The sequence below is a fragment of the Methyloceanibacter caenitepidi genome (genome assembly GCF_000828475.1).
Classification (GTDB): domain Bacteria; phylum Pseudomonadota; class Alphaproteobacteria; order Rhizobiales; family Methyloligellaceae; genus Methyloceanibacter; species Methyloceanibacter caenitepidi.
Genome location: NZ_AP014648.1, coordinates 1589214 through 1704556 on the forward strand (window position 1 = coordinate 1589214; position 115343 = coordinate 1704556).

Here is a 115343-nt window from a genome sequence, read left to right on the forward strand (position 1 = left end):
TCACCGAGGCGAAACGAGGGAGGCAGCGTCCAGACGCCCTTCGGATAGTCTTTCGTATCCTTCGGGTTGGCGTTGATCTCGGACTTGTCCGCCAGCTCGAAGCCGGCGTTCTCGGCCAGGGCGATCACGTAGTCCTCGTTGACGTACCCCGATGCGGCCTTGGGATCCTGCTTCACCTTGGGATCGCCGCGATGCTGCACGACGCCGAGCACACCGCCCGGCTTGAGCGCCCTGTACATAGCGGCGAACGACGCCTCTTCGGTGCCCGCCCGCATGAAGCTGTGCGTATTGCGGAATGTGACGATGAGGTCGGACGACTCCGGCGGCGCGATGTCGCCGTCCTTGGTCACCGTCGTCCGTTTCACCTGGCCGTAAAGCTCAGGCGCGTCCTTCAGCTTCTGGTCGAATGCTTCGAGAGATCGCTGCAGGGCTTCATAGGACGGGTCGCTGGGAGCCTCGGCGGCGTAGAGCGTTCCAGTATCCTTGAGATAAGGCGCGAGAATTTCCGTGTACCAGCCTCGGCCGGGATAGATCTCAACGACCGTCATGTCCGGCCGGATGCCAAAGAACGTCAGTGTCTCGTACGGATGGCGGTAGGTATCGCGTGCCGCATTCTCGGCCGATCGGTGATCGCCCGCGATGACCTCTTTCAGGCGCTCGTCTTGGGGCGGCGACTGCTCGGCGTGCGCGCTGGCCGAGGTGAGCGCGAGGCATGCGGCGATGATCGCCAGAAAGGCGGAACGGGTACGTACTGAGCTCATGGTCTCCCCTTGTGTGCTGGAACCCGCAGGATTGCGGGTAGAGGGTAGCGGCGGTTGGTCGTGCAGGGACACTCGCACCGATTCTAGACCAGGACATGGCAGCGTTAGGGCTCGATCAGGCCGCCTTCTTGGCGGATCTCTCTAGGGCGGTCCACGTCTTCTTGCCGACGATACCGTCGGCCTTGAGCCGGTGCGCGGATTGAAATTCCATCACCGCGAGTTCGGTCGCAGGGCCGAAATCGCCGTCGATGGCGAGAGGATAGCCGAGCTCGTGCAGCTGTTCCTGGAGATCGCCCACGGCCTCTCCAACTGAGCCGCGATGGAGGACCGGCCGCGTGTCCGGTGTCATGCCGGAGAGGATGAATCCTTCAATTCGTGCCAATGCGGCTTTGGCCTTGGCCGTGTAGCGGCGCCGGTCCTCGAGACCGTTCAGGCCGCCGTTGATCTTTTTGGTGACCGCGATGATGTCGTCGCGGTCGCAGTCCGGATTGATCTTGCGGCGCTTCCAGTACTCGCATGCGATCTTGAGCGAGAGTTGCGGCTCCTCCGCAAGGAGCGGGTTGTCCTCTAGATCGACACCCAACGCCTTGCCGACATCGCGGTAGTTTGCGCGGCCCGTGAGCTGGATCAGGCCGCGCCCCTTGTATCGCGGCCCATCGCCTTTTTTGATGTTCCCGAGGTCGCGCCTTCCTTCCAGGTACCGTCCGCTTCCGAACTCTTCCGTCGTCCGGAAGCCGGCGGCCTCATGGCAGCACTGGCCGAGAAAATGCGCGATCCTGAGCCGTGTATTGATCCCGTATTCGTCGAGCGTCGAAGCCAGGATAGGACTGATACCTTCGATAATCTCCGCCTGCCGCCGAGCCTTTGCGCCGCTGAATCGGGGCGCCACCTCAAACATTATCCGTCCGTCGATGGGAATCATGATTGCCGTCCTTTTGAGCCTACCCGGTGATTTCAGTCATATGCACGCAGATACAATAATTAAATAAAAAAGCACGTAAAAGTAGTATAGCGCCGCGCAGCCGGCAAATCGCTATTGCGCATTGGCCAGTGCTGACATAAACATATCTTTATGTCGGATGGTTTCCAGCATACCGCGCAACCGCCTCAGGCGGCTTCGGCCGCAGCCGGCAAACGCACCGGCGCGCAAGGCCCGGAGTTGGGGCAGGGCTTGTCCAGCGCGCAAGTGCTTGCCGCTCTGCGCGGTGCGGGCGAGGCCACGCGCTTGCGTATTTTAGCGCTGCTGGCGGCGACCGAGCATAACGTGAAGGACCTCACGCAGATTCTGGTGCAGAGCCAGCCCCGCATCAGCCGGCATTTGAAGCTGATGGCCGAGGCCGGAATCATTACGCGCTTTCGGGAGGGATCGTGGGTTTTCTTCCGCATCGCCGACACGGGTCCCGAAGGCGCGCTCGCACGAGCCATTGTCGATAGTCTCGATCCGTCCGACCTGACGCTGGCGCGCGACCGGGCGCGGGCCGAGGCGGTCCAGAAGGCGCGGGCCGAGGCCGCGCAGCAATACTTCAAGGCCCATGCCGCGGAATGGGACTCGATCCGGGCGCTGCACGTAGCAGAAAGCCAAGTCGAAGAGGCAATGGAGCAGGCGCTGGGGCCCGGGCCCTTTGAGCTCCTGGTCGATCTCGGCACGGGCACGGGACGCATCCTAGAGCTGTTCGGCCCCCGCGCCGACAAAGCGCTCGGGTTCGACCTCAACCACGACATGTTGGCCTATGCGCGGGCGAAGCTGGAGCGAGAGGGGCTTACCCAGGCCCAGGTGCGCCATGGCGACCTCTACAACATTCCGCTGCCCGACGGCGCGGCCGACGCGGTCGTCGTGCACCAGGTGCTGCACTTTCTCGATGATCCGGCGGCTGCGGTCGCGGAAGCCGCGCGCCTGCTCGCGCCTGGCGGCCGGCTCCTCGTTGTCGATTTCGCGCCGCACGAGCTCGAGTTCTTGCGTGAGCAATCGGCGCATCGCCGGTTGGGATTCGGCCACGCCCAGCTCGGCCGCATGATGGAGGCCACGGGGCTTAAGCTCGTGGGCTTCCAAGAGTTGAACCCGCTTGGCTCCGCATCGCCCGACGAGGCGTCTCCGGAAGGCAAGTTGACGGTCTCACTGTGGCTCGGCCAAAAGCCGGCCGCGACGGGCAAAACAAGAAAACGGAATGGCAAGGTGGAGGTCGCCGCATAATGTCCGCAACGCAAGACACGCAAGGCCAGCAACCACCGAAGCGGCGGTTTCTCGGTCGCGGTGACATTGAGGTTTCGTTCGAGTTCTTCCCGCCGAAGAACCAGGCGATGGAGGAGACGCTCTGGCGTGCGATCAGGCGGCTGGAGCCGCTGCGCCCCAAATACGTCTCTGTGACCTACGGGGCCGGGGGGTCGACGCGCGAACGCACGCACGCCACCGTGGCGCGGATCTTAAGCGAAACGACGCTCATACCGGCGGCGCATCTCACCTGCGTCAACGCGACCAAGGAAGAGGTCGATGAGATCATCCGCGACTATTGGGACCTCGGAGTTCGCAACCTCGTTGCCTTACGCGGCGACCCGCCGGAGGGCGTCGGCGAACGCTATGTTCCAACCCCGGGCGGCTACGAAAACGCTGCGGCACTGGTCGCGGGCATCAAGAGCATCGCGCCCTTCGTGACGTCGGTGGCCTGTTACCCCGAGAAGCATCCGGAGTCACCGTCGGTCGAAGCGGACATCGACATGCTGAAAGCCAAAGTCGATGCGGGTGCCGATGGCGCCATTACGCAGTTCTTCTTCGATAACGAGGTCTATTTCCGGTATCTGGACAGGGTGCGGGCCGCGGGCATCGACATTCCCATCATCCCGGGCCTCATCCCCATCAACAATTTCAAGCAAGCTGCCAGTTTCGCGAAAAGATCGGGTGCGAGCGTACCCGACTGGGTGGAACGGCGCTTCGAAGGGCTGGAAGAGGATTCGGAAACGCGCCATCTCGTGGCTGCGGCGGTTGCGGCCGAGCAGGTGCTTGGTCTCGTCGACCAGGGCATCACATCGTTCCACTTCTATACGTTGAACCGGGCCGATCTTGTCTATGCGACCTGCCATCTTCTGGGACTGCGGCCCGCCAAGGCGTTTTCGCAGAAGGCGGACGAAGCATCCGAGCCCGCAAAGATTGCAAAGGTGGCGTCATGACTCGCGAAGAACGCATCCGGCATCTCTACGATGCCGTAAAGGAGCGCATCCTCATCCTGGACGGCGCCATGGGCACCATGATCCAGCGGCACAAGCTGGATGAGGCGGGCTATCGCGGGGAGCGCTTCAAGGATTTCGACCGCGACCTGAAAGGCAATAACGACCTCCTTGTCCTCTCGCAGCCGGACATCATCCGCGACATCCACAAAGCCTATCTGGAAGCAGGCGCGGATATCATCGGGACGAACACGTTCAATGCGCAGGCCATCAGCCAGGCCGACTATGGCCTGGAGGATTTGAGCTACGAGATGAACGTCGCGGCGGCAAAGCTTGCGCGGGAAGCGGCAGACGAGTTTGAGGCAAAGACACCGGACCGGCCACGCTACGTCGCCGGCGCCATCGGTCCGACCAACCGCACGGCGTCCATCTCACCCGACGTCAACAATCCCGGCTTCCGCAATGTGAGCTTCGATGAACTGGTCGAAGCCTACTCGACGCAGGTGCGCGGTCTCATCGACGGCGGCGTGGACCTGATCCTGATCGAGACCGTCTTCGATACGTTGAATGCGAAGGCGGCGGGCTTCGCGGTAGAAGAGGTCTTCGACGAACTCGGCGTGAAACTGCCGATCATGATTTCGGGCACGATCACGGACCTGTCCGGTCGCAACCTGTCGGGCCAGACGCCGGAAGCGTTTTGGTACTCCATGCGCCATTTGCGGCCGTTCTCAATCGGCTTCAATTGCTCGTTCGGCGCCGAACAGCTGCGGCCGTCCGTGGACGAGATCGCGCACGTGACCGATACCTATGTCAGCATCTATCCCAATGCGGGGCTGCCCAACGAGATGGGCGCCTATGACGAGACGCCCGGACATATGGCGGGGCTGCTGGAGGATTGGGCCAAGAACGGGCTGATCAATATCGTCGGCGGCTGTTGCGGTACGACGCCCGAGCACATCAAGGCTATCGCGGAAGCGGTGGCGCCGTATGAGCCGCGCGTCATTCCCAAAGTAGAGCATGCGCTCCGGCTCTCCGGCCTTGAGCCCTTCGTGCACGGCTAATTTCGAATAGGTGAAATGCAAGTGACCAATGCTGCCCAGAATTTTGTGATGGTCGGTGAACGGACCAACGTCACCGGGTCCGCCCGCTTCCGCAAATTGATCGAGGCCAATGACTACGCGGCTGCGCTCGAAGTCGCGCGCCAGCAGGTCGAGAACGGCGCGAACATGATCGACATCAACATGGACGAGGGCATGTTGAACTCCGAGGAGGCCATGCGGACCTTCCTCAATCTGATCGCGTCGGAGCCAGACATCTCGCGCGTGCCGATCATGCTGGATTCGTCCAAATGGTCCGTGATCGAGACGGGTCTGAAATGCGTGCAAGGCAAGGCGGTGGTGAACTCCATCAGTATGAAGGAGGGCGAGGGGCCGTTCCTCGAGCATGCACGCAAGGTTTTGCGCTACGGCGCGGCCGTTGTCGTGATGGCGTTCGACGAGACCGGTCAGGCGGAAACGGCCGAGCGCAAATTCGAGATCTGCAAGCGAGCTTACGATCTATTGACGAACAAGGTCGGCTTCCCGCCCGAGGACATCATCTTCGACCCCAACATCTTCGCGGTCGCGACCGGCATCGAGGAGCACAACGACTACGGCAAAGCCTTCATCGACGCCACGCGGCGCATCAAGGCCGAACTGCCGTACGTGCATGTTTCCGGCGGCGTCTCGAATTTGTCCTTCGCGTTTCGCGGCAACGAGCGCGTACGCGAGGCCATGCACACTGTGTTTCTGTATCACGCCATTCAGGCGGGCATGGACATGGGCATCGTCAATGCGGGCCAGCTTGGTCAGTACGACGACATCGAGCCGGAACTGCGCGAGCTCGTCGAGGACGTGATCCTCAACCGACGCGACGACGCCACCGATCGCTTGCTGGAGGCCGCCGAGCGCTACAAGGGCGGCGCATCGGCCGGCAAGGAGAAGGACCTTTCTTGGCGTGAGAAACCCGTCGAGGAGCGGCTGACCTACGCGCTCGTGCACGGGATCGGCAATTATGTCGAGGAAGACACGGAGGAGGCGCGCCAGCGCGCCGAGCGTCCCCTGCATGTGATCGAGGGCCCGCTGATGGACGGCATGAACGTGGTCGGCGATCTCTTCGGCGCAGGCAAGATGTTCCTGCCGCAGGTCGTGAAGTCGGCGCGCGTGATGAAGCAGGCCGTCGCCTATCTCATGCCCTTCATGGAGAAGGAAAAGGAAGAGTTGGGCCTCGTCGATCGGCCCGCCGCGGGCAAAGTTCTGCTCGCGACCGTCAAGGGCGATGTCCACGACATCGGCAAGAACATCGTCGGCGTCGTGCTCCAGTGCAACAATTACGAGGTGATCGACCTCGGCGTCATGGTGCACTCGCAGGTCATTCTCGACACCGCGCGCGAGAAGAACGTCGATATCATCGGCCTTTCGGGCCTTATCACGCCGTCCCTCGACGAGATGTGCCACGTCGCCTCGGAAATGGAACGCGAAGGCTTCGACATTCCGTTGCTCATCGGCGGCGCGACCACGAGTAAGGTCCATACGGCCGTCAAGATCAGCCCGAACTATCAGCGCAATCAGGCGATCTATGTCACGGACGCCAGCCGCGCCGTGGGTGTCGTCTCCGGATTGATCTCCAAGGAGCATCGCGAGGAGCACATTGCCAAGGTCCGTTCTGAGTATGCCCAGATGGCCGAGAACTATGCGCGTGGTCAGGCGGAAAAGGCGCGGGCGAGCATCGCCCAAGCGAGGGGCAACGCGCTGAAGCTCGACTGGACAAACTATACGCCGCCGAGGCCTTCGTTTCTTGGGACACGCACCTTCGAGGCTTACGACTTGGCGGAGCTGGCACGCTATATCGACTGGACGCCGTTTTTCCATGCCTGGGAACTGAAAGGCACATACCCGCGCATTCTCGACGACGACAAATACGGCGAGGCCGCGCGGCCGCTCTTCGAAGACGCCCAAGCCATGCTGAAGCAGCTGATCGAGGAGAAATGGCTTAAGGCGAGCGCTGTCGTGGGTTTTTGGCCTGCGAATAGTGTCGGCGACGATATCGAACTCTATGCGGATGAAAGCCGGAAGGAGCCGTTCGCGACCTTCCATACGCTGCGGCAACAGATGGCGCGCGACGCATCCAAACCGAATCTGGCGCTGGCCGATTTCGTCGCGCCGAAGGAGACGGGGCTCGCCGACTACGTGGGCGGCTTCGCCGTGACCGCCGGTCTTGGCGAGGACGACATCGCGCGCCGCTTTGAACTCGCCAACGACGACTATTCTAAGATTCTCGTGAAGGCGCTTGCGGACCGGCTGGCAGAGGCCTTCGCCGAGGCGATGCATGAGAAGGTGCGCCGCGAACTCTGGGGCTATGCGCCGGACGAGAACCTTTCGAACCAGGCCCTGATTGCGGAAGACTACGCGGGCATTCGTCCTGCGCCGGGCTATCCGGCACAGCCGGACCACACAGAGAAGCGGACACTGTTCCGTTTGCTCGACGCGGAGCAGGAGATCGGCATGAAGCTGACGGAGTCTTGCGCCATGTGGCCCGGAGCCGCCGTGTCGGGTCTGTATTTTTCGCACCCGGACGCGCGTTATTTCGGCATCGGCAAGATAGGCCGCGACCAGGTCGCCGACTACGCGGCACGCAAAGGCTGGTCGATTGAGGAAGCCGAGCGTTGGCTCGGTCCCATCCTCAATTACGATCCGAAGCAGGTCACCGACGCAGCGGCTTAGGAGCCAACACAGCAGAGATGGCGCCGAGACGGGGTCGTCCGTCTACGGCTACTTTTCCCTGCTGGCTTGATGTTGGCGGGCCTTCGGCCCAAGTACTCGCTCTAGATCATTCCTAAAATGACGAGTGCGAGAAAGCTGAACGATATTACGACCGAAGCCACGGTCAGTTTGGCGGTGAATTCCATCGGAAGCTCTCCTTTCCGATTGGAGGGGTGCCCGTTCTGCAAGGTCGTCATTTTACAAACTCCCCGAATTACGTGCCAAGCTGTTTCCTTGTTGCGCCGCACAAAAATGTGAACGCCGCAAGCGTTGCCATTCAACGCGTCAAGTGGAATTCGGTTCGCGCGTGGAGCATTTTTTTTGATTCTGGGCCCTGGTTTGATGGCGCCGCAGCGGATCCCCAAGTGCGACATCGTTGCGTGCGGGCCGGTGCATAGTGTGTGGAAAATTGTGCCGCTGGGAGCGCTCGCGGGCCTTGCGCGTGCTCAAGAAATGGGCTGCTTCAAGTCAGCACCTTCCTGAGGAGCATCTCGGCAAAGCCTTCCGCGACGAGACCCGGCAGAGTTCCGACTTCGACGAAGCCACGCCGCTCATAGAAGCGACGGGCGGGGTTGTTGAACTCGGAGGCGCAGACCCAGACATTGCGCGCCCCGGCCCGCTTGGCTTCGGCTTCGACGAACGCTAGAGCCTTGGTTCCAAGCCCGTGTCCTTGATGATCGGGAAGGACGGCAAGGAGCTCGACATAGGGGCCCTTGAGCCATGGAAAGCGCGTGCAGGCAACACCCGCCGTCGCGCCGCCGACAGTGATGGCGTAGTGCCGCGTGCCTTCGTCCCCGCCGGCAAGAAAGCGGTTAAGGGCCTCTTCCGGAATTGCCAGGGTCGACCACGGCGACATGGCCGCGAGTGCCGACGCCAACGTCCGTCGCGCATCGTCCGTGATTGAGCACAACTGTGCGCCTCCAAGGTCGGCCGTCGGCGGGAAGGGCGAGGACGTCACTTGCTTTGCGCCCGGCGGCGCTTCTTGACCTGCGCATAGCGGTACTGGTCGCCCGGGCGTTCGGTGTAGCAGCTCTGCGCGATCACCGGTTCGCCGACGGCGAGCAGTTCGCTCACGGTCACGAAACGATAGCCGTCCTCTTTCAGTTTGGGGATGGCGATCTTGAGGGCCTCCGCCGTATTGCGGCCATGGCCGTTCGCGTGACCGATGACGATGGCGCCGGGGTGGGCCTGGTCGACGATGGCCTTGGCGATACGCTTGGCGGAGAGGCCGGGATCCGGATCGCCGGTCACGATGTCCCACTGAATGGCGAGTTGTCCCGCATCCGCGACGGCGGACAGAGCCCTGGCGTTACACCATCCATAGGGGAACCGCATGAGGGTCAGTTCGGCCTGGGGACCGCCGTCCTCCGCGATGTCCGCGGCGCAGTTCTTCGCCAGGAGCTGATCGCGGGCGCGCAGGAACGCCGCCTCCGTCAGATGAATTTCGTCGTCCAGGGTGGCCGCGCTCGCTTTCGTGAAATCGCGGTGGGCGAGGCCATGGCCGCCGATTTCGAAGCGTTTGTCGGCGATGAGCTGGGTGCCCCGTTCGGGGTGGCTTTCAAACCACTTGCCGCTTACGAACAGCGTGGCTTTGACATTCTCAGCGCGCAGATAGTCGATGACATGCCCGTCATAGCCGGTCCGATGCCCATTGCTTTCACAAAGGTCGAAGGTGAGGGCGATGACCTTGTCGTCGCCTGGAATCTTCACGCTGCGGATCGAACCACGCAACGGCTTGGCAACGGGCGCGCGCTCGGGCCGCGCCACCTTGCGGAGGGTCTCGAGATCCAAGCGCGTGCGATCGAACTTGGAAGCGCGTTCCTTGTCGGTGCCTGCAAGCGCGGTGCTGCTCCAGCACTGGGACAGGAGCGTGTTTTCCAAATGCGCCGCTGCTGGGCCACGATCGTCCGCCGCGGCAAGGGACGCTCCGGCCATCAGGATGCCAAGAGCGACGAATGCCCGCCTGCACAGAACCATTGCCGCCCATCCCCAAAGAATCCGATCGACGGCTTCTTGTGCCGGTTTCGCGGCAGGCGTCAACGAAAAGATCGGCGACGAAAGGCGAGGGGCGTTAGGGCCCTAGCGAACGGGGTCGAACGACAGCGGCGCTTGAGAAATCATCGGGCAGTCCAGCGTCTTCTCGAGGGCGTCGGCGAGCTCTTCCTCGTTATTGGCCTTGATGTAGAGCCCGTTGTTCTGATCCGCGAGACACATCAGATCCATGACGCTGTTCTGGCCCGTCCACGAATAACCCGAGTAGCGAAAGCCGATCACATGGATGGTCAGCCGTGCCGCGTTGTCGTGAAGCCGCTTCGCGAGCTCGCACGGCGCTCGGCCGCAGGTCTCCTCGCCATCGGTCACGACGACGATCACGCCCGGATTGTTGCGATAGTCAAGCGCCTCGGCCGCCTGCTCGACGCCGGACGTGAGCGGAGTCTTGCCCGCCGGGATGATTCGGTTGACCGCGCGCATGATCTTCTTGGCCGCATTGGCGGTCGGCTTCAAGGCGAGCGACACGTTGCACTGATTGTAGGGTCCGGGACCGTACGTCACGAGACCGACGCGGCGGTATCGCGTCGCGCTCGGAAGGACCTGCGCGAGCGCCCAGCGCACTTCGTCGATGCGGGGCTTGGAATTGGGAATCCCGAGTTCCTGGTTTCCCGACATGGAGCCCGAAGCATCGAAAACGATCATGGCATCGTCGGTGCAGGGCGCCTTCGATGGATCGGCCGTCTCGGCGTCTTGCGCCTGCGCGATGACGGACGAGCCGACCAAGGCGGTGGCTGCAATGCCAGCGACCAACCATTTGCGCCAAAGCATTGCAATTCCGCTGCCACGATCTTGCATTTTGTCTGGGCTCCCTAGGCAATTTTGGCGCAGCATAACCCAAGTCGATTTTATGCGGAATGGCAGAATATGAGGGAATTTGAGGGAGCAACTGCCGTGCTCAACGCTATGGGCTGAAGATCAGGACCACATAGACAAGGAAGAGCAGCAGGTGCACGACGCCGTTGATCACGTTGGTCCGGCCGCCCCCAAAGGTCATGCCGCTTACGAACAAAGTGAGGACAAGCAGGACCATTTCCAGCTGCGTCAGTCCGAGTTCCGCGTCACGCCCGGTGATCATGCCGATGGCCAGGACCGCCGGCACGGTCAGCCCGATCGTCGAGAGCGCCGATCCGAGACAGATATTGATCGATCGCTGCAGCCGGTTCGCCAGCGCGGCGGATAACGCGCTCAGGCCTTCCGGCGTCAAGACCAGCACCGCGATCAAGACGCCACCGAGTTCGTCCGGTAGGCCCAGGTCCTCGATGCCGTAGTTGACGATTTCACCGAGATATTCGGCCAGGATCACCACTGGCAGCAGGCACAAAATCAGCATGATCGTATGGAAGGCCAGCGAGTGGGATTTCTTACTCTCTTCGCCGGTATCCGAACCGCCTGCGCGCGCCGAGGCTGCTGCCCCGTTCTGCTCCGGCTCATCGAAGAACGAGCGGTGGCGCATGGTCTGAATGATCACGAACGCTGCGTAGAACAAAAGGGTGATCGCACCGAACAGGATCGCCTTTCCGGGGGCATTTACCGGATCGGGGGCGGTCTGCGTATAGTTTGGGACGACCAGGGCGAAGACGGCCAGGGCCGTGAGCACGACGAGGAAGGCGCGCGCGCCCGCGAGATTGTAGTCCTGCTCCCAGTAGCGGAGCGCCCCCATGACAAGAGCAAGCCCCACCATGCCGTTGAGTACGATCATCAGCGTGGCGAACATGGCATCGCGGGCCAGCGTCGGATTGTTGTCGCCTTGCAGCATGATCGAGGCGAGCATCGCCACCTCGATAATAATCACCGAGAAGGTCAGGATCAGCGTGCCGTAAGGTTCGCCGAGTTCCTCCGCCACGGCCTCGCCCTGCTGCATAACGGCATAGGCGCACCACATCATGACCGGAAACAGCCAAGCGAAGAGCAGGACGGACTTCAGGTGATTCTCGAGGTTCGACATCAGGTCGGCGCCGAAGAGGACAAAGACTGCGGCCGTGAGGCCGCCGACCACTGCCGGCGCGATGGCGTGCAACAGGATGTGCTTGTTCATAACGGTTCTATGAGACGGGACTCAGAAGGGGCGCCCCTCGGAAAGGCTTGCGGGTTCGACTTTGGACTGATTCTGGTATCGGTATCACAGGGCGGACGTGACGGTGAACCTAGCCGAGGGGCCGGCTTTTATGTAATAGCCGTTTACATGAACGGTCCCGGCCGCCGCTGGCAGCGGCGCTCCTATCACCATGGCAACCTCAAAGAGGTGCTGCTGGAAGCCGCGCGCAAGCTCATCGAAGAGCATGGCGCCTTTGGCTTCAGTCTTACGGAAGCGGCCCGGCTCGCCGGCGTGAGCCCGGCGGCGCCCTATCGGCACTTCCGTGACAGGGACGCCTTGCTGGCTGAAGTCGCCCGCAGCGGGTTCGAACGATTTGCCGCGCGCCTGGACGCGGCCTGGAACAACGGCGTCCCGACGCCGTTGTCGGCGTTCGAGGCATTGGGCCGCGCCTATCTTACCTTCGCCCGCGACGAGCCGGCCAGCTATGCGGTCATGTTCGAGACAGGCGCTTCGACGGAGGAAGGCGGTGAGGCGATCCAGGCCGCCACGTCTTCGCCGGCTGCCGAAAAGGCCTTCAACGTGCTGCTTGAGGCCGCTGCCGCGTTATGCCGGAAATTGCCGGAGAGTGAACGCCCGCCGCTCAAACTCGTGGCCATGCACATCTGGACAATGTCTCACGGCGTCGCATCGCTCTTCATTCAGGAGGGCAATGCGGCCAAGAAGGTGCCGCTCTCGCCCGAAGAGGTGTTGGAGAGCGGCCTGCTCATCTATTTGAAGGGGCTCGGTGTGCTGCCCGAAGCCGCCGACGAGGGGCCGGCCGCGAAATAGGGCTAGCGGCTGGCCGTTCTGGAGACCTGGCCTGCTTGTTGGCTGCTCGCCTCGAGCCATCTCAGGACAAGATTCCAGTCCGCCCGTGACCCGTTGTAGATGTTGCGGTCGCACTTGCCTGGCACGCCCGGCACGTGTCCCGTGGCGGTGAACTGCCAGAAGGCCCATTTGCGGCCCGGATATCGCTTGTGCGGTTCAGCCGCCACCGACCGGAGCCAGAAATGATAGTCCTCGAATTGACCCTCGAGGATGTCCTTATGAAATCTCGGGTCCGTGTAGATGATCGGCCGCTTGCCGGTGTGGCGCTCCATGGCGTCAAGAATGATCTTGATCTTCTTGAGCGCCAGCTCCCGCGAGACCTTCTTGGGGCAGGTCTTCGAATCGGGGTGCCACTCGAGATCCAGAACCGGCGGCAGCGCATCGGGATCGGCAGGCACGTTCCGGACGAACCAGTCGGCCTGCTCTGACGCATAGCGGCACCAATAAATGAAGTGATAGGCGCCGCGCGCCACGCCCGCGCGCTTCGCGGCATACCAATTCTGACGGAACTTGGGATCGAGGTGGTCGCCGCCTTCGGTCGCTTTGATAAATGCGAACTCGATGCCTGCCTGGCGGACCCGGTTCCAATCGATGTCGCCCTGCCAGTAGGAGACGTCGATCCCCTGGACCGGCATGGTATGGGCCCGCTTCACGCCCGCATGCGGCTTGTGATCCTTCAGCGACCTGGCCACGGCCGTGCCGCTCCCGAATGCGCCGGCAGCAACAGCCACCGCGACGGCAAAACTAATGACTTGGCGATACGCAGAACTCATATGAACGCCCCCAGAAACGCCCGATAACCGTACATTTTTCGGCGAATTGATGGGGAACTCTCGGGACTTGCGGTTAATTTTTTCTTGGCCGGTGGCGCACCTTGAGTCGCCCCGGCGATCTCCCAAAACCGCAAAAGCTAGACGAGAATCAGGCAGGGAGACGTTGAACGCCTTGCCAGCAGAGCCCATATATGTGAATGTGAATAACATTCACTTACCCCGTGAAAGGACCCCGATGCAACTAGTTGCGACCCTCGACGAGTACGGAAAGCCCGCTTGGTTCGCCGCGACGATCCTCGGCTTTATCGTCTGGTGGCCAATCGGCCTTGGTGTTTTGGCATATCTAATCTGGAGTGGACGAATGGGATGCGGAAATAGGAATGCTTGGCGCTCGTACTTCAAGGAAGAGGCGCAGCGGTTTCAGAGTGGTTTCGGCTCGACCGGCAATCGCGCCTTCGACGCCTACCGTGAGGAAACCCTGAAGCGGCTCGAGGAAGAGGCCGACGAGTTTCAGGCCTTTCTGAAGCGGCTTCGCGACGCCAAGGACAAGGCGGAGTTCGACCAGTTCATGGCCGAGCGGAAGCAGGTTCAGCCGGTCCAGACAAGCTAGGCGCGTTCGTCCCCTGCGAACGGACGCTGGAAGGCGCGGGGTTAGCCCCCGCGCCTTTAATTTTGTCTGCAATCCGGTCTTTTCATCGCCAAGGTGATTTGTAGGATGCGCGCCAACGCGCCAATGCCAAGGGCGCGGCACTGAAACTCGTAGCGTTCGAGGTAGGAAGCGATGACTTGTTCCAAGAGCCGCCATGCGGCTTTTCTTGTTGCCGGCGTGGGATTGTTCGCATGTGTCACGCAAGTCCAGGCCAGCGATATCGAGGATCTCATCAAGAGCCCTCAGAAATATCTCGGGCAGCAGGTCGAGATGAAGGCGTACTGCACCAAGGGCGGCCGGTCCGGCGACGTGCTGGGCTATGAGTGCACGACGGACGATGGCGTCTATCTCGACACGGACGACATTACGCCGGACGACGCCAAGGACAAGTTCGCCAATGACTGCGCGGGCGGCAAATGCGAAGCGACGGTCACCTTTGAGCCGCACTCCTACTCGGTGTCCGGCGTGATCGAGCCGGACAGGGATGTCGTCATTTTCAACGCGAAGACCGCGAAGGTCAGCTTCTAGGCGAACGCACTATCGGCGAACCTAGGCCTCTTCGCCATCTTCGTTCTCGTTCTCGAGGATGCTCCTCGATCCGAAGTAGCGAAGGGCGAACGGCAGAACCAGCGGGTTGAAGGCGGCGTGGATGACGAGGCGCCGCAGCCACGGCTTCGACTGCGCCGTGGGCATGAAAATCTTGGCGAAGGCTGCGGCGTCTTCCTGCCGTGCGGCAATTTCGGGCTTCATCATCGCCTCGTAGGAAGTGAAGGCGGCAGCATGGTTGCCGTCATAGCGCTGCAGCTCCTGCGCAAGCAGATACGCGCCTGCCATCGCCATATGCGAGCCCTGTCCCGCGAGGAGCGTTAGACACCCGCAGGCATCTCCCAGCAGCGTGACCCGGCCGCGCGACCAGCGCGGGATTGCGATCTGCGTCAGCGTGTCGAAATAGAGCGGCGCGGTTCCCTTGTAGGCATCGAACAGCATCTCGGCGATCCAACCCGAGCCCTTGAAGGCGCGCCGAACGAATGAAAGCTGCTGGTCGGGCGGGACGTCCACCTCGTCGAGCCGGAACACGAAGGTCGCGTCGAGCGAGCGTTCACCGAGCGGATAATAGAAAGCCACGCGGTTGGGCTCTTCATGGATCTGCGCGGTCCGGCGGACAGGCAGATCGTGGTCCTCGATGTGGAACGCGGCGACATAGGCCCCGAGGAAGCGCGCGAATTGGTTCTCCTCGCCGAACATCAGACGGCGAACGCCCGAGTGCACGCCGTCGGCCCCGAACACAAGCGCGAACTCGTCGGAGCTGCCGTCGTCGAAAGTCACGTCGACATGACCATCCCGCTCTCTCAGGTCTGCAATCTCTTTGCCGAAACGGACTTGGACGCCAAGAGACTTGGCGTGGTCGAAAAGGATGCGTACGAGATCGGGGCGGCGCACATAGACGTACTTCCCGTCCAGCGCACGCTTGATGCGCTTGATTGGTACGGACGTGTAGGGCTTGCCGTCGGCGTTCACGAACTGAAGCTTGTCGATGGGATAGCGCAGTGCACGCAGCTTGTCAGTGAGACCCAGTCGTTCGGCCACGTCCCAGCCGGAGCCGAAGAAGTCCATCATGTAGCCTTGGTCGGGCAGCTCGGGGCTCTGCTCCACCACGACAGGATCCTCGCCGTACTCCTTGAGGCAAATGGCGAGCGTGAGCCCAGCGATCCCTGCACCGGAGATTAAGACCCTGCCTTTGATCGCCATTCAGCTTTGCCCTTCACGCGCAAACGTTCTTACCAATTGCCTCGGGCACCGGCGCGCCTACACCGCGCGCCGACTCCAATTGTCTACGCGGACCCGTCCTCGGATGGCTTACCATAACCGCCCCCGGTCGGTGTTCTGATTATCACGGCTTCACACGGAGCGATCGTGGTTTGATCGGAAGCTTCCAGCCGTTCCTGAGCGCCCGTGTTTCGGCGCACCCAGTTCTCCCCGGTCCGGCCCGGCGCGCCACCCTTTGTGCCAAAGGGCTGCTGCTTGCGAAAGCCCGACAGGATCGCGCAGTCCATCTCCTCCAAAAATCTCAGCATACGGACCGTGCCGTCTCCCGCGCGCCAACGTCCCGCGCCGCCCGAGCCGCGCTCGATCTCGAAGCGCTCCAGCAGCACGGGGTAGCGCAGTTCCAGGACTTCCGGATCGGTCAGGCGGGAGTTGGTCATATGCGTCTGGACAGCCGCCGCGCCATCGAAGCCCGGTCCCGCCGGCGCGCCCGAGCAGATCGTCTCGTAATACTGCACCCGCGCGTTTCCGAAGGTCAGATTGTTCATCGTACCTTGCGCCGACCCGAGGACGCCCAGCGCACCGTATAGGCAGTTCACGACCGTTTGGCTCGTTTCCACGTTCCCGCCCGCGACCGGTGCCGGATAGCGCGGTTTCAGGAGGGTCCCTTCTGGGACGACGATGTCGATATGCCGGAGGCAGCCCGCGTTCAGCGGAATGTCCTCGTCCACCAGCGTGCGAAACACGTAGAGCACGCAGGCCCGCGTGATGGGCTCGGGCGCGTTGAAGGTTGTCTCTGTCTGGCTGCTCGTGCCGGTGAAATCGACCAGGGCCTTGTTCGTCTCTTTGTCGACCGTGATGGTCACCTCGATCCGGCTGCCCTGATCCGTTTCGAGCGAGAAGTGAGAATCCTCCAGCGTACCGATGACTTTGCGGACGGCCTCGGCGGCATTGTCCTGCACATGCCCCATATAGGCCGCGACCGTGGCGAGCCCGTATTGGCGCACCATCTTGCGCAGCTCGATGACGCCTTTCTCGTTCGCGGCGATTTGCGCCGTCAGGTCCGCGATGTTCTGCTCGACATTTCGCGCCGGGTATGGAGCGTCGGTGAAGAGGCGGCGCACAGCCTCTTCCTGAAAGCGCCCACCGCTTACGAGCCGGAAGGGATCGATATAGATGCCTTCTTCTTCGATTGTCGCGGCGCGCGGGCTCATGGAGCCCGGCGCGATGCCGCCCACATCGGCGTGGTGGCCGCGCGCGGCGACGAAGAAGAGGATCTCCGCGCCCGCCTCGTCGAACACCGGTGTCACGACGGTGATGTCGGGTAGGTGTGTGCCGCCATTGTAAGGCGCGTTCAGCATCCAGACATCGCCCGGGCGAAGCTCGCGGCCCACCTCGCGCACGATCGTCTCGACGCTCCTGTCCATGGAGCCGAGATGGACGGGGATGTGCGGCGCGTTTGCGATCAGGGCGCCGCTCGCATCGAAAATGGCACAGGAGAAATCGAGGCGTTCTTTGATGTTGACCGAGCGCGCCGTGTTCTGCAGCGCATAGCCCATCTGTTCGGCGATGGAGACGAAAAGGCTGTTGAAGACTTCCAGCATCACGGGATCGGCTTCGGCCCCGACCACCTCTTTGGTCTGCTTCTCCCGCGTGCGCGTCAAAAGGAGGTGGCCCTTCGCCGTCACGGCCGCGCGCCATGCGGGTTCGATCACGACGGTCTGGTGGTCTTCGATCAAAAGCGCAGGCCCCTCGATGGCGGCGCCCGGCGTCAGGCCGGCGCGCGCATAGACGGGAACGTCGTGCCAGCTCCCGTGAGTGAACATATCGGCCCGCGTGTTTGGGTGAGGCTCGGAGCGCTCGTCGGGAAAGCAGATGTCGGCCTCGGTGATCGGCACACTCCCGCCAATAGCCTCCACTTCGACGGCTTCGATCTCGATTTCCTTCTCGGGACTGATGAAGCCGTAGCGCTTTTGGTGCGCCTCCTCGAACGCCGCGCGCATCGCCGCGAGCGACGCGATGGGAATGGGCAGCGAGCTGTCCGTGCCCGCGTAGCGCAGATGCGCCTGCGCCTCGATCGTGGTCTTGTCGGCACCGATGCCTTGAAGGGAAAGTTCGTGCCGGGCGTCGCACTCCAACGGGGCTCGAGTCTCGGCGAGTTCTGCCAAGCCTTCGTCGTCGAGCGGCGCAAGCACCGCCTGGGTGCGTGTCGCGCGGACGCTCGCGAGCCCCATGCCATAGGCGGAAAGCACGCCCGAGAACGGATGCAGCAGCACGTTTTCGATGCCGAGCGCATCGGCCACGAGGCAGGCATGCTGGCCTCCGGCGCCGCCAAAACAATTGAGCACGTAGCCGCCGACGTCGTAGCCGCGCTGCACTGAAATCGTCTTGATGGCGTTGGCCATGTTGGTGACGGCGATCTTGATGAAGCCTTCGGCGATCTCTTCCGGCAGCCGCCCGTCGTCGAGCTCTCGGGCCATTCCATGAAACGCCTTCACCACCGCGCGGCGGTCGAGTGGCTGGTCCTGATCGGGACCGAAGATGCGAGGGAACAGGTCCGGCTGGAGCTTGCCCGTCATCACATTGGCGTCTGTGACAGTAAGGGGTCCGCCACGGCGGTAGGCGCATGGTCCAGGATCCGCGCCCGCCGAGTCCGGCCCCACCCGGAACCGGGACTCATCGCAATGCAAGATCGATCCCCCGCCCGCGGCCACCGTATGGATGAGCATCATCGGCGCGCGGACTCTGGCCCCCGCGACGACACTTTCGAAGGTGCGCTCCAACTGGCCGTCGTAGTGGCAGACATCCGTGGAGGTGCCGCCCATATCGAAGCCGATGACTTTGCCGAAGCCGGCCGCCTCGGCCGTCTCCACGGCGCCGACCACGCCACCTGCAGGGCCGGACAGGATCGCATCCTTGCCGCGGAACAAATGGGCGGAGGTGAGCCCGCCCGACGACTGCATGAAGAGCAGGCGGGGCACGTGTTCGCCGGCACCCTGGGCGCCGCCATCGGCCGACAGTGCGCTCGCCACGCGGTCCACGTAGCGGCTAAGCAGCGGCGACAGATACGCATCCACCACGGTCGTGTCGCCCCGGCCGACGAACTTCACCAAGGGGCTGACTTCGTGGCTCACGGAGACCTGCGCGAAGCCCATCTCGCGGGCGAGCGTTGCCGCTGTGTGCTCGTGACCGGGATGGGCGTAGGCATGCATGAAGACGATCGCGACGGACTCGATGCCATCCTCGCGGGCGTCTTCGAGAACGGCACGCATGGCATCCAGGTCGAGGGGAACCTCGACCGTCCCGTCGGCGCGGACGCGCTCCGGGACCTCCGCGACGCGCTCATAGAGCATCGATGGTTTCTCGACATGCCGCGCGAAAATTTTCGGCCGCGCCTGATATCCGATCTCCAAGGCGTCGCGAAAGCCCTCGCTCACGACCAGGAGAACGCGGTCGCCTTTCCGTTCGAGCAGCGCATTGGTGGCGACGGTCGTGCCCATACGCACGGTTTCGATGAGGTGAGGGGGTAGGGCTGCGTCGCGCGGCACGCCGATCAGATCGGCAATCCCGGCGATGGCGGCGTCCTCATACGACTCCGGATTCTCAGAGAGCAGTTTCGCGGTGAGCAGCGAGCCGTCGGGCGAGCGCCCGACAATATCTGTGAACGTGCCGCCCCGATCGATAAAGAACTGCCACTTGCCGGTCATGCCGCGGTGTATCCGCCTGTCACGCGATCCGCTTCAAGCCTGCCGCGTATTGCTTCCAGCGCCGGACATAGACGTCGGCGCCCCTGGCGATCATGGCGCGCATTTTGTCGTCCACCTCGCGCACGGCCTTGGCGGGCGATCCGATGATCATGGAGTTGTCGGGGAACTCCTTGCCCTCGGTGACCAGGGCCCCGGCTCCCACAAGACAGTTGGAGCCGATCTTGGCGCCGTTGAGAACGATCGCGCCCATGCCGATCAGCGTGTTGTCGCCGATCGTGCAGCCGTGAAGGATGACGTTGTGCCCAATGACGCAGTCCTGGCCGATGGTGAGCGGGAGGCCCGGATCCGTGTGGAGGGTGGAGTTGTCTTGGACCTGCGAGCGCGTGCCGACTTCGATCCACTCGTTGTCGCCGCGTAGCACCGAGCCGTACCAGACGCTGGCGTCGGATTTCAACCGGACCTTGCCCGTCAGGACGGCTGTTTCGGCGACCCAATAGAGCCCGTCCTCCGGAAATTCGGGTGCCTGCCCGTCAAGCTCGTAGACCGCCATCGTTGCTCCTTTCGCCGCTTCGCTGCCGTGGATACAATTCTGAGGCATCCTTGTCATGCAAGATCGGGACGGACATCCGGCGCCCGGCGTGCTCGAACCTCTTGTAACGAGGGGATCGCCCCGGTAAGGAGAAGCGCCCCTAGAAGATTCTCAAGGGTTTGAGCGAGCTGATGAGCACCGAAGACACCAAAAAGGGCGGAAATCCGCTGACGATCTTTGTCGTTTCGCTTTGCGCCGCCATCGTGATGGCCGGCGGCTTCGCGATCGTGATCGAGGCCTTTATCCTTGCCGCAGCCAATCTCTTCGAGCTGGGATCGGCGTTCGTGTGGGTCGCGAGCGGCGCCAATGCCCTTCTGGCGTTGTGGTTCGCCGTCTGGACCTTCGTCCGGTCATGGCACGTGGAGCGGCGCCTCGGGGCCGGCCTCGAGGTCGATGAACCGAAAATGTCGATACTTGCCAATCTACGAGGATAGCAGCAGACAGCGCGCCCGGTAGCGAGGCGCAACGGGCACGAATATCCCATGCGGTGCAGCTGAAAAGCCCGTATGGTTTAACAGGATCAAGAGTTTCAAGGGGGTCCACTATGTCGGTTTGGGGAAAGCTCGCAGGTGCAGCCGCAGGTCTCGCGGTCGGAGGGCCGATCGGCGCGCTGGTCGGCGGTGTCGCCGGACACTATGTGATCGACCGGGACGGTGATCAGCCGGGTGGCGGCGACGGCGAGGACCAGGTGGCCTTCACGGTCGGTGTCATTGCGCTCGGCGCCAAAATGGCCAAGGCGGACGGCGTCGTCACCATGGACGAAGTCAACGCCTTCAAAGAGGTCTTCAAGGTCCCCGACGGCGAAATGAAGAACGTTGCACGGGTGTTCAACCTCGCCAAGCAAGAGGTCGCCGGCTACGAGGCCTATGCCGACCAGCTTGCCAGCATGTTCAAGGGCAACCGCAAACTTCTGGAAGACGTCCTGGACGGTCTGTTTCACATCGCGAAGGCCGACGACGAGTTCGATCCCAGCGAAGAGAAGTTTCTGCAGCAGGTCGCGAAGCGTTTCGGCTTCACGGACACCGAATTCAGCTACATCAAGGCACGGCACGTGGTGGCGTCGAAGCGCAATCCGTACGAGGTGCTCGAGGTCCAGCCGACCGTCTCCAACGACGAGCTCAAGGCCCAGTACCGCAAGCTGATCGCGGACAACCACCCAGACAAGCTGATTGCCCGCGGCGTGCCGGAAGAGTTCATCGCCATCGCCACGGACAAGGTCGCCGCGATCAACGAGGCCTATCAGCAGATCGCGAAAGAGCGCGGCCTCTAGACCCGCGCTTTTCGCCGTTTCCACGCGTGCGGCAATCCGGGGTTCGGCTCAGCGCGCCGGCCGAAGGAGTGCCTTGCATCGTGAACTACCTTCCATGAGGACAGGGCCGTATGCCGTCTTCGCCCGACAGTAAGCTCGCCGCGCACTGGCTTCCGTCGCCCAATTTCGAGCCGCGTCTCGAGGGACGGCAGCCCGATATGCTGATCCTCCACTATACGGGTATGGAGACCCACGATGCCGCGCGCGATTGGCTCGCATCGGAGGAGTCCAAGGTATCCGCGCACTACATCATCGACGACGATGGGACGATCACCCAGATGGTGCCGGAGTCGGAGCGCGCTTGGCACGCGGGTCAAAGCTACTGGGCCGGCGAGACGGATTTGAACTCCGCATCGATCGGCATCGAGATTCACAATCCCGGTCACGATTTCAACTATCCGCCTTTTCCGGATGTGCAGATGCAAGCGGTCGAGGCGCTGTGCCAGGACATTTTGAGCCGCCACGCTATCCCGGCGGCGCGCATTCTGGCTCATTCCGACATTGCACCCGGACGCAAGCGCGATCCAGGCGAGCGTTTTGATTGGGCGCGGCTCGCCCGCGCCGGCATCGGCCTGTGGACCGAGCCTGTCCCGGCCGGCGAGGATTCCGGCCTTGGTCTAGGGGATGAGAGCGCGGCCGTCGCCGAACTGCAGCAGGATCTGTTGGACTTCGGCTATGGGGTGGAGGCGACCTCGACCTACGGCCGTGGTACCGAGAGCGTCGTGGAGGCGTTTCAGCGGCATTTCCGGCCGGAGCGCGTCGATGGCCGCGCGGACCGCTCCACCTGCGAGACGCTGAAGAAGTTGCTCTTGATCCGCGCGGGCGCGGCTGTTTAGGCCTCTCCGCGCCGCCTCGCTCGTGACTCCCAAGAAAAAGGCCCGCCCAAGAGCCGGGCGAGCCTTCGATGCCTTACCGTCCAACGCTCGAAGCGCCGTCGGCTTGACTAGTTGTCGTTGTAGAAGCTTTCGGCCTTGGCCACGTTGCCTTCCGGGTCCTTCATGAACTCCTCTTTGGCTTCCTGCTTGCTGAAGCAGTAGAGCTTGTCGCCGACCTTCTCGTGGACCGAGCAGTCCGTGTATTTCTTCGTGCCCTGGGTTAGGCCCCAGGCGCAGTTGTTGCCGAACTCACCGAGAGCGCCGGCGGCCAAAGCGGCGGAACCGGAGAGAGCAATCACGGTGCCGGCGACCGCGGCGGCAAGAACAACCTTCTTCATAAATTCTTCCTCCAAGACTTTCGTGCGTGACTTTCGTGTATCTGGCGTATTCGGCCGATGAGACGGCATTGAATCGTCAGAAATGCCTGCGCCGTCAATGGACAATTGCTCTGCCAAACCAAGGAACAGCAACCGGCGCGCGGGAAGGTCCGGCACCGTGCACCGGATCTTCCCGCCAGACGTCATCGAGTGACGCTATCGCCTTGCGCTTTGGCAGTAGGGCTCTTTTTACTGATTGTCGTCGTAGAAGCTCTGCGCCTTTTTGAGGTTCTCCTCGGGGTCCTTCATGAAGAGCGTCTTGGCCGTCTCGTTGCCGAAGCAATAGGTTTTGCCGTCGATCTCCGCATTGACCGAGCAATCGGTCTCGACCTTCTTATCGAGGGCAAGGCCCATGGCGCACATGTTGTCGTATTCACCCGTTGCGGCGATCGCCGAGCCGGCGAATAAAAGCGCGCCTGCAAAAATGGCGGGGGTCAGAAATTTCGTCATGGTTTCCTCCATTACTTTATCTGGTTCATGTCACCGCATTCGAGCAGGCCGTGTTGGCCAAGTCGTTGTCGGCCAAATCCTGCCTTAAGCGTTTGACGATGTTACAGAGGGGTAACGCGCTGGGAATGTGACTGGGATCACGCAGAGGCCATCACAAATTCGCGATTTCCAGATGGAACATTGGCAAAAGAAAGCCGCCCCTTTGGCATAAGGGGCGGCAAACCGTTGCTCGCGGCCCGTCAGGAGACGGCGCGGGGTTGCTACAGAGTTTCCTCGAAGTCCATGCCTTCGAACGTGTAGCGGTCGACCTGGGTCCAGATGCCGTCCTCTTGGACCGGCACCTTATGGATTTTGACGTTGCCGACTTTGAGCTCGCCGCTCTTTTCGTCGACCCAAAAATCGAGATCGTAATACTCGTCCTTGCTGCCGGGTTTGCGGAAGTCGGTGCAGGCGAAGTACTTGCCTTCACCCTTGAGATGACGCACCGGGCGGTGCATCTCGACGAACTGCAGCGTCACATCCTCACCGGTCTTGTCGTCCTTGACGGTGATGTTGCCGTCCTCGTCCTTGTTCTCGAGGATGTAGTCATGGATCGCGGCCATTACCTGCCAGGCCCGTGCGCCTTCGATGCTGCCCGGATGTTCCTGCACCGGGAGCCACCACCAAGCGACCGGCAGGCGCGTGATCATGAAGTAACCGTCGCCGTCGCGTTTGGGACCCTTCTGCACGCGGATGTCCTGCAGCGTGAGTTGCTGTCCTTCCGGCTTGAACCAGAAATCAATGGCGTATTGCTTCTTCGGCTCTTCGACGTCGCTGAAGATGACGTTCGCGAACCAGCCATATCCTTCCATGCCGCGCACGATCTTGATCTCTTCGAACTTCAGCTTGAGGTCGGTATCGAGCTTGGGGTCGTGGAACACGAACGCATCACCATCGGAGCGCTCCTTGATGACTTCCGCAACTCGGGCGTTGACGTCCTTGTCAGTGAAGACCTTCTGGCCGGAGGCCGCCTTGGCCTGCTGCTCTTCGAGAAACATCTTGGCCTTGGCGATGTTGCCTTTCGGGTCTTTCAGGAAGGCTGACTTCGAACTCTCGGACGAGAAGCAATAGACCTTGCCGTCGTCATCGGTCCAAGTGACCGAGCAATCCGTCTGCACCATCTGCCCGTCGGCCAGGCCCATGGCGCAGCTCTCATCGAATTCTGCGTCGGAGTCTCCATGACCATCCATGGCGACCGCGACCGCCGGGAGGCCCGTTGCAAGCATGCCCGCCAGGAGCGCTCGCAATGTCAGCCGGGTGATAAACCGTGTTGGTGTCGTGTCTGTCATTGTCATGAGTCCTTGGGCGTTTCGTTTCGTTGTCACGCGTTGGTGCTTGTTCCTTATCGAGGAGCTTTGGTCCCCTCTTCCCTAGGTCCAGGTCACGGCCCTCGTCTGTGACCTGAGTTACGTTGCGCGCGCGTCACGCTTGCGAGCCTGATCGCAGTGTTGGGCTGTGAAGGGCATTGTCGCCCGCGCCGTAGGAGGCGAGGGCGCTCCGGTTCAGGACCTCGATCGATCCGCGCGAGGAGCGAACCCAACCCACGCGCTCCCATTCGGAGATGTACCGGCTGATGACTTCGCGCACGCTACCGAGATCCAGAGCCAGCTGTTGGTGGGTCTTCGACACAACGCCTGCGTCGCCCGCCTCCGCCAGCAGGCGCCGAGCCAGGCGCAGATCGAGGCTTGCGAAGGCGACTTCGTCCACCAGCGTGATGAGGCTCGACAGCAGGTCTCCATAATTCGACAGCACGTAGTTCCGGAACTTCTGTGACGACGACATGAGCCGGTGAAAAACGTCGGCAGGTACTGCCGCGAGCAAGACATCGGCCTGGACATTGCTTTCGGCTGGAAAGGGATTCCCGGCCATCAAGCAGGATGTCGTCAGGACGCAGGTCTCTCCGGCTCCGACCTGGTAGAGCATGATCTCGCGGCCGGACTCCGACGTCTTGAAGACGCGCGTCTGGCCTTCGATGCACATCAGATAGTTCCGGCAGAGCTGACCTTGATAATACGCGACGTCGCCGCGCCGCAGACGTTGGAACTGCGTGACGTCAAACAGCGTGTCCTTCGTTTCCGGCTCGAGCTCCGCCAGTTCTGGGAAAACTGTGAGCCAGCGTGCGATGAGAACCTGATTGGTCATTGCTCGAAATCGACTCGCCCAGCTGTGCTACGGCCCCGCAAGGCGCGGAATCGTGCGGCTTTTGCCATTATGTGGCAGCTTGACGCGAGCATATGGGAACATTGGTAACCCGGGGATCAAAAAGCCGTGACGAGTGCGGGGATGTTTGCATCGGAATTACCAGTGGCCCTCGGGCGCTAACCGCAACGGCCGGGTGCCCTTGACGCTAGGCCCCGCTTTCCCCTTATGTCGGACAGTCAGCAGGCCGGATGGCCGCTCCTCACCCGAGGAGAGGAAAGTCCGGGCTCCATGGAAGCACGGTGCCGGATAACGTCCGGCGGGGGCGACCCCAGGGAAAGTGCCACAGAAAGCAAACCGCCCTTCATCGGCTGCGAGGCCGGACAAGGGTAAGGGTGAAAGGGTGCGGTAAGAGCGCACCGCGTCTTTGGTAACAAGGGCGGCAAGGCAAACCCCACCGGGAGCAAGACCGAATAGGGGCCGCAGGGGCGAGTTTTCGCCCAAGTCTGTTTCCAGACGGGCGGCCCGGGTTGGTTGCACGAGGCGTCCCGCAAGGGGCGTCCCAGATGAATGGCCATCACCTCGCCTAGCGAGGCACAGAACCCGGCTTACAGGCTTGGTGACATGTTAGGGCCGGCGTGAGGGAAACCTCGCGCCGGCCTCCAAATTTCGGGCCTCCTTCGCGTGCTGAGCGCGCATCTACGGGAACAACGGTCGCGTCTCCGTGTTTATTCGAGTAGACTCGAAACTTAACGAAAGGAGATCGACATGCTTGGTTGGGCCTTGACGTTTCTTGTGATCGCTTTGATCGCAGGACTACTTGGCTTCGGCGGCATTGCGGGTGCGTCGGCTGGTATCGCCAAGATTTTGTTCTTTATTTTCCTCGTGCTCCTTGTCGGATCGCTGATCCTGCATGTGGTTCGAGGCGCTGCGCGCTGACGCGCCGAGACACAAGCCAACAGACAATAAAGAACGGCCGGCGCGGGAATCACGCCGGCCGTCCGATGTGGAAGCGCCGCGATGGGGGGAGGGGCGCTTCAGCTTTGGCTCAGTGGCGACGCGCGCCGCCCTGTTCCTTAAGCCAAGTCGAACCGATCCGCGTTCATGACCTTGGTCCAAGCCGCCACGAAGTCCTTCACGAACTTCTCCTTGTTGTCGTCCTGGGCATAGACCTCGGCGTAAGCGCGCAGGATCGAGTTGGACCCGAACACGAGATCGACGCTCGTGGCCGTCCACTTGACGTCGCCGGTTTTGCGGTCGCGGATTTCGTAGATGCCATCTTCCGTAGGCACCCACTTGTAGGCCATGTCGGTGAGGTTGACGAAGAAGTCCGTCGTCAACGCACCCTCACGGTCGGTGAAAACACCGTGCTTGGTGCCGCTGTGATTGGTGCCCATGGCGCGCATGCCGCCGATGAGCACGGTCATCTCGGGGCCGGTCAGCCCCATCAGCTGCGTGCGGTCGAGCATGATCTCTTCGGGGCTGACGTCGTAGCTGGTATTGGCCCAGTTGCGATACCCGTCGGCGAAGGGCTGAAGAGCCTCGAAGGAAGACACTTCCGTCATCTCGTCGGTCGCATCGCCACGGCCGGGCGAGAAGGGCACCTTGATGTCAAAACCCGCCGCCTTGGCCGCCTGCTCGACACCGACATTGCCGGCCAGAACGATAACGTCGGCGATGCTGGCGCCGGCTTCCTGGGCGATCGGCTCGAGAACGCCGAGCACCTTGGACAGACGCTCCGGCTCGTTGCCTTCCCAGTCCTTCTGCGGCGCTAGCCGGATACGGGCGCCATTGGCGCCGCCGCGCATGTCGGAGCCGCGATAGGTGCGCGCGCTGTCCCAGGCGGTGGAGACCATCTCGGAGATCGATAGGCCGGAGGCGGCGATCTTCGATTTGACCGCCTCGACATCGTAGCCGGTCGGTCCAGCCGGAATCGGATCCTGCCAGATCAGATCTTCCTCAGGGACGTCAGGCCCGATGTAGCGCGCCTTCGGGCCCATGTCGCGATGGGTCAACTTGAACCATGCGCGAGCGAATGTGTCCTTGAAATACTCGGGATCGGCGCGGAACCTCTCCATGATCTCGCGATAGGTCGGGTCCATCTTCATGGCCATGTCGGCGTCGGTCATGATCGGCATGGTGCGGATCGACGGATCCTCCACGTCGACCGGCATGTCCTTCTCGTCGATGGCGACCGGCTGCCATTGCCAAGCGCCTGCCGGGCTTTTCTTCAGCTCCCAATCGTGGTCGAGCAGCATGTCGAAATAGCCCATGTCGAACTTGGTCGGCTCGGACGTCCAGGCGCCCTCAAGACCGCTGGTCACGGCGTCCCGGCCGACACCGCGGGTCTCATGGTTGATCCAGCCAAAGCCCTGCTCGTCGATGGGCGCCGCTTCAGGCGCGGGTCCGAGATTGGACTCAAGACCATTGCCGTGTGCCTTGCCGACCGTGTGACCGCCGGCGGTCAAAGCGGCGGTCTCTTCGTCGTTCATAGCCATGCGGGCGAAGGTGACACGCACGTCGCGTGCCGATTTCATCGGATCCGGCTTGTTGTCGCGGCCCTGCGGATTGACGTAGATGAGCCCCATGTGGACAGCGCCCAGCGGCTCTTCCAGCGTCTCCGGGTCTTCTTCGTTCGCGTACCTCAGAACGCTTTCGGCGAGCCATTCCTTTTCCGAACCCCAATACACGTCCTTCTCCGGGGCCCAGATGTCCTCGCGGCCGAAGCCGAAGCCAAACGTCTTCAGGCCCATGGATTCGTAAGCGATGTTGCCGGCCAGGATGATCAGGTCTGCCCACGAAACCTTGTTGCCGTACTTCTTCTTGATCGGCCACAAGAGGCGCCGTGCCTTGTCGAGGTTGCCGTTGTCCGGCCAGGAGTTGAGCGGCGCAAAGCGCTGGTTGCCGGTACCGCCGCCGCCGCGGCCGTCGAACAGTCGGTAAGAACCGGCAGCATGCCAGGCCATGCGGATCATCAGACCGCCATAATGGCCCCAGTCGGCTGGCCACCATTCCTGGCTGTCGGTCATCAGCGCATGCATGTCCCTCTTGAGCGCATCGAAGTCGAGGGTCTTCACCTCCTCGCGATAATCGAAGTCCTTGCCCATCGGGTTGGTCTTCGTGTCGTGCTGGCTCAGGATGTCCAGGTTGAGGGCGTTCGGCCACCAGTCCATGACCGAGGTGCCGCTTTCGGTAATCGCGCCGTGCATTACGGGGCAGCCTGATTTCTCGACTTTGGCGTCCATTTCCTCATCTCCTACTTTTATTTGCTTGGTCTTGGGGTGCCTCTAGGGCATGCGCCGGTCGAGCGCACAGTGCGCGCTAAGAGCCATAAGGGCAAATCGTATTTGCTTATTGCGATCATAAGAAAAACTAATGCTGACGCGTGTCAGCCAATGCTCGAAGACTCAGCGCAAATCGAGCCTAACGGTGCCACAAGACAGGTTTGATTCAGCCTCCCAGGAAATCCTGGATGAGCCGGAGCGTCGCCTCGGGCTGCTCCTCCTGAGGCATGTGCCCGCACTGCTCGATGATTTCGAGACGCGAGGTCGGCATGTTGCGCCGGAGCTCGAGGCCGATGTCGAGCGGGACAATCTTGTCGTTGTCGCACCAAGCGATGAGCGTCGGCTGCTTGATCGTCGGATAGCGCTTCGATATCTCGTCGAGGCCCTGAGGCACGATCTGGCGGGCGCTGTGGATCACGGCGTGCTTGCCCGCCGTCGTGCGCAAGGGGGCCGCGTACATCTCCACGTCTTCCTCGCCGATCTTGCTGTCGTCGAAATAGGCGAGCTTGAGCGCGACGCGAGCCTGCACCTCGGGCGGCACCATGCGGACGCCGAGATGGGACATGAGCGGCATATCCATCATTTTGAAGGCGACGGGGATGTTCTGCGGGTAGGCGATCGTGTCCAGCAGCACGAGCTTTTCGATCCGTCCATCAAGCCGCGGATCCTTGTCGAGCGCGAGCATCAACGAAATGCCGCCACCATACGAATGACCGACGAGGGTCAGGTTCTCGAGATCGTTCTCCAAAATGAGCTGCTTGATGAGTTCGGCTTGGTCGAAGATCGAGTAGTGCTCGTCGAGCGGCTTGTCGGATTGTCCGAAGCCTTTCAGGTCGACGGCAATCACCTTGTGTTTCTCCGCCAGCGCCGGGGCGATACGGCGCCAGGTGAACGTGCTCGACCCGAAGCCGTGAATCAGGAGAATGGGCGAGCCTTTGCCTTTGGTCTCGTAGAAGAGTTTGACCGGCGCCTCCGGCGGCCCGAGCCGCATGAAGGCGGGCCCGTCGGCCATCATCGAAACGGCGGCCGCGCGCACGGCGGGTACGCTCGCGGCCAGCGCGAAAATCGTAACGGCCGTCAGGCCTAGAATGCGGTGGAGAGTTCTTCCCTTCATAACCGCCAATCGCGCATTCCTATCCCGTCAACGGCTTGTCTCAGGCGATCAGTAGGCGTCGCAATTGCGCCGGCTATGTGGCCATGAGGATTAGCCTCGCAGGGCGCCAGCGATCCCACGTCAGCCGCGCCTCCGATGCAAATCTAGCGCGGTTCGCGGCTCGCCGACAATTGGCGGCGGCCCATACCTCCTTACGCGCAGGCCTGATGTGCACGCAGTTCCCAGGAAATGACCGCAAATCCCGACCATTTCCATTGACGCCCATGGTATCCCATGCTATCCCATAAATGCCCGTTCGGTGAGTGGGGTGGAGGAAGCAGGCAGCGCTTCCTTTGAGGCCACGGGGGGATCCGCGCCGCTTCCTCCACCCGTTACCGAATTCGCGGAAGGCCAGCGCCGAAGCGCCGTTTTTAGTTCCGTGTTCATTCAGTCGGCTTCGTAGCGCGTGAGGGGGGAGATGGATCAGTTTGTCTCGTCATTCACGAATAGGATCGACGCCAAGGGCCGGGTCTCGGTTCCCGCATCCTTCCGTACGGTTCTCGCTAAGGATGGCCTCGACGGCATCTACTGCTATCCATCGCTTGATGCGCCCGCGCTCGACGCCGGCGGCCAACGCCTCGTGGATAAAATCAATTCTCTGGTCGAAGACATCGCGCCGTACTCCGATGAGCGCGATCAACTCGCCACGGCACTCTTCGGCACATCCGAAATTCTCTCCATCGATCAAGACGGTCGTACGATTCTTCCCGAGCGCTTGCGTGAACACGCCGGCATCACCAGCCACATCACCTTTGTGGGGCTGGGGGAAAAATTTCAGCTCTGGGAGCCGAAGCGTTTTGAAACGCATTTGGCGGAGGCACGGGACAAAGTCCGCGACCTCCGCAAGTTACTCGGCGCGGGGCGCCGCGGAAGCGGCGGTGCAGAGGGAACACGGGAATGATGACGGACCGCGGCAGGCCATCGTCTGTCGCTGGCGGACTGGTCCGTCACATTCCCGTGTTGCTTTCCGAGGTTCTGACGGCGCTCGCGCCTGAAGACGGCGACATCATCATCGACGGCACGTTTGGAGCGGGCGGCTATTCGAGAGCCATTCTCGATGCGGCCGACTGCCGTCTATTCGCGATCGACCGAGATGCAGAGGCGCTATCGAACGCGCCCGCGCTTGCGTCGGATTTCCCGGATCGCTTCGAGGCCGTGCTCGGCCGGTATAGCGACATGGAGAGCCTTACGGCCGAAAACGGCATCGAGACTGCAGACGGCATTGTGCTCGATATCGGAGTTTCTTCCATGCAGCTCGACCAGGCTGAACGCGGCTTCTCCTTCGCCAAAGACGGTCCGCTCGACATGCGCATGGGAGCGGACGGGATCTCGGCGGCCGATGTGGTCAATACCTTCGAAGAAGCCCAGATTGCTGAAATAATTTATGTTTTCGGAGAAGAACGCCGCTCGCGCGCCATCGCCAAGGCCATCGTGAAGGCTCGCGCCGAAGCGCCGATCACCCGGACCGGCACGCTGGCCGACATTGTGGCTGGTGTCCTCGGCCGCGGCAAGGACCACACGAAGCACCCGGCCACGCGCACGTTTCAGGCGCTTCGGCTCTATGTGAACGCTGAATTGGAAGAACTCGCCGCGGGGCTCAGCGCCGCCGAACGACTGTTGAGACCCGGCGGACGCTTGGTGGTGGTGACGTTTCATTCACTGGAAGACCGGATCGCGAAGCGTTTCTTCGCCAGCCGCAGCGCCCCGCCCCAAAAAGGGTCCCGGCATCTACCCGACAGCGAAGGCAAAGAATTTTTGCCAAGCTTCCAGCTTCTTAACCGTCGGCCCGTAGAACCGAGTGAGCAAGAGGTCCGAAGCAACCCCCGGGCCCGGTCGGCTCGGCTTAGGGCAGGGCGCCGGACCGAGGCGCCGGCCAAAAAACCGGACTTTGCTGGGCTTGGGGTGCCCGAACTGCGCCGAACGGGGGGCGCTTGAAATTTTGCGTTGAGGGGACGCGTCGCTGTTTGGACGCGGTGTTGTGATGTTGCGTTTTGTGAATATCTGCCTGGTCCTTGGCCTCGCCGCCTTGGCGACCGTGATCTACCAAGTCAAATACGAGGCCCGGAGTCTCGACGAGAAGATCGTTCTGCTCGAGCGGCAGATCGAGGACGAGCGCGACTCTCTTGCTGTGGCGCGGGCCGAATGGAGCCTGCTCAACAGCCCTGAACGCATCGAGCGTCTCGCCAAGAAATATCTCGAACTCAATCCTGCCAATCCGCAGCAGATCGTCATTCTGGACGAAGTCACCGAGAACGACTTCGCGCGGGTCCGCAAGTTGGCGCAGTCTGCCAAGACGGGTGATGCCAAAGCCGCAAACTACAAGGCGGCAAACTAGGCACGGATCCGAATGGCACAGCCCGAAAACCAGACTCCAACCCCAGCCGAAGCGCGCGCGGCGCGCGTCTATCACGCGCGCTGCCGTACCCGGTTCCGGCTGGCCTGCCTGGGCTTCGCCTTGGCGTTCGTCTTGATCGGCGGACGTCTTGTATCTCTCGGGCTTGCCGGCAGTGGGCCTGGACGAGGCGGCGCCTACGATATCTCGACCACCATCCATCGCCCCGACATCCTCGACCGCAACGGGCAATTGCTCGCGACCGACATTCGTGGCGCCACGCTCTTCGCCGATCCCAAGCGCATCCTCGATGCCGACGAAGTCGTGAACGGCGTAGCGAGCGTGCTCCCGGACATCAACCGGGCCAAGCTCCGCAAGCAACTCGCGGGAAGCGGGCGTTTTGTGCGTATCGCCCGTGAGTTGGCGCCCAGCCAGCAGCAGCGTGTGCACGACCTCGGGCTGCCGGGCCTCGGCTTCATCCAGGAGTACCGCCGCTTCTACCCGGTCGGGCCGACCGCCAGTCATGTCGTGGGGCTGGTCGACGTGGACAACCGAGGTCTCGGGGGCATCGAGAAGTTCATCGACAACAACCCGCAGCTGACGATGATGAACCCGCAAACCGAGTCGGGTGGCGAGACCGTGGCGGTGTCGCTCGACGTCGGCGCGCAGCACGTCCTGCGGGAAGAGCTCGCCAATGCGATGACGCTCTATGAGGCCAAAGCCGCGTCGGGCATCGTCATGGACGTGCGTACCGGAGAGGTCGTCGCCCTCGCGTCGCTGCCCGATTTCAATCCCCATCGCCGCGAGGAGGCGCTGGACAAGAACAGGATCAACCGCGTCGGCTTCGGCGTCTACGAATTGGGCTCGGTCTTCAAGGCCATCACAGTCGCGGGCATCCTCGATTCCGGTCTGGCGAACGTCAATTCCGTCTACGACGCTACGAGCCCCATCTATTTCGGCCGCTTCTCGATCAGCGACTTCCATGGCAAGCGCCGCCCGCTCACCGTGACCGAGGCCTTCATCTACTCCTCGAACATCGCTTCGGCGAAAATGGCAATGCATATGGGCGTGCCGGCCCATCAAGCTTTTCTCAAGAAGCTCGGTCTCCTCGATCCCGTCGTTACGGAGCTTGGACCCAGCGCCGCGCCGATCGTGCCCAAGCATTGGAAGAAGCTGAACACGATGACGATCGCCTTCGGGCACGGGCTCTCTGTGACGCCGCTTCAGCTGGCGGCGGCGACCGTGCCGCTCATGAATGGCGGCCTTGCCATTCCGCCTACGTTCCTGCCGCGTACCCGCGAGGAGGCCTTGGCCGTCTCGAAACGTGTGGTCTCGCCGGAAACCAGCGCGGCGATGGTGAAGCTGATGCGAGAGAATGTGCTGCGCGGTTCGGGCAAGCGGGCAAATGCGGAAGGCTACCGCGTGGGCGGCAAGACCGGGACGGCGGAGAAGGTGGTCAACGGGCGCTATGCGCGCCACTCGCTGCTGAACAGTTTCCTATCCGTCTTCCCGACCGACGATCCGCAATACGTGGTTCTCGTGACCTTGGACGAGCCGCAGCGTGTGGAAGCCACGAACTGGAATTCCACGGCCGGCGTGAACGCGGCCCCGACCGTCGGGAAGATTGTGGCGCGGATCGCACCGATCCTCGGGGTGCAGCCCAGGCTCGACGAGACCGCCTCGCGGTTTGACGCCAAGACGTCGGCCACCTATTAGAAGACGGTCTTGGCACAATACCGCTCATGACGGTATTGAGATTCTCAATTGATATGAGCCGGTTATAGGCATTCGGACATGACCCTCGGTGAATTGGTAGGACCGGAGGCGAAGTTGAGCGCGGCGGTTGCGGCGCTGCCGATTGCAGGCATTGCCGCCGACAGCCGGCAGGTGAAGCCGGGCTTCCTGTTCGCAGCCTTGTCTGGGGTCAATACGGACGGGGCCCGCTTTGCGGCCGACGCCGTGGCGCGGGGCGCTGTCGCCGTCTTGGCATCCGAACCGATGGATGTGGGCGCGCCCGTCATCGCTGTTCCCGATCCCCGCCGAACCCTTGCATTGATCGCCGCGCGCTTCTTCGGCGCTCAGCCCGAGACGACGGTGGCCGTCACAGGCACCAACGGCAAGACGTCTGTCGCGGCCTTCACGCGCCAGCTTTGGAGCAATGCGGGCCATGCGGCGGCAAGCCTCGGCACGGTCGGTGTCGTGTCGCCGTCAGGCACCAAGGTGTTGCGGCACACCACCCCCGATCCCATCGAACTGCACGGCCTTCTCGCCGGCCTCGTTGCCGAAGGCGTAACCCATCTGGCGCTGGAGGCCTCCAGTCACGGCTTGCAGCAACGGCGTCTCGATGGCGTCGTCTTGAAGGCGGGGGCATTCACCAACATCTCGCGCGACCATTTGGACTATCACGCAAGCTTCGAAGATTACTTCGCGCAGAAGCTGCGTCTGTTCACCGAGCTGCTACAGCCTGGCGCGACGGCGGTCATCGATATGGACAGCGTGGAGAGCACGCGTGTCGCCGATGCCGCCAAGGAGCGGGGCCTCACTGTTTTCGGCGTGGGGCGGGCGGGAGAGACGTTGCGCCTCGTCTCGGCGGAGATCGAAGGCTTCGCGCAACGCCTAGAGATCGAACATGCAGGGAAAACCTACACGGTGCTGCTGCCGCTTGTCGGCGAGTTTCAGGCGAGCAATGCGCTTGTTGCCGCCGGCCTTGTCATCGCGACGGGCGCGAGCGCGGACGAGGTCCTGCCACGCCTCGAACATTTGCAGGGTGCGACGGGACGATTGGAACTTGCGGGAACGTCCCACTACGGCGCGCCGATCTTCATCGATTATGCCCACACGCCCGATGCGCTCTCCAAAGCGCTCGACAGCTTGCGGCCCTATGCGGACAATCGGCTCTTCGTCGTCTTCGGCTGTGGCGGCGACCGCGATCGCGGCAAGCGCCCCCAGATGGGCGCGGCTGCGGCAGCCAAGTCGGACGTGGTCATCGTGACAGACGACAATCCGCGCAGCGAAGATCCCGCCGCCATTCGCGATGAGATCCTGGTTGCCGTTCCGGGAGGCCGCGAGATTGGCGATCGCGCCACGGCGATCTCCGAGGCGATCCGCATGATCCGCGCTGGCGACGTCTTGCTCGTGGCGGGCAAGGGGCACGAGACCGGCCAGACCGTTGGAACGACCGTCATTCCATTTTCCGATCACGACGCGGTCGCCGCCGCGCTGACCAAGGGGGCACAACTTGGCTGATCCACTCTGGACCTTGGGCGAGGTCATCAGCGCCACGGACGGCCGATGCGAGGGGGACCCCGCCGCGCCGATTACCGGATTTTCCATCGACAGTCGCGCCATCGAACCTGGCGAAGGGTTTATCGCGATCCGCGGACCGAACCGCGATGGTCACGACTTCGTCGCGAAAGCCCTGGAGACGGAGGCAGGCTGCGCCATCGTGGAAGAGACGTTTCCGGCGGACACTTCAATCGAGCAGGGCGGCGCCGGTGCGCCCTCCGAGTACGATGAAGCGCGTCTGGTCCGCGTTCGGGACACGTTCGAAGCGCTCAACGATCTCGGCCGGGAGGGCCGCGACCGCACGGACCATGCCGTCGTGATCGGGGTGACCGGCAGCGCGGGCAAGACGGGAACGAAGGAGGCGCTTCGGGTCGCTCTCAGCCCAAGCGGCAGCGTCCACGCCTCGGCAAAGTCCTTCAACAACCATTGGGGCGTGCCGCTCACCCTCGCCAACATGCCGCGCGGCATCGACTACGGCGTATTCGAGATGGGTATGAACCATGCGGGCGAGATTTCCGCGCTCACACGTCTCGTGCGTCCGCATATCGCGATCGTCACGACCGTGGCGCCGGTCCATCTCGGCTTCTTTGCGTCGGTGGAGGAGATCGCCGATGCCAAGGCGGAGATCTTCGAGGGGCTGGTACCGGGCGGCTCCGCCGTTATCAACCGCGATAACCCGCACTTCGAACGCCTGACCGCGGCCGCGCGCAGCGAGGGTGCGGAGGTCGTATCCTTCGGCGAGGATGAGCGGTCGACGGTCCGTCTCATGCACTGCGACCTCGACCCGAACGGCTCGACGGTGACGTCGGATATCCTCGGCGAAACGATCACGTACCGTGTAGGCGCACCGGGACGCCACGTGGTTCAGAACATGCTTGCGGTCCTCGGCGCGGTGAAACTCGCCGGCGCCGATCTCAAGGCGGCTGCAGAAGCGCTGGGTGCGCTCCAACCGCCTGTGGGCCGCGGCCAACGGTTTGTCATCGCGACGGAACGGGACCCGGTCTGCATCGTTGATGAGTCCTATAACGCCAACCCGGCCTCCATGCGCGCGGCTCTCGCGACACTGGGGCTGACGCCCCGCAGCGAATACAAGCGGCGTGTGGTCGTGCTTGGCGATATGCTCGAACTCGGCAAGGACAGCCCAAGACTTCATCGCGAACTCGCGGAAGCCGTTGACGCGGCGGGTATAGATGTTGTCTTTGCGTCCGGCGCGGACATGGCCTCGTTGTTCGAAGCGGTGCCAAAGGAGCGGCGTGGCGCGTACGCAAAAACGTCGGAGGAACTGGCGCCGGCGCTGCTGTCGACTGTGCAGCCCGGCGACATTGTTATGGTCAAGGGCTCGCTGGGTAGCCGCATGGCGCCGCTTGTCGACGAGCTAAAGCGTAAGTTCGAAGACCGTTAATTCCGGCCGCTGGAGCCGCGGTGCCCGATGGGTCGCCGAATAGGGGGGGTAGAAACGCGATGTTTTACTGGTTGGCGGAACTTGCGCCCGACGTCGCCGTTCTCAATATCTTCCGCTACATCACCTTCCGCACGGGCGGGGCCATCGTCACCGCCTTGCTGTTCGTGTTCTTCTTCGGGCCCCGCGTCATTCGCTCCTTGCGCGTGCGCCAGGGCAAGGGTCAGCCGATCCGCACCGAAGGCCCGCAGAGCCACATCATCCAGAAGCAAGGCACGCCGACCATGGGCGGCCTGATGATCCTGTCGGGCCTCGTCGTCTCGGTGCTGCTGTGGGGCAACCTGAGCAATCCCTATGTCTGGGTCGTGCTGTTGCTGACTCTGGTCTACGGAGCGGTTGGCTTCTACGACGACTATCTCAAGGTCACGAAGCAGTCCGTGCTGGGTTTTGCGGGACGCATCAAGATCGTCATCGAGGCCGGCGCGGCCATCATCGCGACGTACGTCATCGCCTCTGTCGGGGAACCGCCACTCTCGACGACCCTGACCATTCCCTTTTTCAAGGACACGGTTATTCCGCTTGGCATGTGGATGTTCGTGATATTCGGCACCTTCATCATCGTGGGGGCCGGCAACGCGGTGAATCTCACCGACGGTCTGGACGGTCTCGCGATCGTTCCCGTCATGATCGCCGCCGCGACATTCGGATTCATCGCCTATGTTGTCGGCAACTCGCTCTTCGCCGACTACCTCCAGATTCATTTCGTCAACGGCACCGGTGAGCTGGCCATCATTTGCGGGGCTCTAGTTGGCGCGGGGCTCGGCTTCCTCTGGTTCAACGCGCCGCCCGCGCTCATCTTCATGGGCGATACAGGGTCGCTCGCGCTCGGCGGCGCGCTGGGTACGATCGCGGTGGCGACGAAGCACGAACTCGTGCTGGCTATCGTCGGCGGTCTCTTCGTTCTCGAGGCCGTCTCGGTGATCGTTCAGGTCGCGTCCTTCAAGATGTTCGGCAAGCGCGTGTTCCGTATGGCGCCGCTGCACCATCATTTCGAACAGAAGGGCTGGCCGGAATCGACCGTTGTTATCCGCTTCTGGATCATCTCCGTTGTGCTCGCGCTCGCCGGTCTGGCGACCCTGAAATTGCGGTAGATTGCGCCCATCATGATTCCCGTTACGATCTTCGCTGGGCGCAAGCTGGCGGTCGTCGGCGCAGGTCTCAGCGGTCTTGCGACAGCGCGTTCCCTGCAAGAGGGCGGCGCGGACGTTGTCATCTGGGACGACAAGGAGGCGGGCCGCGCCCAGGCCGCCGAGGCTGGGTTTGCCGTCGAGGATCTCTCCAACGCGGACTTTGCCGCGTTCGCGGCGCTCATACTCGCACCCGGCATCCCGCTCACCCACCCCGAACCCCATTGGAGCGTGCCGAAGGCGCGCGCAGCCGGCATCGAGGTCATCGGCGACGTCGAGTTGTTTTTCCGGGCGCATCAGGCGTCCGGCATCGACTGCAAGGTCGTCGCCATCACCGGGACCAACGGCAAGTCCACCACGACGGCGCTGACGGCGCATCTCCTGGAATCGGCGGGCAGAGACGTCGCCCTCGGTGGCAATATCGGCAACGCCGTACTCGATCTCGCGCCGTTCGCGCCGGGCCGCGTCTACGTCCTCGAACTGTCGTCCTACCAGATCGACCTGACGCCCTCGCTGAAGCCCGACGCAGCGGCGCTCCTGAACATCACCCCGGACCATCTCGATCGCCACGGTTCGCTCGAGGGCTATGCGAGCGTGAAGGCGCGGATTTTCGCGCAGCTTGCGCCCGACGCGACGGCAGTAATCGGCGTCGACGACGTGCCCTGCCGGGCCATCGCGGAAACGCTTCGGGGCCCCTATGCCGTCAAGCGCATCTCTATTCGAGGGCCCGTGCAGAACGGAGTTTGGGCGAGCGATGCGACGATCATGGCGATGGAAGGCGGCAAAGAGGTCGCACGTGCTGATCTCGCGGGCATTGGGTCCCTGCGCGGCGCGCACAACTGGCAGAACGCCGCGACCGCCTATGCGCTGGCCCGTAGCCAAGGCGTCGAGCCGGTTGCACTTCAGGAGGGCTTGAGAAGCTTCGGCGGCCTCGCCCACCGCATGGAACAGGTGGGTCGAGCGGGCAAGGTGCTGTTCGTGAACGACTCCAAAGCCACCAATGCGGACGCCGCCGGGAAGGCACTGGGCAGCTTCGACAACATCTATTGGATCGTCGGCGGTGTGGCCAAAGAAGGCGGCCTTGCGGGGCTCGAGTCCTTCTATCCGCGGATCGCGCGGGCCTATCTCATTGGTGAAGCGTCCGACGCCTTCGCGGGCCAGTTGGGGGACGCCATCCCCCATATTGCCTGCGGGACGCTTGACCGCGCCGTGGACCTGGCGGCCGCCGATGCGAGCAGGTCGCAAGCGGATGAGCCTGTTGTGCTATTGTCCCCAGCCTGTGCGTCGTTCGACCAGTATCCCAATTTCGCCAAGCGGGGCGACGCTTTCAAAGAACTCGTGATGCAGCGTAACGGTGTCACAAGCCTTAGCGGGTAGGGTTGCGTGTCATGAGGATCACGCGCGCCGACAAAAGCGTCCTTTCCGATTGGTGGTTCACCGTCGATCGGCTGATGCTTGTCGCCCTGATGCTGCTGATGGGTGCGGGCGTGGTGCTGTCGCTGGCCGCCAGCCCGCCCATTGCGGAAAAGCTCGGGCTCGATCAGTTCCATTTCGTGCGGCGTCATGTGGCGATGCTCCTGCCGGCCTTCGCAATCATGTTCGCCGCATCCACCCTGACACCCAAGCAAATCCGGCGCGCGAGCCTCATCATCTTCGTGATCGGCATCGCCTTGATGGTGGGTATCCTGTTTGTCGGGCCCGAGGTGAAAGGCGCCAAGCGCTGGCTGCACATGGGTCCCATCGGCATCCAGCCGTCGGAATTCGTGAAGCCCGCCTTCATCGTGCTCAGCGCCTGGCTCTTCAATGAAAGCCAGAAACGAAAAGACGTCCCTGGGCTGGAACTGGCGATCCTGATTTACGCCGTGTTCGCGCTGCTCCTCGTCCTGCAGCCTGACTTCGGGCAGACGCTCCTCATCAGTATTGTCTGGGGCGGACTGTTCTTCATGGCCGGGATCAACATGATCTGGATCGTGGTCCTGATCGGTCTGGGCGTGCTGGGGCTGCTCTCCGCCTATTTCCTGCTGCCCCATGTGGCCTCCCGTATCGATCGCTTCCTCTTCCCCGCCACCGGCGACACCTACCAATCCGACCGTTCGCTGGAATCCTTCCTGCGTGGCGGGTGGTTCGGGCGCGGGCCGGGCGAGGGGACCGTCAAGGATGTCCTGCCGGACTCCCATACGGACTTCATCTTCGCCGTCGCGGCCGAGGAATACGGCCTGATCGCCTGTCTGATCCTGCTGATCTTGTTCGCTTTCATCGTCCTGCGGGGACTGTCGAAGGCCTCTCAGGAAAGCGATGGGTTCATCCGGCACGCCATTGCGGGGCTGGTGATGCTGTTCGGATTGCAAACCTTGATCAATATGGCCGTGAATGTCGGTCTCCTGCCCGCCAAGGGGATGACGCTGCCCTTCATTTCCTTTGGCGGTTCGTCCATGCTTGCCATGGCGCTCACCATGGGCTTTACGCTGGGGCTGACCCGCAAACGACCGAGGGCGGGACGTTTGGAGTATTCGGCAACCGCCGCGCATGACGGGGATCCTGCGAAGGCCAGGGGGCAGACGGCTTGACCCAGACCATTCTACTCGCCGCCGGAGGCACGGGCGGACATCTCTTCCCGGCGACGGCCCTGGCCCAGGAACTGACGCGGCGCGGGTTCGCGGTGGAATTGGCGACGGACGAGCGGGCCGGGCAGTACGGCACCGACTTCCCCGCGCGCGCCACCTACCAGGTGCCCTCGGCCACGTTCTCCGGGCGATCACCCGGGGCGGTCATGAAGACGCTGTCCACGCTGAGCAAGGGCTATTTCCGGGCCCGGCGCTTGCTGGAGATGGTGCAGCCGCACGTGGTCGTTGGCTTCGGCGGCTATCCCACCTTACCGCCTCTGCTCGCCGCCCGGTCGCTGGGGATCCCGACGGTCCTGCACGAGCAGAACGCGGTGATGGGGCGCGCCAATCGCCTGTTGTCCCGCTTCGCCGATGCCATCGCCTTGTCCTTCGCGACGACGAAGCATCTGCGGCGCAGCGCGGAAAAGCGTTCGGTCGTGACCGGCAATCCGGTACGCGATGCGGTCGTGAGTTTTCGCGACCAAGCCTATGCGCCGCCGGAGGCCGCGGGCCGGCTCTTGCTGCTCATCTTCGGCGGCAGCCAGGGCGCGCGGTTCTTCTCCGAGATGATGCCGCAAGCCCTGGCCAAACTGCCGTCGCCCCTACGCTGGCGCTTGACGGTCGTCCAGCAGGCGCGGCCCGAGGATGTCGCGGAGGTACGCGATGCCTACCGCGAAGCCGAAATCACGGCTCACGTGGCGCCGTTCTTTAAGGACCTGCCGGAGCGGATCGCGAATTCCCATCTCATTGTTTCCCGGGCAGGGGCGTCGACCGTGGCCGAAGTCACAGCGATCGGGCGTCCGGCTATTCTCGTGCCGCTGCCCCATGCCATCGACAACGATCAGCTCGAGAACGCGCGGCGCCTTGAAGACAGCGGCGGGGGCTGGTGCATGCACCAGTCCAGTATTTCGCCGGAGTTCTTGGCCGGGCGGCTCGAGGAATTGCTCGGCAACCCGGACAGGCTGGCGCAGGCGGCCGCCAAGTCGAAAGCCATGGGGAATGTCTATGCGGTGAACAGGCTCGCCGACCTCGTGGCGGATCTAGCCGGACCGGACGGAGTGTAGGCGACCATGCATTTGCCACCGCCTGACACCACAGGCCTGTTTCATATCGTCGGCATTGGCGGCATAGGCATGAGCGCCATCGCCGAAGTAATGCACACGCGCGGCTACAGGGTGCAAGGCAGCGACCTGAAGGATGGGCCCAACCTGGCGCGGCTTCGCGATCATGGGATCGAGTGCATCATCGGTCATGATCCCGGCAACGTAGAGGGCGCGTCCTACCTCGTGATCTCCAGCGCGGTGAAGCCCGGCAACCCCGAGTTCGAGGCAGCGCAAGAGCGCGGCATTCCGATCATCCGGCGGGCCGAGATGCTGGCCGAGCTGATGCGGCCGTGCACGACCGTGTCGGTGACCGGCACCCACGGGAAGACCACCACCACGTCGTTGGTGGCGGACCTCCTTTACGGCGGCGGGCTCGATCCGACCGTGATCACCGGCGGCATCATCAACGCCTGGGGCACCAACGCCCGGATCGGCCAGGGCGAATGGATGGTCGTCGAGGCCGACGAATCCGACGGGACTTTCCTGAAACTGCCGACCCAGATCGGCGTCATCACCAATCTCGACCCGGAGCACATGGACTTCTGGGAATCCGAAGAGGTGCTGTATCACGCCTTCGAACAATTCATCGAGAGCATCCCGTTCTACGGCACGGTCGTTGCCTGCATCGACCATCCGGTCGTACGCAGCCTGATGGCCGCATTGGGCGGTGCAGAGAATGGACGGCGTACCCTGACCTATGGCGTGTCGCGCTCGGCGGACTTGCGGCTGTTCAATGTGCGGCCCGACCACGCGACCATGACGTTCGATGTCCGTCTCGGCTCCGGCGTCGCCGGCGGCGCACGCGAGATCAACGACCTGATGCTTCCGGCGCTGGGCCACTACAACGCCTTGAATGCCATCGCCGCGCTGGCCGTCGCAACGGAAGCCGGCATCAGTGACGATGCGATCCGGACGACGCTCGCGAACTTCTCTGGGGTGAAGCGCCGTTTCACGCGCGTCGGCGAGTGGCAGGGCGTCGCGATCTACGACGACTATGCGCATCATCCGGTGGAAATCGCGGCGGTCTTGCGCGGCGCGAACGCGGCAGGCAAAGGCCGCATCGTCGCTGTCATGCAGCCGCACCGCTACACGCGGCTCCAGGCTCTGTTCAACGATTTTTCCGCATGTTTCGACGACGCCGACGTCGTGATCCTCACGCCGGTCTACTCGGCCGGCGAGGCGCCGATCCCCGGGATCGACCGGGACGAACTGGCCGCCGGCCTGCGGCGTCACGGTCATGCGAATGTCCTCATGGTCGACGACGGAGAGTCGCTGGCGAGCACGGTTGCCTCCGTCGCCCAGGACGGCGACCTCGTGGTGGGGCTGGGCGCCGGCACGATCACCGATTGGATCAACGCGCTGCCGGCCAAGCTCGCCGCGCAAGGAGGCGCCTCGTGAGCGGAACGAACCTGTACGAAACGCTGGTTGCGGCGATGCCGCACTTGCGGGGGCGGCTCGGTGCCGGATCGGTCCTCAAGGACTACACTTGGTTCCGCGTCGGCGGTCCCGCCGAAGTGCTGTTCTCTCCCGCCGACGAGGCTGACCTCGCGTACTTCATGAAGGCGCTGCCCGCCGACGTGCCCGTGACGACGATCGGGCTCGGCTCAAATCTGCTCGTCCGTGACGGCGGCATCGACGGTGTCGTCATCCGCCTTGGCCGCGGCTTCAACCAAATCCAAGTCGAGGAGGGCAGCCGCTTGCGCGTCGGCACCGCGGTGCCCGATACGAAAGTGGCGCGCGCGGCGGCGGACGCAGGCATTGCTGGCCTTGCCTTCTATCGCGGCATTCCCGGCGGCGTCGGCGGTGCCTTGCGCATGAATGGCGGTGCCCACGGAACCGAGACCTGCGATGTCCTCGTCGAGGCGCGGGCGGTTGACCGGTCGGGCGAAATCCATGTGCTTTCCGTCGACGACATGGGCTATTCCTACCGCCATTGCGGCGCGCCCGACGATTACATCTTCACGGAGGCGCTGTTCCAAGGGAGTCCCGGCGACCCGGCAGAGATTCTCGCAGAGATGGACGAGATCGCCGCCTATCGCGAAGAAGTGCAGCCCATCAAGAGCCGCACGGGCGGTTCGACCTTCAAAAACCCGCAAGGCAACAAATCCTGGCAGCTGATCGACGCGGCCGGATGCCGGGGGCTCGCCGTGGGCGATGCGAAGGTCTCCGAACTGCATTGCAACTTCCTCATCAACGAGGGCAATGCCTCGGCCGCCGATTTGGAAGCGCTCGGCGAGACCGTGCGGGCGCGCGTCAAGGAAACGAGCGGCGTCCAGCTCGAATGGGAAATCAAGCGGCTCGGCAAGCCTGCCTAGCGGCCGCGCCCGCCATCCTCTGGCGTGGCCGACAGGCCGCACCTTGCCATTTTTTACTCAAAACCAATCGGCGTGCGCTGCCGGGCAATTACGGTTAATGCAGCGTTAACCAAATCGGAGTGTCTTGCGTAATGAAGGACGCGAGGCGCTCTTTCCGCGTTTCAGTCCAACTCACAGGGGCCGTCTCATGACCGAAGAACAAACCCACGTCGCCGTCCTGATGGGAGGCCTGTCCTCGGAGCGCGAAATATCGCTCAGGTCCGGCACCGCCTGTGCCAAGGCTCTCGAGGGCGAAGGCTACAAGGTCACCAAGATCGATGTGGGCCGGGACGTCGCCGAGCGTTTGGCCGCGATCAAGCCGGACGTCTGTTTCAACGCGCTCCACGGCAAATACGGCGAAGACGGCTGCATCCAGGGCGTTCTTGAGACTATGGGGCTGCCTTACACCCATTCGGGCGTTCTGGCCTCGGCGCTCGCCATGCACAAGGAACGTGCGAAGGCCGTCCTCCGAGAGGCGGGCGTGCCGGTAGCCGAAAGCCGGGTCGTGAGCCGGGCGGAAGCTGCCAAGGGGCACCCGATCGAGCCGCCTTACGTGATCAAGCCCCCGGCAGAGGGCTCATCCGTCGGCGTTTACATCATCCGTGAAGACCAAGCGCATCCGCCGCAGGAGCTGACATCCGCCGATTGGGCCCTGGGCGAGGAGCTGATGGTGGAGCGTTTCATCCATGGCCGCGAGCTCACCTGCGCGGTGATGGGGGACGAAGCGCTGGACGTGATCGAGATCCGTCCGGCCGAGGGCCTCACCTTCTACGACTACGAGTCGAAATACGCCCCCGGAGGGTCAATTCACGTCCTGCCGGCGCCAATTAAACTAAATGTTTACCAATTGGTACAGAAGCTGTCGGTAGCGGCTCATAGGGCACTGGGCTGCCGTGGGGTCAGTCGGAGCGACTTCCGTTACGACGACCGGCCGGATGGAACGGGGGAACTGATCTGTCTTGAGGTCAACACCCAACCGGGCATGACGTCCACGTCACTGGTGCCGGAGCTTGCCGCCCATAAAGGGCGATCGTTTGGTGAGCTGGTCCGTTGGATCGTGGAGGATGCGTCGTGCAATCGCTAGGCACGTCAAGAGGTTACGGCAGACAAGGAGGGTCCCGCAGGGCGCCGATGGCGAACCGCGCGGCGAGCCCTTACGAGCGCCAGCTTCCCGTGCCGCAAGGACGCCGGACGGTCACGACGAAGGGACCGAGACAGATACAGCTCGGCCGCACGCGCCGTGGTCCCATGGGCGCCAAGTGGCAGCTCCTGTGCGCCGCGTTCGTAGCCAGCGCGGTCCTCTATGGCGCGATTGTCGGCGGACAAATCGAAAAAATTTTTAACGCGACGGTAACAGGCGCCGAGCGTGCCGCCGTTGCAATGGGCTTCGGGGTCAAGCGCGTCGTCGTCGAGGGGCAGAGGAACGCCACCGACTTTGCGATCACGACGGCGCTCGGCGCCGGTCCCGAGACATTCATGTTGGCGTTCGATACGGACGCCGCCAAGGACCGTCTGGAGGCGGTTCCGTGGATCCGTCATGCGCGCGTGATGCGCCTCCTGCCCTCGACCCTGCAGGTCGAGATCGAAGAGCGTGACCCGTACGCGATCTGGCAGAACAAGAGACAGACTTTCGTCGTAGACAGCGAAGGCGTCGTGCTGGCCCCGGCGTTGCCTCAGGCCTTTCCGCATCTGCCTCTCGTCGTTGGCGAGGGCGCCGGCAAGCACGCGGCCGCCCTCTATCAGACCCTTGAGCCCTACACGGATCTGAAGAGCCGGATGCTCGCGGCCTTGCGTGTCGGCGATCGCCGCTGGACGCTGAAGTTGCGCACGGGCACCGAAGTCATGCTGCCCGACGGCAATATCGAGATGGCCCTCGAGGCGCTTCAGAAGCTCGAGCGGGAGCGCGGCGTCTTCGAGCAGGACATCGCGGCCATCGACATGCGCCTTTTGGACCGGATCACGCTGAGACTGCGCGAGACCGCGGCTGCGTCCGCGCAGGACACCACGACGCCTGCGGGCGTGCCCACATCGGCGACCGGCACGATCAATCAACCCGCAATCCATCAACCCAACGGCAGAACGTAAGAGGGAGCTTGAGGGCAGGGGGATGACCTACAACCCATCGATCAGAGGAAGGCGCCAGCGCATCGTGACCGCTCTCGATATCGGCACGAGCAAGGTGTGCTGCCTGATCGGCAAGACCTCCGATATGCCCGACTGGGCAGAGGGCGGCGCCGATGCCGTCCAATTCGACGTGCTTGGCTTCGGTCATACCCGCGCCGAAGGCCTGAAGGCCGGCATGGTGACCCATCTGGACAGCGCCGAGCGCTGCATCCGTGCCGCCGTCGACGCCGCCGAGCGCATGGCCGGTGTGATCGTCGAAGACGTGCACCTTTCCGTGACGGCCGGGCGCCTAAAGAGTGACAGTTTCTCTGCGGGCGTTGGGCTCCCCTCCGGCACCGTCCGGGAAGACGATGTGCAGCGCCTCCTCGCCGGCGGCCGTCAATACGCCGCGCGCGACCGGCGCACCGTACTGCATGCTCTGCCTACTGATTTTCGCCTCGACGACAATGGCGGCATCTCCGAGCCGCGCGGTATGTGCGGCGAGCGCCTGTCGGTCGATCTGCACACCGTTACCGCGGACGATGCCGCGACCCGCAATCTGGTGCTCAGCGTCGAGCGCTGCCACCTCGGCGTCGGCGGCTTGGTCGCTGCGCCCTATGCCAGCGCCCTGTCCGTTGTGACGCCAGACGAAGCGAAGCTCGGCGTGGCGGTCATCGACTTCGGGGCCGGAACGACGACCTTGTCGGTCATCGCCGACGGGCACTTCCTGCACGCCGATGCGATCGCGCTAGGCGGTCACGGCGTGACTGTCGACATTGCGCGTACGCTTGGTGCGCCCATGGAGCATGCCGAGCGGCTCAAGACCCTGCACGGCAGCGCGTTCGCGACTCTGTCCGACGAGCGTGAGATCATCACCTATCCGTGCGTGACCGGCGTCGCGCAGGGGAACATCAATCAAATCACGAAGGCCCAGCTCGCCTGCGTCATCCGTCCGCGCGTCGAGGAAATCCTCGATCTCATGCGCCACCGGCTCGCGTCGAGCGGCTTCCCGGCTGAGGTCGCACAGCATCTGGTGCTGACCGGCGGCGGGAGCCAGCTCACGGGCCTCGTCGAGCTTGCCTCGAACATGTTTGGACGCCCGGCGCGGCTTGGCCGCCCGCGCGTCATGACGGGATTGCCGCCTGCCGCCGCCGCGCCGGACTTCTCCGCCGCGATCGGTCTGCTTCTCCATTGGGCGCGCGGTGACGAAAAGCTCGGAACCCAAACCGGGCAACGGTTCTTGCGTACGGGGACAGGCTACTTCGCCCGGGTGGGCGAGTGGATCATGGAGAATTTCTAACGGACACGAAGCCGGACGCCGCGCGTTAAATGGGGGTGTGGGTGTCGGCTCAATAGCAAGGGGCAATTCGCAAGGATTGGAAGCCACCATGACGATCAATCTTAAAGTGCCAGATCTGACCGAGCTAAAGCCGCGGATCACCGTTTTCGGTGTGGGTGGCGCCGGCGGAAACGCCGTGAACAACATGATTGAGCGCGGGCTCAACGGAGTGGAATTCGTTGTCGCCAATACCGACGCGCAGGCCCTGGCGAGCTCGAGCGCCGAACGCCGCATCCAGATGGGCAACAATGTCACCGAGGGTCTCGGTGCCGGATCCAAGCCCGAGATCGGCGCCGCCGCCGCCGAAGAAGCCATGGCGGATATCAAGGCCCACCTCGTCGGTTGCCACATGGCCTTCATCACGGCCGGTATGGGTGGCGGCACCGGAACCGGCGCCGCGCCCGTGATTGCCCGCGCTTCCCGCGAGGAAGGCATTCTGACGGTCGGTGTCGTCACCAAGCCGTTCCAGTTCGAAGGCGCGCGGCGCATGCGCGCCGCCGAGGCCGGTATCGAGGAGCTGCAGAAATACGTCGATACGCTGCTCATCATTCCGAACCAGAACCTGTTCCGGGTCGCCAACGAGAAGACGACCTTTACGGACGCCTTCGGCATGGCCGACGACGTGCTGCGGTCCGGTGTCGGCTGCATCACCGACCTGATGGTCAAGGAAGGCCTCATCAACCTCGACTTCGCCGATGTCCGCACGATCATGGCCGGCATGGGCAAGGCGATGATGGGGACGGGCGAGGCGAGCGGCGACCGGCGCGCGATCGACGCCGCCGAGGCCGCGATCTCCAACCCGCTGCTCGACGATGTCTGCATGAAGGGCGCGAGCGGCCTTCTGGTCTCGATCACGGGCGGCAGCGATCTGACGCTCTACGAAGTTGACGAGGCCGCTAGCCGTATCCGCACCGAGGCGGACGAGGACGCCAATATCATCGTCGGCGCGACCTATGACGACGAGCTTGACGGCTTGATCCGGGTGTCCGTGGTTGCCACGGGGATCGGGACGTTGTCGGCCGAGGAGCAGTCGTCCGATATGGCGGCGCAGCCGCAAGCCGATCGCGGCCGTCTGACGGAGCGTCTGGCCGGGCTCACAATGGTCCCGGGTGGCAGCCCCGACGAGCCGGTCGATCTGGACGAGAGCCTCATGGTGCCCGCGCCGGAGCAGGCCAAGGATGCTCAGGTCTGGCGTGCGCCGAACGACGTAACCATCGAGAAGCGGCCTCAGGCTGTCGGCGGCGTTGCCCTGCCGCGTCCGCCGGCCACGCCTAAGCCGTCGGAAGCGCCGCGCAACTTCCAGCCTGCGCCTCCGGCCGCCATCAAGCGGCCCGTACGCCGCATGCCGAGTGTCGAAGATCTGCCCATGGTCGCTCAGAAGGCCCTTCAGGCGAAGGCGGGCGAGAGCGATGCCGCCGGCCTGGACGCTCAGAAGAAAAAGGTCGGCTTCCTGGAGCGCCTGGCAAGCGTCGGGCGGGGCAAGAAGGACGACGACGCGGAAATGTCGCCCAAGATGGAGCCAGACTTCGCGCCGACCCCGGTAGCGGGCCGTCCCGCGCCGCGTCCCCCGGCACCGCCTGCACCGCCCGCGGTCGCCGCTCGGGCTCAAGGCGCCCCAGGTCAGGCACCCCGGCCGCTGAACCTGCAACAGCCGGCCGCGCAGCAGGCGCGTCCGCCGCAGCGTGTCGAGGCCCAGCCGCGCGTTGTTCACGCTCAGGCCGCCGCGGCCGTCGCAGAGGTGGAATCGCTCGGGGACGACGACCTCGAGATTCCCGCTTTCCTGCGCCGTCGCGCGAACTGACACGGAGGGCGGGCGTTAACGATAATGCCCGCCTCCTCACCCCGGGTTTCGAAGAAATTCTTCTAGATCAGTATATTACTGGCATTACAGGCCGGTAATAGAGTGTAAGAAACCGTGATTTGTCCCAGGTCTGACCGAAGGAGTATGGTTCCTAATAGATTGATTGGCCGACTCAAATAGGCACACCCAATAGAGCGACAATAATGGGTGGCGCGATCCGAGAGATAGGGAAAACGGATCGATGCTAATGCCGAAGACAGCCGATCAATTGGGGGGCTCGGAGCTTTCTCCGGGCTTGAGTAGGGGCCTAAAGACTGCGCGGGGGCCATCGGGGGCCATGAAAGGTTTCATCGGGGCAAGGCAAACAACGCTTGCCAACGAGATTTCACTCACAGGTATCGGGGTCCATAGCGGCGCTCCAGTTTCCTTGACACTGTGTCCGGCCGACAGCGATACCGGCCTTCGCTTCCTAATTTCCAACGATGACAACGCGGACGGCGTTGAGATTGCTGCCGATCAGCAGTGTGTCTCCGGCGTTACGCTCTGTACGGTTCTCGGCGACGGGAACGGAGCTTCTGTCGCAACCGTCGAACACGTTCTTGCCGCGCTGCGCGGCCTCGGCGTCGACAATGCCCTGATCGAGATCGACAGCGGCGAAGTGCCGATCATGGACGGCAGTGCCGCTCCGTTCGTCGAAGCGATCGACGAGGCCGGGATCGCCGAACTCGAGGCGCCGCGCCGCTTCCTGAAGGTTCTCAAGCCGGTTTGCGTCGAGGAGAACGGCGCCGTCGGCGAACTGACCCCCTACAATGGTTTCCATCTCGACATCGAGATCGATTTCGAGACTCCGCTCATCGGCAGGCAGAACCTGTCCATCGAGCTCAATCCGGGTGCTTTCCGCCGCGATATCTCCCGCGCCCGTACGTTCGGCTTCATGAAGGATGTCGAGCAGCTCTGGGCCGCCGGCCTTGCTCTCGGTGCGTCCCTCGACAACACGGTCGCCATCGGCGAGGACCGCGTCATCAACCGTGAAGGCCTGCGCTACGCCGACGAGTTCGTACGGCACAAGGCCCTCGACGCCGTTGGCGATCTTGCGCTGGCCGGTGCGCCGATCCTCGGCGCCTATCGCAGCCGTCGCGGCGGGCATCGGCTCAATGCGCTGGTTCTCAAGGAGCTGTTCGCCGATCCGGACGCCTGGACCATGGTCGAGGCACCGCGCTATCGCGACGTTCGCCACGCCGAACTCACCCCCGGCCTGGCGGCAGCCCACTTTGCGGCCGATCGCAGCTAGCCAACCGCGTTCCTAAGCGATTTGAAGTAAATTTGTGGCATCGTGCCGCTAATCTAGCGGGACGATGTCTGCCGTTTGAGGCGCCTGGGGCCCAAAAGACACCATAATACAGGAGTTTGTTGTGGCCTCGTCCGCTTAGCGCTTGCCCTGGGCGGATTTTGCGTGACATTGACCGCATTGATGACCGGCGATTTGAGGGGGAACATGTCCGGACCGGCTCGGCCGTCTTTTGGGACAGCACAGGTGGAACGGAACGGACGGCTGCTCTCGGGGCTGCTGTCGGTTGCGCTTCTTCTTACCGTGCCGCTGGTCGGCGGTTGTGGGTCCTTCGGAGGCTTTGACTCCCTTGGCTCGGGCGGGGGGCCGCTGGGCAAGTGGTTCGGCAAAAAGGACGAGGTCCCGCCGCTCAACACCGATCCCGCCGAAGTTATCTACGGCCAGGCCGATCAGATGGCCGACCAAGGCAAGTTCAAGGAAGCCGCCCGGCAATACGAAGAAGTCGATATCGCTCATCCCTATTCGCGGGAGGCGCGGCGGGCCATCATCATGGCCTCCTACTCCTATTACCGCGCCGGCCAGTACGACGATGCCATCGCCTCGGCCGACCGCTATCTGACGCTGCATCCGGGTACAGAGGAAGCGGCCTTCGCCCAGGACATTATCGCGAAGTCCTATTACGACCGGATTCTCGATCCCAAGCGGGATCAGACCTTTGCGCGGCGGTCGTTGGCCGCATATGAAAAGCTGGTGCAGCGCTACCCGTCGTCGGAGTATGCCGCCGAGGCTGCGAACCGCATCCGAATCCTGCAGGATCTGATCGCCGCGAGCGAGATGCAGGTCGGGCGTTACTATCTGCGGCGGAGCAACTATCTTGCGGCGATCAATCGCTTCAAGACGGTGGTGACCGAGTACCAGACCACCGAGCAAGTCGAAGAGGCCTTGATGCGGCTGACCGAGGCCTATATGGCGTTAGGTATTGTCAATGAGGCCCAGACGGCGGCCGCCGTGCTTGGCCACAACTTCCCGGACAGTAAGTGGTACAAGCACGCTTACAAACTCCTAGGACAGCGCGGTCTCGAACCCCAGCAGTATCAGGGGTCGTGGATCACCCGGGCTTGGAAGACCCGAAGCTGGACCGGCGCCGGGCAAACCTAATAGGCCACCGGTGTTAGCCGCCCTGTCGATCCGTGACATCGTTCTGATCGACAAGCTCGATCTCGAGTTCGGCGAGGGCCTATCCGCGCTGACCGGCGAGACGGGCGCCGGAAAATCCATCCTCCTCGATGCCTTGTCGCTCGCCTTGGGCGGGCGTGGCGATGCGTCTCTGGTCCGGCGTGGGGCCGAACAGGGGCAGGTGACCGCCAGCTTCGAGCTCGCGCCCGAGCATCCCGTGTTTGCTCTTCTGTCGGAGAACGGAATCGCGATCGAGGACTCCGTGCTTATCCTTCGGCGGCTTCAGGGCAACGATGGCCGCAGCCGCGCCTTCATCAACGACATGAGCGTCAGCGTGCAGCTCTTGCGGGAGGTGGGCCGCGCGCTTGTCGAGATCCACGGCCAGCATGACGAGCGCGCGCTGATCGATCCGAGTGGCCATCGCGATCTCGTCGACGCTTTCGGCGGGTTGGAGCGCGACGCCGCCAAAGTCGCCGCCTGCTACGAGGCTTGGGCGGACGCCGACGCCGCAAGATTACGCCATGAAAGCGAAGTGGCCGCGGCCCGCGCCAACGCGGACTATCTGGCGCACGCCCTTGAGGAGTTGCAGAAGCTCGCGCCGGAAGCCGGAGAAGAAGAGATACTGTCTTCCCGCCGGCAGCTCATGATGAACGCCGAGAAGATCGCCGCCGAACTCGACGAGGCCATGGACGCGTTGCAGGGGGAGGGGACGGCGGGTGCTAGGCTCGCCTCCGCGCTGCGGCGGATCGAGCGTCAGGCAGCGACGGCGGGAGCCGATGCGAGCTCGCCCTTTGCTGCCGTGGCGGACGCGCTTGAGCGGGTGTTGAGCGAGACGGAGAATGCGCGGGGGCGGATCGAGGAAGCCCTCGCCGCCACCGCCTTCGAGCCCGGCGACCTGGAGCGGACCGAAGAGCGGCTGTTTGCATTGCGGGCGCTAGCCCGCAAGCATCGGGTCCAGGTGGATGCCCTGCCCGCGCTCCAGGAGAAGCTTGAGGCCGATCTGGCGGCGATCACCACGAGTGAGTCCAAGGCGGCGGAGCTCGCCAAGGCTGCAGAGCAGGCGCGGGCAGCCTACGAACAGGCGGCACTGGCCTTGAGCAAGGCCCGCGCCAAGGCCGCCAAGAAGCTGGACAAGGACGTTGCGGGCGAACTCCCCCCGCTGAAGCTGGAAAAAGCGCGCTTCGTGACCAAGGTCGACACGGTGGGTATCGAAGAAGGCGGGCCCTCGGGCGTCGATCGCATCGCCTTCTTCGTGGCGGCCAATCCCGGCACGGATCCGGGGCCGATGATGAAGGTCGCGTCCGGCGGCGAACTGGCGCGGTTTATCCTGGCGCTGAAAGTCGTGCTGGCCTCGCGCGGTTCCGCCCCCACGCTCATCTTCGACGAGGTCGAGTCCGGTGTCGGCGGCGCGACCGCGGCCGCGGTCGGCGAACGGCTCGCGGGGCTCGGCGAGCGCGTCCAGGTTCTGGCGGTGACCCATGCGCCCCAGGTGGCGGCGCTGGCGCGCGGGCATCTGCGGATCGCCAAGGAAGCGGTGCCGACAGCCAAGGGTGAGGCCATGACCACGCGCGTCGCCGTGCTCAAAGACGAGGAGCGGCGGGAGGAAGTCGCCCGCATGCTGGCCGGCCAGACCATCACGGACGAAGCGCGCGCCGCCGCCGACCGTTTGATGCGCAAGTCGGCGTGAGGCGCGAAGACATGGCCAAGAAGACCGCGACGAAGCCCACGAAGAAGTCCGCGACGCAGGACGAACTTGCCGAAAAGCCGGTCGAGGAGCTGACCGAAGACGAGGCGGCCAGCGAACTGGCGCGGCTTGCAGCCGAGATCGCCCATCACGATGCGCTATATTACCAGAAGGACGATCCGGAAGTTTCCGATGCGGACTACGATGCCCTGCGCCTCCGTAACGAGGCCATCGAAGCGCGGTTTCCCGGCCTCATCCGCGAAGACAGTCCGGCAAAGCGAGTCGGCGCCGCGCCGGCCGACGGCTTTGCCAAGGTCACCCATGCGGTGCCGATGCTGTCGCTCGGCAACGTGTTCGACGATGACGGCGTACGCGAGTTCGTGGATCGCATCCGGCGGTTCCTCGGCCTCGATGCGGACGTGGCGTTGGCCTTCACCACCGAGCCCAAGATCGACGGTTTGTCGATTGGGCTGCGCTACGAAGGCGGCCGCTTGGTGCAGGCGGCCACGCGAGGCGATGGTTATGTGGGCGAGAACGTCACGGCCAACGTCCTGACCATCGGTGATATCCCCAAGCAGGTCAAAGCGCGCGACTTCCCCGATCCGTTCGAAGTGCGGGGCGAAATCTACATGAGCCACAGCGCATTCGCCGCGCTGAATGCGGAGCAGGAAAAGGCGGGGGCCAAGATCTTCGCCAATCCGCGCAACGCCGCGGCCGGGTCGTTGCGTCAGCTGGATTCCAGCGTGACGGCGTCGCGGCCCCTCCAGTTCTTCGCCTACGCCTGGGGCGAGGCTGCGAGCCTGCCGGCCGACACCCAATGGGGCGTCTACGAGGCCTTCGCCAAATGGGGCTTTCCGCTCAATCCGCTGGCGACGCTCACGGACTCGCTCGACGAGATGCTCGGCATCTATCGCGAAATCGAGGAGGGCAGGGCCGGCCTCGACTACGATATCGACGGCGTCGTCTACAAGCTCGACCGGCTCGACCTGCAGCAACGTCTCGGCTTCGTTTCGCGCTCGCCGCGCTGGGCCATTGCGCACAAGTTTCCGGCCCAAAAGGCCACCACCATCCTGCGCGACATCGAGATCCAGGTGGGCCGCACCGGCGCACTGACCCCCGTCGCCAAGCTGGAGCCGGTGACGGTTGGCGGCGTCGTGGTCCAGAACGCCACGCTGCACAACGAAGACGAGATCGCGCGCAAAGACGTCCGCATCGGCGACACGGTAATCCTGCAGCGGGCGGGCGACGTGATCCCGCAAATTCTCGGGCCCGTTCTCGACAAACGGCCCAAGAGCGCCAAGCCCTTCAAGTTTCCGACTGTGTGCCCCGCCTGCGGCAGCCACGCTGTGCGGGAGATCAATCCCAACACGGGGAAGGAAGACGCGGTGCGCCGCTGTACAGGCGGCTTGATCTGCCCCGCGCAGCGCGTCGAAAGGCTGAAGCACTTCGTCTCGCGCAATGCGTTCGACATCGAGGGACTGGGCGAGAAGAACATTCAGGCGTTCTACGATGAGGGCCTCATTCAATCGCCGCCGGACATTTTTACACTGGCAGCCCGCGACGCCAAGGCAGAGGAGAAGCTCGAGAGCCGCGAAGGCTGGGGGCCGACCTCCGCGCAAAAACTGTTCGATGCCATCGCGGCGCGGCGCAACGTGTCCCTCGACCGGTTCATCTACGCGCTCGGCATCCGCCACGTCGGCGAGATCACGGGCCGGCTGCTTGCGCGCAGCTACGGCACAATCGACAACTTCCTTAAGGCCATGGGCGAAGCTGCCAAGGACCGCGACGGCGACGCCTTCAAGGATCTCGATAATATCGACGGCATCGGCCCGACGGCCGCATCCGCCATCGCCGACTTCTTCGGCGAGCCGCACAACACCGAAGTAATCCACGACCTGCTCGAGGAGGTGAAGCCGAAACCGCTCGAAGCCGTCGACAACGCCTCGGCGGTATCGGGCAAGACGGTTGTCTTCACGGGTACGCTCGAACACATGACGCGGGCGGAAGCCAAGGCCCAGGCCGAACGCCTAGGCGCCAAGGTCGCGGGCTCCGTATCGAAAAACACCGACTATGTGGTGGCGGGTCCGGGCGCCGGCTCGAAGCTCAAGAACGCGAAGGACCTCGGCGTGGACGTTTTGACCGAGGGCGAGTGGCTGAAGCTTATTGATCAGTAGACGGATTATATGACTTGGCCAAGCGGGAGTCCGCCTAGGAAATACCTCAAAAATACGAGTTTTGGCTAGGCGCCTAGTAGCGGGTGTCGGAGTGTTCGCTTTCAAGTGTCGTCCGCTTCAAGAACCCAAAATTCCACTGCGTGACGCATACCCGCGAGAGGCGAATGCGCTTCTTGTACGTGGAGAAGGGCATGAAGACAGGCCACACTTGAATAGTGAACGACACCAAAGATATGTCGAACATTTCTTCCGGGCATAAAAAAACCCGCTCAGCTGGGCGGGTTTTTTTGAGTTGGCATTGCCAACAAAAAAGGCCCTGATCAAAGTCAGAGCCCACGATTGGGAAGAAAGCCTTCTTCCCAGAATCTCCTCAAATTGTGCCTCAGGGTGTCAAGTTTATTGCGCAATTTCGAGTGGGATCGATACTTCGTCCACAGTCAAACAAATCTGAGATATTCCTTCGCCGCTGCAAAACAAAGTGCCAGCGAATCCAAATCAACAATCTAATTATACCATATTAGGCTCTGTGCGCTGGCCTGAGCCGGGTCCGTTAGGGAGCGCTAGCGGATCGGGGCGGTGGCGTGGCGGAGCCAGGGCCGGTCTTCGCTGGCGATCAGCGGTTCGATCTTCTCACGGACGCGCGCGTGGTAGTCGTTCAGCCAGGCAAGCTCCCAAGGCAGGAACTGCTTGGGGTCGATCAGCCGCCGGTCGAACGGCACGAGCGTCAGCGTCTCGAAGCCGAGCATCTTGCGCTCGCCGCCTTCGATCTGTTCGGCCGGTGTGACCAGGACGAGATTCTCCAGGCGAATGCCGTACTGGCCCTCGCGGTAGTACCCGGGCTCGTTGGAGAGGATCATGCCGGGCTCCAGCTCTTCGGTACCGAGCCGCGAGATGCGCTGCGGGCCTTCATGGACGGACAGGTAGCTGCCGACGCCGTGGCCAGTGCCGTGGTCGAAGTCCAGCCCCGCCGCCCATAACGGGCCGCGTGCGAACGGGTCTAGGTCCTGGCCGCGCGAGCCGGCCGGAAAGCGTGCCGCGGCGATGGCGATATGGGATCGCAGCACGAGACCGTAATGGCGCTTCATCTCCGCCGTCGGCTTGCCCACGGCGATGGTGCGCGTCACGTCCGTGGTGCCGTCCGCGTATTGACCGCCGGAGTCGATCAGGAAGAGATTGTTCTTGTCGAGCACGCGTTTCGACTCGGTCGTCGGGCGGTAATGCACCACGGCGCCGTGGGGCCCTGAGGCCGCGATCGTGTCGAAGCTGATATCCTTGAGCTGACCGGTCTCGCGCCGGAAGTCCTCGAGCTTCATCGCAGCCGAGACCTCGTCGATGCGTCCCGTTTCGGCGACCTCGTCGAGCCACGCGAGAAAGCGCGCCATGGCCGCCCCATCGCGCAAATGTGCGGCGCGCGCGCCTGCCTGTTCGGCGTCCGTCTTGATCGCCTTGGGCATGGTACAGGGATCGTCGCCCGATACGTGCTTGGCGCCGCCGGCTTGCAGCACGCTGGCAAAGCGCATCGACGCGGAGCCCGGATCTAGGCGGACCTTGGCGCCGGATTTCGCCAGCTCCGTCAGGGCCTCGTCCAGCGCCTCAGGCGCGGCGATCTCGGTGTACGGCTTCAACGCGATTCGTACGGACTCGCCGATCTTTTGCGGATCGATGAAGAGCGTCGGACGCCCTTTGGCCGGCACGATGGCATAGGCGAGGGTGACGGGCGTGTGCTTGATGTCGGCGCCGCGAATGTTGAACAGCCAGCAGATGGAGTCCGGCGCGGTCAGGAGAACGGCATCGTGTTCGGCCTCCACCAGGTCCATCTGCACCTGCATGAGCTTCTCGCCCGAGCCCTTGCCCGCGAACTCCAGAGGCTGCATGAAGATCTCGGCGCGCGGCGGGCTGGGGCGGTCCTTGCCCCAGATCTTGTCGATGGGATTGTCGTCGACGGGCGTGAGTCGAATGCCGGCGGCGCTCAACGTCTTGGTCAGCCGCTCGATCTCGCTGATCGTGTGCAGTCTCGGGTCGTAGCCAAGCCGATTGCCACGCGCGAGCTTCTCCTTCACCCATTCGGACGGCTTCGCCTTCGGGATCTGGAGGACCTCGAAAAGGTCCGTGTCGACCTGTTTCGGCGCCTGCAGGATGTAGCGTCCGTCCACGAACAGCGCCGACCCGTTCTCCGCGACCACGGCGACGCCGGCCGAGCCGGTGAAGCCGGTCAGCCAGGCCAGCCGTTCTTCGGACGGTGGCAGAAACTCGTTTTGGTGCTGATCGCTGTGGGGAACGAGGAAGCCTTTGAGCTGCCGCTGTTTCAGTTCCCGCAATAATGCCTTGACCCGCTCGCCGCTCTCCGCGGGAGCGCCGGTCTCATCGAACACTTGATACATGCGAAGCTTTGTAAGCCGAAGCGTCGCCGCCAATCAATCGAACAAAGTGCTTGCGTTGCGGCGGCCGAGAAGCAGGGCTGCCCAACCGTCGAGAAGGATTCGCTTTTCCAGGTCGAAGCCGAACGAGGCATAGCGCGCCGTGGTCGCCCAGGCCTGGTTCTCGGTGATGCCCGACAGGAGCACATAGCCCCCCGGCTGGATGCTGCGCGCCATGGCGGGGGCGAGGTCGTAGAGTGGGCGGGCGAGGATATTCGCCACGATCAGGTCAGGCGCGAGCCGTCGCAAGGTCGGGTGCGCCAGGCCCTCCGCGACGAAGGCATGAACGGACTGGCTGACGCCCGCCTTTGCCGCATTCTCCTTTGCGATCTCGACGGCAACGGGATCGTTGTCGGTGGCGACCACAGGCCGGTCGAAGGCCAAGGCCGCCGCGATGGCGAGGATCCCCGTGCCCGTGCCGATGTCCAGGACCAGATCCGGGCGTCCCCGTTTCGCGAGTTCGTCCAGCGCTAGCAAACACCCGCGCGTGGTCGCATGGTGCGCCGTGCCGAAGGCCTGGTCGGCATCGATCTCGATCGTGTAGCGGTTACGGGCGATGCGTTGCCGGTCGTGACTGCCATGGACGAGAAACCGCCCCGCGCGGACCGGCCCCCGCTGTCCCTGGCTGATCGTGACCCAATTGGCGTCGGGCACCTCTTCGATGCGCAGCGGCGATACGGCGACGCCCTCCGTGGCGCTGTCAATCAGCGACTGCAGACGGGCTTCGTCCGGTAGGCCATGGTAGAGCGCGGAGACCTCGTAGCGGCCGTCGCCAAGCTCGAAATAGCTGACGGAGAGCGCTTCCGGGTCGCCCGCATCGTCCAGGGCCTCGTCCAGCAGCTCGGCGATGCGCGCGGCACCGGGCCCGTCGGCTTCGACCGTTGCGCGATAGGTCCGAGACGATGCGTCACTCATATTTGTCTCCGTTTCGAGCGGCGGCGACCGCGTGCCAAAGTTCGTCCACGGCCGGGTCGTTGACGCCGAGCCGATCCAGGTGCGCGCGGACATTGGCGATGTAGTCGTAACTGGACCCGGCGATCCCCTCGGCCACGAGGATCATGGCTGCGCGCTCTTGCAGCGTCAGGCCGTTTTCGATCAGCCTCGGTCCGTCATAGATGTAGGTCCGCGCCGTGACCGCCTCGTCGGGCAGGCGGACGGCGATCTCGGATGCGTGGCAGGTCTCGCGTGCAGACAGATAGGCCTCGATTTCTGTCTGATGCTCGTCGGGAAACTCGAAGGCGATCCCTCTGCAGCGGTGAGCCTCTTCGTGCGCTGGTGCGAGGTTGAGGGTAAGCCCCGGCTGCGCATGCGTGCCCCAGCGTTCCAGCGACTTCTTGTTGAAGACGCGGCGATGTTCAGGGGCCACGGCATGGACGCGCTGGCGGCAGCCATAGCGCGTTTCCCATCCGTCCCACATCAAAGAGCCGTAGCCGAAGAGCCACATCGCGGCGTCACACACGCTCGACGAAACTGTCGACCACCTTCTTGCGGCCGGCCTTTTCGAAATCGACCGTTAGCTTGTTGCCGTCGATAGCGGAGACCCGTCCGTAGCCGAACTTCTGATGGAACACGCGCTGTCCCAATTCCAGCCCTGCGCCCTCCGCCGTGCTCGCGGCCACGAGCGTGCCTTCGATCGTGATCGGCTCGCGGCGCGGGGCGCCGCCCGAGCGCTGACGGTTCGCGCGCGCCCGTTGCCAGCCCGGCGTCTCGTAGTTGCCGGAAGCGAACATGTCCTCGCTGTCGAAACGGCTGGGGCCGTAGCCGCGCAGGCCGTCGTCCTCTGCCACCTGCACATGCTCGTGCGGCAGCTCGTCGATGAAACGCGAGGGCACGGCGGTTTGCCACATGCCGTAGTTGCGCCGGTTCTGCGCGAAGGTGATCTTCGCGTTCTTCCGCGCGCGGGTCAGGCCAACATGCGCAAGCCGGCGTTCTTCTTCGAGGCCGGAACGGCCCGCTTCGTCGAGACTGCGCTGGTGAGGGAGTAGGCCTTCGTCCCAGCCGGGCAGGAACACCGTGTCGAACTCGAGCCCCTTGGCCGAGTGCAGGGTCATCAGATTGACCCGGTCGGTGCCTTCCTCGGTTGCCGCGTCCATCACCAGCGACACGTGTTCCATGAAGCCCGCGAGCGTGTCGAACTCTTCCATGAAGCGAATGAGCTCTTTCAGGTTCTCAAGCCGCCCTTCGGCCTGCTGCGAGCGGTCCGCCTGCCACATGCCCGTATAGCCGGACTCGTCGAGGATCAGCTCCGCGAGCTCCGTGTGCCGCATCGTGTCGACCATGGAGCGCCAGCGGTCGAAGTCGGCGAGGAGTCCCGCCAGCGCGCGGCGCGGCTTCGGCTTCAACTCTTCTGTCTCGACGATTAGCCGTGCCGCCTGGGTGAGGGGGATCTCGTTGGCACGCGCAAGCTGATGCAGGGACTTCAGCGTCGCCTCACCGAGGCCGCGCCGCGGCACGTTGACGATGCGCTCGAACTTGAGATCGTTGGACGGGTTCAGCGTCACGTCGAGATAGGCGATGGCGTCGCGGATTTCCTGCCGCTCGTAGAACCGCGGACCGCCGATGACGCGGTAGTCCAGGCCGAGCGTGATGAAACGGTCTTCAAAGGCGCGCATCTGGAACGAGGCGCGGACCAGGATCGCGATTTCGTTCAGGGCGTGTTCGTGGCGCTGGAGCTGCTCGATGTCCTCGCCGATGACACGGGCTTCTTCCTCGTCGTCCCAGCAGCCTTGCACCACGACCTTCTCGCCGTCGTCGCCTTCCGTATGCAGGGTTTTGCCGAGCCGTCCTTGGTTGTGCGCGATCAGTCCGGACGCCGCTCCCAAAATATGCGCCGTCGAGCGATAATTGCGCTCGAGCCGGATCACCTTGGCGCCGGGAAAGTCCGTCTCGAAGCGGAGGATGTTGTCCACCTCCGCCCCGCGCCAGCCGTAGATCGATTGATCGTCGTCGCCGACGCAGCAGACGTTCTGCGGCTCGCCGTCCTCACGCTGCGCCAGCAGGCGCAGCCACAGATATTGGGCCACGTTGGTGTCTTGGTACTCGTCGACCAGCATGTAGCGGAAGCGCTGCTGGTAGCGGGCCAGCACGTCGGGGTGGTCCTGGAACAGCCGCAGGTTCTCCAGCAGGAGATCGCCGAAGTCGACCGCGTTCAAATCCTTCAGCCGCCGCTGATAGGCCGCATACAGATCGCGTCCCTTGCCGTTGGCGAAGCCGTAGCTCTCGCCGTCGGGAACCCGCTCGGACCGCAGGCCGCGGTTCTTCCACCCGTCGATCATGCTGGCGAGCACGCGTGCAGGCCAGCGCTTCTCGTCGATATTCTCCGCCGCCAAGAGCTGCTTGATCAGCCGGATCTGGTCGTCCGTGTCGAGCACGGTGAAGGAGGGCTTGAGGTCGACCAGTTCCGCGTGGCGCCGGAGGATCTTCACGCCGATTGCGTGGAAAGTGCCGAGCCAAGGCATGCCTTCGACGGCGCCGCCGATGAGCTCGCTCACACGCTGCTTCATCTCGCGTGCCGCTTTGTTGGTGAAGGTGACGGCGAGGATCTGACCGGGATGCGCGCGCCCCAGACGCAGCAGATGCGCGATGCGCGTGGTCAGTACCCGGGTCTTGCCCGTGCCGGCGCCGGCCAGAACCAGAAGTGGCCCGTCCAGCGTCTCGACGGCTTCCCGCTGTTCGGGATTGAGTGCCTCCAGATAGCGGTCGGCCCCGCGCCGCATGGCGCGCTGCGAGATCGACAGCGTCTCGGTTGGTGGTGTCTGTGGCGCCTCTTCGAACCCGTCGCCCGCAGGGGAGACCGTTTCGGCGGCGCTTCCGCGAATCTTGCCCATGGCGAGGGACTATAGCACCGCGCGCGTCTGCAACAGCCGGTGCGTATCTATGTCCACCGCGTGCGCCGCCCCGGGCAAGGCGGCTGAGCGTCGTGTGCGTACGAAATGCCACACCTACAAAATGTTGCACTGCGACACTTGCAGCCGGGAACAACCGGTGGCAAATGGGGTGTACCGCTTGTGGGCTGTGATTTGGAGGTCGGAATGCTGCGTTTTTGGAAAGCAGGCTTCGTGTTGCTTGGGTTCTCGGTGCTGTATTTCGGGGCCGTCCAAACGGCCGATGCCGGCTGCGAAATCGTAAAGGCCACCAACAGCGCGGACTCCAAGGCCGCCGCCGCAAGGGCCGCCTATGCGAACGCCCTCCAAACGGCCGAGCAGATCCGCCGCCGCCGGGGCTGGAAATACGTCTCGCTGCGGCCCCGCAAGGTGACGCCCGACCCGTTCTGGAAGGCCGTACGGCCGGTGGTGACGCCCGACATGCTGCTCAAGCCCGACGTGGTGACGTCAAAGACCTATGCGCAGTGCTGGAAGGGCGTCGTCGTGCCGTATGTCTGCACGGCGGGTGCCACGGCCTGCGGCAACTAGTCTGCCGCGCGGCACTGCGCCGAAGCCCGGCGCAGAATCCGTCCAAGAAAGCGACAACTAATCTGAATTTGTTCAGGATCTCGGTCTAGACTGGGGCCATGACGACAGTCTCGGCAGTCGATGCGCTTGGCGACCCGGCCTCTCCGGAGGCTATGGAGGCCCTTTTTGCCCGGTTTTCGACCCGTTTTGGCGACCGTTTCTCGCGCAGCGAGGCATTGCGGGAGCAGCACGCCAATACTCTGACCTGGCTGAAGGTCCAGGCCCCCGACGCGGTCCTCTTCGCCGAGACCACCGAAGAGGTTTCCGAGGCCGTGGCGGCCTGCGCGGCGGCGCGGGTGCCGGTGATCCCGTTCGGGGCCGGCAGCTCGCTCGAAGGCCATTTGAATGCGCCGTTCGGCGGGCTCTCGCTGGATCTGTCCCGCATGAACGCGATCCTCGCCGTGCACGAGAACGATCTCGACTGCGCCGTGCAGGCGGGCGTCACCCGCAAACAGCTCAACGAACACCTGCGCGATACCGGCCTATTCTTCCCCGTCGATCCGGGCGCGGATGCGAGCCTCGGCGGCATGGCCGCGACGCGGGCCTCCGGCACCAACGCGGTGCGCTACGGCACCATGCGCGACGCCGTGCTTGGCCTGACCGCCGTGCTTGCCGATGGACGGATCGTCACGACGGGCGGCCGGGCCCGGAAATCCTCGGCCGGTTACGATCTCACGCGGCTCCTGGTCGGCTCGGAGGGCACGTTGGGCGTCATCACCGAGTTGACGCTGAAGCTATTCGGCATCCCCGAGACCATTCTGGCCGGCGTCTCGACCTTCCAGACCCTGGAAGGAGCTTGCAACGCGACTATCGCGGCGCTGCAAATGGGCCTGCCTTTGGCCCGTATCGAGCTGTTGGACGAGGTTCAGGTGCGCGGCTGCAATGCCTATTCGAGACTATCGCTGCCGGAGAAATCGACCCTGTTCCTTGAGTTTCACGGAAGCGAAGCCGGCGCCCGTGAACAGGTCGAAATCTTCTCGGAGATCGCGCAGGGCGAGGGCGGCGGCGCCCTGGAATGGGCCGGGCGGCCCGAGGACCGGAGTAAGCTCTGGCAGGCGCGCCACGACGCCTACTGGGCCGCGAAGGATCTACGCCCGGGGACCGATCTAATTGCGACTGACGTGTGTGTACCAATCTCGGCACTTGCGGCGTGTGTCATGGAAACGAAGCAGGATATCGAGAGACTGGGCCTGATTGCGCCGATCGTCGGCCACGTGGGCGACGGCAATTTTCACGTGATGCCGCTGATCGACATGAACTCGGCGGACGAGATGGAACGGGCGCGGCAATTCCTGGATCGCCTGATTGAGCGGGCGCTCCGTTACGAGGGAACCTGTACCGGTGAGCATGGCGTTGGTCAGGGGAAGATACGCTATCTGGTCGCCGAGCACGGCGAGGGCGTGGACGTAATGGTTGCCATAAAAAAGGCACTCGATCCGTTGAATATCCTGAACCCTGGCAAGATTTTTGCTCCAGATTTGTAAGTGTTTCCCGCAATGGCCCTGAATGGTTTGCGGTACTATTGAGAGGAACGGCGTACGCGGCAATTGGCTTGGTGTCTTTCGAAGGCTCTTAGCTTCTTGTTCTGCACGGGGACCATGCGCCGGCACGTCCAGCCCTAGGCAGAGAGATCGGTGAATTCGTTTCTGCTGACACTCACGGCACTGTTGATATTGGTGCTGAGCGCGCTGTTCGCGGCGCCACTCTTCGTCGATTGGAATGAGTATCGTCCTGCGATCGAAGCGCAGATGACGAAGCTCGTGGGCCGCGACGTCAAGGTGGATGGCGAGATCCAGTTGATCGTGCTGCCAGCGCCGTATCTCAAATTCGACGACATCAAGGTGGCCAACGCCGACGGCAGCCTTGAGACGCCCTTTCTCGAGGCTTCCTCCCTCGAGGCCAAGCTCAACGTTGGGACATTGCTGACCGGCAAGGTCGAGGCGCATGAGCTCACGATCATCGATCCCACGCTGAGGCTTCACGTCGACGACACGGGCGTCGGCAATTGGAGCGATCTCGGACAGCGCAAGACCGGCGCGGCCTTCGTGCCGAGCGACGTGCTTCTCGACTCCGTGCGCGTGACCGGTGGTACGCTGGAGATGTCGAAAGGTGCCGGCCCCGCCTTCGTGTTCACGAATATCGACGGTGAGGCGAGCGCCTCGTCCCTCGCAGGACCTTACAAGGTCTTGGCGGAGTACGACGTCGAAGGCAGGTCCCAGTCGATCCGTTTCTCGACCGGCATCATCGACGACAGCGGCAAGTTCCGGGTCAAGACGGCGCTGCGTGATCCCGACCGCTCGGCCACGTATCAATTGGACGGCAGCATTTCCGGCCTGCGCGACGTGCCCGCCTATGACGGCACCTTCATCATGCGCGTCTCGAAGTTCGAGACATTGAACGCGGACGATCCCGCGCAGGGCGACGCCGATCCGGAGCCGGTCCTCGAAGAAAACGAGCTCTATATCGAGCCGGCGGAAGAGCCCGTGAGTGAGGTAATTCCGGAGCCGGCGACCGAAGAGACCGCCCCACTCAGCCTGCGCGACACCGCGTCGTTTCTCGAAGTCAAAGGCCCCCTCAGCGCCACGCCCGACCGCGCCGAACTGACCGGTTTCGAATTAACGCTGCACGCGTCCGGTCGGCCGCAAATTCTCAAAGGCGATGTTGCGCTCGACTTCCGGCCGCCGTTCAAGGCGGACGCAAAGCTGGCGGCTCGCTGGATCGACTTCGATGCGCTGTTCGGCGCGGCCGGGACTGACAATCGGCCTGCGCCCGCGGCGGTCGTGCGCATGTTCGCCGACTGGGTATTGGACGAGGCTGCGAAGTTCGGGCAGGGGACGCTGTCCCTCGACGTGGAACAGGCAGGGCTTGGTGGCGATCTCGCCGGCGGGCTCGCGCTCGAGCTCGCAAGCACCGACGGCGGCGTCGCCATTGAGAAGCTGAATGCGACTCTACCCGGTGAGAATCGCGTCTCGGCCACGGGGTCCTTGCGCAAGGGCGAGTCCGGACCGCTCTTCGAGGGACCGGCCTCCATCGACGGCTCGGGTCTGCGCGCGTTGACCCGCTGGGCAGCCGGCGATCGCGCCATCACCGGACAGTCGTTCGTGGGCGACTTTTCTCTTTCCGCGGACGCCAAGGTCGGCGAGGGCGAAGTCGTCCTGTCGAATGCCAACGGCGCAGTGAGCGGCACGCCGTTCGGCGGCAACTTCCTGTACCGGTCCGGCGAGACCGATCTCATCAACATCGATCTCAAGAGTGAGCGGTTGGACTTGCGCGAAACGCTTGGCGGCGAACCGATTTGGTCCGCGTGGCTGCCGTCACAGAATGGCGAAACCACACCGCATACCCCGTCGGAAGGTGCGAGCCTCTTGAGGCAACTGCGTGGCGACGAAGTGCATGCACGCTTGGAAATTGGTGAACTCCTGCTGCCCGACATCACGCCGGGCCGGCTTGATGCGGAACTCTCTTTGACCGACGGCGACCTCGACGTCCGCTCGTTGGCGTTCATCGCGCCGGGCGCAATGGCTCTCGATGCCAAAGGGCGGATCGTCAGTGTGGCCGATGCTCCGTCCGGCCAGATCGATGTCTCGCTGCAGGCGCAGAGCACGGACAATTTGCGGGCGCTCGCGAGCCTTGTCGGATTTGGGGACCGTGTCGTGAAGTCCGAACATTTCTCGGCGCTCGCTCCCTTCGATATCCGAGCCGCGCTGGTGGCCGCGCGGGTAGGCGAAGCGACGGACGCATCGCTCGAATTGAGCGGCCAGGTCGGCGGGTCAGATCTGGCGCTCGTCGCCAAGGCAAAAGGAACACTGGCGAAGCCGCGCGACGCCGAGATCGATATTTCCGGCAGCGTCATGGGCGACAGACCGCAGGCGCTCCTTGTGTTGCTGTTCCCGGACCTGCCGCAAGACCGGCTCGCCGAGGCCGCGGGCGGCGAAGGCACGCTGTCTATCAAGGCCGTCGGCATCCCCAGTCAGCAACTCACCGGCCGTGCCGCTCTTGAAACCACCGCGCTGCAACTCGCGTTCGAGGGCAACGCCGCTTTGAAGAACGACGGGCCGGCGCTGAACGGCTTCGGCTCCGTGGCGACGACCGATGCGAGCTTGGCGCTGCCGTTGCTGGGCCTGGACCCGCCGCCGAGTGCGCTCGGCGTACCGCTCTCGGTCAACGCCAATGTTGCGGCTGCGTCCGGCAAGGTCGACCTCGAGCAGGTCAAGGCGACGGTCATGGAGCAGCCGATCGAGGGCGCCGCGCATTTCGACAGCACGGGCGACGTCACCGAGTTCGACATCACCGCGCGCGCGGAGCGTATCTCTGTTCCCGCATTGCTGGGTCTCCTCGTGGCCTGGGAACGGGCCGAGTCCACGGAGGAAATGCTGGGGTCCGTCGATGGCGATGCCGCGACGGTCTGGCCCGCACGCGGCATCGCTCTCGGACTTCTGGAGAAAGCGGAAGGCAGCCTCGCGCTCAGCGCAAAGACGCTGTCCCTCGGCGAGCCGTTTCAGGTGACCGACGGAAAACTCAAGGCGACGGTGGATCGCGGTACGCTGGCCATCGAGTCGATCGACGGCGGCTTGTTCGGCGGCACGCTCGCCGGTTCCGGCACGCTGTCGCCCCGAGGCAGCGGCGCGGCCCTGACGGCAAGAGCCGACCTCGAGCAAGGCAGCCTTGCCGCGCTGAGCGAGGCGATTGCCGGTACGGCGCTTGCTCAAGGCGCATTCGATCTATCGTTCGACGTCGCGGCTGACGGTTTGAGTCCACCGGGAATTGTCGCCGATCTCGACGGTAACGGCGTGCTGACTCTTGGGGCTGGCGAACTGACCTCGTTCACCGCGGCACCCTTGCGGCAAATCGCGGCCAAGGCGGCGTCGAGCAATGTGGCCGCCACCGCGGAACAGATCGACGCCGATGCCGAGAGCATTCGGGCCGAGCTCCGGCAAGGGCGCTACACCTTCGAACCTGCGACGCTCAACTTCGAGGTGAAGAACGGCACCGTCCGCTTCGCGCCGGCAAGCCTTGTGAGCAAGGACGTTGAGACGGCGCTCAAGACCTATGTGGACCTCGTCGGTCTCAAGCTCGACAGCGAGTGGCAAATGCGGCTGACTTCTGCGCGCGCTGCGACCGTGCCGCCGCTGACAGTGGTCTTCGCTGGCCCGCTCGATGATGCGGGCACGATCTCGCCGGCGGTCGGTACCGCCGCGATCGAGAGCAAGCTCACCATCGATCGCCTGCGTGAGGATGTCGAACGGCTCGAGTCGCTTGACGTCTCCGGAGGCCGTGCGACCAGCGATGCGCAGTCGGAAGCCGCCGCGAGAGAAGCTGCTGCCAAGGAAGCAGCTGAAAGGGAGGCCGCTGAAAGAGCGGCGGCCGAAGCAGAAGCGAAAGCCGCTGCCGAGCGCGCTGAAGCTGCCCGTATCGCCGCAGAGAAAGAGGCGGCGGAGACAGCGGCGCGCGAGAGGGCCGAGGCCCGCGCCGCCCAACAGAAAGCAGCTGCTGAAAAGGCAGCTCAAGAGCAGGCCGCGCGAGAAGCAGAGGCTGCCGCTCAGAAAGCGGCTGCCGAGCGGGCTGCAGCGGATAAAGCCGCGGCGGCTGAAGCAGCAGAACAACGCGCGGCGGCAGAGGAGCGTGCCGCGGCGGAGAAGGCTGCGGCCGACCAAGCGCTCGCCGAGGCGGAAGCCCGGGCCGCGGCCGAAGCCCGTGCAGCCGCCGAAGCGAAAGCCGCAGCAGAGCTGGAAGCGGCCAAACGCGCCGCCGCCGAAGCCCGGGCCGCGGCCGAGAAAGCCGCTCAAGAAAGAGCGGCGGCCGAAGCCAGAGCAGCCGCCGAAGCGAAAGCCGCAGCAGAGGCGAGAGCCGCCGCGGAACAGGCTGCCGCGGCACGTGCGGCAGCGGAGGCCCGCGCCGCGGCGGAGCGCGCCGAGCGGGAGCGCATCGAGGCGGAGGCGAGAGCCGCAGCCAGCGCCGCGGCCCAAACCAACGCCCCGACTGAAGCGAATGCGGCCGCGTCTGTTCCCAACGAGTTCCTGCCGCCGCTGCCGACCCACGCACCGGCCAACGACAATGCCGAGCCTGGCGATCCGATTGCGGATCTTCTCGAGGATGGCACGGCGGCCGAAGACGCCGAGGCGGAGGAAGCGCCCGTCGCCGCGCCACCCCAGCGCAAGCGCCGCCGGGTCATCCGCCGGTCTCGACGTGACGATTGGCGCCGTAACTACGGTCCCTTCGGTGGATTGTTCGGCGGCCGCTAGCCGGCGCCTCTAGGAGGTCTGCTGTTTGCGCGCGTCTTTCATACGCGCCAGCACGTAGAGGCGCAGCGCGGCCGAGAGACTGGTCCCGTCGCCGCGCTCCGTCCGCTCCTGATCGATTTCGCCGACGAGCTCCGCTATCGACTTGCCCTGATCCCGCGCTATTTCCGTCAGCGCGTCCCAGAACGGTTGTTCCAGAGAGACGCTCGTCCGGTGCCGGGCGATGGTGAGCGAGCGCTTGTTGCGGGCCTTGTTGCGGGCAGTGGCCATCGGTGCGGGTGCCGCTACTTTTTGGGAGCGACCATCTCCTCGGGGCGGACAAGCCGGTCGAAATCTTCCTCGGCGACGTGACCGAGCCGAACCGCCTCTTCCTTCAGCGTGGTCCCGTTCTTGTGCGCGGTCTTCGCGATCTCGCTCGCGTTGTCATAGCCGATATGGGGCGCGAGTGCGGTCACCAGCATCAAGGACCGTTCCATGTGCTCGGTAATACGCTCCCGGTTGGCTTTGATGCCGACCACGCAGTTCTTGTTGAAGCTGTCGGCCACGTCGGCCAGCAGCCGGACCGACTGCAGCAGAGCGTAGGCTAGGACCGGCTTGAACACGTTGAGTTCGAAGTGCCCCTGACTGCCCGCGAATGCGACGGTGGTCTCGTTCCCGAACACGCGCGCGCAAACCATGGTGACCGCTTCGCATTGGGTCGGGTTCACCTTGCCCGGCATGATCGACGAGCCGGGTTCATTTTCCGGCAGCAGCAATTCGCCAAGACCCGAGCGCGGTCCCGATCCGAGCAGCCGAATGTCGTTCGCGATCTTGAACATGGCAGTTGCGACGGCCGTCAGGGCGCCGTGGGTAAACACATAGGCGTCGTTTCCGGCCAGCGCCTCGAACTTGTTCTCGGCCGGGACGAAGGGAAGCTTCGTCAATTCCGCCATCTTGCGGGCAAAGATCTCCGCGAAGTCCGGATGGCTATTCAGCCCTGTCCCGACGGCAGTACCGCCCTGCGCCAGCGCATAGAGGCCCGGCAGGGTCAATTTGAGCCGCTTGATGCCGAGATCGATCTGGGCCGCATAGCCGCCGAATTCCTGGCCGAGGGTAAGGGGGGTCGCATCTTGCATGTGAGTTCGGCCGATCTTCAGAATGTCCTGAAAGGACTCGGCTTTTTCCTTGAGCGCGGCGTAGAGCCGGGACAAGGCCGGATCCAGCCGGTAGGCGATCTCCTCAGCCGCGGCCACGTGCATGGCCGTCGGGAAGGTGTCGTTCGAGGATTGGCCCATATTGACGTGGTCGTTGGGATGAACCGGTTTTTTCGTGCCCAATTCCCCGCCGAGGATCTCGCTGGCCCTGTTCGCGATGACCTCGTTGAGGTTCATGTTGGTCTGGGTCCCGGACCCGGTCTGCCACACCACGAGCGGGAAATGCCCTTCCATCTTGCCGTCGATGATCTCGGTCGCGGCGGTGGCAATCGCCTCGGCCAGCGTGGAATCAAGGCGTCCGAGCTCCTGATTCGTGAGCGCCGCGGCCTTCTTGACCAGGGCCATGGCGCGGATCATGGGTTCCGGCATCCGCTCGTCGCCGATCTGGAAATTTTGGCGCGAACGCTGGGTCTGCGCGCCCCAATAGCGGTCGCCGGGGACCTCAATCGGCCCAAAGGCATCCGTCTCTGTACGCGGTGCGGACTGAGGATTCGGGGCGTCGGCTGCAGACATGGGCGAGATTTCCTTTTTGTAACTTGGAGATTGGTCGAGGAGCGGGTTTCTGGAATCCTTGGCCTGCCGGCGACCGGACAATCTGAGCCTAACGCTATACCATTGCGGCGAGGGATGAGAGAACCTGGGATGTGGCGGCGTTCGCCACGGTGGCGGTGAGGGCGCGGGGTCTGGGAAGGCCATGGCGCCTGACGAGGAGGGTGTGTGACGGCGGCGTCCAGTAAGATCGTGCTGCCTCAGTCGAAGACAGTGCAAGCTTGCGAAACTTATGCCCGTTTCGCGGCCGTGGTGGTCTGCGTCATCGGCGAGGTCGTGCTGGCCGCATGGATCGGCATCTTCCCCGAGCGCTTCCTGCCGAGCCTGGTCGGCATGCCGCCCGTCGCGGCGCTGGGCGTTATCCTCGCCGGGCTCGGCCTCTTGAGCTTCACGTACCGGCGGATCCGCTTCCTTTCGAGGACGATCGGCCTCGTGCTGGCCTTGTTCGGGCTCTTGATGTTCGGCCAGGGGGCCTTCGGCGATATGGGGCTGAACACGTTCCTGATCCCGGACGAGGCGATCCCGCAGGCTCATCTGAGCCATGAGTTCTCCTTCGCCCAAGCCGCACCGGCCGCGCCACTTCCGGTCCCCGGGGGGACGTCGCCCGGGATATTGATGGCACTCATCCTCTTCGGCGTAGCGCTGTTCTATGCCGACCATCACCGCGTGGCGCCTTCGGTTCTCAGCCAAGTGCTGACGCTCGTCTTGCTCGCCCAGGTCCTGCTCGTGGTCACGGGTGCGGCCTATGGCGTGGACATGGAGGGCGATCCGTTCCCGTTCATGCGTCTCACGGTCTATGGCGTGATCGCGTTCGTCTTGCTGGCGACAGGGCTGATCTTGGCGTCCCCGGAACGGGGCATTGCATCCGCGATCCTCGAGCAATCGCCTGCGGGTGAGATGCTGCGCCGGCTCCTGCCGGGGATCCTGGCGGTCCCGCCCGTGCTGGGATGGTTTGCGCGGGAGGCCGAAGTCAATGCGCTGTACGACAGCGCCGCGACCCTGGTGATCTTTGCCGTGGCCAGCATTGTCGTGCTCGCCCTGTTCGCCTGGACGGCCCTCGGGGCCGTGCGCCGGGCCGATAGCGGCAGGCAGGTGGCACTCATGGATTTGCGCGGTCAGCGCGAGTGGCTCTCGACGACACTGGGCTCGATCGGCGATGGCGTGATCGCGACCGACCCGAGCGGAAGCGTGCTGCTCCTCAACAGGGTCGCTGAGGAATTGACGGGTTGGCCGGCGTCGGAAGCGCGCGGACGGCCGATCTGGGTCGTGTTCCGTGTCGTGGATGAGGAAACGCGCAAACCGGTGGACGACCCGGCATTGAGAGCGTTGCGCGAGCGCGAGGTGTCCCGCATGGAGTCCGGCGCCATGCTCCTGACGCGCGACGATCGCGAGCTGCCGGTTGAGCATTCCGGCGCACCGATCATCGGGCAGGACGGCTCGCTTGCCGGCGCCGTTCTCGTGTTCCGCGACGTCACCGAACGCCGGCGTGCCGCACAGCGCCAAACAATGCTGGTCGGCGAACTGAACCACCGGGTCAAGAACGCGCTGGCCATTGTGCAATCACTCGTCCAGGCCAGTCTGCGCCAGGCCAAGGATCCGACGACGCAAGCCATGGCCCGCACTTTGGCCGAGCGACTGCGCGCCCTGCACCGGGCTCACGACCTGCTGCTCGAATCCCGATGGTCCGGCGCGAGCTTGAAAGCGATGGTGGAACGCGAACTCGAGCCCTACAAGCGAGAGGGTGGCCCCAAGGTCGTGATCAAGGGATCGGACGTCCTGCTGCCACCGCAATGCACGTCGATCCTCGCCATGACGCTGCACGAGCTCGCCACCAACGCGGTGAAATACGGTGCCCTGTCGCAGAACGACGGACAGCTCAACGTTGCCTGGAAGACACAGCGGCGAAACAGGCTCGTGCTCGTGTGGGAAGAGAAGGGCGCGCCCATGGTGCCGAAGCCCACGGCCCGCAAAGGGTTCGGGACGCAACTCATCGATCAGGGCATACGCCACAATCTCGGCGGCGAGACCAAGACCGAATTTCGCAAGTCCGGCCTCTATGTGGAACTGAGCGTACCCTTGACGCCGTCCAACGAACCGCGCGCCGCTCCCGACACGGTTCACGCGCCTGCCGCCTAGTAGCCCTATTCCAGAACGCTGATTTCCTCGTTGGCGTGGCGGAGACGCTCGGAGAATTCGCGCGTCAGATTGCCGAGAATGGTGATCATCACGTTGGGGTGTTCTGCGGCAAGCTCGTGCAGCTCTTCGACACCGAGCCCGTAGCAGATCACTTTCTCGTTCGCGATCACGTCGGCGGAGCGCGTACCGCCGTCGAGCAGCGCCATCTCCCCGAACGTGAGGCCGGGCCCGATCGAGGCGACGCGCTTGTGCCGCCCGGGCTTGTCGTGAAGCTTGATCTCGACACTGACCGTCCCGCGCGCAAGCACGAAGAAGAGCTTCGCAGGATCGCCCTCGCGCATGATGACGTCGCCCTTGTCGAAGACGAGGGGCCGCACGATCCCTTCGACCAAACGGCATTCCTCGACCGTGAGACCGTCGAACAGGTTGATCTGATTGAGCGAGAACTTGGTGCCGACACTGGAGCCCTTGCCGGCCAGAAGCTGATCCTCGCACCACTCCAGCGCAGCGTCCGCATCGCGGAACTGGCGCAAGGCGTGGCCTTCCGCCGTCTCGGACAGCACGCGCGTCAGCCGGTCGAGCGATCCTTCGGTGTCGATGGACGCAAAGACGAGCTCGGTGCCGCTATTGGCCATCGCGCGCACCGCACGGCCGATCAGTTTGCAGGCTGCGTTGTCGGCATGATGGACGCGCTTGAAATCGACGACGATGTATTTCGAGTTCTCGGCGAGCTCAGTGAGCTTGCGCAGGAGTTGCTCGGTCGAGCCGAAGAAGAGGGCGCCTTGCGCCTCGAGCACAGCGATCTTGCGCCCTTCCTCCGCGAGGAGTGTGCGCTCCTCCAGCGTGCGCAGCCGGTTCGACCGGACCAGATCGGCGCGATAATCACGGCGCAGAACGCTGCGGACGTTCGTGTGGTTGTAGAAGGAGTGGAGCTGGAACTCCCGTGACATGTCCTGGCACACCGCAATGCCGCGGACGCTGTTTCCTTGGCTGTCGATCGGGGGCGCGTAAACGCAGATTCCGATCTGCCCGGGGATCGCAGCGATGATGCATCCCGACACGCCGCTCTTTGCTGGCATGCCGACTTCGTAGGCCCATTCCCCGGCATAGTCGTACATGCCGCAAGAGTTCATCACCGTGAGGACGTCGCGCACATATTGGGTATCGAAGATCTTGTGATCGGTCACGGGATTCGTGCCGTCATTGGCCAGCGTCGCCGCCATGACGGCCAGATCGCATGCGGTGACGCTGAGCGCGCACTGGCGGAAGTAGAGTTCGAGCACCTCCTCCGGGTCGTGCTCGATCATGGCCGTGTTGAGCATCATGTAAGCGATGGCGCGGTTGCGGTGGCCGGTCGCCAACTCCGACTTGTAGACAGCTTCGTCGATGTCGATTTTGCGCGCGGCGAGGCTCGAGAACAGTTCGAGCATATTGTTGGTGCGCTGCTTCAGCGTGTCGCCCTGCATCATCTCGGCAACCGCGATCGCGCCTGCGTTCACCATGGGATTGAAGGGCCGGTTGGCGGCCTCGTCGAGGACGATCGAGTTGAAGGCTTCACCCGTCGGCTCCACGCCGACCTTCTGCAGGACGCGCGGACGCCCGTGGTGCTGCAGGGCGTAGCCGTACATGAACGGCTTGGAGACGGATTGGATCGTGAACGGCACACGGGCGTCGCCCACCGTGTAGAGCTGGCCGTCCACCGTGGCGATAGCGATGCCGAACAGCGTCGGATCGACCTTGCCGAGTTCGGGGATATAGTCCGCCGGCGCGCCGCCCTCGATCTTCGAGACACGTGCGTGGATCTCGTTCAGGTAGTCCTGAATAGGCGCAAGAGCCCCGCCGTCCGCGTTAGGCGCGCCGCGGATGAGATCAAGTTTATTCACGTACGCGTCTCCCCAGCCGATGCGTGACTCCGCTTCCCGCGAGCATCAATCAGAAATCATGCCATGTCGACTGTCGCGCCAATTGGGCGCCCCGGCCGTGTCGCACGTGCCGTGATGGCTAATGTATGGGCATGGCGCGTCCGGGAACGCCTAAGAAAGCAGCGGGTTCTCGGAGTTGCTACTTCTTGCGGAAATTATCGAGCTGCACGACCTCGGCCGGAGGCCGGGACATCACCACCTCGACCGGCTCGGTTTCGGTAGCTTCTTCGGCCGGTGGCTCCGTACCCGGACGGTCGTCGGTCTGGTCGCTCACCACGTCGGGCAGGGCCGAGGCCATGTGCTGGCGCGCCGAGTCGTTGGCTGCGCCCGGCTTTCCGAACTGGAGACCGAATTGCGCCGACGGATCGTAGAAGGCTTTCACGGCGCTGAAGGGAATCACCAGCCGTTCGGGCACATTGGCGAAGGACAGCTTCACTTCGAAGCGCTCGTCCCACACGAACAGGTCCCAGAATTGGTACTGGAGGACGATTGTCATCTCCTCCGGGTACTGTTCCTTCAGGCGTTTGGAGATGGAAACGCCTTCGGCGCAAGTGTCGAAGGCGATGTAGAGATGGTGTTCGCCGGGGAGCCCATCGCGTTGGACTTGTGTCAGAACTTCGCGAACGACGCCCCGCAGAGCGTCCTGTGTCAGAAGATCGTATCGAATTCCATCGTCTGCCATGTAATGGCGCCGCTCCATTTTTGGCGACGTAGGCAGTCCACCCCGTCAGAAGTGGAGGGCTTCTGTTGCCCGGTGCCCTCCGAAACCGCGCCTAACCTCTGCGAGGAAGCTAGGGCTTCAATTTAGGCTATCGCGCCGCATTACGCAGCGAGACGTGCCTCCGCATAGTTGTCATTGGCAACTATAAGGTTCGGCCCGATAACGGCGGATACCATGCCGAGCGAAAGTACGACCTTTACACCCTCGTCGATCCTATTTCGGCCCCGCCACGTTTCAGTCGTTACCGACTTTACGTCGCAAGTCCCATGCCACAGTTCCCTGGTCCGCACGTCATGTGCGCGAGAGACTGAAACCTGGTGGAGCCGCCGGGTACCGCCCCCGGGTCCGAATGGTTTATTACGTCAACCGTTTATCGCCATAGTCGGCCGAAGCCGACACCACATATATAAGCCCCAAAGAGGTTAATTGGAAGATCGGGAGGTGGATAACCCTCAATCTTCACCCCATGAATAGGCTTGTCGCACAGTGGGTTGGCAGAGCCGGATCGGATACGCTAGTCGCGTTCCATCTTTATGACGCGGCCCGTGGTGGCATCCACGTGCATCTCGATATCATCGCCGCGGGCATCCTCACCCTCGACTTTCCAGATATTCCTTCTGCGCTTGTATTCGATCTCTTCGAGGTCGACGATACCGCGGTCGAAGGCCATCTGCCGGACCTTCTCGATGCTGATGCTCTGGGCATAAGCGGTGGCGGAGAGGACACCGAGGGTGGTGCAGGCCGCAAGGCCGAGGACAACTGTCAGACGACGCATTGAATGCTCCTTCTACAAGGTCTATCGACAAAGTAGCGAGCCCGGCCTGTGAGTCTCGGCATTCCGGACTTCCGTCAATATAGGGACACTCAGACGTTGCGCCAATATCTCGACCTTCTGTCTCATGTCCGCCATACGGGCCTCCGCAAGGAGGACCGGACCGGCACCGGCACACTGAGCCTGTTCGGGGCACAAATGCGCTTCGACTTGAGCGAGGGGTTCCCGCTCATGACCACCAAGAAGCTGCATGTGAAATCGATCATCCATGAGCTTTTGTGGTTCCTGCAGGGCTCGACGAATATTCACTATCTCAAGGAACATGGCGTCAGGATTTGGGACGAGTGGGCCGACGAGAACGGCGATCTCGGGCCGGTCTACGGCAAGCAGTGGCGCTCATGGCCGACCCCGTCGGGGGGCGAGGTCGATCAGATCGCGGCTCTGGTCGAGGGCATCAAGCAGAACCCCAATTCGCGGCGCCATATCGTCAGCGCCTGGAATGTCGGCGAGATTCCCAACATGGCGCTCCCGCCCTGCCACTGCCTGTTCCAGTTCTACGTGGGCGGCGGGCGGCTGTCGTGCCAGCTCTACCAGCGATCCGCCGACATCTTCCTCGGCGTTCCCTTCAACATCGCGTCCTACGCGCTTCTCACGCATATGGTCGCGCAGGTCACCGGGCTCGAGCCGGGCGACTTCGTGCACACGTTCGGGGATGTGCATCTTTATCTGAACCATCTGGAGCAGGCCGACGAACAGCTTTCGCGGGAGCCACGGCAGCGGCCGCGGCTCGATATCAATCCCGAAGTGACGTCGCTGTTCGACTTCGTCTACGACGACTTCAAGATTGTCGGCTACGACCCCCATCCGGCGATTCGCGCCGAGGTGGCGGTTTGACCCAAGAGCCAGCGGAGGGTTCCCCGGCCATCGCCTTGGTCGTCGCCATGGGCGAGAATCGGGCGATCGGCCTGAATGGCGGGCTGCCCTGGCACTTGCGGTCCGACATGAAATTCTTTCGCAGCGTGACCATGGGCAAACCGGTCGTCATGGGGCGCTTGACCTTCGAATCGCTGCCGCGGGTCCTCGATGGCCGTCTCAACATCGTCATGACCCGGAACGGCTCTGTCACGGCGCCCGGCGTCGTCGTGGTGCGGGACCTTGCAGCGGCGCTGGACGAGGCGCGCCGTTGGGCCGCGAAAGAGGGCGCCGACGAAATTGCCGTGATCGGCGGGGAGGCGGTCTTCGCCGAGGTCCTGCCGCAGGCCGACCGGATCTATCTCACCGAGGTCCACGCCGCCCCGGAGGCTGACACCTGGTTCCCGGAACTCGACCCGGACGCGTGGCGGGAAGTTTCGCGGGAAGCTTTCGAGGCCGGCCCGAAGGACGACTACGATTTCAGCATCGTGGTCCTGGAGCGGGTTTGACCGAATAGGGCCGCCTTCGATTGCGTGCCCTTTGGTCCTGGCTTATAACCTCACGGATTCTTGTCGCGTTTCCGCCATTTGGTGCGCCTAGTTTCCCTGCAGTAGGCGCGGCTAAATCACGGCGGCTTTGCGCGAAAGCCCCCTCAGCAATCAGGACGAGATACAATATGCCTTGGAGCAATCAGAGCGGCGGTGGCGGCAATAACGGGCCCTGGGGCCCGCGGCCGGGCGGTCCCGGCGGTGGCAGCCAGCAACCTGATCTGGAAGACATTCTGCGCAAAAGCCAAGACAAGCTGCGCCAGGCCATGCCCGGCGGCGGCGGTGGCTGGCTGCTGCCAGGCGTCCTGGCCGTGCTCGTCGCCGTTGTGATCGGGTTTTTCGGTTTCTTCGTCCGGGTGAACACGGACGAGGTCGGCATCGTTCTCCGCTTCGGCGAGTATGTACGCCAGCTTCCGCCCGGCCTGCATGTCCGCCTGCCGTATCCCATCGAGGAGGTTCTGCTTCCGAAGGTGACGCGCGCCAACCGTATTGAGATCGGTATGCGCTCCGCTCAAGGCGGCGGGCTTTCGGTACGGGATGTGCCCGAGGAGAGCCTGATGCTCACGGGCGACGAGAACATCGTCGATATCGATTTCGTCGTCGTCTGGAAGATCAGCGACGCACCCGACTATCTCTTCAACATCCAGAATCCCGAAGGCACCGTGAAAGACGTCTCGGAGAGCGCCATGCGTGAGATCGTCGGCCAGAGCGACATCGAGCCGATTCTGACGTCGTCTCGCGCCGAGACCGAAGGCAAGGTGCAAGAGCTCATTCAGCGTACGCTCGACGGCTACAAGGCCGGCATCGAGATCACGCAGGTTCAGCTTCAGAAGGTCGATCCGCCAGCGCAAGTCATCGATGCGTTCCGCGACGTGCAGGCGGCCCGTGCCGACGAGGAGCGTTTGCAGAACGAGGCGCAAGCCTATGCGAACCGGGTCGTCCCGGAAGCCCGCGGTGAGGCCGAACGGATCCTCCAAAACGCCCAAGGCTATCGCGATCAGGTCATCGCCGAAGCAAAGGGTGAGGCAGAGCGCTTCGAGAAGGTACTGCAGGAATACGAGAAGGCGCCCGACGTGACGCGGCAGCGCATCTTCATCGACACGATGAAGGAGGTCTTCTCCAACACCGACAAGATCATCATCGACAAGGATGGCGGCGGTGGCGTGGTGCCTTATTTGCCGCTCACGGAGTTGCAGAAGAGGCCGCCGCAATCGCCGGCGTCGTCCACGCCGGCTCCCTCGCTCCAGACGGGAGGGCAGCAGTAATGAAAAAGGCAACTCTGACGCTCATTCTGCTGCTGTTCGGCATCTTGGCCATCGGCGCCTATCTGACGCTGTTCACCGTTTACCAGACGCAGCAGGCGCTGGTTCTCGAGTTCGGTAAGGCGAAGCGGGTCATCGATGACCCGGGTCTGAACTACAAGATCCCGTTCATTCAGAACGTGGTCTTCTTCGACAAGCGGCTGCTCGATTTGGATTCGGCACCGCAGGAAGTCATTGCCGCCGATCAGAAGCGCCTCGTCGTCGACGCGTTCGCGCGTTGGCGCATCACCAATCCGCTGCTGTTCTACCAATCGGTGGACAACGAGTTCAACGCACGGACGCGGCTCAGCGACTTCCTCGAAGCCGCCCTCCGCCGTGTCCTCGGTTCGGCGAGCTTCGAAGCCGTCGTGCGAGACGACCGCAACGAGCTGATGCGGAGGATCACCAACGAGATGAACGAGAACGCCCAGAAGTTCGGCATGACGGTTGTCGATGTCCGGATCAAGCGGGCGGATCTTCCGGAGGCCAACAGCCTCGCCATCTTCCGCCGGATGCAGACGGAACGTCAGCGCGAGGCCGCGGAGATCCGAGCCGAGGGTGAGGAAGCGTCCCGCCGCATTCGCGCCGACGCCGACCGTCAGGTGACGGTGGTGAAGGCCGAAGCGACCGGCGAATCCGAGCGGATTCGCGGTGCGGGCGACGCGGAGAAGAACCGCGTCTTCGCCGAGGCGTTCGGCAAGGACCCCGACTTCTTCGCCTTCTACCGCTCCATGCAGGCCTACGAGAGCGCCTTGCAGTCTGGCGATACGCGGATGCTTCTGAGCCCCGATTCGCAGTTCTTCCAGTACTTCAACGACGCTACGGGTGCCGCGCGCGGCGCTTCGTCCAGCATGCCGAAAGGGGACAAGAGCGCCGTCAGCCGGCCCTTGAATTCGACGCCCTAGGCGGGATGTAAGGGCATGAATGACCTGGGAGTGGCCATCGGTCTCGTCCTGGTGATCGAGGGCCTCATCTGGGCCCTCGCACCCCGGTTCGGGCGCCGGCTCCTGGAAGCCGCCTCGGACACACCTGAGCAGTCCTTGCGGCTGGCGGGCACGTTCGCAGTGGCGGTGGGTGTCCTCCTCGTTTGGCTGATCAGGGGCTGATCGTGGGCGGGGGCGCCGATACCATTGGCCTGCTCCCTCGTGCCTCTCGGAGCGAAACCGTGCTTCCGCAGCGCCTACGACTCTCGCTAAAATGCGCGAAACGCCCCGAGGACTCGGCGCGCTTGAGCTTGGTAAGATGACAGGAGTGCGCGAGAAGATGTCCGGACGAAACGGCCAGAACTGGGCTCGTCGTTGTCGGGACATTTGTGCCGCGATTGTCTTCAGTGCCATTGGCCTAAGCATCACCCTCGGGTTTGCCGCGCTCTTGGCGCCGTCGCCCGGTTTTGCAAAGGGTCCCGTATCCGTCGCCGACATCGCCGAGGGTCTCCAGGACGCCGTCGTCAACATCTCGACGACTCAGACCCTCAAGGAGCGGAACGGGGGCTCGCCCAATCGGAAGGGACCGAAGACCAGCCCCTTCGACGAATTGTTCGATGACTTCTTCGACGAAGAGGGCCCCGACGGTTCGCCGAGAAAGGTCAGTTCGCTCGGATCGGGTTTCGTGATCGATCCGGCGGGGCTGATCGTCACCAACAACCACGTGATCGAAGGCGCCGACGAAATCATCGTGAATTTCACCGACGGCTCCAAGCTGAAGGTCATCAAGATCCTCGGTCATGACCCGGAGACCGATCTCGCCCTCCTGCAGGTTAAACCGCGCAAGCCGCTCAAGGCGGTCACGTTCGGGGATTCCTCCATCCTGCGCGTGGGTGATTGGGTGATGGCGATCGGCAATCCCTTCGGGCTCGGCGGCAGCCTGACCGTTGGCGTCGTCTCCGCCGTCAAACGAGATATCAACGCGGGACCCTACGACGATTTCATTCAGACCGACGCGGCGATCAATCGCGGCAATTCAGGTGGTCCCTTGTTCAACATGGACGGCCAGGTCGTGGGCGTGAATACCGCAATCATCTCGCCGACGGGCGGATCGATCGGTATTGGCTTCGCGGTACCGTCCAACACGGCCGTCCGCGTCCTGAACCAGTTGAAGGAGTTCGGCGAGACGCGCCGCGGCTGGCTGGGCGTGCACGTTCAAAACATCACCGAAGAGATGGCATCGACGCTGGGCCTGGAAGAGCCGAGGGGGGCTTTGGTGGCCTCTGTCTCTCCCGAAGGACCTGCAGGGAACGCCGGAATCAAGCCGCGCGACGTTATTCTCGACTTCGGCGGACAATCCATCCGTAACATGCGCGACCTGCCGCGCGCGGTTGCAAGGGGCACGGTCGGAGCGGACGTACCCCTCAAGGTTCTTCGCGATGGGGAGATCTTGAGCCTCACAGTGACGCTCGGCCAGTTGCCAGTATCGGAGGACGACGAGGACATCGAGCCTGAAGACTCCGATGGTGCCAGAGAACTCCTTGGACTTACGATCGAGCCGTTGACGGCGGATCTGCGGGCCAAGTTCGCTATCAGCGGGACCGTTGAGGGGGTCGTGGTGACGGCGGTTGCTCCGGACAGTCCGGCGGCGAAGAAGCGCATAGAAGTCGGCGACGTCATCGTCGAGGTAACGCAGGAAGCCGTCCATCGGCCGGAGGAGGTTGTTGCCCGGCTGCGTGCCGTCGAGAAATCGGGGCGGCGCAAGATCCTGTTTCTTCTCGCGAACACGGACGGCGATTTGCGTCTCGTCAACGTCCCGATAAGCTGACCCGGCTCGCCGCCGTCGTTGCGAGCCCCAATAGTGGCCCATTGTGTTTGATGCCGTTCTCATTGCCGGACCTACCGCCAGCGGCAAGTCGGCGGCGGCCCTGGCGCTGGCCGATCGCTTGGGCGGCGCGATCGTCAACGCCGATTCCATGCAGGTCTACCGCGAGCTCGAGATATTGACCGCGCGACCCAGTGCGGCGGAGACGGCGCGTGTCCCTCACCATCTCTACGGCACCGTGCCCGGACGCGAGGCCTATTCCGTCGGGCGCTGGGCTGGCGAAGCGGCTACCGCAATCGAACAAGCGCGCGCCGCCGGACACGTGCCGATCTTGGTCGGCGGGACTGGGCTCTACTTCATGGCGCTGCTGCGAGGGCTGTCGCCGGTTCCCGACATTCCGGGCGACCTCCGGCAGCGCTGGCGCACCTTCGCGGCCACAGCGCCCGCCAGCGAACTTCACGCCGCTTTGGCGGATCGGGACCCACTCATGGCCGCACGTCTCGATCCCTCGGACACGCAGCGTCTCGTGCGCGCCCTCGAGGTCGTCGAAGCAACGGGCGTGTCGCTTGCCGAGTGGCAGGAAACGGAGGGTGAACCGGTTCTTCGTGACGAGGGTCTGCTGAAGCTCGTGGTCGCGCCGGAGCGGGATGTGATCTATGCCGCCATCGACGCCCGCTTCGACTCCATGCTCGAGCGTGGCGCGCTCGCGGAGGTCGAGGCGCTGACCAATCTCGACCTCGATCCGGGACTTCCTATCATGCGGGCTTGCGGCGTTCCCGAGCTCACATGCCATTTGGCCGGAGCTATGACCTTGGATGAGGCGGCGGAGAAGGCAAAGACGTCGAGCCGGCGCTACGCCAAGCGCCAGATGACTTGGGCGCGGCGGTTCATGGCCGATTGGACCTGGGTCCCGAACAGCGAAGCCGCCCTCGAACCAGGCCTCATGCAAGGGACAACGGAAAGCTAGACGGTCACCTGGGTGCCAATGGCGACGACCCGGTCGGTCGGCAATTGGAAATAGGCCGACGCATCGTCCGCGTTGTGCGCGAGATAGACAAAGAGCCGATCCTGCCATTGCGGCATGCCGGATCGCGGGTCCGGCCGTACGGTGCGTTGAGACAGGAAGAACGACGTCGACATGATGTCGAACTGCCAGCCTTTCCGGCGGGCGATCGCGAGAGCCTTCGGAACGTTCGGACGTTCCACGAAACCGAAATGCAATGTCATCCGCATGAACTTGTCGCTCACCGGTTCCAGCTGAACGCGGTCCTGCGGCGCGACGCGCGGGATGTCCTCGTTCTTGATGGTGAGGATGACGTTGTGCTCGTGCAGCACCTTGTTGTGCTTGAGGTTATGCAGGAGCGCAGTCGGCGCGAACTCCGGATCGGCACTCAGGAACATGGCGGTTCCTGGCACAAGATGCGGCGGTTTGCTTTCGAGGCTCTTGATCAAGGGCTCGAAGGGAACCTCGATGCGGCGGGTCTTCTGAGCCAGCAGCTTGGTGCCGCGCATCCAGGTGAGCATGACCAGGATCAGCATCATGCCGACGAGCACCGGCAGCCAAGCCCCCTCGACGAGCTTCAGCATGCTGGCCATTACGAACGCAGTATCGACGAACGTCAGGGGCGCCATCAGGGCAATCGCCCAATACAGCTTCCAGCGCCACAGCTGCCAAATGACGATGAAGCCGAGGATGCCAGCGACCCATTCGGTCGTCGCCACGGCAAGGACGTAGGCGGACGCAAGCTCACTCGACGAGCGGAACATGAACACGAGCAGCAGGACGCCGGTGAGCAGCAGCCAGTTCACGCGCGGCATGTAGATCTGGCCAGCCTGCGATTCCGACGTGTGCCGCACTTCCATGCGGGGTAGCAGGCCAAGCTGCATGGCTTGCCGTGTGATTGAGTAGGCGCCCGTGATCACGGCCTGGCTGGCGATGGCGGTCGCCATCGTCGCCAGGGCGACCATGGGATAGAGCGCCCAGTCCGGAAATAGCAGGAAGAACGGGTTCGAAAGAGCGTCCGGATGCGCAAGCACCAGCGCACCTTGACCGAAATAGTTCAGGAGCAGGGCCGGCAGCACCAGAATAAACCAAGCCGTCTGGATCGGCCGCCGGCCGAAATGTCCAAGATCGTTGTAGAGCGCCTCGGATCCGGTCACGACCAGAAACACCGCGCCAAGGGTGATGAGGCCGATCATGCCGTGGGTGAAAAGAAACTTGAGGCCGTAATAGGGGTTCAGCGCCAAAAAGATGCGTGGGTACTCGGCGATCTCGACGGCGCCTGCGATTGCGATCACCAGAAACCACACGGTGGTGATGGGCGCGAACAGAGCCGAGACACGCGCCGTCCCGTGGCTCTGCACCGAGAACAGCGCGATCAGAATAATCACGGTGATCGGGAGCACGTAGGGCTCGAACGCGTCCGTCGCGACGTTGAGGCCTTCGACGGCCGACAGTACCGACAGGGCCGGCGTGATCAGCGTGGAGCCGTAGAACATCGCCGCGCCGATAATGCCGAGGCCCAGCACGAGCGGCGTGCGTTTGCCGAGCGCGGTGAACGCGAGTGCGGTCAAGGCCAAGGTGCCGCCTTCGCCATTATTGTCTGCGCGGAGGAGCAGCACCACGTATTTCAGCGTGACGACGATAATCAGCGACCAAAAGATCAGCGACAGCACGCCGAACACGGCGGCCTCCGTGACGGCCCCGTAGGATCCGCCGGCCGCGAGGACAGCCTCGCGCAAGGCGTAAAGGGGGCTCGTGCCGATGTCGCCATAGACGACGCCGATCGACCCAAACGTCAGCGCCCAGAATGCGCGGCTCGTTATGGGCGCGTTCGTCGCCTCATGGCCGTGGCCATTGCCGTTGGCAACGGCCGGTTCTGACGATGCGGACTGCTGCATTCAGGATGTGATGAACTGGAAAAGCGTTTTCAGTTACGGGCCCACCAGAGCGTCTCAGCGCCGGCGTGGCTTTGTCCCTCTTATCGAGGTTGCCCCACTAATCGTATGAGCCTTAGGCGTATCGCCGCTCCTTGTCTAGAACGCTTGTGGGAAAAGATAGGGCCTCCTGTCGTCATATTTCCCGAACACGTAATATATTTACAATATAGACCCATTATTAGTAATTAATGCAAAGATTGGCGCGAAAAAACTTGCCATACATTCGCATTTCTCGTTGACCCTGTGACACCGAGGCCCTAGGGTGCGCGGCCTAATCCGGCACTTTTGCCATTTCGATCGAGATTAACCGGGCAGTGGTTGGTCCAGCCGCTGAGGCCCGGTTTTGTCAGTGGAAAGAGACATGTCTGCCAACGAAAACGGCGCAGCCACAATGACCGGCGCCCAGATCGTGCTTCAGGCGCTCGCAGACCAGGGTGTGGATCACATCTTCGGCTATCCGGGCGGCGCCGTTCTGCCGATCTACGACGAGCTATTTCAACAGGACCGGTTGCAGCACGTGCTGGTCCGTCACGAGCAGGGCGCGGTTCACGCGGCCGAAGGCTATGCGCGCTCGACCGGAAAGGTCGGCGTCGTGCTGGTGACGTCGGGTCCCGGCGCGACCAACGCGGTGACGGGCCTGACCGATGCGCTGATGGATTCGATTCCGGTTGTCTGCATCACGGGACAGGTGCCGACGCACCTGATCGGCAACGACGCGTTTCAGGAATGCGATACGGTCGGCATCACGCGCCCCTGCACGAAGCACAACTATCTCGTGAAGGACGTCAACCAGCTCGCCGAAGTGCTGCACGAGGCGTTTTATGTCGCCCGGTCGGGACGTCCGGGCCCCGTGGTCGTGGATATCCCCAAGGACATCCAGTTCATGACGGGCGCCTACAAGGGCGTCTCGAACTCGCAGCACAAGAGCTATGTCCCGCCACAGAAGGGCGATCAGAACGCGATCGACGCGGCGGTCGAGCTGATGATCAATGCCAAGAAGCCGGTCTTCTACACCGGTGGCGGCGTCATCAACGCGGGGCCAGCGGCCAGCGCGAGCCTGCGCGAACTCGTGCGCATGACCGGCTTCCCGATCACCTCGACGCTGATGGGTCTTGGCAGCTATCCGGCTTCGGACAAGCAGTGGCTCGGTATGCTCGGCATGCACGGGACGTACGAAGCCAACAACGCCATGCATGACTGCGATGTCATGATCTGCATCGGTGCGCGCTTCGACGACCGCATCACCGGCCGGCTCGACGCGTTCTCGCCGGACTCCAAGAAGATCCACGTGGATGTCGATCCGTCCTCGATCAACAAGAATGTCCATGTGGACATTCCGATCGTCGGCGACTGCGCCTTCGTGATCGATCAGATGATCGAGGCCTGGAAGGCCAAGAAGCCGTCCGTCGACAAAGAGGCGCACGCGCGCTGGTGGGATCAGGTCGAGACCTGGCGCAAGCGCAAATGCTTGCACTACCGGAATAAGAACGACGTTATCATGCCGCAATACGCCATCGAGCGGCTGTTTGCGCTGACGCGCGATCACGACACCTACATCACCACGGAAGTGGGCCAGCATCAGATGTGGGCCGCGCAGTATTTCCATTTCGACGACCCGAACCGCTGGATGACGTCCGGCGGCCTCGGCACGATGGGCTATGGCATTCCGGCCGCGGTCGGCGTGCAGATGGCTCACAAGGACTCGCTCGTCATCGACATCGCGGGCGAGGCATCGGTGCAGATGACCATGCAGGAGATCTCGACGGCAGTTCAGTACGATCTGCCGATCAAGATCTTCATCCTGAACAACGAGTACATGGGCATGGTTCGTCAGTGGCAGGAACTGCTGCACGGCGGGCGCTATTCGCACTCCTATAGCGAGGCGCTGCCCGACTTCGTGCGGCTGGCCGAGGCTTATCACGCCGTCGGGATCCGTGCCGAGAAGCCGGACGAGCTCGACGATGCGATCCTCGAGATGATCAAGACGCCGCGCCCTGTCATCTTCGACTGCGTGGTCGACAAGCACGCCAATTGCTTCCCGATGATTCCGAGCGGCGAAGCGCACAACAACATGCTGATGGGCGACGACCTGACGGATGAGGACATCGAGAAGGCCATCTCCGAAGAAGGCAAGGTGATGGTCTGATGGGGCAGCCTGGTTCCGCCTATTCGCTCGAGAAGCCTGTCGAGACTCTCGAGACGCACACGATCAGCGTGCTCGTGGACAACGAGCCCGGCGTGCTCGCGCGCGTGATCGGCCTGTTCTCGGGCCGCGGCTACAATATCGAGTCGCTGACCGTTTCCGAGACCGAGCACGAGGCGCATCTGTCGCGCATCACCATCGTGACCACGGGCACGCCCATGGTCATCGAGCAGATCAAGAACCAGCTGGACAGGCTGGTGCCGGTCCACTCGGTCACGGATCTCACCGTGTGCGGCGAGACCATCGAACGGGAACTAGCGCTGGTGAAGGTCGCGGGCGTCGGCGAGAAGCGCGTGGAAGCGCTGCGCCTTGCCGAAACCTTCCGCGCGAAGGCTGTCGATGCCTCGCTCGAGCACTTCGTGTTCGAGATCACGGGGCGCCAATCCAAGATTGAGCAGTTCGTCGCTTTGATGCAGCCCCTCGGCCTGATCGAGGTCTGCCGCACCGGCGTCGCGGCCATCGCCCGCGGCGCGGAGCGGATGTAGCGTCTAGGCCGTCTTGGCACCGAACCCGTTCATCAGGTAATTGGCGAGGAAGATCAGCAGGCCGGCGACAACCAGCAGCGAACCCACGACAGCAAGCGCGATTGTCGTCCCGGCCTGAGCCAGGGGAAGGCCGGCGAGAAAGACCGCGGCGCCGACGTTGTAGACGATGAAGTGAGCAGCGGCGAGGCGGCTCGCGGCCAGGGCAGGGAAACTGCGGTAGAGGAGACCGAACAGGACCATCGAGGCGAAGCCGATAAGGTTGATATGCGCGTGAAGGTGAGCTTGGTCGAAGCGCTGATGGATCCCCATCCAAATGCCGAAGCCCATGCCGAACGTGCCGTAAAGAAGTCCGATGAGAACGAACCAGCGATCTACGTTTTTCACGACTTTGCCTCTCGAGAATCAGTTGCGAGTCGGACATTGAGACCTGGGCGGAAGTCCTTGCAAAGAGAATTTTTGGGCGGCACAAACGCGCCCGAGCAACCGAAACACGAAGAGCTAAGACTAGGGGAAGAGGTATGCGTGTCTATTACGATCGGGATGCCGATCTCAATCTGATCAAGGGCAAGAAGGTCGCCATCATCGGCTATGGCAGCCAGGGCCACGCCCATGCCCTGAACATGAAGGATTCCGGCGTCGCCGAAGTGGCCATCGGCCTGCGCCCCGGCTCCAGCTCCGCTGCCAAGGCGGAAGGCGAGGGGCTGAAGGTCATGAGCGTCTCCGAGGCTGCCGGTTGGGCCGATGTGGTCATGATGCTGACCCCGGACGAGCTCCAGGCCGATATCTGGGAGAAGGAGCTCAAGCCCAATATGAAGGAAGGCTCCGCGCTCTTCTTCGCCCATGGCCTGAACATCCACTTCAACCTGATCGAGCCGCGCGCGGACATGGATGTCTGCATGGTGGCGCCGAAAGGTCCCGGCCACACGGTGCGCGCCGAGTACAAGCGCGGCGCCGGCGTGCCGTGCCTCGTCGCCATCGCGCAGGACGCCACGGGCAATGCCCACGACCTGTCGCTGTCCTACGCCTCCGCCATCGGCGGCGGCCGGGCTGGTATCATTGAGACGACGTTCCGCGAGGAATGCGAGACCGATCTGTTCGGGGAGCAGGCCGTGCTCTGCGGCGGTCTGGTCGAGCTGATGCGCAGCGGCTTCGAGACGTTGGTCGAGGCGGGCTACGCGCCCGAGATGGCTTATTTCGAAACGGTCCACGAAGTGAAGCTGATCGTCGACCTCATCTACGAAGGCGGCATCGCCAACATGAACTATTCGGTGTCGAACACCGCCGAGTACGGAGAGTATGTTTCCGGCCCGCGTGTCGTCACCGGCGACAGCAAGGCGGCCATGAAGGACGTGCTGACCGACATCCAGAACGGCACCTTCGTGAAGAACTGGATGCTCGAGAACAAGATCAACCAGCCGAGCTTCAAGGCCATGCGCGCCAAGTGCGACGGCCACGAAATGGAAGTGGTCGGCGAGAAGCTGCGCGCCATGATGCCGTGGATCGCCGAGAGCAAGATGGTCGACAAGTCCAAGAACTAGTCGCTTGGCGACATTCCTTGGGAAGATATCGAATGGCCGGGCTCGTCCCGGCCATTTCCATTTGGGCAGGCGCGTTCCGAGGCGTCTTGCTCTAAGCTCGCCCATCGTCATACGGACGCAGAAGTTTCAGGACACCATCCCGAGGTTTTGAGTGCCGCCGGGGGCAGGGGGATCGCCATGTACACCGCTCGTATCGCCAAGATCGTCATGGTCGCTTGTCTCGCGGCCTTCTGTTTGCTGGTCGTGTTCGGCAATCTCACCGACTACCAGTCCAACTTTCTGTTCGTGCAGCACGTTATGAGCATGGACACGACCTATCCCGGCAACAAGCTGATGTACCGGGCGGTCACGGAACCCGCTTATTGGCAAGCAGCCTACAGGCTGATCATCTTCGGCGAAGCAACGGCGGGCATACTCTTTCTCGCCGGCGCCATTCGTCTGTTGCTGGTCCGGCGGCAGCCGGGCGCCGTCTTCGACCGCGCCAAAGCCCTGACGGTCATGGGGGCGCTGGTCGCCTTTCTCGTGTGGTTCTTCGGTTTCATGGTCGTTGCCGGGGAATGGTTCGCGATGTGGCAGTCTGCGACGTGGAACGGCCAGGAAGCAGCCTTCCGCTTTTACATGACGGCGCTCGCGGTCTTAATCTTCGTCATGTTGCCCGACCGCGACCTCAAGGAGCCCTTCCCGGTCGCGGCTGATCCCAAACCCGCCGGCGCGCCGGCTAAGGCGGCGGCGCCCAAGAGCCAGACGGCGCCAGCCAAGAAGAAGGCCCCGGTAAAGAAAAAGGCCCCAGCGAAGAAGGCGCCGGCCAAAAAACGCACGAGGGCCAAGACGAGTGCGGCCAAGACGAGCGCGGCCAAGACAAGCACGGCGAAGACGAACACGTCCAAGACGAGCACGGCTACGACGGCTGCAGCCAAGCGCCGGCTGGCCGCGGCAAACGACAAGATCGGAGAGGGGAGCTGAACCATGGACAGCACCGACATGGAGGCGTTTCTGAGGGGCTTCTACGCCGCGCGCATCGAAGGAGATGTCGAGGCAGTCGGCGCGATGTTCGCCGACGACGCACGGTTCCGGATTGTCGGCTCGCCGGAGTTCAGCATGCTGGCAACATCGGTCCATGGCCGCGAGGCCATCATGGGTCTCTTTAGGACCATCTCGGACAGTTTCGGGCTGGACGAATTCTCGATGGAAGACTTGCTGGTGGACGGAAACAGGGCCGCCATCCGCTGGAGTGCCCGTGTCCAAAATATCACATCCGGCGACACGTTTACCACCGAGCTGGCCGATTTCATTGAAATCGACGGCGGGAAAATTATATCGCTCAATGAGTTCCTGGACACCGCGCTGGCGGGCTAGGGGCGTTCGCCGGCCGACTGTTCCCGTAACTTCTGCCACTTCTGGGCCGAAATTAGGTGGTCGAATGGCCGAATGATGCGCATAATCCCGCAAATCAGCTGGATTTCGAGAGATTCGGTTCAAGGTTGCGGGGAATAGGAGCCGACGCGCGGGGACGATGGACACGGGGTCCAGAGGGAGCATGGAATGACAACTTTCAGCCTGAGATCAGTCGCCATCGGGATTGCGGCTGTCGTCTCATTCGCTGCCCCGGGGGTTGCCGCTGAGCCGGACGGACCGGCCGAACTAGTCACCCGTTCAGAAGCTATCCGGATTTCGGTGCAAGACCAAGTTGGCGCCGTCCCTATGAAGGATACGGCCGAGCAGATCGCCCTTGCCGAGTACTACTCCGTCCCCGACCGCAAGTTGCTGTGGGTCGGGGAAAACGGCTTGAGCGCCCGCGGCAAAGCCGTGGTCGAGGAAATCGCCAAGGCCGACGATTACGGGCTGCGGGCTTCGGACTACAAGCTGCCGAACCTGACCGGCTTCAAGGCGAGCGATCCCGATGCGGTGACGAAGCTCGCTGACGCCGAGCTCAAGATCAGCGCGGCGGTCATCGAATATGCGCGCGACGCGCGCGGCGGCCGGATCAATCCGCAGAGCCTCAGCAAGAATCTCGACCCCAGTCTTTATCTGCCGGACCCGGCCGAGGTCATCGGCTTCATCGCCATTCGCTCCGACCCGGCGGCGTATTTGAGGAGCTTCCAGCCGACCCATCCCCAGTTCGAGGCGCTGCGCAAGCAGCTCATCGCCGAGCGCAAGGGCGATGCGGCGCCGGCGCCCGTCGCCGACAAACCCGAAGACGTCGAGATTCCCGCCGGCCCGACGCTCAAGCTCGGCGTCAAGCACGGCCAGGTGGCGTTGCTGCGCAAGCGGCTCGAGACGCCCGCCAAAGAAGGTGCCGACGAGTACGTCTTCGACGAGGACCTTCGCGACGCCGTCATCGCATTCCAGCGCACTCAGGGCGGCAAGCCGGACGGCATGGTCGGTTCGGGCACGCGCCGCATGTTGAACGGGGGCGAGACCTCAACGGCAACGGTGGTGTCGGGCCAGCAGAAGATCGATCTGTTGCTTGTGAACATGGAGCGCTATCGCTGGCTGCCCCACGACCTGGGCGCGTTCTACGTCAACGTGAACATCCCGGAATTCAAGGTGCGGGTCTTCAAGGAAGACGAACCCATTCATGAGACGCGCGTGATCGTGGGCAAGACGCACACGCAGACGCCGATCTTCACCGATGAGATGGAAGAGATAGTGTTCCGCCCGAATTGGTATGTGCCCAATTCGATCAAGCAGAACGAGATCGCGCCCTATTTGCGCAGAGGCGGCGGGTTCTTCTCCAGCGGCTGGGATACGTCCGTGCTGCGCCGTCAGGGCTTGCGGATCCGTGGCGCGAATGGCCGCGACATCGATCCAGACCGGATCGACTGGAGCCGCAACGACATTCGCCGCTACGAGCTGTATCAGCCGCCGGGACCGAGCAACGTTCTGGGGCTCGTGAAATTCCGCTTCCCGAACACGCACGATGTCTATCTGCATGACACGACGCAGAAGAATTTGTTCGCCAATCCGGTGCGCGCCTACAGCCATGGCTGCGTGCGGGTCCAAAACCCTGACAAGCTCGCGACGGTTCTACTCGGCCACGATCAGGATTGGTCGGCGGCGCGGGTGACTTCGGCGATGCATAACGGCGCGGATGCCAACAAGGTCTTCATCAAGAACCGCATCCCCGTCTACCTGACCTACTTCACCGCAGTCGTGGACGAGAACGGCGAGTTGAAGCAGTACAACGACCTCTATGGCCACGACCGGCGCATGGTCGCCGCGCTCAACGGCCGGCCGATCCCGGCTGGGCTGCCCGACAACGTCACGGCATCGAGCGGGGGCGGCGGTGAGCGGCGTGTCTCCAGGCGGTCGCGGCGCGGGGACAATCCGTTCGCGGGCATCTTTGACTTCTAGAGATAGACCGCACGCTCACTTCGAGAGCGGCATGAACAGCGCAATTGCCGCACAGGTAGCAACACCCACGATGATGTTCATCGGCACGCCGATGCGCAGGAAATCGCTGAAGCGGTAATTCCCCGACGCATAGACCATGGTGTTGGTTTGATACCCGATGGGCGTGGCGAAGCTGGCGCTCGCGCCCATCATGATGGCGACGAGAAACGGCCGGGAGTCGAGGCCGAGGCTCTCAGCCAGCCCGATGGCGATTGGCGTCAGCACCACGGCCACCGCGTTGTTGGTGATGAGCTCGGTCAGGACGGCGGCCAGGAAGTAGACCACCACGAGCAGCACATAGCCGGAGTTCCCGCCGAGCAGCGGCTGGATCGCGGCCACGATGGCTTCCACTGCGCCAGTCTTTTCCAGGCCGATGCCGATTGCGAGCATGGCGAAGATCAACACGAGGATTCCGCCGTTGATCGACTCCCACGCTTCTTCGGCATCGATGCATCGCAGTAGCAGGATGGCGGCCACGCCAAGGACCGCTAAGCCGCCAATGGGCATGACGTCCAAGGCGGCCAGCGCGACGACACTGGCGAGCGCGATGATGGCCACAGGGGCTTTTTTGCGCCGGTAGCTTCGCGACCGGGGCTGGGACATGTTGATGAAATCCGCCTCGTCGGCCGCCGCGGCCAAGCCTTCCGGCGTGCCTTCCAGGAGAATCCTGTCGGCCGCGCGCAGCTGAACCGACTCGAGAGCGATGCCGGGCAAGTATCGATGCCGGCTGATGCCGAGAAGTCGGACTCCAAACCGGCCGAGCCGCATGGCGCTGACGGTGTGGTGAGCGCCGCGGCCCGGTGCCAGCACCGCTTCGACGATAATGTGATCCCGGTCGCTCTCACCTCCACCAACGCCGAGGATGTCGAACCCGCGCTCGCCGTGCAATGTGAGCACCTCGGCCATGGTGGCTTGGATGACAATGCGGTCGCCGGCCTCGAGCACTTGGTCGGCCAGCGCACCGCGGCTTGCCCTGCCATTGCGGAGCACGGCCAACAGTCGAATTCCCTCCCGGTTCAGCTCCTTGATTTCACCCAAAGCTTTCCCCGAGAAACGGGAACCCTCGCACACCGTCAACTCCGTCAGGAAATTGACCTTTCCGTCTTCGTCCATGAGCTCCGCCGCGCTCATCCGGGCCGGCAACAAGATGCGCGCGAGCAGCAGCATGGTCGCCATGCCGACGGCGGCCGCTACGACGCCGACCGGCGTGATCTCAAAAATGGAGAACGCGGGGAGTCCTTGTTTCCGTGCGACACCGTCCACGAGCAGGTTGGTCGACGTTCCGATTAACGTACAGGTGCCTCCGAGGATCGCGGCGTAGGAGAGGGGAATGAGCAACTGGGTCGGCGCCATGTTCACCGTCCGCGCCAAACGTACGGCGATGGGGATGAGGACCATCACCACCGGCGTGTTGTTCATGAAGGCGGAGGCGACCATCGTCCCGAGTAAAAACAGCAGCAGCACCGTCTTGGGGCGCGCCTCCGCGTGCGACGTGACCCAATAGGCGGCGGCTTCCAGGGTGCCGGTCCTGACCAGCGCGCCGGAGAGAATGAACATGGCCGCAATCGTGATCGGCGCACTGTTTGAGAACACGCCCATTACGTCCTTGGTGTCGATCAGGCCGAGCACGAGATATGCGGCCGCGCCCGCCGTCGCAACGACGGACGGCGGATACCGCTCAAGCAGGAAAGCGCCAAAGGTTGCCGCGAGGATCAGGAGCGCGATACCGGTCTGATACTGATCGATAAAATGAGCCACGTGGCGCCTACCCTTTGTTACCGCGAATGCGCGGACTTTGATCAAAGTTCCATGGCCTGTCCATGGGATTGCCGGGCAGTGCCATTCCGTCGCGCGGGGTCCTCAAGCGAAATCCAACCTGGCCAAAAACGTCTGGCATGCGTGGCGTTCTCGGGCTCCGACCGGCGACGGGGCAAATTTGCCAAACTTGCGCCGACGGGACCTCCGCGGTTGCCCTGGTAGGGTCAATGCGCCGCCTTCCCCTTGCTCTTCGTGGCGGTTCACCTTATTTTCCGCCCATCGCGGGCTTCGGAAGGGCCTTCGCGGAGAAGGACAATGATGCAGCGCTTCGAAATGCAGATTGAAGACGAGCTGGGCGGCATGCTGCCGCGGCAGTCGACGCTGCGCGCGCGCGCCCTTCCGCTCCTCCTTACGTGCCCCTGAGCACCGGCGGTCTCGGATTTGCCGAGGCGGGCGTTCAGGGGACGGCGAAACGAACCTCCACGAAGTCAATGGCTAAAGAAGTCAGGGACTTGAGAAGTCAACGGCACGACCGGTCGTGATAGACTGAAAGCCATTCGTTTTAAGGACGAGCACCATGAATACCGACACGAACGCGCGAGACGAGAAGGATCGCGTCATCATATTCGACACCACGCTGCGCGACGGGGAACAATGCCCTGGCGCCACGATGACCTTCGAGGAAAAGCTGGAGGTCGCCGAACTTCTAGACGAGATGGGCGTGGATGTCATCGAGGCGGGATTCCCGATCGCCTCCCAGGGCGATTTCGAAAGCGTCCAGGAGATCGCGCGGCGGTCCAAAAACGCCGTTATCTGCGGCTTGGCGCGGGCGCAACCCGCCGACATCGATCGCTGTGCCGAGGCCATTCGGCCGGCGGAGCGCGGACGCATCCATACCTTCATCGGCACCTCGCCGCTGCATCGCAAGTATCAGATGGATATCGACGAGGCCGAATGCCTGGCCCGCGTGACGGCCTCCGTCAGCCGGGCCCGAGGCCTCACAGACGATGTCGAGTGGTCGGCCATGGACGCGACGCGCACGGAAGAAGACTTCCTGTGCCGCTGCGTGGAAGCCGCGATCAAGGCGGGCGCGACGACGGTGAACATTCCGGACACGGTCGGCTATGCCTATCACGACGAGTTTGGAGATCTAATCCGTACGCTGCAGGAGAGGGTGCCGGGCGCGGACGAGATCATCTTCTCGACTCACTGCCACAACGATCTGGGCCTTGCCGTGGCCAACTCGCTGGCGGGCGTGACCGCGGGCGCGCGTCAGGTCGAATGCGCCGTCAACGGGCTCGGCGAACGCGCGGGCAACGCAGCGCTGGAAGAGATCGTCATGGCGATCCACACGCGCGCCGATGCCCTGTCCGTATGGACCGGCGTCGACACGACCCTCCTGACGCGGGCCTCGAAGCTGGTGTCGCGCGTGACGGCCTTTCCGGTTCAGTACAACAAGGCCATCGTCGGCCGGAACGCCTTCGCCCACGAGAGCGGCATCCATCAGGACGGCGTGCTGAAACATGCGGGCACGTTCGAGATCATGACGCCGGAGAGCGTGGGTGTGAAAGAATCCTCGCTGGTGATGGGCAAGCACTCCGGGCGCCACGCCTTCCGCGAGAAGCTGAAGGAACTGGGCTACGAGCTGGGTGACAACGCTTTCGAAGACGCATTCGTGCGCTTCAAGGGCCTGGCCGATGTGAAGAAGCATGTCTACGACGAGGACATCGAAGCCCTGGTGGACCAGGAGATCGCCTCGGCGCAGGACCGGATCCGAGTGACGTCACTGACGGTGATCGCCGGAACGGGAGGGCCGCAGAAAGCGACCATCACCCTCGATATCGACGACAAGCAGCATATGTATGAGTCCGTCGGCGACGGGCCGGTCGATGCCACCTTCCAGGCCATTCGCGCGCTCGTGCCGCACGACGCCAGACTCGCGCTGTATCAGGTCAGCGCCGTGACCGAAGGCACGGACGCTCAGGCCGAAGTGATGGTGCGTCTGGAGGCCGACGGCAAGATCGCCACGGGCCGTGGGTCCGACACGGACACGATGGTCGCCTCCGCGCGGGCCTATGTCAGCGCGCTGAACAAGCTGTTGGCACGCGGGGCGCGTCGGAAGCCGGAGACCATGCTCGCGTCGTAGAGTTTTGACCGGCCGGAAGGACGGCCGCCCAAGAACGACTATCGGCCTGGCGGCACGCGCCGGGCCGATATCGTTTCTGCGGCCAAGTTGCTCAGCACGTAGGCAGTTGTAGGGCCGCGACTGCAAAGGAAGCGCGCAGGGCGACCGGTCCACCACCCATCCGCGCAAGCCGGAAAAAGTTTTCTCAAAACGGTCTGTTCACGCATTGCCCATGCGGGAGAATTGACGCAACATACCGACCGTCGCGGCGGGGTTCGAACCCATTGATTGGGGGCGTTTTCTGCCGTCGTGGGTGTCTTCATCCGTGATCGGCGGTCTGACCGGCGGGCTGATCCGGATATCAGTAGCGTGTGACGCTCGTCAGCAGGCGGGCAGGTGGGGCGGTAAATGTTCTCGTGGTTGGGCTCTTCCGCGGACATGGCCATTGATCTTGGCACGGCGAATACTGTCGTCTACGTGCCCGGTCGTGGAATTGTTCTAGACGAGCCTTCCGTGGTCGCGATCGAGCAGCGCGGCGACGATCAGAAGGTTATTGCGGCCGGCCACGAGGCCAAGACGATGCTCGGGAAGACTCCCACAAAAATCGTAACCGTCCAGCCGCTCCGCGATGGCGTCATCGCCGACTTCAATGCGGCTGAGGAGATGATCAAGTTCTTCATTCGCCGCGTGAACAGACGGCGCTTGTTCGGCAGCCCGCGGGTCATGATTTGCGTCCCGGCAAGCGCGACTTCGGTCGAGCGGCGCGCGGTCCACGAGGCGGGACTCTCGGCGGGCGCACGGCGAGTCTATCTGATCTCCGAGCCGGTGGCCGGCGCGATCGGAGCAGGCCTACCGATTCACGAACCCCGCGGATCGATGGTCGTGGATATCGGCGGCGGCACCACGGATATCGCCGTCATGTCAATGGGCAGCGTGATCTATTCCAAATCGATCCGCACGGCCGGCAACGCCATGGACGAGGCGATCGTCAACTACGCGCGCTTCAAGCATCACCTCATGATCGGGGCGCCGAACGCCGAGGTCGTGAAGAAGGAATCCGGGTCGGCTGTCGCCAAGGCCAACGGCACCCACGTCACGATCAAGCTCAAGGGGCGCGACCTGCAGCGCGGTTTTCCCGCGGAGATCACGCTGGGGCCACACGAGATCGCTGATGCGCTGACGCTGCCGATCCAGCAGATCGTCGGCGGAATTCGTCAGGCGCTCGCTGACGTGCCGCCCGAGCTGACGGCGGATATCGCCGAATCGGGCATCTATCTGACGGGCGGCGGCGCGCTGCTCGAGAAGCTCGACGTACGGCTTCAGCAGGAAACGGGTGTGAAGTTCAAGATCGCGGAGGATCCCTTGCGGAGCGTCGTTAGGGGAACCGGCATGGCGCTCGAGCGGCTGGACGAAATGGCGGATCTGCTGATCAAACCCTAGTGGTATGTGTTATAATAGCTTCGTCTAGGCGCGAGGCCCTTAGGTGAGGACCACGGACGCCCTGGTGGCGTTCCAAGAGACTGAACGCAATGCCCAAGCGCAGCCCATCTCTGTTCCAACGGCACCGGCCTTCCTGGTCGGCGCCGGTGGAGTTTCTGAGCTTCGGCCTCTACTTCCTGTGCGCTGTTTTGTTGGTTCTAAGCCGGATCGGCCATGGGGTTCTCGAGGGCGCCCGCGACGAACTGGTCGATCTGTCGGCGCCGTTCCTGGAACTAGCCTCTGTGCCGGCCATCGAGGCGCGCCGGGCCGTGGACCGCGCTCGCCTCTATGTCCGCGTCCATCAGGATGCGGTCGGAGAAGTCGACCGGCTGACTAAGCAGAACGAAGAGCTGAAGCAGTGGCGCTGGCGCACCCAGCTCCTGGAGCGCAAGGTGGCTCACCTGCGCAAACTTTTGCACGCCGCCGAAGAGCCTGCGCTCGTCTACACAACCGGGCAGGTGATCGCCGACGCGCGTGGTCCGTTCGTGAGAAGCGCGCTCGTGAACCTCGGGCGCAATGACGGGCTGCGGATCGGCTACGCGGTGATCAACGGCGACGGGCTCGTGGGACGCACTGTCGAGGCCGGTGACAGCGTCGCGCGTGTTCTCCTTCTCAACGATCTCAACAGCCGGATTCCGGTTGTGGTGGGGCCGCGCGGCGCGCGTGGCCTGGCGCTAGGAGACAACAGCCCCGAACTGCAACTTGGATTCTTGGAGGAGGGCGCGGAGGTCTACGCGGGCGATGAGGTCTATACGTCCGGTAGCGATGGCGTCCTGCCCCGCGGCCTGAGGGTCGGTGTGGTCGCCGGGGAGCCCGGGACCTTCAAGATCCGCCCCTTCGCCGATCTCAACTCGCTCGATGCCGTCAGCGTACTGTTCTTCGATGCCCCCGCCCTCAAGCGGACGGATCCGGAGATTGTCGCCGGCAACCGCGGACCCTTGTCGGCTTCACCCGACGCCGCGCCTGACGCGGACCGGACAGCCGCGGCTCCGGCCCCACCGTTGCCGCCGGTTGCCGCAATTTCTCCCGCCACGATATCGCCCCCGATTGCCGGGCAGGCACAAGCTGAGCGATGACGCGATTTCTCCCGGTGTTTTCGGTCTTCATCGCGGTGATCGCCACCGCCGTGCCCTGGGGATTGCCGGCTGACGCGACATTCATTCTACCCTTGCTCGTCGTGATGATGGTGTTCTGCTGGCGGGCCATTCCCGACACGGAGCTTCATCCTGCGGCGGCGGCCGTTCTTGGATTGCTCGCTGACCTTCTCAGCGGCGGCCCCTTGGGCTTTTGGGCCCTGATGTGCCTGGTCGCAGCGACGGTTGGTCTCAAGCCCGGCTCGTTCCGGGAGCGCCGGGATCTCTGGCTGCAGTGGCTCGTCTGGACCGCGCTCATCTCCGTACTCGGACTATTCGGCTGGCTGCTGGCCAGCCTGTTCTACCTGCGCTGGATCGACTGGTGGCCGATCGTGTTCGGCGTTGCGACGTCCATCCTTGTGTTCCCTGTCGTGCTGTACGGGCTGCTATGGGTTTACTCCGGACATATCGGCCATTCGCGCCGCACCCTCTTCCGGAGGGCAGCATGAGAAGGTCGAAGGCGCTTCACTACGGGGCGAAGAAGAAGCCCGATTACGTCCGCAAGCAAAGCTATCGCTTCTCGCGGCGGGCGCTGCTGGTCGGCGGCGCACAAGCCGGCCTGTTTGGGCTGCTGGGCTGGCGGCTGCACCAGCTGCAGATCAAGGAGGCGTCCGACTACCGGCTTCTCTCCGACGAGAACCGGCTGATGATTCAGCTCGCGGCGCCCTCGCGCGGATCCATCCGCGACCGCACGGGCGCGATCTTGGCCGAAGACAAAGAGAACTTGCGCCTGCTCGTGGTCCCGGCGTTCTCCAAGAACCTCCCGGAGACCCTCGATAGGCTTTCACGGATCGTGGACATCCCACGGGGCGCCCGCGATCGCGTCATGCGGGCCGCGGCGCGGCAGAGCGGCTACTATCCGGTGCTCGTCGCGGAAGGGCTGACGTGGCGGCAGTTCGCGTTGCTCAATGTGCTGGCGCCGCAAATTCCCGGCATGCAGACGGATCGCTCGTCCTATCGCAAATACCATCACGCGCGTCCGATGGCCCATCTGGTGGGCTATGTGGGCATGGCCGGCAAAGAAGAGGTGGACCTCGACCCGGTCATGCGGCTGCCCGGTTTCCGTGCCGGACGGGCGGGTGTCGAGAAGACCTTCGACGAGCAATTGCGCGGCACGCCCGGCACCCTGAAATTCGAGGTGGACTCGCGGGGGCGCGTCGTCCGCGAACTGGGCTCGACGCCGAGCACGCCGGGCAAGGACCTCGTCCTCAGCATCGACCACCATTTGCAGGCAGTGGCGCAGGAGCGCCTGAAGGAGCACAGGGTCGCCTCGATCGTCGTGCTCGACGTCGAGACGGGCGGCATTCTCGCGCTCGCCTCCACGCCCACATTTGACCCGAACGAAGTGGTCTTCAAAGTCGATCCCAAAGCGTGGGGCAGAATCGCGCGCGCCAAGGATCAGCCCCTTCAGAACCGAGCCATCCGCGGCCAGTATCCGCCAGGCTCCACATTTAAGGTCGTCACGGCCCTGGCGGGGCTCCATGCGGGCGTGATCAACCCGCGGGAGACGATGAGTTGCCCCGGCGTCTATCGGCTGGGCCGCGCGAGGTTCCGCTGTTGGCGGGCTCACGGTGGCGGCATCAATCTGCACGAGGCCATCAAGCAGTCTTGCGACGTCTACTTCTACGAGACCGCCAAGCGCATGGGGATCGATCACCTCGCGGCCGTTGCTCGGCACCTCGGCATGGGGCGCGTCTACGATTGCGGCCTCCCTGGCCAGAAGGAAGGGATCATCCCGGATGTTGCCTGGAAGCGGGCGCATCTGATGGAGCCTTGGTATGGCGGCGAGACGGTTATTGCCGGCATCGGTCAGGGCTTCGTCTCCTCCACGCCGCTCCAGCTTGCCGTCATGGCGGCCCGTGTCGCGACGGGCCGCGCCGTCCTGCCGAAGCTCGTTCTCACACCAGACGATCCGGAGCCCGACTGGCCGGCGCTCCAGCTCGATCCGAGTCACCTCGCTGCCGTGAGGAGCGGCATGTTCGGCGTCGTCAACGAGCCGCGCGGAACAGCCCGCCGTTCGGCGTTGAAAATCCCAGACGTCCAGATGGCTGGCAAGACCGGCACGTCGCAGGTCGTGAACGCGTACAACGAGCACAAGCTGTCCCCCTATGAGCGGGAGACCCATGCGCTGTTCATCGCCTACGCTCCCGCTGACAAGCCGCGCTACGCGGCTGCCTGTGTGGTGGAGCATGGCGGCGGCGGATCGAGCGCTGCGGCCCCGATCGTCAAGGACGTCATGACCGAAGCGCTCCTGCGCGATTCTGCCAAGGCACCGGCCTTTGTAGGCCTGAGCCGGGATGAAGTCGCGCGGCAGGTCGCCGTCGCCGGAGACGACGGATGAAGATGCTGTTCGCGCAAGGGCCGGCGGTTAGGCTGGATCTCGCCAAGAAGCTACTGCTGCTGAACTGGCCCTTTCTGGCGCTGATCACGGCAATCGTTCTCATCGGTATCGCCGCGCTCTACTCGGTGGCTGGCGGCTCGTTCGACCCCTGGGCGTCCCGCCAGGTCATGCGCTATTGCGTCGGCCTGGCGCTGTTGTTTGCCATTGCCTTCTCCGACATCCGCTGGTGGCTGCAAGGCGCTTACCCGCTGTTCATCCTTGCGCTCCTGCTCATGGCGCTGGTGCCGCTGATCGGCGTGGAAAGCGGCGGCGCACGGCGCTGGCTGGGCTTCGGGGAATTGAGCTTCCAGCCCTCGGAGATGATGAAGATCGCCCTGGTTTTGGCGATCGCCCGCTATTACCAGTGGCTGCCGCCGGAGAAGATCTGGCGCCCCGATGCTCTGATCCCACCACTGCTCATGATCGGCGTGCCGGCGCTCCTGGCGCTGACCCAGCCCGATCTCGGCACGGCCGCGCTGTTCGCGATCATCGGCGGCGGCATGATGTTCCTGGCCGGCGTGAGCTGGTTCTACTTCGCCGGGGCCATCGTCGCGGTCGTGGTGGCGCTGCCTCATGCCTGGGAGATGCTGCACGATTACCAGAAGCAGCGCGTGCTGACCTTCATCGATCCGGAGACGGATCCGCTCGGAGCCGGCTACCACATCCTACAGTCCAAGATTGCCATCGGCTCCGGCGGGTTCAGCGGGAAGGGGTTCATGCACGGCACACAGGCGCAGCTGAACTTCCTCCCCGAGAAGCACACCGATTTCATCTTCACGATGTTTTCGGAGGAGATGGGGTTCGTCGGCGCCGTCATCCTGCTGGCGCTCTATCTGCTGGCGCTCGTGTTCATAACCTTCATGGCGCTGCGCTGCCGCAGCATGTTCGCAAAGCTTGTCGCCGGCGGCATCGGGCTGACCCTGTTCGCCTATGTGTTCATCAACGTGGCCATGGTGACCGGGCTCGTGCCCGTGGTCGGCGTGCCTCTGCCGCTCGTCTCCTATGGCGGCACCTCGATGCTGACCATGATGATCGGGTTCGGCTTCGTGCTGAACGCGCATGTCAATCGGCGGGTCACCTTCCGGCAATCCGAGCTCGGGGGCCTTTGGTAGGTGAAACCGCATTTTTTGGCGCGAGCGACCTGGACAGCCCGCCTGTCTCGGTGCTAAAGGCTCCACCCTTGGCGCTTCGACAAGCGCCAGACCAGAGCGGTCACGCCGCGTGACACGTGTCTCGACGCGACACAGGGCTCTGAGGGCGCATAGCTCAGTTGGTAGAGCAGCTGACTCTTAATCAGCGGGTCCAAGGTTCGAGTCCTTGTGCGCCCACCAAGCCTCACGGCAGGTCTTTGTAAAGAATGAGATTTTTAGTCTCATTCCCGCATGTGACTCGCACGTCGCATCAGTTGGCGGGAAAACTCGTATATGGTCGGCGGCAGCCGGCCATGTCTGCTTTAGGGCTGTGAACAGACATCCCGAGTACCAGCGTCGTCGTCCGCTAAGTGCCAGAAGCGGACACGCCGGACATGAAGAACAATCCCGCTCCATGCCATGAGCCGTTGCTACCCCGCTATCCGCCGCGTCCGGTTCACACCAGAGGCGCGTGAAGAAAAATCGTCTAAGCCGCTACCATTTGTTCCATTCTTGTGAAAGCCAACCTAAATCCCACCATACCCGTGGCCGCCAGGCTGGGCTGGCAGAACTCCCGACTTACAGGATAGAGAATGCTACATGATTTCGTACTCGTGGCCGCCGGCCTCGCCCTTCTTTTCCTCGGCGGCGAGGGGCTCGTGCGAGGCTCTGTTGCGATCGCCGAGCGTCTGGGCATCTCGAAGCTCCTGATCGGCCTTGTCATCGTGGGCTTTGGCACCTCGACGCCGGAATTGCTCGTGTCGGTGAAAGCGGCTCTCGCCGGCACCCCGGAGATCGCGCTCGGCAACGTGATCGGTTCGAACATCGCCAACGTCCTGCTTATCGTGGGCATGGCGGCGGTCATCACGCCGATCCTGGGCTGGGAGAGAACGGCTGTGCGCGAGGCGCTGGTGGCTGCACTCGTCTCTCTTGCGGCCTTCGCGCTTGTGCAGGGCAAGGTCATCACTAAGCTCGAAGGCATCACGATGCTGGTGGTTCTGGCGGGTTACCTCTTCCTGAGCTACTGGTTGGAGAAACGGGACCCTCAGGCCAAGACGTTTGAGCATGAAGCCGAGGAGTTCGAGGATATTGCTCTGCCGCGCCCATGGCTGGCTCCCGTTCTCGCATTAGGCGGTATCGTCGCTCTCGTGTTCGGAGCGGACATGCTCATCGAGGGGGCGGTGAGCATAGCGCGCGACTTCGGGGTCCCGGACGCTGTCATTGGCTTGTCGCTCGTTGCGATTGGCACGTCACTGCCGGAATTGGCTACCAGCATCGTCGCTGCGATCCGGCGCCATTCTGACGTCGTCTTGGGCAACGTGATTGGCTCCAACATCTTCAACATACTCGCGATCCTAGGCGTCACGGTCTTGATCCAGCCGATCGAGGTCAGCGCACGGTTTCGCGAAATCGACACGCCGGTGATGCTTGGGGCAGCCCTTCTGCTGCTGGCACTTGTGTACGTCACAAAGACGATCGGCCGTGTCTGGGGTTTTCTGATGCTGGCGTTGTATACGGCCTACATGGCGCTCTTGTTTTCAAGTGTAGCAGGCATATGAGATCGAATTATTTGGCGATGGCAACACGCTGTTCGAGATCAAGAAGCCATCGCCAATTTTCGGTGATGAAGAGGATTAGTGACGCGGCTCCAGCTTTGCGAAGCACGAGACGGCAATGCCCCTGCGCCTCGGGTCACGGGCGGACCTCCGCCGCAGAGTTGACCGAGCCGCTGCTGCATAGTCCCTACCAGTTCCATCCGAGATTCCATCTGGTCGCGGGGGGCGATGAGCCCAGCATTACCGAAATGGACCGGTGTACGGGCTCGGGCGTCTTCACGCACGCCGGACCCATGTGGGAAAGCTTCTTATGGACATAAGAAAAGAAGAGCCGAGCGTCGCGGTGATCACGCTGACCAACAACGGCTACATCGCCTACACGCTCAACTGTCTTCGGTCGCTACGGAGGGTCGGGTATCGCGAAAAAATCAAAGTCTATGCGATCGGAAAGACAGCATACGGATTGTTCCGTCGGCGCGGATACGATGTCACGCTCATTGAAGACGAGCGGGGCGAACGTTTCGAGCATTTCCGTCAAGGCAATTGGGCGAACGTCACCTATTACAAGTTCGAGATCATCTACAAGGAACTGGGCGAGAACGATTTCGTGCTGTTTACCGACGGCGACGTCGTATTCAAGAAGTCGGGATTTCTGGATTACTGCATCGAACACGTCGGCAGTAACGACATGCTTATTCAAAACGATAAGATCAAAGACAACGACGACGGGACACTATGCAGCGGCTTCATGTTTATCCGCTCCAATCAGGCGACACGCAGTTTTTTCCATCCCGACAAGGTCAAATCGGAAATCAGGGTAGGATGGGACGACCAAGTCTACGTGAACGAACGCAAATCCGACATCAAGTACGAAAAACTGCCCCTCGCGGAGTTTCCGAATGGGCGCTATTTCCGCGCGCGCAAAGAAGACATCGATCCCTACATCATACATTTTAACTGGGTCGTTGGGCATAAGAAGGCATACGACCTCTTGGCCCATCGAGAGTTCCAGTCTTTGAGCGACATGCTCCGGCTCTTCGTCCTTGCGCGGGACACGATTCTGCAGAAGCTGGCCGAAAGACTGCGGTTACGCCAAGCGTGATCGCGTCGTGTCAGGCAGAAAGCGTCTTCCTGAAGTAGGCGACCGTTTCCTTTAGGCCGTCCAGCAAACTGACCCGGGGTTCCCACCCGAGCGCTTCCCGTGCCAGACGGATGTCGGGTCGGCGCTGTTTTGGATCCCCCTGGGGTAAAGGGCGGTATTCGATCTCCGACCTTCCGCCCGCAAGCTGCAAGATCATGTTTGCGAGCTCCATCATGCTGACTTCGTAGGGCGTACCCATGTTGACCGGTCCCGTGAAGTCGGACGGACTTTTCATAAAGCTGATCATGCCGTCCACGAGGTCGTCGACGTAGCAGAAGCTCCGCGTCTGCGACCCATCGCCGTAGATCGTGATGGCGTCGCCGCGGAGCGCTTGAACGATGAAGTTGCTGATGACCCGTCCATCGTTCGGTTGCATATGGGGGCCATAGGTGTTGAAGATTCGCAGGACTTTGATCTCGACGCCGAATTGGCGAGAGTAGTCGAAGAACAGCGTTTCGGCGCACCTCTTCCCTTCATCATAGCACCCGCGCAGCCCGATTGGATTGACGTGGCCCCAGTAGCTCTCGGACTGGGGGTGCACTTCGGGATCCCCGTAGACTTCGGAGGTCGACGCTTGGAGGATGCGAGCATTCCGTTCCTTCGCGAGGTCCAGCATATTGATGGCCCCGTGAACATTGGTCTTGATGGTGCTGACCGGGTCACGCTGGTAGTGAACGGGCGAGGCCGGGCAGGCGAGGTTGTAGATGCGATCGATGTCCGCCTGTAGGGGGCGTGCGACATCGTGCTCGATCAGCTCGAACCGTCCGTTCGCCAAGAGCTCTTGGACATTGCTCTGTGCTCCCGTGGTAAAATTGTCGGCGCACAAAACTCTGGCGCCGAGCGCGATGAGCCTCTTGCACAAATGCGACCCGATGAAGCCCGCGCCACCAGCAACGAGCACTTTTTCCAAGACGGACATCCTCCTTATGGTGGCGACGATCGCCGCCTAGAATCGTTGCGTCCGGTCTGCGCAAGGCAGCGCGGAGACGGTGCAAGCATGTTGTCAGCAGGAACGAGGCGACAAGTCTGAGCGGATACTTGCGTTGTGCCGCTAGTCTTACCCGCATCGCGCCGTCGTCGCCATCCTGCGAAGGCAGGTCTGGCCGACGACGCGGCGGCGTGGCTTGGGCGGTCATCGCTGGAGAGCCGGCTCAGGCGCGCGGCTCACGAGCTGCCACTCAGGAGTCCTGCGCGCCATCCGGCCCGGTCGTGCCTTCGAACGTCTCTCCGTCCGTGTCCACGATCGTCACCTCGAGCTCGTTCTCATCGCCCTTGCCGAAGGAGAAGCGGAAGGCAGGGTTCGTCGAAATCGAAAACGTGGCGTCGAGCGAGAAGACTTCCTCGCCGTCGCGCCGGACTGAGACGTCCTTGACGTAGCGTTCCGGAATGTAGCCGCCGCTATCGATGTCCATCTGCATGCCGTTGCTGTTCGGGTGCTTGATCATCACCTGGCCGGTCCAGTTCGGGCCGCCGTCTTCATCAGGCGGGAAAGCCTTCACCTGGATGCGGCCGAGCCCTTTGCGCTCTTCGTCCGGGTCCTTCGCGTTCATGGCCGCGCACCCGCCGGCCGCCTGGACGTACTTCGTCGCCATGTGCAGCATGCCGTCCTCTGTCTCGAGGACTGCGCGCACATGGGAGAAGCGCTCGATGCGGACGCGGGTGTTGAAGAAGCGGTCTCCCTCCGCACCCGCAGCCGGGCCGAACGTCAGGGTCGCAACCTTCGCATCGGGGTTCTGATCGATAAAGAGCGTCAGCGACTTCGGCCGGCCCCGGACCGAGGCGGGAATGTGCACCGTCAGCGGGACGACGGCGGCATCCAGCGCGGTCACGGGCGCATCGAGCGTGACCATGCCGTCCTCTTCTGCGATGGGCCGGTCGCCGAAGGTTTGCGCCCGCAAGGCCGTCCAGACATCGGGCAGATCGGCTTCACCCGCCACGGCCGCGTGCCGTACGGCCATGGGCCAGGCCAAGACCGTCGTTATCGCGAGCACGGCAAGGGAAATGGCAGCGCGCATGAGGCCTCCTTGAGTATGGCCTCAAGACTTATCACCGCGGGTTCGCGGGAGCGTGGCAGAAGAGGAGGTATTAATGCGTTGAAACAATACGCTTTTTTCACATGCCGACTGTCCAGAGTTCTGGCCTCGTCCGCCACATCTCCAGGGCCCGCGCAGGGAGTCTTGACCGCCGCACGCCTTGGCATGTCCCCATGGCGTCTCATCCGGTGCGCGACTTTTGCCTTGATCCGGCGGGTCTTGCACTATGCTGGCTTCGTTGCGTGGAGGGACGTTCCGATGCGATTTCTGCTTTTGCTGATCGTGGCCATCGCGATCATGGCCTTGGTCCAGAGCAAGCGGCATGGCTGCAAGTTCGGGGATGACGGCTGGCTCTCGTGTGTCGTCGACAACACGAAGAAGGAATACTACTCGGCGCGGCCGCCCGAGTGGCACTTTGCTCAGGCGGACGCGGCGCGGGCCTCGGCGATGTAGTGCGCCCGAAAGGCACGGGCGATGGGTCCCGGTTCCCCGGTGCCGATGGCACGGCCGTCGATCGTGACGATCGGCAGCACGAAGGCGGACGCCGCCGTCATGAAGGCCTCGCGGGCCTCATACGCCTCCGCCACGCTGAACGGGCGTTCTTCCAAGGACACGCCGTCTTCCTCAGCCAGTCGGAGGATCGCGCGGCGCGTGACCCCAGGCAGTATCTGCGGACCCAACGGCTGAGTGCGCAGCACGCCATCCTTGTCCACGATGAATGCCGACGATGATGTGCCTTCGGTAACGGCGCCGTTCTCCACCATCCAGGCCTCGTACGCACCGCGGGCTTTGGCTTCCTGCTTGCCCATAGCCTGAGCCAGCATGGAGGTTGACTTGATGTCCCGCCGTTTCCAGCGAATGTCGGGAATGGTGATGATGTCCACGCCGGTCTCCGCTTGGGGCGTGTTCACCAGCGGGCGCGTCTGGGTGAAGGCGACAACAGTGGGCAGCGGCGAGGGCGGATAGGCAAAGTCGCGCTCGGCGGAGCCGCGGCTGATCTGGAGGTAGACGATCCCTTCGTCCACCTGGTTCTCGGCGATCAGGGTCTCGTGAACCTCGCGCAGCCCTTCGTCGGGCATCGGGCGGGGAATTTCGATCTCGCCAAGGGACCGGTCCAGACGGGCCAAATGCGCGTCGAAGTCCACGAGGCGTCCACCCAGAACCGCCGTCACCTCGTAAACGGCGTCGCCGAAAAGGAAGCCCCGGTCGAATACGGAGACTTTCGCCTCTTCCTCGGGCTCGAAAGCGCCGTTCACATAGACGATCCGCGACATTCTCCGGCCCGGGCAGTTGAAAACGATGACTTGTGCGTAGCGGTCGAGGGACACGAAGGCAAGCGCGCTACTGCGCGGTTTCTTGCCCCATTGCCAAGGCCGTGCTCAACTTCCCAAGGAGCGGAAAGGCGGTTCACGCCGTGCACCGCCTAAATAGGGGGGAAGAAGGATGACGTCAGCTAGTCTGTTGATCGTGCTTTTTGTTGGGACCGTGGTCGGGGCCCTAACCGGAATGGTCGTGGGCGGCAGCTACGGCGCCGTGTGGCTGGCGGTCCTCGCCGGCTTTCTCGGCTGTCTTGCGGCGGTCAGCATCCGCCATCTGATCATCAACAAGGGCGTCGGGGTTGGACGCGACGACACAAAGATTCCCGGTCTCGTGGTGCTGTACGCGATCATCGCGTCTCTCGCGGGAAGCCTGGCGGCGAAGGAAGTCAGCGATCTGGCCGAACTTGGAGCCAGTGCTGGGCTCGGCGCGCTGGCGGGGCTTTTCTCCGCCATGCTGTTGGCGATGCTTCTGATTACCTATCACACCCATCCAGGCGAAAAACCCGTGATCAAGGCGGTCCGGGGCTGATCTGCGTGAGGTTTATCGTGAGCAGGCGGGTTTGATCTTCAAGCCCGCCTGTTCGATGAGCGCCCGGTCGTCGGCGGCATCGTTGTTGGCGGTGGTCAGGAGTTTCTCGCCGTAGAAGATCGAGTTGGCGCCGGCGAGGAAGCACAGAATCTGCGCCTCGCGGTTCAGCGATTCCCGTCCGGCAGACAGCCGCACGAACGAGGTCGGCATCAGAATACGCGCCGTCGCCACCATGCGGACGAGCTCGAGTGGCTCGACCTTGGCCTGGCTTTCAAGCGGCGTTCCAGGCACGGGTACCAGCGCATTGATCGGTACGCTTTCCGGGTGCGGGTCCAGCGTGGCCAGTTCCTGGAGCAGGCGCGCCCGGTCCTCGATGGTCTCGCCCATGCCGATAATGCCGCCGCTGCAGACTTCGACGCCCGCGCTGCGGACGTTGGCGATCGTCTCCAGCCGATCCTCGTAGGTCCGCGTGGTGATGATCTCTTCGTAGAACTCCGGCGAGGTGTCGAGATTGTGGTTGTAGGCGGTGAGTCCGGCCTCGGCGAGTCGGTCAGCCTGGTCCTTCGTGACCATGCCGAGCGTGACGCAGGCCTCCATCTCGAGGTCGCGCACGCCGCGCACCATGTCGAGCACCTTGTCGAACTCGGGACCGTCCTTCACCTGGCGCCAAGCCGCGCCCATGCAGAAGCGGGAGGCCCCGGCCTCCTTGGCGAGTTTCGCCTTGGAGAGGACGTCATCAACGTCGAGCAGAGACTCGCGCTCCAGGCCCGTCTTCTTGGCGTAGCGCGCGGACTGCGGACAATATTTGCAATCTTCGGGGCAGGCGCCGGTCTTGATGGAAAGCAAGCTGGCAAGCTGGACCTCTCCGTCCGCATGGTATTGGCGGTTGATCGCGCGTGCCTGGTCGAGCAACTCGAACAGCGGCGCCTGGAGCAGGTCGACGATTTCGAAGGTTTGCCAGTCATGGCGGATGGAGGCACGCGGCTCGCCCTCTCGTTCCGCCTGGCGAATTAGACCCTTGAAAGGATTCAAGCTTTCCAACGTTTCTGTCACGGGACTCCAAGCCATTGATTGCTGGGGATAAGAGGTAAGGCTAATACAGGATCATGCAGGCAAGCGAAAGCCGATATGACGCCTTCCTCGAGAAGCTGAGCCGGGAGCGCCTGCGGCGGGATCTGACCGGCATCGCCGCGCGGGAGGCCCGGACCCTGGAGGTCGGCGGCCGGACCTACGTCAATCTGGCCAGCAACGACTATCTGGGCTTGCGGTTTCACGAGGCTCTGATCGAGCGCGCCTGCGCCTGGGCGAAGGAATTCGGAACAGGCTCGGGCGCCTCGCGGCTTGTCACGGGCAATCTTGAGATTTTCGAGGGTATCGAGCGCAAGGTGGCCGCGCTCAAGAACAAGCCGGCGGCGCTCATCATGGCCTCGGGCTTTCAGGCTAATGCGGGTGTGCTTCAGGCGCTGTTCGATAGGCGCGTTCTGGGTGCCGAGCCGCTGGTGTTTGCCGACCGGCTCAATCACGCCAGCATGCATTTCGGCTGTCAGGCCGCCGGCGTGCGCCAAATCCGCTATCGCCACGGGTCTGCCGTCCATCTCGCCGAACTCCTGGAGCAGCATGCCGCCGACGATCGCCCGAAATTTATCCTCACCGAGAGCGTGTTCTCGATGGACGGCGATGTAGCGTGGATGGAGGAAATCAGAGAACTCGCGCGCGAACACGATGCCATGCTGATCGTCGACGACGCCCACGCCACCGGCATTCTGGGGGAGGGCGGTTGCGGCCAATCCGACGGGGCCGACGTGGTGATCGGTACGTTCTCCAAGGCGCTGGGGAGTTTCGGTGCCTATGTCGCCTGTTCGGACACGATGCGGGACTATCTGATCAACCGCTGTGGCGGGTTCATCTATTCGACGGCGCTTCCGCCGCCTGTGTTGGGGGCCATCGATGCCGCGCTCGATCTTGTGCCGTCCATGGATGTCGAGCGCGCGCGCGTGGCTTCTTACTCGGTATCGTTCCGGGACGAATGCCGCGAGTTCGGCTACGACACAGGCCAGTCGCTGACCCAGATCGTGCCGGTCATTGTCGGCACGGCCGAGGCTGCGCTTGGCCTAAGCGACCGTCTGCGCGAAGCGGGCTTGTGGGCCACGGCGATCCGGCCTCCCACCGTGCCGAACGGAACCGCGCGTGTCCGTTTGACGTTCACCGCAGCACATACCGGTGAGGACTTCTCGCGGCTTGTCGAGGTGTTCAAGGCGGCCGCGGGTCCGCGCACCGAGTGCGTGTTCGACTGATATGCATTTCGTTCTCGTTCACGGTTGGGGGTTCAATGCATCGATCTGGACGCCCCTGATCGCGCAACTTGGCGACGCCGAAACGACTGCGGTCGACCTTGGGTTTGTTGGCAGCGGTGGGAACGCCGGCGTTCCGGACTGGCCGGAGGACGCTATCGCGGTCGGACATTCGCTCGGCGTGTTGTGGTTGCTCAAGAACGGCGGTGGACGGTTCGCGGGGCTGGTGTCCATCCAGGGCTTCGATCGCTATTGTCCGCACGTGCCGAAGTCCCGGGTCGTTGCCTTGAAGCGGGGCATCGATCGCGATCCGGCCGGCACCATGGAGGCTTTCTGGGGATCCTGCGGTGCGCCTGGGTTCGCGCCACCCTCGGCTTTGAAGCCCGACCGCTTGCGCGAAGGGCTCGATTGGCTAATACAGTGGGACGCAGAGGACATTCGGAAAAGCCTTAGATGTCCAGTTCTTAGCCTTGCAACCAGAGACGACGTCATCGTCCCGCCGGCGATGACCGAGGCCATCTGGGGCAGGGAGAATGTGGTGTGGCAGCCCGTGGGTGGGCATGTCTTGCCGATCAAGTTTCCGGAGTGGTGCGCCGCCCATGTCGTTGAATTCGCCAATTCTGTCTCGACGTAGCGCCGCCGTCGCGGCACGGTTCGGCGCGAAGGCGGACGTGTACGAAGCGCATGCAGGGCTGCAGGCCGATGTTGCCGCGAAGCTTGCAAAGCATCTTCCGGATCTCGAAGCGCCGACAGTCTTGGAGCTCGGCTGCGGGACGGGGCTGCTGAGCCGTCATCTCGTCGCGCGCTACCCAGACGGCGCGTTTCATTTGACCGACGCGGCCCCCGGTATGATCGGAGCCTGCCGTGACAATATCGAGGGAACAGGCGCGAATGTTTCCTACGAGGTCATGGATACGGCCGGGCCCATCGCTTACGACAATCTCGATCTGATCGCGACCAGCATGATGCTCCACTGGCTGAACGATCCGGTGGCTGTGCTCCATGGCTTGCAGCGCCGGCTCGCGCCGGGCGGCGTGCTCTTGTTCGCGACGCTGGGTCCCGACTGCTTCGCGGAGTGGCGCACCGTGCTCGCCACCGAAGGTCTGCCCAGCGGCACGCCTCATCTGCCGGAGCTGCCCGGCGTGGTCGAAGAAGCGCACCTAACGCCCGATAAGGATTCACTTTCCTTCCTCCGGCGTATGCAGGCTGTGGGCGGTCTTCATCCCCGCGACGGTTACGACCCGCTCTCCGCGGGCGCGCTGCGCCGGGCCATCCGCGCGACCAATATTCGCTTTGGCGGCCGTGTGACCTGGCACATCGTCTATGGGCGCCTAGAGCGACCCTGACGCCAGCCGGTCCATCCCTTCGATCATGGTGGCGTAGGCGCGGGCCAGTTCGTCATCGGTGATGCAGTAGGGCGGCATCAGATAGACCGTCGAGCCGATGGGACGGATGTTGAGGCCGTTCGCCAGATACCACGCACGAAGCTTCAAGCTCGCGTCCGACTGATACTGGGTGTCGTTGCCGAAGTCGAAGGCGAGCGCCGATCCGAGTGTCCGTGGCCGCATCACGTCGGGCCGTGCCGCCAGCACGTCGAGCACGGTCCGGTGGCGGGCATTGATCTGCGTGATCCGCGCCATGGTTTGCTCCTCCTCGAAGAGGCCGAGCGAGGCCAGTGCCACCGCACAGGCCAGCGGGTTGCCCGTGAACGAATGCCCGTGCGGCAGGGCCCGGTCGAAATCGTGTCCGAGAAAGATATCGAACAGCCGGTCGCGCACGACCGTGGCCGCGAGCGCCATGTATCCACCCGTCAGGCCCTTGGAGAGGCAGACGATGTCGGGCGTGACGTCCGCATGCTCCATGGCGAACAGTTTCCCGGTTCGGCCGAAGCCGGTCGCGACCTCGTCGAAGATGACCAGCACATTGGCGGCGCGCGCCATGGCCACCATGCGCTTGAGGAAGCTCGGGCGGCACATGCGCAAGCCTGCCGCGCCCTGCATCATCGGTTCGATGATCAACGCCGCGATGTCTTGCTTGTGGTCCGCCAGAAGCGCTTCGAGCGCGGACAGGGCGCCGGCCTCGCGCTCCTCGACCGCATCGTCGCCCTCGAAGGTAGCGGGGTAGGGCACGACGCGGACGTCGCACATCAGATCCTTGAAGGCCCCGAACATCTGCGAGCTGCGACCGACGGACATCGCGCCGAGCGTGTCGCCGTGGTAGCCGCCGTCGAAGGCGACCAGCGTCCGGCGGGTCTGGCCGCGATTGACCCAGGACTTGTAGGCGACCTTGATGGCGGTCTCGACGGCGGTGGAGCCGTCGTCGGTGAAGAACACCCGGTTGAGATCGTCGGGCAGCAGGTCGGAAAGCGCCTTGGCGAGATTGACTGCCGGCGCATGGGTGAAACCGGCGAACATGATGTGTTCCAACGTATCCGCCTGACGGGCGAGCGCGGCGTTGATCTTGGGATGGGCGTGCCCGTGCGTGCAGGTCCACCAGGACGAGATCATGTCCAGGATTTCACGCCCGTCCGCGTCGAACAGCGATGCGCCCTTGGCACGCGCGATGACGGGCGGTTCGACCTCGACGCCGTGCTGCGTGTAGGGATGCCAGACATGGCGCTTGTCGAGCGCGATAATTTCTTCTGCGGACTGGGAGCCCTGTAGATTTGAGTGTTCGTTCACGGCCTTACCGTTGCGAGTTTGAGTAGATCGAGCTCCGGCTCGATGGCTTTCAGCGTGTCGCGGTTCACCGTCTCGAGTTGAGGAATCTCGGCGATCACCTCGACCTTGCCGAAGCGTTCGATGGCCGCACGGTTATGTGGCGTTTCGGACCCGCTGATGACGACGCCCGCGAGCGGCAGCCCCCGGCGCCGGATTGCCTCCAGCGACAGCAGCGTATGGTTGATCGTCCCGAGGGTCGAGCGGGCGACAAGGATGATGGGCAGGTCGAGCGCATCCGCCAGATCGATCATATAGGTCCCGTCCACGATCGGCACCATCAAGCCGCCAGCGCCCTCGACGACCACGAGCCCATCGTGAGGAGGCAGTTTGATCTTCTCCATGTCCAGCGCGATGTTGGCCCGGCGTGCCGATTCATGGGGCGCCATTGGCTCGGGCAGGAGATAGGCCTCGGGAAGGACACGGCTGACGGGAAGTTCGGCCAGTTGCTGAACGGTCGCCGAGTCCGTGGTCGGTACGGTGCCAGCCTGGATCGGCTTCCAATAGGCCCCGTCGAGCTGGGTCAGCAACCAGGCCGAGACCAGCGTCTTGCCGACCTCGGTGTCTGTGCCTGTAACGAAAAAGCCGGACAATGCGGCACTCCTAGCGTTGTTCGGGCGCGGGTGGGGGACTTTTATCCAGCAGGGCACAGGAGGCAAGGGGAGGCGCGCCGTGTGTTTGGCGGTCAAAATCGCGGCCTAGATGCTTTTCGGTCTGGACGGCAAGCGCCGAGTTGAGCGAAAAACCGCATCCATGACCCGATTTCTGACGCTCTTTCTCGTGGCGCTTCTGGGCTCCGCTACCATCGCGACCGCCGGGGGCAAGACCCTGCGGATGGCCTACGACGCCGATCCGACCTCGCTCGATCCCCATGAGCAGCTCGCCAGCGCGACGCTTCAGCTGTCGCATTTGGTCTTCGATCCGCTGGTGCGCCGGCGGCAAGACAACTCGTTCGAGCCGCGCCTGGCGGAGAGCTGGGAGCAAATCGACGACGTCACCTTGCGCTTCCATTTGCGGGAAGGCGTCAAGTTTCACTCGGGGCGGGAGTTGACCGCGGACGACGTGGTGTGGACTTTCGAGCGCCTCAAGAAGAGTCCAGATTTCAAAGCCTTGTATGAGCCTTTTGAATCGGCAACGGCAGTCGACGAGTATACCGTCGACATCGTCACCAAGGCGCCGTACCCGCTCACGCTGAACCTAGCCACCTACATCTTTCCCATGGACCGCGTGTTCTACTCAGGCACGGACGAGAATGGCCGGCCGAAAGACGCGGTGGTGAAACATGGGGCGTCCTTCGCCTCTGCCAATATCAGCGGGACGGGTCCGTTCCGCGTGACGAAGCGCGAGCAGGGCATCCGGCTCGAGCTGGAGCGCGTCGACGATTATTGGGACAAGGACTCGCCCGGCAACGTGGACAAGATCGTGCTGACGCCGATCAAGGAGCCCGCGACCCGAGTCGCCGCGCTGCTCGCGGGCGATGTCGACTTCATCGCGCCCGTTCCGCCCACAGACTTTAGGCGCTTGGAGGCCGCGTCCTGCTGCACGCTCGTGACCATGCCGTCGACGCGGATACTCACGTTCGAATTGAACCAGGATCGCGTCGAGGCTTTCAAGGACCCGCGCGTCCGCAAGGCCATGAGCTACGCCATCAACCGGGAAGGGATCGCGAAGAAG

At 63.3% G+C, this 115343-nt stretch carries 94 protein-coding genes, 1 tRNA gene, 2 other RNA genes and 1 pseudogene (2 of these 98 cut by a window edge); 63 read left to right on the forward strand and 35 right to left on the reverse strand.

Annotated features, from left to right (window positions below; all coding sequences use genetic code 11):
• Positions 1-761 carry the 5' portion of a class I SAM-dependent methyltransferase gene (locus tag GL4_RS07425; protein ID WP_045366262.1) on the reverse strand. Its footprint begins 76 nt before the window's first position, so only the first 761 of its 837 coding nucleotides appear in the window; its start codon is at positions 759-761; its stop codon lies off the left edge, out of view.
• 115 nt (positions 762-876) lie between these two features.
• On the reverse strand, positions 877-1683 hold the full coding sequence (locus GL4_RS07430) for a peptidoglycan-binding protein (RefSeq protein ID WP_045366265.1): 807 nt from the start codon (positions 1681-1683) through the stop codon (positions 877-879).
• A 150-nt stretch (positions 1684-1833) separates the two neighbouring features.
• Here GL4_RS07430 and GL4_RS07435 point away from each other — a divergent pair, with 150 nt between their 5' ends.
• The 3 genes and pseudogenes from GL4_RS07435 to metH all read left to right on the forward strand — a co-directional run bounded on the left by GL4_RS07435 (position 1834) and on the right by metH (position 7681).
• Complete coding sequence (locus GL4_RS07435; protein ID WP_082025553.1) at positions 1834-2952, forward strand: ArsR/SmtB family transcription factor; 1119 nt, start codon at positions 1834-1836, stop codon at positions 2950-2952.
• Positions 2952-3923, forward strand: a complete 972-nt coding sequence (metF, locus tag GL4_RS07440) for a methylenetetrahydrofolate reductase [NAD(P)H] (RefSeq protein WP_082025554.1) — start codon at positions 2952-2954, stop codon at positions 3921-3923. The genes GL4_RS07435 and metF overlap by 1 nt, the downstream gene beginning before the upstream one ends.
• A pseudogene (gene metH, locus GL4_RS07450) lies at positions 3920-7681 on the forward strand (methionine synthase). Before metF ends, metH begins: the two are co-directional and overlap by 4 nt.
• A 502-nt stretch (positions 7682-8183) precedes the next feature.
• Here metH and GL4_RS07455 read toward each other — a convergent pair.
• The 4 genes from GL4_RS07455 to GL4_RS07470 form a co-directional block, all read right to left on the reverse strand.
• Positions 8184-8630 (reverse strand): GNAT family N-acetyltransferase, encoded by a 447-nt coding sequence (locus GL4_RS07455; RefSeq protein ID WP_045369711.1) that lies wholly within the window; start codon positions 8628-8630, stop codon positions 8184-8186.
• Between the two features lie 44 nt (positions 8631-8674).
• Entirely contained in the window at positions 8675-9697 is a 1023-nt protein-coding gene (locus tag GL4_RS07460) for a polysaccharide deacetylase family protein (RefSeq protein WP_052464218.1), read from the reverse strand.
• Between the two features lie 102 nt (positions 9698-9799).
• Positions 9800-10540 carry a vWA domain-containing protein gene (locus GL4_RS07465; protein WP_052464219.1) on the reverse strand — a complete coding sequence of 247 codons (741 nt, stop codon included), beginning with the start codon at positions 10538-10540 and terminating at the stop codon, positions 9800-9802.
• A 133-nt stretch (positions 10541-10673) separates the two neighbouring features.
• Positions 10674-11807, reverse strand: coding sequence for a calcium:cation antiporter (locus GL4_RS07470; protein ID WP_045366273.1), 1134 nt, complete (start codon positions 11805-11807; stop codon positions 10674-10676).
• Between the two features lie 147 nt (positions 11808-11954).
• Between GL4_RS07470 and GL4_RS07475 the strand changes: the two genes are divergently transcribed.
• Complete coding sequence (locus GL4_RS07475; RefSeq protein ID WP_045366276.1) at positions 11955-12635, forward strand: TetR/AcrR family transcriptional regulator; 681 nt, start codon at positions 11955-11957, stop codon at positions 12633-12635.
• Positions 12636-12637: 2 nt separating this feature from the next.
• On the opposite strand, the gene GL4_RS07480 is transcribed toward GL4_RS07475, so the two are convergent.
• Positions 12638-13447 carry a glycoside hydrolase family 25 protein gene (locus GL4_RS07480; RefSeq protein WP_045366279.1) on the reverse strand — a complete coding sequence of 270 codons (810 nt, stop codon included), beginning with the start codon at positions 13445-13447 and terminating at the stop codon, positions 12638-12640.
• Positions 13448-13682: 235 nt separating this feature from the next.
• Here GL4_RS07480 and GL4_RS07485 point away from each other — a divergent pair, with 235 nt between their 5' ends.
• Positions 13683-14057 carry a DUF2852 domain-containing protein gene (locus tag GL4_RS07485; RefSeq protein WP_045366282.1) on the forward strand — a complete coding sequence of 125 codons (375 nt, stop codon included), beginning with the start codon at positions 13683-13685 and terminating at the stop codon, positions 14055-14057.
• A gap of 171 nt (positions 14058-14228) precedes the next feature.
• Positions 14229-14624 (forward strand): hypothetical protein, encoded by a 396-nt coding sequence (locus GL4_RS07490; RefSeq protein WP_045366285.1) that lies wholly within the window; start codon positions 14229-14231, stop codon positions 14622-14624.
• Positions 14625-14645: 21 nt separating this feature from the next.
• Here the strand turns inward: GL4_RS07490 and GL4_RS07495 are convergent, their stop codons facing one another.
• From GL4_RS07495 to GL4_RS07505, 3 genes are all read right to left on the reverse strand, one after another.
• The gene (locus tag GL4_RS07495; protein ID WP_052464220.1) at positions 14646-15845 is read right to left on the reverse strand and encodes an FAD-dependent monooxygenase; all 1200 of its coding nucleotides are present in this window, start codon (positions 15843-15845) and stop codon (positions 14646-14648) included.
• Positions 15846-15928: 83 nt separating this feature from the next.
• Positions 15929-19567 carry a hydantoinase B/oxoprolinase family protein gene (locus GL4_RS07500; RefSeq protein ID WP_045366287.1) on the reverse strand — a complete coding sequence of 1213 codons (3639 nt, stop codon included), beginning with the start codon at positions 19565-19567 and terminating at the stop codon, positions 15929-15931.
• 19 nt (positions 19568-19586) lie between these two features.
• Positions 19587-20117: a gamma carbonic anhydrase family protein gene (locus GL4_RS07505; protein WP_045366293.1), complete on the reverse strand. Its 531-nt coding sequence runs from the start codon at positions 20115-20117 to the stop codon at positions 19587-19589.
• 170 nt (positions 20118-20287) lie between these two features.
• On the opposite strand from GL4_RS07505, the gene GL4_RS07510 reads away from it, so the two are divergent.
• From GL4_RS07510 to GL4_RS07520, 3 genes are all read left to right on the forward strand, one after another.
• Positions 20288-20590: a hypothetical protein gene (locus GL4_RS07510; RefSeq protein WP_045366296.1), complete on the forward strand. Its 303-nt coding sequence runs from the start codon at positions 20288-20290 to the stop codon at positions 20588-20590.
• Positions 20591-20700: 110 nt separating this feature from the next.
• Entirely contained in the window at positions 20701-21426 is a 726-nt protein-coding gene (locus tag GL4_RS07515) for a TerB family tellurite resistance protein (RefSeq protein WP_045366298.1), read from the forward strand.
• Positions 21427-21536: 110 nt separating this feature from the next.
• Positions 21537-22301 carry an N-acetylmuramoyl-L-alanine amidase gene (locus GL4_RS07520; RefSeq protein WP_045366301.1) on the forward strand — a complete coding sequence of 255 codons (765 nt, stop codon included), beginning with the start codon at positions 21537-21539 and terminating at the stop codon, positions 22299-22301.
• Positions 22302-22408: 107 nt separating this feature from the next.
• On the opposite strand, the gene GL4_RS07525 is transcribed toward GL4_RS07520, so the two are convergent.
• The 4 genes from GL4_RS07525 to GL4_RS07540 all read right to left on the reverse strand — a co-directional run bounded on the left by GL4_RS07525 (position 22409) and on the right by GL4_RS07540 (position 25348).
• The gene (locus tag GL4_RS07525; protein WP_045366304.1) at positions 22409-22678 is read right to left on the reverse strand and encodes a hypothetical protein; all 270 of its coding nucleotides are present in this window, start codon (positions 22676-22678) and stop codon (positions 22409-22411) included.
• Positions 22679-22906: 228 nt separating this feature from the next.
• Positions 22907-23167 (reverse strand): hypothetical protein, encoded by a 261-nt coding sequence (locus GL4_RS07530; protein WP_156137453.1) that lies wholly within the window; start codon positions 23165-23167, stop codon positions 22907-22909.
• Between the two features lie 260 nt (positions 23168-23427).
• A complete protein-coding gene (locus GL4_RS07535) occupies positions 23428-24495 on the reverse strand; it encodes a hypothetical protein (RefSeq protein ID WP_156137455.1) in 1068 nt (355 codons plus the stop codon).
• A gap of 133 nt (positions 24496-24628) precedes the next feature.
• The gene (locus tag GL4_RS07540; RefSeq protein WP_045366310.1) at positions 24629-25348 is read right to left on the reverse strand and encodes a Crp/Fnr family transcriptional regulator; all 720 of its coding nucleotides are present in this window, start codon (positions 25346-25348) and stop codon (positions 24629-24631) included.
• A 236-nt stretch (positions 25349-25584) separates the two neighbouring features.
• Between GL4_RS07540 and rnpB the strand changes: the two genes are divergently transcribed.
• Together rnpB and GL4_RS17185 are read left to right on the forward strand one after the other, a co-directional pair.
• An RNA gene (gene rnpB / locus GL4_RS17030) (RNase P RNA component class A) lies at positions 25585-25972 on the forward strand.
• Between the two features lie 141 nt (positions 25973-26113).
• Positions 26114-26284, forward strand: coding sequence for a DUF1328 domain-containing protein (locus GL4_RS17185; RefSeq protein WP_045366313.1), 171 nt, complete (start codon positions 26114-26116; stop codon positions 26282-26284).
• Positions 26285-26421: 137 nt separating this feature from the next.
• Here GL4_RS17185 and katG read toward each other — a convergent pair whose 3' ends face one another.
• Both katG and GL4_RS07555 read right to left on the reverse strand, forming a co-directional pair.
• A complete protein-coding gene (gene katG, locus GL4_RS07550; protein WP_045366316.1) occupies positions 26422-28590 on the reverse strand; it encodes a catalase/peroxidase HPI in 2169 nt (722 codons plus the stop codon).
• A gap of 205 nt (positions 28591-28795) precedes the next feature.
• The gene (locus GL4_RS07555) at positions 28796-29743 is read right to left on the reverse strand and encodes an alpha/beta fold hydrolase (protein ID WP_045366319.1); all 948 of its coding nucleotides are present in this window, start codon (positions 29741-29743) and stop codon (positions 28796-28798) included.
• Between the two features lie 457 nt (positions 29744-30200).
• Between GL4_RS07555 and mraZ the strand changes: the two genes are divergently transcribed.
• The 20 genes from mraZ to ligA all read left to right on the forward strand — a co-directional run bounded on the left by mraZ (position 30201) and on the right by ligA (position 55610).
• On the forward strand, positions 30201-30683 hold the full coding sequence (mraZ, locus tag GL4_RS07560) for a division/cell wall cluster transcriptional repressor MraZ (protein ID WP_045366323.1): 483 nt from the start codon (positions 30201-30203) through the stop codon (positions 30681-30683).
• Positions 30680-31717 carry a 16S rRNA (cytosine(1402)-N(4))-methyltransferase RsmH gene (gene rsmH, locus GL4_RS07565; protein WP_082025556.1) on the forward strand — a complete coding sequence of 346 codons (1038 nt, stop codon included), beginning with the start codon at positions 30680-30682 and terminating at the stop codon, positions 31715-31717. Before mraZ ends, rsmH begins: the two co-directional genes overlap by 4 nt.
• 46 nt (positions 31718-31763) lie before the next feature.
• Positions 31764-32117: a cell division protein FtsL gene (gene ftsL, locus GL4_RS07570; RefSeq protein ID WP_052464222.1), complete on the forward strand. Its 354-nt coding sequence runs from the start codon at positions 31764-31766 to the stop codon at positions 32115-32117.
• Between the two features lie 12 nt (positions 32118-32129).
• Positions 32130-33830 carry a peptidoglycan D,D-transpeptidase FtsI family protein gene (locus GL4_RS07575; RefSeq protein WP_045366326.1) on the forward strand — a complete coding sequence of 567 codons (1701 nt, stop codon included), beginning with the start codon at positions 32130-32132 and terminating at the stop codon, positions 33828-33830.
• 78 nt (positions 33831-33908) lie between these two features.
• Positions 33909-35360: a UDP-N-acetylmuramoyl-L-alanyl-D-glutamate--2,6-diaminopimelate ligase gene (locus tag GL4_RS07580; RefSeq protein ID WP_045366328.1), complete on the forward strand. Its 1452-nt coding sequence runs from the start codon at positions 33909-33911 to the stop codon at positions 35358-35360.
• On the forward strand, positions 35353-36801 hold the full coding sequence (locus tag GL4_RS07585; protein WP_052464223.1) for a UDP-N-acetylmuramoylalanyl-D-glutamyl-2,6-diaminopimelate--D-alanyl-D-alanine ligase: 1449 nt from the start codon (positions 35353-35355) through the stop codon (positions 36799-36801). Before GL4_RS07580 ends, GL4_RS07585 begins: the two co-directional genes overlap by 8 nt.
• Positions 36802-36860: 59 nt before the next feature.
• Entirely contained in the window at positions 36861-37949 is a 1089-nt protein-coding gene (mraY, locus tag GL4_RS07590) for a phospho-N-acetylmuramoyl-pentapeptide-transferase (protein ID WP_045366334.1), read from the forward strand.
• 12 nt (positions 37950-37961) lie between these two features.
• Complete coding sequence (gene murD / locus GL4_RS07595; protein WP_045366337.1) at positions 37962-39362, forward strand: UDP-N-acetylmuramoyl-L-alanine--D-glutamate ligase; 1401 nt, start codon at positions 37962-37964, stop codon at positions 39360-39362.
• 11 nt (positions 39363-39373) lie between these two features.
• Positions 39374-40552 (forward strand): putative lipid II flippase FtsW, encoded by a 1179-nt coding sequence (gene ftsW, locus GL4_RS07600; protein ID WP_045369723.1) that lies wholly within the window; start codon positions 39374-39376, stop codon positions 40550-40552.
• On the forward strand, positions 40549-41652 hold the full coding sequence (gene murG / locus GL4_RS07605; RefSeq protein ID WP_045366339.1) for an undecaprenyldiphospho-muramoylpentapeptide beta-N-acetylglucosaminyltransferase: 1104 nt from the start codon (positions 40549-40551) through the stop codon (positions 41650-41652). The genes ftsW and murG overlap by 4 nt, the downstream gene beginning before the upstream one ends.
• A 6-nt stretch (positions 41653-41658) precedes the next feature.
• Positions 41659-43089, forward strand: coding sequence for a UDP-N-acetylmuramate--L-alanine ligase (gene murC, locus GL4_RS07610; protein WP_045366342.1), 1431 nt, complete (start codon positions 41659-41661; stop codon positions 43087-43089).
• Positions 43090-43124: 35 nt separating this feature from the next.
• A complete protein-coding gene (gene murB, locus GL4_RS07615) occupies positions 43125-44006 on the forward strand; it encodes a UDP-N-acetylmuramate dehydrogenase (protein ID WP_082025778.1) in 882 nt (293 codons plus the stop codon).
• Positions 44007-44193: 187 nt separating this feature from the next.
• A complete protein-coding gene (locus tag GL4_RS07620) occupies positions 44194-45129 on the forward strand; it encodes a D-alanine--D-alanine ligase (protein WP_045366346.1) in 936 nt (311 codons plus the stop codon).
• 47 nt (positions 45130-45176) lie between these two features.
• A complete protein-coding gene (locus tag GL4_RS07625) occupies positions 45177-46130 on the forward strand; it encodes a cell division protein FtsQ/DivIB (protein WP_082025557.1) in 954 nt (317 codons plus the stop codon).
• A gap of 22 nt (positions 46131-46152) precedes the next feature.
• A complete protein-coding gene (gene ftsA, locus GL4_RS07630; protein ID WP_045366348.1) occupies positions 46153-47448 on the forward strand; it encodes a cell division protein FtsA in 1296 nt (431 codons plus the stop codon).
• An 88-nt stretch (positions 47449-47536) separates the two neighbouring features.
• Positions 47537-49288, forward strand: a complete 1752-nt coding sequence (ftsZ, locus tag GL4_RS07635) for a cell division protein FtsZ (protein ID WP_045366350.1) — start codon at positions 47537-47539, stop codon at positions 49286-49288.
• 337 nt (positions 49289-49625) lie between these two features.
• Positions 49626-50579, forward strand: coding sequence for a UDP-3-O-acyl-N-acetylglucosamine deacetylase (gene lpxC / locus GL4_RS07640; protein WP_045366352.1), 954 nt, complete (start codon positions 49626-49628; stop codon positions 50577-50579).
• Positions 50580-50783: 204 nt separating this feature from the next.
• Positions 50784-51734, forward strand: coding sequence for an outer membrane protein assembly factor BamD (locus tag GL4_RS07645; protein WP_045369727.1), 951 nt, complete (start codon positions 50784-50786; stop codon positions 51732-51734).
• Positions 51735-51744: 10 nt separating this feature from the next.
• A complete protein-coding gene (gene recN / locus GL4_RS07650; RefSeq protein WP_045366354.1) occupies positions 51745-53439 on the forward strand; it encodes a DNA repair protein RecN in 1695 nt (564 codons plus the stop codon).
• An 11-nt stretch (positions 53440-53450) separates the two neighbouring features.
• On the forward strand, positions 53451-55610 hold the full coding sequence (gene ligA / locus GL4_RS07655) for an NAD-dependent DNA ligase LigA (protein ID WP_045366356.1): 2160 nt from the start codon (positions 53451-53453) through the stop codon (positions 55608-55610).
• A gap of 560 nt (positions 55611-56170) precedes the next feature.
• Here the strand turns inward: ligA and GL4_RS07660 are convergent.
• Genes GL4_RS07660 through GL4_RS07675 form a run of 4 tightly spaced genes read right to left on the reverse strand, consistent with a single transcriptional unit; the run spans position 56171 to position 61854 of the window.
• Positions 56171-57991: an aminopeptidase P family protein gene (locus tag GL4_RS07660; protein ID WP_045366358.1), complete on the reverse strand. Its 1821-nt coding sequence runs from the start codon at positions 57989-57991 to the stop codon at positions 56171-56173.
• 33 nt (positions 57992-58024) lie between these two features.
• The gene (locus GL4_RS07665) at positions 58025-58942 is read right to left on the reverse strand and encodes a 50S ribosomal protein L11 methyltransferase (protein ID WP_045366360.1); all 918 of its coding nucleotides are present in this window, start codon (positions 58940-58942) and stop codon (positions 58025-58027) included.
• Entirely contained in the window at positions 58935-59486 is a 552-nt protein-coding gene (locus tag GL4_RS07670; RefSeq protein ID WP_156137457.1) for a gamma-glutamylcyclotransferase, read from the reverse strand. Before GL4_RS07670 ends, GL4_RS07665 begins: the two co-directional genes overlap by 8 nt.
• Positions 59479-61854, reverse strand: coding sequence for a UvrD-helicase domain-containing protein (locus tag GL4_RS07675; protein WP_052464225.1), 2376 nt, complete (start codon positions 61852-61854; stop codon positions 59479-59481). Before GL4_RS07675 ends, GL4_RS07670 begins: the two co-directional genes overlap by 8 nt.
• A gap of 204 nt (positions 61855-62058) precedes the next feature.
• Between GL4_RS07675 and GL4_RS07680 the strand changes: the two genes are divergently transcribed.
• The 3 genes from GL4_RS07680 to GL4_RS16675 all read left to right on the forward strand — a co-directional run bounded on the left by GL4_RS07680 (position 62059) and on the right by GL4_RS16675 (position 68720).
• Positions 62059-62439 (forward strand): hypothetical protein, encoded by a 381-nt coding sequence (locus GL4_RS07680; protein WP_045366365.1) that lies wholly within the window; start codon positions 62059-62061, stop codon positions 62437-62439.
• A gap of 98 nt (positions 62440-62537) precedes the next feature.
• On the forward strand, positions 62538-63962 hold the full coding sequence (locus GL4_RS07685) for an FAD-binding oxidoreductase (protein WP_045366368.1): 1425 nt from the start codon (positions 62538-62540) through the stop codon (positions 63960-63962).
• 150 nt (positions 63963-64112) lie between these two features.
• Complete coding sequence (locus tag GL4_RS16675; protein WP_052464226.1) at positions 64113-68720, forward strand: AsmA family protein; 4608 nt, start codon at positions 64113-64115, stop codon at positions 68718-68720.
• A 9-nt stretch (positions 68721-68729) separates the two neighbouring features.
• On the opposite strand, the gene GL4_RS07700 is transcribed toward GL4_RS16675, so the two are convergent.
• Both GL4_RS07700 and fumC read right to left on the reverse strand, forming a co-directional pair.
• Positions 68730-68987, reverse strand: coding sequence for a ribbon-helix-helix domain-containing protein (locus GL4_RS07700; RefSeq protein WP_045366371.1), 258 nt, complete (start codon positions 68985-68987; stop codon positions 68730-68732).
• A gap of 14 nt (positions 68988-69001) precedes the next feature.
• Complete coding sequence (gene fumC, locus GL4_RS07705; protein WP_045366374.1) at positions 69002-70423, reverse strand: class II fumarate hydratase; 1422 nt, start codon at positions 70421-70423, stop codon at positions 69002-69004.
• 204 nt (positions 70424-70627) lie between these two features.
• Between fumC and GL4_RS07710 the strand changes: the two genes are divergently transcribed.
• Positions 70628-72595: a sensor histidine kinase gene (locus tag GL4_RS07710; protein WP_045366377.1), complete on the forward strand. Its 1968-nt coding sequence runs from the start codon at positions 70628-70630 to the stop codon at positions 72593-72595.
• A gap of 5 nt (positions 72596-72600) precedes the next feature.
• On the opposite strand, the gene glsA is transcribed toward GL4_RS07710, so the two are convergent.
• From glsA to GL4_RS07725, 4 genes are all read right to left on the reverse strand, one after another.
• Positions 72601-74478, reverse strand: a complete 1878-nt coding sequence (glsA, locus tag GL4_RS07715) for a glutaminase A (RefSeq protein WP_045366379.1) — start codon at positions 74476-74478, stop codon at positions 72601-72603.
• A 178-nt stretch (positions 74479-74656) separates the two neighbouring features.
• Positions 74657-75199 (reverse strand): SspB family protein, encoded by a 543-nt coding sequence (locus tag GL4_RS07720; protein WP_045369732.1) that lies wholly within the window; start codon positions 75197-75199, stop codon positions 74657-74659.
• Between the two features lie 50 nt (positions 75200-75249).
• Positions 75250-75674: a transfer-messenger RNA gene (gene ssrA, locus GL4_RS17190) on the reverse strand.
• A gap of 78 nt (positions 75675-75752) precedes the next feature.
• Positions 75753-76013: a PepSY domain-containing protein gene (locus tag GL4_RS07725; RefSeq protein WP_045366382.1), complete on the reverse strand. Its 261-nt coding sequence runs from the start codon at positions 76011-76013 to the stop codon at positions 75753-75755.
• Between the two features lie 96 nt (positions 76014-76109).
• On the opposite strand from GL4_RS07725, the gene GL4_RS07730 reads away from it, so the two are divergent.
• The 7 genes from GL4_RS07730 to miaA all read left to right on the forward strand — a co-directional run bounded on the left by GL4_RS07730 (position 76110) and on the right by miaA (position 82486).
• Entirely contained in the window at positions 76110-76904 is a 795-nt protein-coding gene (locus tag GL4_RS07730; protein WP_045366385.1) for a thymidylate synthase, read from the forward strand.
• Positions 76901-77431 carry a dihydrofolate reductase gene (locus tag GL4_RS07735; RefSeq protein WP_244462700.1) on the forward strand — a complete coding sequence of 177 codons (531 nt, stop codon included), beginning with the start codon at positions 76901-76903 and terminating at the stop codon, positions 77429-77431. Before GL4_RS07730 ends, GL4_RS07735 begins: the two co-directional genes overlap by 4 nt.
• Positions 77432-77598: 167 nt before the next feature.
• Positions 77599-78735 (forward strand): FtsH protease activity modulator HflK, encoded by a 1137-nt coding sequence (gene hflK / locus GL4_RS07740; protein ID WP_045366388.1) that lies wholly within the window; start codon positions 77599-77601, stop codon positions 78733-78735.
• A complete protein-coding gene (gene hflC / locus GL4_RS07745; RefSeq protein ID WP_045366392.1) occupies positions 78735-79676 on the forward strand; it encodes a protease modulator HflC in 942 nt (313 codons plus the stop codon). Before hflK ends, hflC begins: the two co-directional genes overlap by 1 nt.
• A gap of 15 nt (positions 79677-79691) precedes the next feature.
• Positions 79692-79877, forward strand: a complete 186-nt coding sequence (locus GL4_RS07750; RefSeq protein ID WP_045366395.1) for a DUF2065 domain-containing protein — start codon at positions 79692-79694, stop codon at positions 79875-79877.
• 157 nt (positions 79878-80034) lie between these two features.
• Positions 80035-81522 carry a Do family serine endopeptidase gene (locus GL4_RS07755; protein WP_197539067.1) on the forward strand — a complete coding sequence of 496 codons (1488 nt, stop codon included), beginning with the start codon at positions 80035-80037 and terminating at the stop codon, positions 81520-81522.
• A gap of 43 nt (positions 81523-81565) precedes the next feature.
• Positions 81566-82486, forward strand: coding sequence for a tRNA (adenosine(37)-N6)-dimethylallyltransferase MiaA (gene miaA / locus GL4_RS07760; RefSeq protein WP_052464227.1), 921 nt, complete (start codon positions 81566-81568; stop codon positions 82484-82486).
• Here miaA and GL4_RS07765 read toward each other — a convergent pair.
• Complete coding sequence (locus GL4_RS07765) at positions 82483-84420, reverse strand: potassium transporter Kup (RefSeq protein WP_082025559.1); 1938 nt, start codon at positions 84418-84420, stop codon at positions 82483-82485. The genes miaA and GL4_RS07765 overlap by 4 nt on opposite strands.
• 400 nt (positions 84421-84820) lie before the next feature.
• Here GL4_RS07765 and GL4_RS07770 point away from each other — a divergent pair, with 400 nt between their 5' ends.
• On the forward strand, positions 84821-86605 hold the full coding sequence (locus GL4_RS07770; protein WP_045366401.1) for an acetolactate synthase 3 large subunit: 1785 nt from the start codon (positions 84821-84823) through the stop codon (positions 86603-86605).
• Positions 86605-87147, forward strand: coding sequence for an acetolactate synthase small subunit (ilvN, locus tag GL4_RS07775; RefSeq protein ID WP_045366404.1), 543 nt, complete (start codon positions 86605-86607; stop codon positions 87145-87147). Before GL4_RS07770 ends, ilvN begins: the two co-directional genes overlap by 1 nt.
• A 3-nt stretch (positions 87148-87150) precedes the next feature.
• Here ilvN and GL4_RS07780 read toward each other — a convergent pair whose 3' ends face one another.
• Positions 87151-87531, reverse strand: coding sequence for a hypothetical protein (locus tag GL4_RS07780; RefSeq protein ID WP_052464228.1), 381 nt, complete (start codon positions 87529-87531; stop codon positions 87151-87153).
• A gap of 134 nt (positions 87532-87665) precedes the next feature.
• Here GL4_RS07780 and ilvC point away from each other — a divergent pair, with 134 nt between their 5' ends.
• From ilvC to GL4_RS07805, 4 genes are all read left to right on the forward strand, one after another.
• A complete protein-coding gene (gene ilvC / locus GL4_RS07785) occupies positions 87666-88685 on the forward strand; it encodes a ketol-acid reductoisomerase (RefSeq protein ID WP_045366407.1) in 1020 nt (339 codons plus the stop codon).
• A gap of 177 nt (positions 88686-88862) precedes the next feature.
• A complete protein-coding gene (locus GL4_RS18140; protein WP_082025560.1) occupies positions 88863-89648 on the forward strand; it encodes a DUF2165 family protein in 786 nt (261 codons plus the stop codon).
• 3 nt (positions 89649-89651) lie between these two features.
• Positions 89652-90041 carry a nuclear transport factor 2 family protein gene (locus GL4_RS07800; protein WP_045366410.1) on the forward strand — a complete coding sequence of 130 codons (390 nt, stop codon included), beginning with the start codon at positions 89652-89654 and terminating at the stop codon, positions 90039-90041.
• A 186-nt stretch (positions 90042-90227) separates the two neighbouring features.
• On the forward strand, positions 90228-92039 hold the full coding sequence (locus GL4_RS07805) for a L,D-transpeptidase family protein (RefSeq protein ID WP_082025561.1): 1812 nt from the start codon (positions 90228-90230) through the stop codon (positions 92037-92039).
• 15 nt (positions 92040-92054) lie between these two features.
• Here the strand turns inward: GL4_RS07805 and GL4_RS07810 are convergent, their stop codons facing one another.
• Entirely contained in the window at positions 92055-93836 is a 1782-nt protein-coding gene (locus tag GL4_RS07810) for an SLC13 family permease (protein ID WP_045366412.1), read from the reverse strand.
• A gap of 577 nt (positions 93837-94413) precedes the next feature.
• On the opposite strand from GL4_RS07810, the gene GL4_RS07815 reads away from it, so the two are divergent.
• The 9 genes from GL4_RS07815 (at position 94414) to GL4_RS07860 (ending at position 104741) form a co-directional block, all read left to right on the forward strand.
• A complete protein-coding gene (locus GL4_RS07815) occupies positions 94414-95982 on the forward strand; it encodes a 2-isopropylmalate synthase (protein WP_045366415.1) in 1569 nt (522 codons plus the stop codon).
• Between the two features lie 417 nt (positions 95983-96399).
• Positions 96400-97401, forward strand: coding sequence for a rod shape-determining protein (gene mreB / locus GL4_RS07820; protein WP_280136144.1), 1002 nt, complete (start codon positions 96400-96402; stop codon positions 97399-97401).
• A gap of 89 nt (positions 97402-97490) precedes the next feature.
• Positions 97491-98516, forward strand: a complete 1026-nt coding sequence (gene mreC, locus GL4_RS07825; protein WP_082025562.1) for a rod shape-determining protein MreC — start codon at positions 97491-97493, stop codon at positions 98514-98516.
• The gene (mreD, locus tag GL4_RS16680) at positions 98513-99022 is read left to right on the forward strand and encodes a rod shape-determining protein MreD (protein WP_052464231.1); all 510 of its coding nucleotides are present in this window, start codon (positions 98513-98515) and stop codon (positions 99020-99022) included. Before mreC ends, mreD begins: the two co-directional genes overlap by 4 nt.
• Positions 99019-100914: a penicillin-binding protein 2 gene (gene mrdA / locus GL4_RS07840; RefSeq protein WP_052464232.1), complete on the forward strand. Its 1896-nt coding sequence runs from the start codon at positions 99019-99021 to the stop codon at positions 100912-100914. Before mreD ends, mrdA begins: the two co-directional genes overlap by 4 nt.
• Positions 100911-102065, forward strand: coding sequence for a rod shape-determining protein RodA (gene rodA / locus GL4_RS07845; protein ID WP_045366422.1), 1155 nt, complete (start codon positions 100911-100913; stop codon positions 102063-102065). The genes mrdA and rodA overlap by 4 nt, the downstream gene beginning before the upstream one ends.
• 143 nt (positions 102066-102208) lie before the next feature.
• Positions 102209-102284, forward strand: a tRNA-Lys gene (locus GL4_RS07850).
• A 392-nt stretch (positions 102285-102676) separates the two neighbouring features.
• Positions 102677-103642: a calcium/sodium antiporter gene (locus GL4_RS07855; RefSeq protein ID WP_045366425.1), complete on the forward strand. Its 966-nt coding sequence runs from the start codon at positions 102677-102679 to the stop codon at positions 103640-103642.
• 307 nt (positions 103643-103949) lie between these two features.
• Entirely contained in the window at positions 103950-104741 is a 792-nt protein-coding gene (locus tag GL4_RS07860; protein ID WP_045366428.1) for a putative nucleotide-diphospho-sugar transferase, read from the forward strand.
• A 10-nt stretch (positions 104742-104751) separates the two neighbouring features.
• Here the strand turns inward: GL4_RS07860 and GL4_RS07865 are convergent, their stop codons facing one another.
• Entirely contained in the window at positions 104752-105699 is a 948-nt protein-coding gene (locus GL4_RS07865) for a UDP-glucuronic acid decarboxylase family protein (RefSeq protein ID WP_045366431.1), read from the reverse strand.
• A 259-nt stretch (positions 105700-105958) separates the two neighbouring features.
• Positions 105959-106795 (reverse strand): quinoprotein dehydrogenase-associated SoxYZ-like carrier, encoded by an 837-nt coding sequence (locus tag GL4_RS07870; protein WP_045366434.1) that lies wholly within the window; start codon positions 106793-106795, stop codon positions 105959-105961.
• 276 nt (positions 106796-107071) lie between these two features.
• On the opposite strand from GL4_RS07870, the gene GL4_RS07875 reads away from it, so the two are divergent.
• The gene (locus GL4_RS07875; RefSeq protein ID WP_156137459.1) at positions 107072-107266 is read left to right on the forward strand and encodes a hypothetical protein; all 195 of its coding nucleotides are present in this window, start codon (positions 107072-107074) and stop codon (positions 107264-107266) included.
• Here the strand turns inward: GL4_RS07875 and GL4_RS07880 are convergent.
• Entirely contained in the window at positions 107233-108087 is an 855-nt protein-coding gene (locus GL4_RS07880) for a D-amino-acid transaminase (protein WP_045366441.1), read from the reverse strand. The two genes, GL4_RS07875 and GL4_RS07880, sit on opposite strands and share 34 nt — an antisense overlap.
• A gap of 169 nt (positions 108088-108256) precedes the next feature.
• Here GL4_RS07880 and GL4_RS07885 point away from each other — a divergent pair, with 169 nt between their 5' ends.
• Entirely contained in the window at positions 108257-108661 is a 405-nt protein-coding gene (locus tag GL4_RS07885; RefSeq protein ID WP_156137461.1) for a hypothetical protein, read from the forward strand.
• 12 nt (positions 108662-108673) lie between these two features.
• Here the strand turns inward: GL4_RS07885 and bioB are convergent, their stop codons facing one another.
• The gene (bioB, locus tag GL4_RS07890) at positions 108674-109672 is read right to left on the reverse strand and encodes a biotin synthase BioB (RefSeq protein WP_045369749.1); all 999 of its coding nucleotides are present in this window, start codon (positions 109670-109672) and stop codon (positions 108674-108676) included.
• Between the two features lie 95 nt (positions 109673-109767).
• Between bioB and GL4_RS07895 the strand changes: the two genes are divergently transcribed.
• Genes GL4_RS07895 through GL4_RS07905 form a run of 3 tightly spaced genes read left to right on the forward strand, consistent with a single transcriptional unit; the run spans position 109768 to position 112298 of the window.
• Entirely contained in the window at positions 109768-110955 is a 1188-nt protein-coding gene (locus tag GL4_RS07895; RefSeq protein WP_045366446.1) for an aminotransferase class I/II-fold pyridoxal phosphate-dependent enzyme, read from the forward strand.
• A gap of 1 nt (position 110956) precedes the next feature.
• Positions 110957-111586 carry an alpha/beta fold hydrolase gene (locus GL4_RS07900; protein ID WP_045366449.1) on the forward strand — a complete coding sequence of 210 codons (630 nt, stop codon included), beginning with the start codon at positions 110957-110959 and terminating at the stop codon, positions 111584-111586.
• Complete coding sequence (locus GL4_RS07905; protein ID WP_052464233.1) at positions 111552-112298, forward strand: methyltransferase domain-containing protein; 747 nt, start codon at positions 111552-111554, stop codon at positions 112296-112298. The genes GL4_RS07900 and GL4_RS07905 overlap by 35 nt, the downstream gene beginning before the upstream one ends.
• On the opposite strand, the gene bioA is transcribed toward GL4_RS07905, so the two are convergent.
• Positions 112284-113633 (reverse strand): adenosylmethionine--8-amino-7-oxononanoate transaminase, encoded by a 1350-nt coding sequence (gene bioA / locus GL4_RS07910; protein WP_045366452.1) that lies wholly within the window; start codon positions 113631-113633, stop codon positions 112284-112286. The genes GL4_RS07905 and bioA overlap by 15 nt on opposite strands.
• On the reverse strand, positions 113630-114262 hold the full coding sequence (gene bioD, locus GL4_RS07915; RefSeq protein ID WP_045366455.1) for a dethiobiotin synthase: 633 nt from the start codon (positions 114260-114262) through the stop codon (positions 113630-113632). The genes bioA and bioD overlap by 4 nt, the downstream gene beginning before the upstream one ends.
• 160 nt (positions 114263-114422) lie before the next feature.
• Here bioD and GL4_RS07920 point away from each other — a divergent pair, with 160 nt between their 5' ends.
• On the forward strand, positions 114423-115343 hold the 5' portion of the coding sequence (locus GL4_RS07920) for an ABC transporter substrate-binding protein (RefSeq protein WP_045369752.1). It continues 633 nt past the right edge of the window; only the first 921 of its 1554 coding nucleotides appear in the window; its start codon is at positions 114423-114425; its stop codon lies off the right edge, out of view.

Excerpts from the sequence above, each read along its gene's own strand:
- GL4_RS07490 (WP_045366285.1), top strand. The coding sequence starts at position 14,229 with ATGACTTGTTCCAAGAGCCGCCATGCGGCTTTTCTTGTTGCCGGCGTG.
- GL4_RS07480 (WP_045366279.1), bottom strand. The coding sequence starts at position 13,447 with ATGAGTTCTGCGTATCGCCAAGTCATTAGTTTTGCCGTCGCGGTGGCT.
- fumC (WP_045366374.1), bottom strand. The coding sequence starts at position 70,423 with ATGTCTGCAGCCGACGCCCCGAATCCTCAGTCCGCACCGCGTACAGAG.
- mreC (WP_082025562.1), top strand. The coding sequence starts at position 97,491 with ATGCCCAAGCGCAGCCCATCTCTGTTCCAACGGCACCGGCCTTCCTGG.
- mreD (WP_052464231.1), top strand. The coding sequence starts at position 98,513 with ATGACGCGATTTCTCCCGGTGTTTTCGGTCTTCATCGCGGTGATCGCC.
- GL4_RS07800 (WP_045366410.1), top strand. The coding sequence starts at position 89,652 with ATGGACAGCACCGACATGGAGGCGTTTCTGAGGGGCTTCTACGCCGCG.
- GL4_RS07685 (WP_045366368.1), top strand. The coding sequence starts at position 62,538 with ATGACGACAGTCTCGGCAGTCGATGCGCTTGGCGACCCGGCCTCTCCG.
- murD (WP_045366337.1), top strand. The coding sequence starts at position 37,962 with ATGATTCCCGTTACGATCTTCGCTGGGCGCAAGCTGGCGGTCGTCGGC.
- ilvN (WP_045366404.1), top strand. The coding sequence starts at position 86,605 with ATGGGGCAGCCTGGTTCCGCCTATTCGCTCGAGAAGCCTGTCGAGACT.
- GL4_RS07475 (WP_045366276.1), top strand. The coding sequence starts at position 11,955 with ATGAACGGTCCCGGCCGCCGCTGGCAGCGGCGCTCCTATCACCATGGC.
- GL4_RS07725 (WP_045366382.1), bottom strand. The coding sequence starts at position 76,013 with ATGCGTCGTCTGACAGTTGTCCTCGGCCTTGCGGCCTGCACCACCCTC.
- GL4_RS07675 (WP_052464225.1), bottom strand. The coding sequence starts at position 61,854 with ATGGGCAAGATTCGCGGAAGCGCCGCCGAAACGGTCTCCCCTGCGGGC.
- ftsZ (WP_045366350.1), top strand. The coding sequence starts at position 47,537 with ATGACGATCAATCTTAAAGTGCCAGATCTGACCGAGCTAAAGCCGCGG.
- GL4_RS07555 (WP_045366319.1), bottom strand. The coding sequence starts at position 29,743 with ATGAAGGGAAGAACTCTCCACCGCATTCTAGGCCTGACGGCCGTTACG.
- GL4_RS07625 (WP_082025557.1), top strand. The coding sequence starts at position 45,177 with ATGGCGAACCGCGCGGCGAGCCCTTACGAGCGCCAGCTTCCCGTGCCG.
- GL4_RS07520 (WP_045366301.1), top strand. The coding sequence starts at position 21,537 with ATGCCGTCTTCGCCCGACAGTAAGCTCGCCGCGCACTGGCTTCCGTCG.
- GL4_RS07665 (WP_045366360.1), bottom strand. The coding sequence starts at position 58,942 with ATGAGTGACGCATCGTCTCGGACCTATCGCGCAACGGTCGAAGCCGAC.
- ftsL (WP_052464222.1), top strand. The coding sequence starts at position 31,764 with ATGTTGCGTTTTGTGAATATCTGCCTGGTCCTTGGCCTCGCCGCCTTG.
- katG (WP_045366316.1), bottom strand. The coding sequence starts at position 28,590 with ATGGACGCCAAAGTCGAGAAATCAGGCTGCCCCGTAATGCACGGCGCG.
- GL4_RS07465 (WP_052464219.1), bottom strand. The coding sequence starts at position 10,540 with ATGCTTTGGCGCAAATGGTTGGTCGCTGGCATTGCAGCCACCGCCTTG.
- ftsA (WP_045366348.1), top strand. The coding sequence starts at position 46,153 with ATGACCTACAACCCATCGATCAGAGGAAGGCGCCAGCGCATCGTGACC.
- GL4_RS07880 (WP_045366441.1), bottom strand. The coding sequence starts at position 108,087 with ATGTCGCGGATCGTCTATGTGAACGGCGCTTTCGAGCCCGAGGAAGAG.
- GL4_RS07900 (WP_045366449.1), top strand. The coding sequence starts at position 110,957 with ATGCATTTCGTTCTCGTTCACGGTTGGGGGTTCAATGCATCGATCTGG.
- GL4_RS07905 (WP_052464233.1), top strand. The coding sequence starts at position 111,552 with ATGTCGTTGAATTCGCCAATTCTGTCTCGACGTAGCGCCGCCGTCGCG.
- GL4_RS07855 (WP_045366425.1), top strand. The coding sequence starts at position 102,677 with ATGCTACATGATTTCGTACTCGTGGCCGCCGGCCTCGCCCTTCTTTTC.
- GL4_RS07500 (WP_045366287.1), bottom strand. The coding sequence starts at position 19,567 with ATGACCGGCAAGTGGCAGTTCTTTATCGATCGGGGCGGCACGTTCACA.
- hflC (WP_045366392.1), top strand. The coding sequence starts at position 78,735 with ATGAAAAAGGCAACTCTGACGCTCATTCTGCTGCTGTTCGGCATCTTG.
- GL4_RS07805 (WP_082025561.1), top strand. The coding sequence starts at position 90,228 with ATGACAACTTTCAGCCTGAGATCAGTCGCCATCGGGATTGCGGCTGTC.
- GL4_RS18140 (WP_082025560.1), top strand. The coding sequence starts at position 88,863 with ATGTACACCGCTCGTATCGCCAAGATCGTCATGGTCGCTTGTCTCGCG.
- GL4_RS07680 (WP_045366365.1), top strand. The coding sequence starts at position 62,059 with ATGCTGCGTTTTTGGAAAGCAGGCTTCGTGTTGCTTGGGTTCTCGGTG.
- ftsW (WP_045369723.1), top strand. The coding sequence starts at position 39,374 with ATGAGGATCACGCGCGCCGACAAAAGCGTCCTTTCCGATTGGTGGTTC.
- ligA (WP_045366356.1), top strand. The coding sequence starts at position 53,451 with ATGGCCAAGAAGACCGCGACGAAGCCCACGAAGAAGTCCGCGACGCAG.
- GL4_RS07755 (WP_197539067.1), top strand. The coding sequence starts at position 80,035 with ATGTCCGGACGAAACGGCCAGAACTGGGCTCGTCGTTGTCGGGACATT.
- rsmH (WP_082025556.1), top strand. The coding sequence starts at position 30,680 with ATGATGACGGACCGCGGCAGGCCATCGTCTGTCGCTGGCGGACTGGTC.
- GL4_RS07620 (WP_045366346.1), top strand. The coding sequence starts at position 44,194 with ATGACCGAAGAACAAACCCACGTCGCCGTCCTGATGGGAGGCCTGTCC.
- GL4_RS07460 (WP_052464218.1), bottom strand. The coding sequence starts at position 9,697 with ATGGTTCTGTGCAGGCGGGCATTCGTCGCTCTTGGCATCCTGATGGCC.
- GL4_RS07875 (WP_156137459.1), top strand. The coding sequence starts at position 107,072 with ATGCGATTTCTGCTTTTGCTGATCGTGGCCATCGCGATCATGGCCTTG.
- murC (WP_045366342.1), top strand. The coding sequence starts at position 41,659 with ATGCATTTGCCACCGCCTGACACCACAGGCCTGTTTCATATCGTCGGC.
- mraY (WP_045366334.1), top strand. The coding sequence starts at position 36,861 with ATGTTTTACTGGTTGGCGGAACTTGCGCCCGACGTCGCCGTTCTCAAT.
- mraZ (WP_045366323.1), top strand. The coding sequence starts at position 30,201 with ATGGATCAGTTTGTCTCGTCATTCACGAATAGGATCGACGCCAAGGGC.
- GL4_RS07645 (WP_045369727.1), top strand. The coding sequence starts at position 50,784 with ATGTCCGGACCGGCTCGGCCGTCTTTTGGGACAGCACAGGTGGAACGG.
- GL4_RS07885 (WP_156137461.1), top strand. The coding sequence starts at position 108,257 with ATGACGTCAGCTAGTCTGTTGATCGTGCTTTTTGTTGGGACCGTGGTC.
- GL4_RS07435 (WP_082025553.1), top strand. The coding sequence starts at position 1,834 with ATGTCGGATGGTTTCCAGCATACCGCGCAACCGCCTCAGGCGGCTTCG.
- GL4_RS07525 (WP_045366304.1), bottom strand. The coding sequence starts at position 22,678 with ATGAAGAAGGTTGTTCTTGCCGCCGCGGTCGCCGGCACCGTGATTGCT.
- GL4_RS07870 (WP_045366434.1), bottom strand. The coding sequence starts at position 106,795 with ATGCGCGCTGCCATTTCCCTTGCCGTGCTCGCGATAACGACGGTCTTG.
- GL4_RS07865 (WP_045366431.1), bottom strand. The coding sequence starts at position 105,699 with ATGTCCGTCTTGGAAAAAGTGCTCGTTGCTGGTGGCGCGGGCTTCATC.
- lpxC (WP_045366352.1), top strand. The coding sequence starts at position 49,626 with ATGAAAGGTTTCATCGGGGCAAGGCAAACAACGCTTGCCAACGAGATT.
- GL4_RS07515 (WP_045366298.1), top strand. The coding sequence starts at position 20,701 with ATGTCGGTTTGGGGAAAGCTCGCAGGTGCAGCCGCAGGTCTCGCGGTC.
- GL4_RS07530 (WP_156137453.1), bottom strand. The coding sequence starts at position 23,167 with ATGACGAAATTTCTGACCCCCGCCATTTTTGCAGGCGCGCTTTTATTC.
- GL4_RS07505 (WP_045366293.1), bottom strand. The coding sequence starts at position 20,117 with ATGGCGGTCTACGAGCTTGACGGGCAGGCACCCGAATTTCCGGAGGAC.
- metF (WP_082025554.1), top strand. The coding sequence starts at position 2,952 with ATGTCCGCAACGCAAGACACGCAAGGCCAGCAACCACCGAAGCGGCGG.
- GL4_RS07495 (WP_052464220.1), bottom strand. The coding sequence starts at position 15,845 with ATGGCGATCAAAGGCAGGGTCTTAATCTCCGGTGCAGGGATCGCTGGG.
- GL4_RS07895 (WP_045366446.1), top strand. The coding sequence starts at position 109,768 with ATGCAGGCAAGCGAAAGCCGATATGACGCCTTCCTCGAGAAGCTGAGC.
- GL4_RS07750 (WP_045366395.1), top strand. The coding sequence starts at position 79,692 with ATGAATGACCTGGGAGTGGCCATCGGTCTCGTCCTGGTGATCGAGGGC.
- GL4_RS07540 (WP_045366310.1), bottom strand. The coding sequence starts at position 25,348 with ATGACCAATCAGGTTCTCATCGCACGCTGGCTCACAGTTTTCCCAGAA.
- murB (WP_082025778.1), top strand. The coding sequence starts at position 43,125 with ATGCCGCACTTGCGGGGGCGGCTCGGTGCCGGATCGGTCCTCAAGGAC.
- GL4_RS07815 (WP_045366415.1), top strand. The coding sequence starts at position 94,414 with ATGAATACCGACACGAACGCGCGAGACGAGAAGGATCGCGTCATCATA.
- mrdA (WP_052464232.1), top strand. The coding sequence starts at position 99,019 with ATGAGAAGGTCGAAGGCGCTTCACTACGGGGCGAAGAAGAAGCCCGAT.
- ilvC (WP_045366407.1), top strand. The coding sequence starts at position 87,666 with ATGCGTGTCTATTACGATCGGGATGCCGATCTCAATCTGATCAAGGGC.
- GL4_RS07575 (WP_045366326.1), top strand. The coding sequence starts at position 32,130 with ATGGCACAGCCCGAAAACCAGACTCCAACCCCAGCCGAAGCGCGCGCG.
- hflK (WP_045366388.1), top strand. The coding sequence starts at position 77,599 with ATGCCTTGGAGCAATCAGAGCGGCGGTGGCGGCAATAACGGGCCCTGG.
- GL4_RS07510 (WP_045366296.1), top strand. The coding sequence starts at position 20,288 with ATGAGCACCGAAGACACCAAAAAGGGCGGAAATCCGCTGACGATCTTT.
- GL4_RS07580 (WP_045366328.1), top strand. The coding sequence starts at position 33,909 with ATGACCCTCGGTGAATTGGTAGGACCGGAGGCGAAGTTGAGCGCGGCG.
- GL4_RS07660 (WP_045366358.1), bottom strand. The coding sequence starts at position 57,991 with ATGTATCAAGTGTTCGATGAGACCGGCGCTCCCGCGGAGAGCGGCGAG.
- GL4_RS07470 (WP_045366273.1), bottom strand. The coding sequence starts at position 11,807 with ATGAACAAGCACATCCTGTTGCACGCCATCGCGCCGGCAGTGGTCGGC.
- GL4_RS07765 (WP_082025559.1), bottom strand. The coding sequence starts at position 84,420 with ATGCAGCAGTCCGCATCGTCAGAACCGGCCGTTGCCAACGGCAATGGC.
- GL4_RS07430 (WP_045366265.1), bottom strand. The coding sequence starts at position 1,683 with ATGATTCCCATCGACGGACGGATAATGTTTGAGGTGGCGCCCCGATTC.
- GL4_RS07485 (WP_045366282.1), top strand. The coding sequence starts at position 13,683 with ATGCAACTAGTTGCGACCCTCGACGAGTACGGAAAGCCCGCTTGGTTC.
- GL4_RS07700 (WP_045366371.1), bottom strand. The coding sequence starts at position 68,987 with ATGGCCACTGCCCGCAACAAGGCCCGCAACAAGCGCTCGCTCACCATC.
- GL4_RS17185 (WP_045366313.1), top strand. The coding sequence starts at position 26,114 with ATGCTTGGTTGGGCCTTGACGTTTCTTGTGATCGCTTTGATCGCAGGA.
- rodA (WP_045366422.1), top strand. The coding sequence starts at position 100,911 with ATGAAGATGCTGTTCGCGCAAGGGCCGGCGGTTAGGCTGGATCTCGCC.
- GL4_RS07860 (WP_045366428.1), top strand. The coding sequence starts at position 103,950 with ATGGACATAAGAAAAGAAGAGCCGAGCGTCGCGGTGATCACGCTGACC.
- mreB (WP_280136144.1), top strand. The coding sequence starts at position 96,400 with ATGGCCATTGATCTTGGCACGGCGAATACTGTCGTCTACGTGCCCGGT.
- GL4_RS07720 (WP_045369732.1), bottom strand. The coding sequence starts at position 75,199 with ATGGCAGACGATGGAATTCGATACGATCTTCTGACACAGGACGCTCTG.
- GL4_RS07770 (WP_045366401.1), top strand. The coding sequence starts at position 84,821 with ATGTCTGCCAACGAAAACGGCGCAGCCACAATGACCGGCGCCCAGATC.
- GL4_RS07535 (WP_156137455.1), bottom strand. The coding sequence starts at position 24,495 with ATGACAGACACGACACCAACACGGTTTATCACCCGGCTGACATTGCGA.